Origin of the sequence: Pseudomonas sp. NyZ480, from assembly GCF_029537255.1 — a bacterium.
GTDB classification, from domain to species: domain Bacteria; phylum Pseudomonadota; class Gammaproteobacteria; order Pseudomonadales; family Pseudomonadaceae; genus Aquipseudomonas; species Aquipseudomonas taiwanensis.
Window position 1 is genome coordinate 1,313,053 of sequence record NZ_CP120626.1, and the last position, 110,764, is coordinate 1,423,816.

Genomic DNA, 110,764 nt, shown 5'->3' on the forward strand with positions numbered 1-110,764 from the left:
GGCCGAGCCCCGCTACCTGCACCGTGCCTTGCAGAACCTGGTGGGCAATGCCCTGCGTCATGCCGGCTCGCAGGTGCACGTGAGCTACCAACTGGGTCAGCAGCGCTGCCGTATCGATGTGGAAGACGATGGGCCTGGCATTCCCGAAGGTTACTGGGACCGCATCTTCACCCCGTTCACCCGCCTGGACGACAGCCGCACCCGTGCCTCGGGCGGGCATGGCCTGGGGCTGTCGATCGTGCGGCGGATCATCTACTGGCATGGCGGACGAGCAACGGTAGGGCGCAGTGAAGCACTGGGCGGCGCATGCTTCAGCTTGAACTGGCCCCGCGAGCAAGCGCCGCTGTAGGCCTCAGACGCTGATCAGGCTGAGCAAGTGGCCTTCGTGCTGGCAGAACTGGCCCTCCAGCTCGATACCGTGGCGCCACTGGGCGGAGAGGTCGGTGAGCAGGCGCAGGCGGGCCGAGCCCTCCGTGGACCACTCCAGCAGTTCGGCGTGTTCGAAGTAGAAGCGCTGTCCGGTCAGGGGGTACAGGGCCTTGAACAGACTTTCCTTGAGCGAGAACGTCAGGGTGACGGTCAGGCTGAGCTGGCGCCGGTCCAGGCGCTCGAGCTCTGCTGGGGTCAGGATTTCGCCCATCAGGCGTTCGGCGCGCTCGTCGTCGAGCAGGCTCTCCTGATCCAGCCCCAGTCCCTGGCAACTGCCATCGGCAGCGACCACGGCGGCAGCCCAGCCCTTGCCGTGGGTGATCGAACCGTGGATACCCGGGGGCCAGATCGGCGAGCGATCCTCGTGGGTGCCGGGCACATAGTCACGACCATCCAGGCGTTGCAGCGCGGCCCGGGCGCATACGCGTCCCGCCAGGTATTCGGCCTGGCGCTTGGCGACCGAGCGCTGAAGGCTGGCGCTTTGCGCGATGCCGGCACGCTGGAAGTCGTCGGCGGCCAGGCGCGCGGGGTCGAAGGCGCAACTGACCAGCACCGCGCCGGGGAGCGGGCTGGGGAGGGGCCAGTGGTACTGGAGCGGGGCGCAGCAGTTTGGAAGTGTGTTCATGGCGGTATTGTGCCAGTGCCGAAGGCTCTTCGGGAGTCGCCCAATCGCCCTGTGGCTGGCCATAACCTCTGAGACGCCGGCGAACCTGCCGTAGGGAAGTAGAGACTGTGCGCTCGAATGCACGGGTGAACTTTGCGTTTAAAACAACTGGAACGAAATTCAGACGCAGCCGACATACGGTCGGCTCTCGGTTACGTAGGCTTTGGTCATTCACCTTCCGGGAGATTCGTCCATGGCTGTCAACGGATACATGAGCGTCGTCGGTGAACGACAAGGCCTGATTTCGGCAGGTTGCAATTCGCAGCCGTCCATTGGTAACAAATGCCAGTCTTTGCATCAGGATGAAATCTTGGTGCTGGCTTACAGTCACGAGCTTGCCAATCCAGGCAGTACACAACGTGCCATCCATCGTCCAGTGATGATCACCAAGCTGGTTGACAAGGCCAGTCCCTTGTTGGCCCAAGCCGTGGACAGCCGCGAAGTGGTCCGCTGTGACATACACCTTTATCGCTTTCATCCAGCGGGTCATCAGGAAAGGTACTTTTCGGTAAAGCTGGAGGGCGCCGTGATCGTCGCCCAGAGTTTTGATGTCCCACACGCGATATTGATGTCCGATCAGGAGGCCGAAGAGCGGCTGCTCATCAGTTATCGCTCGATCAGTTGGATTCATCATACGGCTGGGACGACGGGGCATGCTGCCTGGGAAGAAACGCCATGAGTCGCCAGGACGATTTTGGCGAGCGTCTGGATCAAGCGTTTTGGGAGCTCAACACAGCTGCCTCCGGGCTGGTTGGCTACGGCTGCAGCGTCAGTGCGCGTTACCTGCAAGATCGCGGATTGCGTATGCAATTCAATCGGGAGTTGGCGTATTACGCGCGGCGGGTCCTGGACGATGTCATCCAGCGGCGCATCAGCCCGGAGGAGGGGCTTGGGCGCATTCAGGCGGAACAAAAGAGTTTGTTCTCGGAGGCCCCTCGTGTTTTCACGCAGGTCGGTGGCATAGCCGGTGGTGTTTCGCAGGTAGCCACAGGTCTGACGAGTTGTATAGGCAGCCTCGGTGCAGCGTGCGTGTTCCATGGAGGGCCCTTGATCGCACATGGCGGCAACAATTTCTATGAGAATGCCTTGGGGTTGTATGAAGGGCGCACTGATGTAGTGGGGCCTGTCCGAGAAATATATCAGGATGCCGCCAAGTCAATGGGGTATGGCGAGCGCGAGGGGAACATTGCTTATTACAGTGCTGATCTCATTTTTTCTGGGCGGGCTTTGTGGCACAAGGTTCCTAGGAAAGGCGCTTGGCGTCTTTATAAATATTTGGATACCGACAAGGAGCGAAAGTACAGGCAGCTAGGAATCAAGGGGCTTTCACTTGAAATTGGCGCGTCTGTATTGACGTTTAAGCAACTCATGGAGGAGTACAGTAAATGAAGTTGGTTGGTTTTCTGGTCTTTGTCGTATGCGATGTGATTCTGAGGTTGATACTGAATAGGTCATTTTTCAGAGAGCTGGTCAGTGGATGGAAGGTGTTTTTAGCACTTGCTTATTGCTCAATCATGGGGTGTGTTTATAGGGAAGTGATGGGGGGGGAAGGGGTGTTTGGGTTTTCCCAAGAATCCCCTCACCCCGTCGAAGCTTGGACTGTCATTATCCTCTGCGGTGTCATGGTATTTTTCCATATATGGGCGTTCACTTCGAAATTGGACGATTAGGGGCCGCCCCCTGATGCGCTGGTTCGGCCCCAACAATCCTCAATCAAACGCCTTCTTGAAAAACGCCTGCATGTCCGCCCACGAGCTTTCGTCCGCCGCCTTGTTGTAGCCGATGTCCGGCCCGCCATGCTCACCATGGCTCATGCGGTCTGCGTCGGGGTTGGTGAAGCCGTGCTTGGCGCCTTGGATGGTGACGAATTCGTAACTGACCCCGGCCCTGTCCATTTCCTCCTTGAACGCCGTGACCTGTTGCTCGGTGACGATGCTGTCGGCCGCGCCGTGCTCGACCAGGATCTTGGCCCTGACCACGCCGGGCTTGGCTGGTGTCTGGGTGGCCAGCGGACCATGGAAACTCACCACCCCATCGAGTTTCTCCCCACGCCGTGCGGCGTCGAGCACCACCTTGCCGCCGAAGCAGTAGCCGATGGCGGCCAATTGGTGCTTGTTGGTGTTCGGCTGAATCTTCAGCAGTTCCAGACCCGCGTCGAAGCGCTTGATGGCACCCTCGGGGTCCTTCATCGCGGCCTCGAGGAAGGCCTTGGCCTCATCCGGATGCTCGGTGTGCTTGCCATCGCCATACATGTCGATGGCCAGCGCGTTGTAGCCCAAGGCAGCCAGGTCACGAGCCCGGCGCTTGGCGTAATCGTTCAGCCCCCACCACTCGTGCACCACCAGAATACCCGGGCGCTTGCCTTCGACGGCATCGTCATAGGCGTAGTAGCCAATCAGGCGATTGCCGTCGGTATCCTGGTAGGGGATCTCACGGGTCTGTACCGCCGCCTGGGCCACGGCGGCGCTGCACAACAGGGTCAAAGCCAGCAGGGCACGCATGCTCAGTACTCCTTGTTCAGCAAACGGTTCGTTCAGCCCTGGTTCAGCCAGGGTTCAGCCGCGGTTCAGGGCGCTCTGCTTACTCTAGCTTCCAGACAGAAACAGCGCACCCAACTGGAGTACGAATCCATGAAAACGCTCAATTCCCTGATTGCCGCCATGGCCGTTTGCGCCGCAGGTTTCACCGTGACCGCCCAGGCCGACGACAACTTCGCCAGCCTGACCTATGGCCAGACCAGCGACAAGGTCCGCAAGTCCGGCCTGCTGCAAAGCAACACCGACCACCTCAATGCCGACGGCATCATCGGCAAGGACGACACCTGGGGCGTGCGCCTGGGGCGGATCAACGACCAGGGCCGCTACTACATGACCTACGACAACGTCTCGGGTGACCACAGCGGTTACAAGCTTCGCCAGGAAAACCTGCTCGGCAGCTACGACCTGTTCCTCCCGGTGGGAGATACCACCAAGTTGTTCGGTGGCGCCAGCGCGGGCATGACCAAGCTCACGCAGGACTCCCCGGGTGCCCGTCGTGACACGGACTACGGCTACGCGGTCGGCTTGCAGGCCGGTGTGATCCAGGAGCTGACCGATAGGGCTTCGGTTGAACTGGGCTACCGTTATCTGCGCAGCAATGCCAGCACCGAAGTCGGCGACCATGGTGGGCCTAAGGATGGCACCCTGCGCCTGACCAGTAGCGCCCAGACGTACCTGTCGGCCAACTACAAGTTCTGAAGACCGTTGCATGTCGCATCACTGGTAATCTGTAGCAGCCTGATCGCCGGCAAGCCGGCTCCTGCAGGGACAGCACCGCCCTGGTAGGAGCCGGCTTGCCGGCGATAGGGGCGCTACAAGCAGCAAATGACAAGGAGAACCCCCATGAAACTGCTGGTGGTCGAGGACGAAGCGCTGCTGCGCCATCACCTGCACACCCGCCTGGGCGAGAGCGGCCATGTGGTCCAGGCCGTGGCCGATGCCGAAGAGGCGCTGTACCAAGCCGGGCAATACCACTTCGACCTGGCCATCGTCGACCTGGGCTTGCCGGGCATGAGCGGGCTTGAGTTGATCGGCCGGTTGCGCGGCCAGGACAAGACCTTCCCCATTCTCATCCTCACCGCGCGCGGCAACTGGCAGGACAAGGTCGAAGGCCTGGCCGCCGGTGCCGACGACTATCTGGTCAAGCCGTTTCAGTTCGAAGAGCTGGAGGCACGCTTGAACGCCTTGTTGCGTCGCTCCAGTGGTTTCACCCAATCCACCATTGCCGCCGGGCCGCTGGTGCTGGATCTCAACCGCAAGCAGGCCACCCTGGACGACAACCCCTTGAGCCTGACGGCCTACGAGTACCGTATTCTCGAGTACCTCATGCGCCATCATCAGCAGGTGGTGGCCAAGGATCGGCTGATGGAGCAGCTCTACCCGGATGACGAAGAGCGCGACCCGAACGTTATAGAAGTGCTGGTCGGTCGCCTGCGTCGCAAGCTCGAGGGGGACCGTGGGTTCAAACCGATCGATACGGTACGCGGGCTGGGCTACCTGTTCACCGAGCGCTGCCGATGATTCGTTCACTGCGGGTGCGCCTGATGCTGGCAGCGGCATTGCTGGCACTGCTGTTCATGCTGGCGTTGCTACCGGCGCTGCAGAAGGCGTTCAGCCTGGCGCTGCAGGAATCCATCGAGCAGCGTCTGGCGTCGGATGTGACCACGCTGATTTCCGCGGCTCGCATCGAGCACGGCCAATTGCAGATGCCGACGCTGTTGCCGGACGAGCGCTACAACCTGCCGTACACCGGATTGCTGGGCTACATCTTCGACCGGAGCGGCCAGTTGGTCTGGCGCTCGCGCGCCACGGCCGACCAGAACATCAATTACCAACCGCGCTATGACGGGCGTGGCAACGAATTCGCGCGTATTCGCCAGCGCGATGGCGAGGAGTTTTTCGTCTACGACGTGGAAATCAAGTTGCTCGGCGGCCAGAGCGCGGCCTACAGCATTGTCGCCTTGCAGCCAGTGCGCGAGTACCAGCACACCCTCGATGGCCTACGCGAAAAGCTCTACCTGGGCTTCGGTGCGGCCTTGCTGGCCTTGCTCGGGTTGCTCTGGGCGGGTTTGACCTGGGGCCTGCGCTCGTTGCGCAGGCTCAGTCACGAGCTGGATGAGGTGGAGGCGGGCACGCGTGACGGGCTCAGCGCTGAGCATCCCCGCGAGCTGTTGCGCCTGACCGGGTCGCTCAACCGCTTGCTGCGCAGCGAGCGTGAGCAGCGCCAGCGCTACCGCGACTCACTGGGCGACCTGGCGCACAGCCTCAAGACTCCGCTGGCAGTCTTGCAAGGGGTGGGCGAAAGCCTCGGGCAGGGCAGTGGCGAGCGCGAGCAGGGGCGGGTCTTGCAAAGCCAGATCGAGCGCATGAGCCAGCAGATCGACTACCAGCTGCAACGCGCCAGCCTGCGCAAGAGTGGCCTGGTGCGCCACAAGGTCCTGCTGCGGCCGGTGCTCGACAGCCTGTGCAGCACGTTGGACAAGGTCTATCGGGACAAGCGTGTGCACGTTGACCTGGACCTTGCCGAGCAGGCGTTCGTGCCGATGGAACAGGGTGCCTTGCTGGAGTTGCTCGGTAACCTCTTGGAGAACGCCTACCGGCTATGCCTGGGCAACGTCCGCGTAAGCCTTCGGGAAACCCCAGGGCAATTGGTGCTGTGCGTCGAGGACGATGGGCCCGGCGTACCGGCAGATCAGCACCAGCGCATTCTGCAGCGCGGAGAGCGGTTGGACCGCCAGCATCCGGGGCAAGGTATCGGGTTGGCGGTGGCCAAGGACATCATCGACAGCTATGACGCGCAGCTGAGCCTGGAGGCGTCGGCGCTGGGGGGCGCAGCGTTCCTGATCATCTTCCGGCTTGATTGAGCCGCTGGCAGTGCCGGCCCCATCGCCGGTGCGGGCGGATTCCCGCCAACCACGCTGTTCAAATTCCGCCATCGGGCGGAAATCCGCCAGGCCTTCCGGATTTTTCTGCCCTGCTCTTGGGCGTTTTCACCTCGTGAATACAGGGTTTGCACCCATCATGGGCATTTTGGCATCGCCCTTGCTATTGGACTTGTCAGAGGCCTGCCCAGGCAGCTCGAACACAACGACAAATCCCTCCGGGTGCAGGAGGGTTAGCGATTCAGGTGCCCCGACACCCTGGGAAGGGTGAAGCCGGCACACTTGAGGAAAATTAGCCATGACGACACGTCAGCCGCTGTACAAGTCCCTGTATGTCCAGGTGATCGTTGCCATCACCATCGGCATCCTGCTCGGCCATTTCTACCCCGAAACCGGCGTCGCCCTTAAGCCTTTGGGTGATGGTTTCGTCAAACTGATCAAGATGGTCATCGCGCCCATCATCTTCTGCACCGTGGTCAGCGGTATCGCCGGCATGCAGAGCATGAAGTCGGTCGGCAAGACCGGCGGCTACGCGCTGCTGTACTTTGAAATCGTTTCCACCATCGCCCTGATCATCGGCCTGGTAGTCGTCAACGTAGTCAAGCCGGGCGCAGGCATGCACGTCGACGTCAGCACCTTGAATGCCAGCAGCGTGGCCGCCTATGCCGCCGCCGGCGCGCAGCAGACGACGGTCGGCTTCTTGCTGAACATCATTCCGAACACCATCGTCGGCGCCTTCGCCAACGGCGATATTCTGCAAGTGCTGATGTTCTCGGTGCTGTTCGGCTTCGCCCTGCACCGCCTGGGCAGCTACGGCAAGCCGGTGCTGGACCTGATCGACCGCTTCGCCCATGTCATGTTCAACATCATCAACATGATCATGAAGCTGGCGCCGGTCGGTGCATTCGGCGCCATGGCCTTCACCATCGGTCAATACGGTGTGGGTTCGCTGGTACAGCTGGGCTACCTGATGGCCTGCTTCTACATCACCTGCCTGCTGTTCATCCTCATCGTGCTGGGCGGCATATGCCGTGCCCACGGCTTCAGCATCCTCAAGCTGATTCGCTACATCCGTGAAGAGCTGCTGATCGTACTGGGTACTTCCTCTTCGGAGTCGGCCCTGCCACGCATGCTGGCCAAGATGGAGCGTCTGGGCGCCAAGAAGTCGGTAGTTGGCTTGGTCATCCCGACCGGTTATTCGTTCAACCTCGATGGCACCTCCATCTACTTGACCATGGCTGCGGTGTTCATCGCCCAGGCTACTGACACCACCATGGATATCACCCATCAGATCACCTTGCTGCTGGTGCTGCTGGTGGCTTCCAAAGGTGCCGCGGGCGTAACCGGATCGGGCTTCATCGTCCTGGCGGCCACCCTGTCGGCTGTTGGCCACCTGCCAGTTGCCGGCCTGGCGCTGATCCTCGGTATCGACCGCTTCATGTCCGAAGCCCGCGCCCTGACCAACCTGATCGGCAACGCCGTCGCCACCGTGGTCGTGGCAAAATGGGTCAAGGAAATGGACAACGACACCCTGGCCGCCGAACTGGCATCCGGCGGTGCGCCGCTGATCGACACTCGTCCGACCGACGACTTGGGTGTGGCTGAAGGCCCGGCCCGTTGATCGAGCGCTTGTAGTGTTGAAAAGCCCATCTTCGGATGGGCTTTTTTTGTTCTGTTTTTAGGGGGGGAAATGTCCTACCCGAGAAGTGTGTTTTTCGCGCCTGTACGTCCGATTGGTTACCTGATGTCTGTCAGCCGTTGTTGCTAGATTCGACCTCACTGCAATGGCAACGCGAACGTTGTTTCGCATTACAGCAGGTTAAATTTTCGGCTTTACAGGAATTCAAGGTAATGACTCAATCCAATGATCTGAATAACCACACCGACAGTGTACTTGTCGGTGGCAAGGGCAATGACCGCCTGGTGGGCGGAGATGACGCCGACGTCATCCTCGGTAAAGGTGGCGACGATGAGCTGGAAGGTGGCGACGGTCCTGACGTCCTGCGTGGCGGCAAGGGTAGCGACGTGATCGACGGCGGCAAGGGCCACGATTACCTGCATGGCGGCAAGGATGACGATGTCCTGATCGGCGACACTGGCAACGATGTCATCTTCGGCGGCCAGGGCGATGATGCGATCGAAGGTGGGCCTGGCACCGATATTCTCAGTGGTGGCAGGGGGGCTGATCTGTTCGTGTTCGCCAAGCTGGTGGACATGGGCGTTGGCCAGAAGCGCGATATCATCACCGACTTCAACGGTGCCGAGGGTGATCGCGTCGATCTGCGAGGCTTGGCGCAATCCTCGGGGCTGGAGTCCCTGACCTACATTGGCAGCGAAGCGTTCACCGACAAAGGTCAGATCCGTTTCGAAAACGAAATACTGTCGGGCAGCATCCATGGCCCCCAGGTAGATTTCGAGATTCAATTGGTCGGTGTGAAGACCTTCACCGCTGACGATCTGCTGCTCTGATCGTAAGCCCCACGGCAACTGGACGAGACGTTTCGCTGCCGCCGGGGTCACTCGACGCGGGTTTCCCCGCTGTAGACCAGGATTTCCCGGCACCGCCGGCACAGATAACGCCGACCCTGGCGCACCAGCTTGTGCCGCTGGGCGGTGAACGGGAAATCACTCCCCGGGCACGGGCACCGATAGATGTACCGTGTCGCCACCCGCCGCTGCACTTCATAGTTATGGCACCGATGAGGGGGCAGTTCATACACCCCGCGCATGATCAACTGCCATTCCTCGCCATGGGCCTGGATCCGGTCCCCGAACAATTGATGAGCGACCAGGTGCGCCACTTCGTGCGCCACGGTCTGGCGCAGGAAGTCTTCCTGGTTCTCACGGTACAGTTGAAGGTTGAAGCGCAGCAGGTTCTCGTGCAGGTGGGCGACGCCAGCTTTCTGCCCGCGCAGCTTGAAACTGACTTCGGGGCGTGCAAAGGGGCGTTTGAAGAAGGCTTCGGCTTGCTGGTAACAGGTTTCGACGCGTTGTTTGAGCAGCTCTGGCATGGCGGGGTGGTTCTCCTGACCGGGCATTATGCCGCAAGCAAAAGCGGCTTGCCGAGCCGCCGGTCAGCAGACAGCCAAAGGCCGCCTTGCGGCGGCCCTTGGTTTGATGCCCCAGTGTTGGTTGGATCTAGTTGGTGTAAACGGGCCCCACGCCCAAGCCCCAGATGATGACCGTGGCGGCCATGATAGCCACCAGGACCACCAGCCCCACTGCCAATACCGAACTCGAGAACAGGAAGCCCTCGTCGGACGGTATGTTCATGAAGGTCGGCAAGCCGACATACAACAAGTAGACGGTGTAGCAGATGGCCGCGGTGCCGATCAGCATGCCCAGCCACAGGTGCGGGTAGAGTGCCGCCAGGCCGCCGAGGAACAGGGGGGTCGCGGTGTAGGTGGCAAAGGCGATGCATTGCGCCATGGAAGGGTTGGCGTCGTAGGTGCGGGCCATCCAGTGAATGAAGGCGCCCATCACCGCCACCCCGGCGAGCATCGCCAGGTAGGACATGATGCTCATCCACAGCGCGCTTTCCATGGTCAGCATCACCGCCGGCCTGTCGCCGATGACCCAACCGACCTGGGTAGTGCCGATGAATGCCGATACGGCAGGGATCGCTGCCAGGATCAAAGTGTGTGTCAGGTACATGTGGCTGATGCTTTCTTCCTCGCCACGAATTTCCCGCCATTCCTGGTCGGGATGAGTAAACAGCCCAACAACGTGATGAATCATGCCGGTCACTCCTCTCAATGTTGCCAACCGCCCCCCAAATGGAGCGCAAGCGGCCTGAGGCCTGAACACCGATGCAAGCGGTAATGTGGCCTTAAGTCGCAGTATAGGAAGCCGTTCCACGCACAAAACCGACTTTTTAGAGCAAATTGCGCTGTCAAGACGGGTGTTGATTACCTTGGGGCCTTTATCGGAATTGCATGTCTTTCACTGGCTAAGCCCTACGCCCAGGCTCGGTTTGTGCGTAAAATAGCCGGCTTTTGTCACACCTCGCGGATCCAAGCGCTATGGGCACCCTCTCGGTCAACCAGAACAAACTGCAAAAACGCCTGCGTCGCCTCGCTGGCGAAGCCATCACCGACTACAACATGATCGAGGATGGCGACAAGGTCATGGTCTGCCTGTCCGGCGGCAAGGACAGCTACACCATGCTCGACGTTCTGTTGCACCTGCAGAAGGTGGCGCCGATCAAGTTCGAGATCGTCGCGGTGAACATGGACCAGAAGCAGCCAGGCTTCCCGGAGCACGTGTTGCCGGCCTACCTGAAGGCGCTGGGCGTCGAGTACCACATCGTCGAGAAGGACACCTACTCGGTGGTCAAGGAGTTGGTGCCAGAGGGCAAGACCACCTGCTCCCTGTGCTCGCGCCTGCGCCGTGGCACCCTGTACACCTTCGCTGACGAGATCGGCGCGACCAAGATGGCCCTGGGCCATCATCGCGACGATATCGTCGAAACCTTCTTCCTCAACATGTTCTTCAACGGCGCCCTCAAGGGCATGCCGCCCAAGCTGCGTGCCGACGATGGCCGCAATGTGGTGATACGCCCATTGGCCTATTGCAGCGAGAAGGACATCCAGGCCTACTCCGACATGAAGGCGTTCCCGATCATCCCGTGCAACCTGTGTGGTTCGCAGGAAAACCTGCAACGCCAGGTGGTCAAGGACATGCTGGTGGAATGGGAGCGCAAGCACCCTGGTCGTACCGAGAGCATCTTCCGTGCATTGCAGAACGTGGCGCCCTCGCAGCTGGCCGACCGCAACCTGTTCGACTTCACCAGCCTGAAGATCGACGAGAACGCCACCCCGCGCTTCCTCGACGTGCTGAACATCTGAGCCCATGCGCGACTACCAGTGGCTGCACACATACTGCCTGAACCGCTTCGGCTCGGCCCAGGCGCTGGAGACGTTCCTGCCACAGCCCAAGTCGCCGGAGCAGTTGCGTGACATCAGCGATGACCGCTACCTGTCGACCCTGGCCCTGCGGGTGTTCCGTGCTGGACTGAAGCACAGCCTGGTGGATGCCAAGTGGCCGGCTTTCGAGCAGGTGTTCTTTGGCTTCGACCCAGAGAAGGTCGTGCTGATGGGGGCCGAGCACTTGGAGCGGTTGATGCAGGACGAGCGCATCATCCGCCACCTGGGCAAGCTCAAGAGCGTGCCACGCAATGCGCAGATGATCCTGGACGTGCAGAAGGACAAGGGCAGCTTCGGTGCGTTCATCGCCGACTGGCCGGTAACCGACATCGTTGGTTTGTGGAAGTACCTGGCCAAGCATGGCAATCAGTTGGGCGGCCTTTCGGCGCCGCGTTTTCTGCGGATGGTGGGCAAGGATACGTTCATCCCCACCGAGGATATGTCAGCGGCATTGATTGCCCAGGGCATCATCGACAAGGCGCCGACCAGTCAGCGAGACCTGGCGTTGGTGCAGCAAGCGTTCAACCAGTGGCACGAAGAGAGCGGGCGGCCATTGTGCCAGCTGTCGGTGATGCTGGCGCATACCGTGAATCATTGAGGCTTTCGGGGCCGCACGGCGGCCCCTGAAATTCAGCTCCCTTCGCCAGCAAGGCGCCGCTCATGCTGGAACTTCCAGCGTACAAACAGCAGGCCGCTGACGAACAACCCCAGGCTCACCAGCACCTCGACCCAGCCAAACAGCGCTCGGGCTGGGTCGAACGCTGCCAGCACCCCTTTGATGAAATAGAGGTTCACCACGAAGCAGGTCCAGGCATGCGCCCGGGCACTGCCCTTCAGCATGCCCGGCAGCAGCAACAGCAGGGGAACCAGTTCGATGGCCAGAATCACCCCGACCCGCGCCCCGTGCAGGTTGGCGAAGAACAAATTGTTCACCGCCAACAGCGTGATCAGGCCAAGGAAAAACGCCAGGCTCAGCGCCCGCGTCAAGCGCAGGCGAGGCTCCAGCCAGGTCAGTGGCGGCAGAACCTTGGGTTTTTTAGCCACGCGCGGCCTCCAGGGCCTTGGCAGTGGTCGCCAGGCGTTGGCCAAGGGCTCGGCACAGGGCGATCTCGTGCTCGTCCAGTTCGCGCTTGCCATCGGCACCGGCATGGTGGCTGGCGCCATATGGCGTGCCGCCTCCGCGGGTCTCGAGCAGCGCCGACTCACTGTAGGGCAGGCCCATCACCAGCATGCCGTGGTGCATCAGCGGCAGCATCATCGACAACAGTGTGGTTTCCTGGCCGCCATGCAGGCTGGCGGTGGAGGTGAACACGCCGGCCGGTTTGCCGACCAGTTCTCCGCCCAGCCACAGGCTGCTGGTGCCGTCGAGGAAGTACTTCAGCGGTGCGGCCATGTTGCCGAAACGGGTCGGGCTGCCCAGCACCAGGCCGGCGCAATGGCGCAGATCGTCCAGGGTGGCGTACAGTGCGCCGCTGGCCGGGATGTCTGGGGCCACAGCCTCGCATTCGGTGGAGATCGCCGGTACGGTGCGCAGGCGCGCCTCCATGCCGGCCATTTCGACACCGCGCGCGACATGTCGGGCCATCTCGCTGGTCGAGCCATGACGGCTGTAATACAGCACCAGAACGTAGGGTTCACTCACGGCAGAATCTCCAGGACTTTCTCGGGTGGCCGGCCGACCACGGCCTTGTCACCGGCGACCAGAATCGGGCGCTCGATCAATTTCGGGTGCTGGACCATCGCGTCGATCAACTGGGCATCGGTGAGTGCCTGGTTGGCCAGGTCAAGGGCCTTGTACTCCTCCTCGCCAGTACGCAGCAATTGGCGCGGGGCGATGCCCAGCTTGCCCAGCAGTGCCTTGAGGGTAGCGGCATCCGGCGGTGTTTCCAGGTAGCGAACGATGGTTGGCGCGAAGCCTCGTGCTTCGAGCAGTTCCAAGGCGCCGCGGGATTTTGAGCAGCGCGGGTTATGATAGAGCGTCAAGTCAGTCATGTTGGTTCGCATCCAGCGGGGTGTGGCAGCTATTCTAACCGCAGCGACTGACCCATTTGCTTGAAACTTCGAGAAGGATTGACCCATGGCAAGGCGTTTGGCAGCAGTACTGGCCATCACCGCGAGCCTGTTGCTCGGTGGTTGCGGTGCCGACTACGGCGTGGACCAAAATGGCAAGATGGTGAAGGCCGAGCAGATCGACGGGCACTGGGTGGTGCTCAATTACTGGGCGGAGTGGTGTGGTCCGTGCCGGACCGAAATTCCAGAGCTCAACGCCGCGGCCAAGCAATGGGCGAGCGAGGGTATCAAGGTGGTGGGCGTCAACTTCGATGGCTTGCAGGGGCAGGACCTGAAGCAGGCCGCCGAGACGCTCGGCATCGCTTTCACCGTGCTGGCCCAGGACCCAGCCGAACGTTATGACCTGCCGCGTAGCGAGGCGTTGCCGGTGACCTACATCATCGACGACAAGGGCAAGGTGCGTGAGCAATTGATGGGCGAGCAGACCCTCGAAGGGTTGCAGGCCAAGATCAAGGCGCTCAAGGGCGCTTGATGCAGGCCAGTGCCCGCCCTATCGCCGGTTGGCTGGCGATAGGGCGGGTGTTGCCATCAACCTTCCTCAGGCCAGAAACGCAGCGGCTTGCCCTCGGCCGGCCAGAAACGCATCTGTTCGATGGGCGATACATCCCAGCGTTGCACCGTCTCCAGAGCCTGCAGGAAACGTTTTTCCTGCTCCATCAATGCGGGCGCGCATAGTTTGCGGGTCTTGCCGACCTTGCCAAAGCGCAGTTGCTGGCCATCGAGGGTATAGGGTGCGAACCAGTGGTTGCAGCCTGCGTTGCCATAGGCACGGCCGTCGCTGGCCAAGGTCAGGGTCAGGTGGCTGTAGTCGATCAGCGGGCGTTCACCGATCCACTCCAGCACATAACTGCGCTCCTGCTGCAGCTGCGAAGGTTCGGTGGCACAGCCGAGCAGGCCGGTGGCAATCAGCGCGCCGGTCAGCAGATTCTTCACTCGGCGCTCTCCTGGCAACGCGGGCACAGGTGCTTGTCGCCACGGCTGGCCCAACCCAGCTCTGCGATGCGGGCGCTGGCCGCCGGTTGACGGGCTTTCTTGCCCAGCTTGGCGTCCACGGCGAACTCGAAGTCCAGCACGGCGTCGCAGTGATCGCAGGCGACCTGCCAAGTGAGGATCTCCAGCTCATTGAACACCGGGCCGCTGGCCACGGCGACCCATTGGCCGCGCGGATTGATCAGGTGGCGCACGCTTTCCACGGTCAGGCGCATGGACAGGTCCTTGCTGCCTTTGAGGGTGACCAGCAGAACGTCATCCTTGTGCATCGAACCGCCGTTGCCAGTGACCTGGTAACGGCCCGGCACCAGGGCGCGGCATTCGATCAGGGTGTGTTGCGGATTGAAAAGGGTGTAGCGGAAATCGTGTTCGACCATGGGTCCTCCAGAAATGCCGCGTATCCTAGCATCAACCCGAGACCAGATTCTGCGGATTGCCTGCCGCCCAGCGGATGATATTTTCCAGGGTGGTCGCGGCGATGGCGTCCAGCGCCTCGCGGGTCAGAAACGCCTGGTGCGCGGTGACGATCACGTTAGGGAAGGTCAGCAAGCGTGCCAGCACATCGTCCTGCAGCGGCTGGTCGGAACGGTCTTCGAAGAACAGCTGTGCTTCCTCTTCATAGACATCAAGCCCCAGGTAGCCAAGCTGGCCGCGCTTGAGTGCGTCGATCAGCGCAGGGGTGTCGACCAGGGCGCCGCGACCGGTGTTGATCAGCATCGCGCCGGGTTGCAGTTGGGCGAGGCTTTGGGCATTGATCAGGTGTTTGGTTTGCTCCGTCAGCGGGCAGTGAAGGCTGATGATTCGCGCTTGTTTCAACAGATCGGGCAGCGCCATGTAGCGTGCGCCCAGAGCCTGCAGTTCGGGATTGGGGAAAGGGTCGTAGGCCAGCAGTTGGCAACCGAACCCGGCCATGATGCGGGCAAAGGCGGTGCCGATCTGTCCGGTGCCCACCACGCCGACGGTCTTGCCGTACAGGTCGAAGCCAGTCAGGCCATGCAGGGTGAAATCGCCTTCGCGGGTGCGGTTGTAGGCCCGGTGCAGGCGGCGGTTGAGCGCCAATACCAGGGCCACGGCATGCTCGGCCACGGCGTGTGGTGAATAGGCCGGTACCCTCACCACGGTCAGGCCCAGGCGTTGGGCGGCGGTCAGGTCGACATGGTTGTAGCCAGCCGAACGCAGGGCGATCAGGCGGGTGCCGCCAGCGGCCAGGCGCTCCAGTACCCGCGCGTCGAGTTCGTCGTTGATGAAGGCACAGACCACTTCGAAACCTTGTGCGAGCGGAGCGGTGTCGAGGGTCAGTCGGGCAGATTGGAAGTTCAGGTCCAGGGCCGTTTCAGCGGCTGCCCGGGTGAAGCTTTCCTGGTCGTAGTGCTGGCTGCTGAACAACAGTGCGCGCATGGTTGGCGTCCTTTGTGAGCGTTTGCTTGGTTTCTCGGGTGTTGGGTAGATTGAGCGCCGCCCACGCGGCGCATCGCGAGCAAGGCTCGCTCCTACGTTTGTTTAGGGCCAATTATGTCTGTGCCGGACGCGCGCGACCGCCTGGTTTGTACAATCCGAAAACGGTCGCGCGCAAAGCCCACAGGATTCATTGGCCTGAAACAAACGTAGGAGCGAGCCTTGCTCGCGATGCGCCGCGTGGGCGGCGCTCGCTCTCAAAAACGCCACAACCCCGTCGCCAAACCCCATCCCCGAACCACTCAGGCGCTGAGCCGCGCCTGGGCCGCCAGGCGGATGATCGCCCCATCCAGCTCGTCCAATGCCTGCTCCGCCTGTGGGTGGTCCTGCTTGAGCAGGGTCTCGCTGCGCTGGCACGCCGCCCGCAACTGCGGCACCCCGCAATAGCGCGAGGCGCCGTTGAGCCGGTGCACCTGTTCGATCAGCGCCAACTGATCCTCGGCCTCTCGCGCCGCGCGGATCGCTTCGCGGTCGTCTTCCAGCGAGGCTAGCAACATTGCCAGCATGTCGGCGGCAAGGTCGGGCTTGCCAGCCGCCAGGCGCAAACCTTCCTCGGGGTCCAGCACCGGCAGCTCCCGGTTCTCGTCCTGTGGCTCGTCCGGCCGCTCCCGCGGTGGTGTGCCCAGGCTCATGCCGGTCCACTTCATCACCACCTGGGCCAATTGGCGTTCGCTGATCGGCTTGGTCAGGTAGTCGTCCATGCCGCTGTGCAACAGGGCGCGCTTTTCGTTGGCCATGGCGTGGGCGGTGAGGGCGACGATGGGCAGCGGGTTGCCGCTCTGGGTGTTTTCCCACAGGCGGATCTGTTCGGTACAGGCGCGACCGTCCATGCCAGGCATCTGCACGTCCATCAGCACCAGGTCGAACGGTTCGGTCTGCACGGCCTGCACCGCGGTATAACCGTTGTCCACCGCCAGCACCTCGGCGCCAAGGCCTTCGAGCAGGGTTTTCACCAACAGCAGGTTGGCTGCGTTGTCGTCGACGCACAGGATTTTCGGCTGGCGATGGCCATTGCCCGCTGCTGTTTCACTCCGCGGGCGACGTGGCTGCACCAGCTCCAGCAGCAGCCGTCGCAGCTTGCGCGTGCAGGTTGGCTTGGACAGCAACTGGCCGTGGCCATTGGGCAGGTACGGGTGGTACAGCGCCTGCTCGGTGGTGGGGCACAGCACAACGCACTGGCACTGACAGCGCTCGAACGCTTGATGGTAATGGCCCAACTGCTCTGGCGAGAGGTTGCCCAGGTTGGCACCCAGCACGGCGAACTCGAATGGCTGGCCCGCCTGGTGGGCGGCCTGTACACCTTGCAACAACTGGTCGTAGGTGGCGAACAGGCTGACGCTCAATCCGCAATCTTCCAGCTGGTGCTCAAGCGCCTGGCGGGCCAGTTCGTGGCTGTCGACAATGGCGGCCCGGCGTCCCAGCAGCGGTTGCAGCGGCCGCTCTTCCATGTCGTCGTGGGCCTTGGGCAGGCTCAGGCTGATCCAGAATTGCGAGCCCTCGCCCGGAGTGCTGTCGACACCGATCTCGCCGCCCATCTGCTCGATCAGGCGCTTGGAAATCACCAGCCCAAGGCCGGTGCCTCCGGGTTGGCGTGCCAACGAGTTGTCGGCCTGGCTGAAGGCCTGGAACAGCGTGCGCACATCTTGCGGTGACAGGCCTATGCCGGTGTCCTGCACGCTGATGCGCAGTTGCGCGCTGTCCTCGTGCTCGTCCTCAAGCATGGCGCGTACGACGATGGTACCTTCGCGGGTGAACTTGATCGCATTGCTTACCAGATTGGTCAGAATCTGCTTGAGCCGCAGCGGGTCGCCGATCAGCGAGGTGGGCGTATCGCGGTAGATCAGGCTGAGCAGTTCGAGCTGCTTGGCATGGGCCGCCGGAGCGAGGATGGTCAACGTGTCCTGGACCAGGTCGCGCAGGTTGAAAGGAATGCTGTCGAGCACCAGCTTGCCAGCCTCGATCTTGGAGAAGTCGAGGATCTCGTTGATGATACCCAGCAGGTTGTCGGCTGATTTTTCGATGGTGCCCAGGTAATCCAGCTGGCGCGGGGACAGTTCACTCTTTTGCAATAGGTGGGTGAAACCGAGGATACCGTTGAGCGGCGTGCGGATTTCGTGGCTCATGTTGGCCAGGAACTCGGACTTGATGCGGCTGGCTTCGAGTGCTTCCTTGCGGGCCATGTCCAGCTCGATGTTCTGGATCTCGATGGTCTCGAGGTTCTGGCGCACGTCTTCGGTGGCCTGGTCGATGCTGTGCTGCAGTTCTTCGTGGGCGCTGTGCAGGGTCTCGGCCATGCGGTTGATGCCGTGCGCCAGCTCGTCCAGCTCGTGGCTGCCCATCGCCGGCAGGCGTTCGTCCAGGTGGCCGTCCTTGAGTTGGTTGACCGCATGCTTGATGCGCTCGATCGGGTTGTTGATGGTGCGGCTCATGCGCATCGCCAGCAGGCCGCTCAGGGCCAGGCAGGCGAGGATCAACAGCAGGCTGGTGAACAGGTTACGATAGCCGCGCAACAGGGTGCCGTCATGGGACAGCTCGATCTCGACCCAGCCCAGCAGGCGCTCGGCTTCGGCGGGCACGGCATCGGTGGCCAGGTCGCGGTGATGGCCGAATACTGGCATCAGGTAGCGGGTGGCGTCATTGCCGCTGCGTTGCAACAACTGGGTGCCAGTGCCACCGCTGGGCGCCTGATTGAGCATGCTTGGCCCAGCATGAGCCAGGCGCGTGCGGTCCGGAGCCAGGAACGCCACGGCGCGTACATCGGCTTGTTCCAGTGTCTGGGCAGCGATCCGTTCCAGTTGCGCAGGCGTGTCTCTGGCCAACGCTGGCGCGGCCAGCGGTGCCAGTTGTTCGGCGATCATCTTGCCGCGCTGGAGCAACTGGGAGCGCAACTCACTTTGCTGCAGCCAGGTGAAATAACTGCCCAGCACCAGGGCCATCAGGCTGGCGGGCAACAAGGCCAGCAGCAAGACCCGGCTTCTGATTCCCAAACGATCGAGCACACTTGCCTCCTGTCATGTGCCTGCATGCCGTCCCCAGAGGGACGGACCAAGGCGAAAAGTTACTCTGCCTGCCCGATGAATGCACTCATTAGCTTGGCTTTTCGTGCGCCGGCGCAGCGCGTTGGTCGTTGTTCGGTTGCCTTGCGGGGAGTCGATGCTCAATAATCGTCTAATTGAGAATGCATGACAGTTGCCAATGAATCCCGAAGCTATTCAATCATCCAGCATCCTCGCCATCGAGGATGACCCGGTATTAGGCGCCTACCTGCATGAAGAGCTGCAGCGCGGCGGCTTTCAGGTGACCTGGTGCCGTAACGGGCTGGAAGGTCTGGAAACTGCGGGTCGCCAGGCCTTCGACGTGGTGCTGATGGACATCCTGCTACCTGGGCTCAACGGTCTGGAAGCCTTGGCCCAGTTGCGCCGGCGCAGCACCACGCCGGTCATCCTGATGTCGGCACTGGGGGCCGAAGCCGACCGCATCAGCGGTTTTCAGCGCGGTGCCGACGACTACCTGCCCAAACCCTTCAGCATGGCCGAGCTACAGGTGCGCATCGAGGCGATCCTGCGCCGCGTGGCCCTGGAGCGTCGTCACCCGCCGCGCCAGGAGATGGCCGGAAGCGGGCTGCAGTTCGACGATAGCCGTAGCGATGTCAGCCTGGGCGGTCAGTGGGCCGGGCTTACCCCAAGTGAATACCGCCTGCTCGACCTGCTCAATCGCAACCAGGACGAGGTGCTCAGCAAGCCTTTCCTTTATCAGCAAGTGCTGCAGCGCGGTTACTCGCGCCATGACCGCAGCCTGGACATGCACGTGAGCCAGATCCGCCGCAAGCTCAAGGGCATTGGTTACCTGGAACGGCAAATTCGCACGGTCTGGGGCAAGGGATACGTGCTCAGCGTCGGTGAGATGGACTGAGCCATGCTCGACCGCCATTCGCTGTTCTGGAAGCTGGTCATCCTGTTGGTGGGTTTCTGTTTACTGATGATTGGCCTGAGCTACACCTGGGGCCGTCACATGGAAACCCAGAACGCGTTTCTCTCAGAGCCCGCCCGCCAAACGCTGCGTGGTTATGCGTCGGAAGCCGAGCAGGCCTGGCGAAGCGCAGGCCGTGCCGGGCTGGACCTTTGGGTGGCGCAGATGCGGCAACGTGAGCAAGGTTGGATTGGCGTGCTCGACACGCGCCTGCAACCGCTGGACAGCGCCACCCTGACCCCCGATATCATGCAGCGCCTGACCCGCTTGCGCGGCGTCGACTGGCCCATGAGCCGGCGCAGTGTCGACCAGCCCTGGTTGCGCATCCCATTCCCCGGCGCGCCCGAGCAGGGCATGCTGGTGATCGAGCTGCCGGAGCGGCTGAACCCTGGCAAGTACCGCTTGCTGTGGCAGGTCGTGACCAACGGCATCATGCCTGGTCTGTTCACCCTGCTGTTGTGCGTGGGGCTTTATCGCATGCTGATCGTGCCGTTGAACCAGCTGCGCGAGCAGGCCAATGCCTGGCGCGCGGACCAGCTTGCGGCACGCCTGGACCCCCGCACCATCGCCCGTCACGATGAACTGGGCGAGCTGGCCCGTGCGTTCGACCAGATGGCCGAGCGCCTGCAAGGCACGGTGGCCTTGCAGCAACAGTTGCTGCGCGACCTGTCCCATGAAATGCGCACGCCACTGAGCCGCTTGCGGGTGGCTTGCGACGGTGAAACCGACCTGCAGCGCCTGCGGGAACGATTGGGGCGCGAAGTGGACTGCATGCAGCAGCTGGTCGAGGACACCCTGCAATTGGCCTGGCAGGACGCCGAGCGTGCCCCGATGAACCTGGAGCCGATCGAGGTTCAGGCACTGTGGGACCTGCTGGTGGAAAACGCTTGCTATGAAAGCGGTTGGGCCGCCGCCCGGATGCATTGCGAACTGCCCCGCAGTTGCTGGGTTCAGGGCAACCTCAATCATTTGGCCCAGGCCCTGGAAAACATGCTGCGCAATGCCATCCGCCACTCGCCGGAAAACGGCCAGGTGCGCCTGGGTGGCCAGCGCGAAGGCGGTCATTGGCGGCTGTGGCTGGAAGACGACGGCGGTGGTGTTGCCGAACAGGATCTGGAACGGATCTTCGCGCCGTTTTCCCGGCTCGAGGGTTCCCGGCCCGGCGATGGCGGGTTCGGCCTGGGGTTGAGCATCGCCCGCAGTGCGATCCAGCGCCAGGGCGGCACTTTGTGGGCCGAGAACGGCAAGCGCGGGCTCAGGCTGTGCATGCGTTTGCCGGTGCAGGCGACAACCCCATCCCGACGGCTGGCGGAGTCGCATTGACCTCAATCCTCGTGCAGGGGCCGGCTTGCCGGCGATGAGGTCGAAACCGTCAGATGACCGTTGTTCCCACGGTGATCATGCTGACAGGTATAGAATGCCCCTACGGGTGAGCGGGTTCACCCGCGAAGCAATGCTGGGGTTATAGCTTGTAGCTATACCGACTACAGATTGCGTGATATGGCCAAGCCGGGTTTGCCGGTATGATAGGCGCCCCTGCCGTCCGGACTGTGAAATACGCCATGACCTTGCAGTACCCAACCATCGCCGATTGCGTCGGCAATACGCCTCTGGTTCGCCTGCAGCGCATCGCTGGCGAAACCAGCAATACCCTCCTGCTCAAGCTCGAAGGCAACAATCCCGCTGGCTCGGTCAAGGACCGTCCGGCCCTGTCGATGATCACCCGCGCCGAACTGCGCGGCCAGATCAAGCCAGGCGACACGCTGATCGAGGCGACCTCGGGCAACACCGGTATCGCCCTGGCCATGGCGGCAGCCATCAAGGGTTACAAGATGATCCTGATCATGCCGGACAATTCCACCGCCGAGCGCAAGGCCGCGATGACCGCCTATGGCGCCGAGCTGATCCTGGTGAGCAAGGAGGAGGGCATGGAAGGTGCCCGCGACCTCGCCGAGAAATTGCAGGCCGAAGGCCGCGGCCTGGTCCTGGACCAATTCGCCAACGGCGACAACCCTATCGCCCACTACACCAGCACCGGTCCGGAAATCTGGCAGCAGACCCAAGGCACCATCACCCATTTCGTCAGTTCGATGGGCACCACCGGTACCATCATGGGCTGCTCGCAGTACCTCAAGGAACAGAATCCGGCGGTGCAGATCATCGGTCTGCAACCGATGGAAGGTTCCGCCATTCCAGGCATTCGCCGCTGGCCTGAGGAGTACCTGCCGAAGATCTTCGATGCGACCCGCGTCGACCGTGTGGTGGACATGTCCCAGCAAGAAGCCGAGGAAACGACCCGCCGCCTTGCCCGTGAAGAGGGCATTTTCTGCGGCGTGTCATCCGGTGGTGCGGTCGCGGCCATGCTGCGCCTGTCCCGTGAGCTGGAAAACGCGGTGATGGTGGCGATCATCTGTGACCGCGGTGACCGTTACCTGTCCACCGGCCTGTTCGACGCAACCTGATGTCCAAGAAAAAAAGCAACAGCGGCCTGCGCTTCCAGCCGGCCGGCGGCAACCGTACCCCACAGGTTCCCGTGGGCAAGAAGCAGCGTCTGGACATCGAGCGCCTGGCCGGTGACGGCCGTGGCATCGCTTTCCATGACGGGCGGACCTGGTTCGTCAGTGGCGCCCTGGCCGGGGAAGCGGTCGAAGCGCGGGTACTCAATGCCCGCGGCAAGGTGGTCGAAGCACGTCTTGAACGTGTGCTGCAGGCCAGCCCGGAACGCCGGCAGGCGCCGTGCCGCCATTACGCACGCTGCGGTGGCTGCAACCTGCAACACCTGCCCCATGAGGCGCAGTTGGCGCTCAAGCAGCGCACCCTGGCCGAACAACTGCAACGGGTGGCCGGCGTGCAGCCCGAGCAATGGGCCGCGCCGCTGAGCGGACCGGAATTCGGCTACCGCCGTCGTGCGCGGGTGGCCGTGCGCTGGGACGTCAAGGCGCGCCAGCTGGAAGTCGGATTCCGCGCCGAAGCCAGCCAGGACATCGTCGCCATCGACGACTGTGCGGTGCTGGTACAGCCTTTGCAGTCCATTGTGCGCCACCTGCCGACCGTACTGCGGTCGTTGAGCAAACCCCAGGCCATTGGCCATGTGGAGTTGTTCAGTGGCACCGCCGAGGCGCTGCTGGTACGCCATGTGGCACCGTTGCCAGCCGACGACCTGAGCCGTTTGCAGGCGTTCTGCGATGAGGCCAAGGCGCAGCTGTGGCTGCAGGGCGAAGGCGAGCCGGCGCCGGTGGAGGCCGCTGCGACACTGGGGTTCGTCCTTGAGCCATGGCAGCTCGAGCTTGCCTGGCGGCCGGGGGACTTCGTGCAGGTCAATGCCCAGGTCAATACGGCGATGATCGAGCAGGCACTGGCCTGGCTGGCGCCGCAAGCTGACGAGCGGGTGCTTGACCTGTTCTGTGGCCTGGGCAACTTCGCCTTGCCACTGGCTCGGCAGGCGCGGGAAGTGGTGGCAGTGGAAGGTGTACAGGCCATGGTCGATCGGGCCGAGGCCAATGCCCGGAACAACAATGTGCATAACGCACGGTTTTTTCAGGCCGATTTATCGCAGCCTTTGGCAGGCGCCGGATGGGCCGCCGAAGGCTTTTCTGCGGTACTCTTGGATCCACCGCGTGACGGTGCCTACGAGGTCGTGCAAGACATCGCACGCCTCAAGGCACGGCGGCTGGTCTATGTTTCGTGCAATCCGGCCACGTTGGCGCGAGACGCCCAGGTGCTGGTCGGCCAGGGGTACCGGTTAAAAAGGGCCGGGATTCTCGACATGTTTCCTCAGACGGCGCATGTCGAGGCCATGGCGTTATTCGAAGTGGGTTAGCCAAGCTGGCCCCTTGGTGCGGCTTCCATGGAGTGGAAGGCGTACGGTGATAGCCAGTGCACCCGCGAGGTGCGCTGTATGGAAAGGTAGAAAAAAGATGGTACAGGTGAGAGTGCACCAGCCGGTCAACACTGACGGCAGTATCAATCTCGAAGCATGGCTGGATCATGTGGTGAGCGTCGATTCGGCGTTGGATCGCGTGGCGCTCAAGGAGGCCTGCGAGTTCGCCCAGGAAATCGAGAAGAAGGGCAACCCGGCCAAGCATTCCTGGGCCGACGGTACGTCCAGCTTCCAGGCCGGCCTGGAAATTGCCGAAATCCTTGCGGACCTCAAACTCGACCAGGACTCCCTGGTGGCGGCGGTCATCTACCGCTCGGTGCGTGAAGGCAAGGTTACCTTGGCCGAAGTCGGCCAGCGTTTTGGCCCGGTGGTGTCCAAGCTGATCGACGGTGTGTTGCGCATGGCGGCCATCAGCGCCAGCCTCAGCCCGCGCCAGTCGCTGGTGCTCGGCTCCCAGGCGCAGGTCGAGAACCTGCGCAAGATGCTGGTGGCCATGGTCGATGATGTGCGCGTGGCCCTGATCAAGCTGGCCGAGCGTACGTGCGCCATTCGTGCGGTGAAGTCCGCCGACGACGAAAAACGCCTGCGCGTGGCGCGTGAGGTGTTCGACATCTACGCACCGCTGGCACATCGCCTGGGTATCGGTCACATCAAGTGGGAGCTGGAGGACCTATCCTTCCGTTACCTCGAGCCCGACCAGTACAAGCAGATTGCCAAGCTCCTGCACGAGCGCCGGCTGGACCGCGAGCGCTTCATCAGCGACGTGATGAACCAACTGCAGAACGAGCTGCTCGCCACCGGCGTGAAGGCCGACATCAGCGGCCGGGCAAAACACATCTATTCGATCTGGCGCAAGATGCAGCGCAAGGGTCTGGAGTTCAGCCAGATCTACGACGTGCGCGCCGTGCGGGTGCTGGTACCGGAAGTTCGCGACTGCTACACCGCGCTGGGTATCGTCCATACCTTGTGGCGGCATATTCCCAAAGAGTTCGACGATTACATCGCCAACCCCAAGGAGAACGGCTACCGCTCGTTGCACACGGCGGTGATCGGCCCAGAAGGCAAGGTGCTGGAGGTACAGATCCGTACCCACGGCATGCACGAAGAAGCCGAGCTTGGGGTCTGCGCCCACTGGCGGTACAAGGGCACTGACGTCAAGTCCAGCTCCAACCATTACGAGGAGAAGATTTCCTGGCTGCGCCAGGTGCTCGAGTGGCATGAGGAGCTGGGCGACATCGGCGGCCTGGCCGAACAGCTGCGTGTCGACATCGAACCCGACCGGGTCTATGTATTCACCCCCGACGGCCACGCCATCGACCTGCCCAAGGGCGCCACGCCGCTGGACTTCGCCTACCGGGTGCACACCGAGATCGGTCATAACTGCCGTGGCGCCAAGATCAACGGCCGCATCGTGCCGCTCAACTACAGCCTGCAAACCGGCGAGCAGGTCGAGATCATCACCAGCAAGCATGGCAACCCAAGCCGTGACTGGTTGAACTCCAACCTGGGTTATGTGACCACTTCGCGGGCGCGGGCCAAGATCGTGCACTGGTTCAAGCTCCAGGCGCGGGACCAGAACGTGGCGGCGGGCAAGACCTTGCTCGAACGCGAGCTCAGTCGTCTGGGTCTGCCTCAGGTGGATTTCGAGCGCCTGGCCGAGAAGACCAACGTCAAGACTGCCGAAGACATGTTTGCCGCCCTTGGGGCCGGCGACCTGCGTCTGGCCCATTTGGTCAACGCTGCCCAGCAGTTGCTCGAACCCGAGCGCATCGAACAGATCGACCTGGTTTCGCGCAAGCCCGCTACCCGCAGTGGCAAGCGTGGCGACATCCAGATCCAGGGTGTCGGCAACCTGCTCACGCAGATGGCCGGGTGCTGCCAACCGCTGCCGGGCGATGCCATTGTCGGCTACATCACCCAAGGGCGCGGTGTGACCATCCACCGTCAGGACTGCGCGTCGGTGCTGCAGCTGGCCGGCCGTGAGCCGGAGCGGATGATCCAGGTCAGCTGGGGACCGATACCGGTGCAGACCTACCCGGTCGATATCGTCATCCGTGCCTACGACCGTCCGGGCCTGCTGCGGGATGTGTCGCAGGTGCTGCTCAACGAGAAGATCAACGTACTGGCGGTCAACACCCGCTCGAACAAGGAAGACAACACCGCATTGATGTCGCTGACCATCGAGATTCCTGGGTTGGATGCCCTGGGTCGCCTGTTGGGGCGGATCTCGCAGTTGCCGAACATCATCGAAACGCGGCGTAATCGAACCCCGTGAGACTCGAAGCAGGGGCCGCCATGCGGTCCCTTGCCGGCGACACGGCGCCTGCAGCCTTGGCGCTGCAGTTGTAGGCGCTGGCTTGCCAGCGATCGGGGCTTCGCCTGCGGCCAGGAAAACACCAATGACCTATACCCTCGACGACCTGCTGCACCTCATGGCCCGCCTGCGCGATCCGCAATACGGCTGCCCGTGGGACCTGAAGCAGAACTACGCCAGTATCGTCCCGCACACCCTCGAAGAGGCCTATGAAGTCGCCGACACCATCGAGCGAGGCGATTTCGAGCACCTGCAGGGCGAGCTGGGCGACCTGCTGTTCCAGGTGGTCTATTACAGCCAGCTGGCACGGGAGGAGGGGCGTTTCGAGTTCGATGGCGTGGTCGATGCCATCACCCGTAAGCTGATCCGCCGCCACCCCCACGTATTTCCCACCGGTGAGCTGTATGCGCCACTGGACACTCCCAGCCTGAGCGAGGCCCAGGTCAAGTCGCGCTGGGAGGAGATAAAGGCCGAGGAGCGCGCTGAAAAGAGCGAGCCGGAACAGTTGTCGTTGCTCGACGATGTGCCGGCTGCATTGCCAGCGTTGTCGCGGGCCGCCAAACTGCAGAAGCGTGCGGCCACCGTCGGTTTCGACTGGCCTGACGCCTTGCCGGTGCTGGACAAGGTCCGCGAGGAGCTGGATGAAGTCTTGCAGGCGATGGCTGACGGCGATGGCCAGGCCCTGGAGGACGAAGTCGGCGACCTGTTGTTCGCTGCCGTCAACCTGGCGCGCCACCTCAAGCAAGACCCGGAGAATGCCCTGCGTCGTGCCAACCGCAAGTTCGAGCGGCGTTTTCGCTTCATCGAGCAGGCATTGCGCGACAGTGGCCGGCCGATCGAAGATTGTAACCTTGATGAGTTGGACGCCCTGTGGGGCGAGGCCAAACGTCAGGAAAAGAACCTGCCCAGCTGCGGCTGAGCGGCTGCATAAGTGAGTGAACATCCATGAGTCTTTCCCTTCGCGATCAATTGCTCAAGGCCGGTCTGGTCAACCAGAAACAGGTCTCGCAGGCCAACAAGGCCGAAAAGAAACAAAAACGCCTGGAGCACAAGGGCCAGGTCGAAGTCGATGACAGCCAGCAGCGCATGGCCAAGGAAGCGATGGCCGAAAAAGCCAAGCGTGACCAGGAGCTGAACCGTCAACAGCAGGAAAAGGCCGAGCAAAAAGCCCGGGCCGCGCAGATCAAGCAGTTGATCGAAGCCACGCGCCTGCCCAAGCTCAACAGCGAGGACTACTACAACTTCGTCGACGATAAGAAGGTCAAGCGCATTGCCGTCAACGCCTTGATGCGCAGCAAGCTGAGCAATGGCTCGCTGGCGATCGTGTCGTTCGGCGGTGGTTACGAGGTGATCCCGCGGGAAGCGGCGGTGAAGATTCAGGAGCGCGATCCTGGCCGCATCCTGTTGCTGAACACCCACGTTGAGGAAGCGGACGAAGACGATCCGTACGCCGCCTACAAGATCCCTGACGATCTGATGTGGTAAACGAGAAACCCCGCCTTGGCGGGGTTTCTTTTTGAAGACCCTGTCATTGTGTGGGACGCTGGTTCTCGAGGTTTTCCAGTTCTGCACGATATTGATGGGCTTCGTGTTCATGGTGGAACATGCCAACCAGTTGGCCTTGCTGATACACGTCCCAGATCCGCACACCGGCGGCCAGGCCTTCGTGGGACATTTTCGATTCGTCGCGTTCGGTTACTTGGACTGTCATCGGTAAACTCCACTTTTCAGTTAGCTGCGGCACTGTGTCGCAGGCCTCCTTTATAGAGTTTGTTAGCAGGCTAAGTAAATAAAACGGGCGTGAAACAAGTTTCATGTAGCACGAAGGATCCCCGCACGCATGAAAAAGCCCCGCACGCAGGCGGGGCTTGAGGTGCTGCTCGCGATGGTGAATCAGTTACCCTTCACCGACTTGCCATCGACCGTGCCATCTTGCAGCACGATCACGTACTCCTTGCCATCGGTCTCGACTTGACGCAGTTGTACCAACAGGTAGTCCCAGTCCTTGGCGAACCACAGCTCGGTGATGCGCTTGCTCTGGCTCGGGTCGCGCACGCGCTCGACTTTCACCGCCTCGACCTGGCCGGTCTTGGTGGTGACTTTCTCGGTGCCCAGGACGCGGAAGTCGTAGGTGTCGATCTCGTCACCATCGACCACCTGGTAGGTCATGCTTTTCTTGCCGGCAGCCACATCATGCTGCAGGGCCAGCTGATAGGACGATTTGTCCAGCACGCCGCGGTTGAGCGGCAGGCTGATCGCATCGCCACGGTCGCTACCGGTGACTTTCTTGCTGTTCCAGTCGAACGTCAGGTCGACTTTCTTGGCCTTGCCCAGGCCGCCGCGTTCGAAGTGGTACTTCTGTGGTAGCAGGGTGTCGTTTTCCTGGCGCAGGGTGCTTTGCTCGGTCAGGCTGGCGATCATCATGGAGGCCTTGAAGTTAAGGTCCCAGGTACCGTTGGCATTTTTGACCAGACTGCGCTCGGCGGTGCCGCTCATAGGCAGTTGTTTCCAGTCTGCGGTGTAGCTTGCCGAGAACGGCTTCAGATCAGCTGCCTGGAGGGGCAGGGCGAGCACGGCGAGAGCCAAGAGCAGGGCGCGACGCATAAAATCTCCTAGGGTCGAATCAAGTGACCGCTGGCCGGCAGCGGCTGGCCATCCAGTAACGCACCCTGATCGCCCAGGCGCAAGCGACCTTCGGCGAACCAGTGCACCGCTAGCGGGTAGATCTGGTGTTCCTGGTGGTGAACCCGTTGGGCCAACGTCTCGACGGAGTCGTCGGAGGCAACCGGGACCACAGCCTGTACGACCAGAGGGCCGCCATCGAGTTCCTCGGTGACGAAGTGTACGCTGCAGCCATGCTCCGCGTCGCCTGCCTCCAGCGCCCGTTGGTGAGTGTGCAGGCCCTTGTACTTGGGCAGCAACGACGGGTGGATGTTGAGCAGGCGTCCCTGGTAGTGGCGCACGAAATCACCACTGAGGATGCGCATGAAGCCGGCCAGAACCACCAGGTCGGGTGCAAAGCTGTCGATGCGCGCCATCAGCGCCGCATCGAAGGCTTCACGGCCGTCGAAGCCCTTGTGGTCCAGTACCGCGGTGTCGATGCCAGCCGCCGCTGCGCGTTGCAGGCCGTAGGCATCGGCACGGTTGGAAATCACCGCGCCGATGCGTACCGGGCTGCCGTCGATGCGGCTGCTGTCGATCAGGGCTTGCAGGTTGCTGCCGGAGCCCGACAGCAGTACCACGACATTGCAGGTCTTGCTCGGCATCAGTGTGCCTTGAGGTTCTGCAGCTCGACCTGGGCAGCGCCTTCGGCGGCTTCGGCGATTTTGCCGATTACCCAAGGTTGCTCGCCGGCCTTGCGCAGGACGTTCAGGGCATTCTCGACCTGGTCCTGAGCCACGCAGATGACCATGCCGACGCCGCAGTTCAGCACGCGGTGCATTTCGTGCTCATCGACGTTGCCTTTTTCCTGCAGGAAGTCGAACACTGCCGGACGCTGCCAGCTGGCCACGTCGATCACGGCCTGGGCGTTAGCCGGCAGTACGCGTGGGATGTTGTCCAGCAGGCCGCCGCCGGTGATGTGGGCCATGGCCTTGACCGCGCCGGTTTCCTTGATCAGCTGCAGCAGCGGCTTGACGTAGATGCGGGTCGGGGCCATCAGCAGGTCGGCCAGTGGCTTGCCGTCGAGCTGGGTGTTTTCGATGTCGGTGCCGGAGACTTCGAGGATCTTGCGGATCAGCGAGTAGCCGTTGGAGTGCGGGCCGGAGGACGGCAGGGCGATCAGCGCATCGCCAGTGGCGACCTTGGAGCCGTCGATGATTTCGGCTTTTTCCACCACGCCCACGCAGAAGCCGGCCAGGTCGTAGTCTTCGCCTTCGTACATGCCGGGCATTTCAGCGGTTTCGCCGCCGACCAGCGAGCAGCCGGCCAGTTCGCAGCCGGCGCCGATGCCGGTGACCACGGTGGCGGCCACGTCGACGTTGAGCTTGCCGGTGGCATAGTAGTCGAGGAAGAACAGCGGTTCGGCGCCGCAGACCACCAGGTCGTTCACGCACATGGCGACCAGGTCCTGGCCGATGCTGTCGTGCTTGTTCAGGTTCAGCGCCAGGCGCAGTTTGGTGCCGACGCCATCGGTGCCGGAGACCAGAACCGGTTGCTTGTAACCGGCCGGGATCTCGCAGAGGGCGCCGAAGCCGCCCAGGCCACCCATGACTTCAGGACGTGCGGTGCGCTTGGCGACGCCCTTGATGCGTTCGACCAGTGCTTCGCCGGCGTCGATGTCTACACCGGCGTCTTTGTAGCTCAGGGAGGGTTGCTTGCTCATTGATCCAGGCCTTTAGGAGGGAGGGATTCTTAAAAACGACCGTGACGGCCAAGGCCGGCGAGCGTGCGGCGGCTACCTGAAACGTCAGTGGTCTGTGAAGGCGCGCGATTTTATCAGGGTTGCCCGGCAGCGGCCATCCTCAGGCCGACGGGCAGGGCCCTAATCCATGAAAAAACATCCTTTCATGGTCTGCGACTGGTTGCCAGGCGGGGCGCTGTATAAGGTATAGAAACGCCGTCGAGGTGAAACGGGCCGCACACAGGGAGCATTTGTCGCCCTGTCGCGGTCACAGCCAGCACCCAAACTGACCCGGTGCCCCGTCATCTGGTCTTCTGGACAGGAATCCTCCATGCGTTCTTTCAATTTTCTGGCAGCCGGTTGCCTTGCGTTGGCCAGCGCCATCGTGCAGGCCGAGACCGTTTCCGGGCTTTACCAGGTGCGTGAGCCCATCGAAGGGCAGGGCGCCGAAGCCCGCGCCCAGGCCACCGGCAAAGCCTTGGACACCCTGGTATTGCGCCTGACCGGCGACCCCAAGGCCGCGCAGAGTCCGGCGCTGGCCGGACTGCGCAAAGACCCGCAGCAAATCATCAACCAGGTCGCTACCGAGGCTGGCCCGCCCGAGTCGGTGCTGGTCGAGTTCGACCCCGGCAGTACCGAGCGCGCCCTGCGTCAGGCAGGTCTGGCCTTGTGGGGCAACAATCGCCCGTCGATCCTCGGTTGGTGGCTGAACGAAAGTGCCGAGGGCAGTAGTCTGGTCGGCGATGGCCAGTCCAGCGCGCAGCCTTTGCGTCGAGCTGCCCAGCACCGCGGGCTGCCGCTGCGCCTGCCGTTGGCCGACTTGCAGGAGCAACTGGTGGCCAACGGCAAGCAGTTGGAGGGCAAGGACCCGGCGCCCCTGCGCGAGGTCTCCGAGCGTTACGGCGCCGATGCCTTGCTGGCGGTGCACGCCCAGGAGGCCGACGGCAAGTGGCAGGGCAAATGGCAGCTATGGCTGGGTGACAAGCGCGAGCAAGGCAACGCCGAAGGCGCCGATCAGGCGGCCTTGGCCGATGCGGTCATGCTTGCAGTGAGCAACCGGTTGGCGCCGCGTTACGTGACCCGGCCGGGTGCCAGCGGTGCCTTGCAGGTCCAGGTGCAGGGCATGAACCTGCAGCGCTACGCTGAACTCAGTCGCGTGCTCGAGCCGTTCGGCCCGCGTCTGCAACTGGCCGATGGCAAGACGCTCACCTACCAGGTCACCGGCAACCCGGATCAACTGCGCGCCCAGCTGGGCTTGGCCAAGCTGCAGGAAGTGCCGGCCGACCCCGTACCGGCCACCCCCACAGCACCCGCGCCAGGGGCTGCCCCGGCGGCTGAGCAACCTGCTGCCCCCAAGCCGTTCGATGGCTTGCGTTTTCGTTGGTAAGGAGACCCGATTTTGACCGATGTACGCCGTTGGATCTGGCTGGGCATCGCCCTGCTGATCGCCGTGCTGCTGTATAGCCTGCACAACATTCTTTCACCGTTTCTGGTCGGCATACTGCTGGCCTACCTGGCCGACCCACTGGTCGACCGCCTGGAGCGCCTGGGGCTGTCGCGAACCTGGGGCGTGGTCGTGGTGTTCAGCCTGTTCACCCTCATTCTGCTGGCGCTGTTGCTGGTGCTGATACCGATGTTGGCCAAGCAGTTGGTGCGCCTTTACGAGTTGGCGCCGCAGATGCTCGATTGGTTGCAGCACGTGGCGTTGCCGTGGGTGCAAAGCCGTCTGGGCCTGGCCGAAGGGTTCTGGAAGTTCGACAAGATCAAGGCCGCCGTCAGCGCGCACATGGGCCAGACCACCGATATCGTCGGCATGCTGCTGTCCCAGGCCACGGCCTCCAGCCTGGCGTTGGTCGCCTGGCTGGCCAATCTGGTGCTGATTCCCGTGGTGGGCTTCTACTTGCTGCGCGACTGGGACCTGATGATGGCCAAGCTGCGCGGCCTGCTGCCGCGCCACCGGGAATCGCAGGTGGTAGGACTTGCTGGTGAGTGCCACGAAGTCCTGGGCGCTTTCGTCCGTGGCCAGTTGATGGTGATGCTGGCGCTGGGGGTGATCTACTCGGCCGGCCTGATGCTGGTGGGGCTGGAACTGGGCCTGCTGATCGGCATGCTGGCAGGGCTGGCGGCCATCGTGCCATACATGGGGTTCATCATCGGTATCGGCGCTGCGCTGGTGGCCGGGTTGTTCCAGTTCGGCGGCGACCTTTATCCGATGCTGGGCATCGTGGCGGTGTTCATGGTCGGGCAGGCGCTCGAAGGCATGGTATTGACCCCGTTGCTGGTAGGGGACCGGATCGGCCTGCACCCGGTGGCGGTGATCTTCGCCATCCTGGCGGGCGGCGAGCTGTTCGGTTTCACCGGTGTGTTGCTGGCCTTGCCAGTCGCCGCCGTGATCATGGTGCTGCTGCGCCATGTGCACGATCTGTATAAAGAGTCGGACATGTATGCCGGGGATGTCGACCCAAAGCTGTGATCCTTTCGAGCGGCAAGCGCGGGCATGGCAGGAGCCGGCTTGCCGGCGATAAAACGGGAAGCGTTGCTTTTGTAGCGCAACTCGTTGATTTTGCTTGGGCAATCCTGCTCGGTCATTGTGCCGCCCGCAAGGCGGGTATAGACTTTGCACACTGTTCACCAAAGGCCCCCTGTGGTCCTCTCGACCGCCCGCCAGCATGAAACCGATCCAGTTGCCCCTGGGTGTGCGTCTGCGCGATGACGCCACCTTCATCAACTACTATCCGGGCGCCAATGCCGCGGCGTTGGGCTATGTCGAGCGTCTGTGCGAAGCCGACGCCGGCTGGACCGAAAGCCTCATCTACCTGTGGGGCAAGCAAGGTGTGGGTCGCAGCCACCTGCTGCAGGCGGCCACCCATCGCTTCCAGCAGCGCGGTGAGCCCGCGGTTTACCTGCCCTTGGCGCAACTGCTCGACCGAGGCGTGGAACTGCTGGATTACCTGGCGCAGTACGAGCTGGTCTGCATCGACGACCTGCACGTTATCGCCGGCAAGGCGGACTGGGAAGAGTCCATGTTCCACCTGTTCAATCGGCTGCGCGATAGCGGTCGGCGCCTGTTGCTGGCGGCCTCCAGCTCACCGCGTGAGCTGCCGATCAAGTTGCCCGACCTCAAGTCGCGCCTGACATTGGCGCTGATCTTCCAGATGCGTGGGTTGTCCGACGAAGACAAGCTGCGAGCCCTGCAATTGCGGGCCTCGCGACGGGGGCTGCACCTGACCGACGAAGTTGGCCACTTCATCCTGACCCGTGGCACCCGAAGCATGAGCGCGCTGTTCGACCTGCTCGAACGTCTCGACCAAGCGTCGCTGCAAGCGCAGCGCAAGCTGACCATTCCTTTCCTCAAGGAAACCCTCGGCTGGTAAGCCCCGAAATACGGGGCTTGCAGCAGCGTCACGGAAAAGTCACATCTTTTTCGATAAAATTTGCAAATGGTCCCGATAGAAGGCATAGTTTCCACCTTCTAAAGGATTACAGACACGGTCGTGCCCATGCTGAAGCGCTTCGCACCCCTCGTGCCACTCGCACTCGTGACCCTGCTTTTTGGCTGCGCGGCTCATGGCCCGGTTTCCCAGCCTCAGGATCACACCCCGGTCGCCTCGACGTCGGCGATCAACGCCAAGACTTCCACTTCGTCGGTATTCAGCGAAGAGGACCTGGCCACCGAAGATGACCTGGAGGCTTTCTCCAGCGGCAAGCCTTACCAATTGCCGGCCCTGGCCGACAGTATTCTCGAACGTGGCATGTCGTTGATCGGCACGCGCTACCGTTTCGGCGGTACCTCGGAGAAGTCGGGCTTCGACTGCAGCGGTTTCATCGGCTACCTGTTCCGCGAAGAGGCGGGTGTGACCTTGCCGCGCTCTACCCGCGAGATGATCAACGTCGACGCACCGAAAGTGGCGCGCAACAAGCTCAAGCCGGGCGATTTGCTGTTCTTCAGCACCAATGGCCGTGGTCGTGTCAGCCATGCTGGCATCTACCTGGGTGACAACCAGTTCATCCACTCCAGCAGCCGCCGCAGCGGTGGTGTGCGCATCGACAGCCTCGGTGATCGCTACTGGAGCAAGACCTTCATCGAAGCCAAGCGAGCCTTGGCGATGGCGCCGACCAATATCGCGCGCAACTGATGGCAAAATGATGTACCCTGCCGCGGCGGCGATGCTGAAAAGCTCGCCGCCGTGCGCATTTATAGAAAGCGTCTAATCTAAATTCTCAACTCTTTTGGGCTGCGGCCCTACGGTCTCAGACAGGAAGTTCTGGCCATGGCGATGACGGCGCGCTTCGCATTCCTTTCCCTGGTGGCTCTGCTTGCCGCCTGTTCCAGCCATGCTCCGGCACCGGCCCCTGTGGTTCAGCCACAGATCCCGTACGCCCAGCCTGACATTTCGCCGATTGCCGACGATGTGCTCATACGCGCCATCGGCCTGGTCGGTACCCCCTATCGCTGGGGCGGTAACACGCCGGATTCCGGCTTCGATTGCAGTGGCCTGATCGGCTATGTCTACCGCGATGCAGCGGGCATCAGCCTGCCGCGATCGACCCGCGAAATGATCGTCATGCGTGCGCCAACGGTGGACCTCAATGCGCTGCAGTCCGGGGACTTGGTGTTCTTCGCCACCGGTGGCGGCTCGCAAGTGAGCCATGCCGGGATCTACGTGGGCGAAGGCCGCTTCGTGCATGCGCCTTCCACAGGCGGCACGGTGCGCCTGGACTACCTGTCCAACAGCTACTGGGCCAAGGCCTACCTGCAGGCCAAGCGAGTCATTCCCCAAGGCCACCTGGCGCAGAACCGCTGATCAGCTGATCGCATCCCCGGCGAGCGCTGGCGCTTGCGGCGGTCACCGAGGTAAGTCGCCAGGCCACCGCCGCGCCGCGTCCTGGAGAATGACCCCGCTCGTCGAACGAGCGCTTCGATTGACGCTCCCGGCCCAACCCTCTAACCTTCGCGCGTGTTTCAGGTGTCCTGCCAGCCTCGACTGGGCAGGGTGAAACTGGGAAGCCGGTGGGCGTCGGAAGACGCGAGCCCGGCGCTGCCCCCGCAACGGTAGGTGAGACGCGGCCGCGCAGGGCCACTGGGTGAACGCCCGGGAAGGCGCGCAGGCCAGGGCCACAGGCCCGCTCACGAGCCCGGAGACCGGCCTGATACTGCCAACGGCATCACGGAGGGTGATGCGCGGTGCACCGTGACCAGAGCGGGTCATGGCCCCTGCGCGTCCTCCGTCTGCCTGCCTATCGACCTGCCGCCGCTTCTCGCGTGGCGTCAGCCTGCGGAGAACCCTCATGAGCGAAACCACCGAACGCGACGAACGTCATCTGGCGCGTATGCAGCGCAAGAAGGCGATCATCGACGAGCGCATCGCCAATTCCCCCAACGAATGCGGCCTGCTGCTGGTGCTGACCGGCAACGGCAAGGGCAAGAGCAGTTCGGCGTTCGGCATGCTCGCCCGTGCGTTGGGCCATGGCATGCAGTGTGGTGTGGTGCAGTTCATCAAGGGCCGCAACAGCACGGGAGAAGAGCTGTTCTTCCGCCGCTTCCCCGAGCAGGTGCGCTACCACGTCATGGGCGAGGGCTTCACTTGGGAAACCCAGGACCGTCAGCGCGATATCGCTGCTGCCGAAGCGGCCTGGGCGGTGTCGCGGCAGTTGCTGCAGGACCCTTCGGTGCAGTTCGTGGTGCTCGACGAACTGAACATCGCCCTCAAGCATGGCTATCTCGATCTCGACCAGGTGCTGGCCGATATCCAGGCTCGCCCGCCAATGCAGCATGTGATCGTCACCGGCCGCGCAGCCAAGCCCGAAATGATCGAGATGGCTGACACGGTTACCGAAATGGGCATGCTCAAGCATGCGTTCCAGGCCGGTATCCGTGCGCAGAAGGGCGTGGAACTGTGAACCAAGCGCGCCAATGCCCTGCGGTGTTGATCGCCGCACCTGCATCCGGACAAGGCAAGACCACCGTCACCGCTGCGCTGGCACGGCTGCATCGCAACCTTGGGCGCAAGGTACGAGTGTTCAAGTGTGGGCCGGACTTTCTCGACCCGATGATCCTCGAGCGGGCCAGTGGTGCGCCGGTCTACCAATTGGACCTGTGGATGATCGGTGCGCAGGAGAGCCGTCGCTTGCTATGGGAAGCCGCTGCCGAAGCCGACCTGATCCTGATCGAGGGCGTCATGGGCCTGTTCGATGGCACCCCTTCGAGCGCCGATCTGGCGCGTCATTTTGGTGTGCCGGTGTTGGCGGTGATCGACGGCACGGCCATGGCCCAGACCTTTGGAGCATTGGCCTTGGGCCTGGCGCGCTACCAGGCCGACCTGCCGTTCGCCGGCGTGCTGGCCAACCGCGTCGGCAGCCTGCGTCACGCCCAATTGCTCGAAGGCAGCCTGACCGAAGGCCTGCGCTGGTATGGCGGTTTGTCCCGCGAGCGTGGCATCGAGCTGCCCAGTCGTCACCTGGGGCTTGTCCAAGCCAGTGAACTGAATGACCTCGACGCCCGCCTGGATGCAGCTGCCGAAGCCTTGGGCGCCAGTTGCGACGCAAGCCTGCCACCGGCGGTCACTTTCGCCGCACCGGAGCCGCGTCAGCTGTCGTCGTCGTTGGCTGGCGTGCGCATCGGGGTGGCCCGGGACGAAGCGTTCGCCTTCACCTATGGTGCCAACCTCGACGTGCTGCGAAGCCTGGGCGCGCAGCTTGAGTTCTTCTCGCCCCTGCATGACCGTGAAATGCCCCTGGTCGATAGCCTGTACCTGCCGGGAGGCTACCCCGAACTGCACCACCATGCATTGGCTGCCAACACCTCGATGCTCGACGCCCTGCGTGCCCACCACGCGCAAGGCAAGCCCCTGCTGGCGGAGTGTGGCGGCATGCTGTACCTGCTCGACGCGTTGACCGACGTGGCGGGCGAGCGGGCCGAGTTGCTTGGCCTGCTGCCTGGCGAAGCGATCATGCAGAAACGCCTTGCCGCCTTGGCCTTGCAGGCTGTGGAACTGCCAGAGGGCACCTTGCGTGGGCACACATACCACCATTCCCTGACCATGACCGAGCTTGAGCCGATCGCCCGAGGACTCAGCCCCAATGGCGGGCGGGGCAATGAAGCGGTCTATCGCCTGGGGCGCCTGACGGCGTCCTACGTGCACTTCTACTTCCCCTCCAACCCCGAAGCGGCGGCGGCGCTGCTGCAGCCATGAGCGAACACGCCTACAGCGACGCAGAACGCGCCGCCATCTACCGGGTCATCGGCGAGCGTCGCGACATGCGCCATTTCGCCGGTGGCGACATAGCCCCCGAGGTACTTGGTCGGTTGTTGGCGGCCGCGCATCAGGCACCCAGCGTCGGCCTGATGCAGCCCTGGCGGTTCATCCGCATCAGCCAGCGCGAGCTGCGTGGTCGTATCCAGGCCCTGGTTGAACAGGAGCGAGTGCGCACCGCCGAGGCCCTTGGCGAACGCTCCGACGACTTCATGAAGCTCAAGGTCGAAGGGATCAGCGACTGTGCCGAGGTGTTGGTGGCGGCCTTGATGGACAACCGCGAGCCGCACATTTTCGGCCGACGCACCCTCCCGGAAATGGACCTGGCGTCTCTGGCCTGCGCCATTCAGAACCTGTGGCTGGCCGCACGTGCCGAAGGGCTGGGTATGGGCTGGGTATCGTTGTTCGAGCCGCAGGCCCTGGCAGACCTGCTGGGGATGCCGGCGGGCGCCAAGCCGGTGGCGGTGCTGTGCCTGGGACCGGTCACCGAGTTCTACCCGGCGCCGATGCTGGTGCTGGAAAACTGGGCCGAACAACGGCCCTTGAGCGAGATGCTGTACGAAAACCACTGGGGAGAGCGTTGATGAGCGTGGCCTTGCTGACCGTGGCCGGAGTGGCCCTGGACGCGTTGCTGGGCGAGCCGCGCCGGCGCCATCCACTGGTCGGCTTCGGCAAACTGGCGTCGCGTCTCGAGCAGCGGATGAATGCCGGTGGACGTGGCTGGCGCAGTCACGGCGTGAGTGCCTGGTTCCTGGCTGTGGTGCCGCTGACATTGCTGGCATTGCTGCTGTCATGGCTGCCCTGCATCGGCTGGCTGGTGGACGTGCTGGCGCTGTATTGCGCCGTGGGGCTGCGCAGCCTTGGCGAGCACGTGCTCCCGGTGGCCAATGCCCTGCGCCACGGCGACCTTGAAGAAGCGCGGCGCCGTGTCGGCTACCTGGTCAGCCGCGAAACCCGTGAGCTGGATGAGCCCGCCGTGGCGCGGGCGGCTACCGAGTCGGTGCTGGAGAACGGCAGCGATGCGGTGTTTGCCGCGCTGTTCTGGTTCGTCGTGGCGGGCGCTCCCGGTGTGGTGCTGTATCGCCTGAGCAACACGCTCGACGCCATGTGGGGCTATCGCAACGAGCGTTTCGAACGCTTCGGCTGGGCGGCGGCGCGCATCGACGATGCACTGAACTATATTCCCGCAAGGCTGGTGGCGCTGACCTACGCGCTGCTTGGCAAGACCCGCCTGGCGTGGGCCTGCTGGCGCAACCAGGGGCCCTTGTGGGACAGCCCCAATGCCGGGCCGGTGATGGCGGCGGGCGCCGGTGCGCTGGGCGTCGAGCTTGGTGGCCCGGCGGTGTACCACGGCGAACTGCACGAGCGACCTCGGCTGGGCGAAGGGCCGATGGCCGATGCCGAGGCCATCGAGCGCGGCTGGAGCCTGGTACAGCGGGGTGTATGGCTGTGGCTGTTGGTAATCTGCCTGGGAGCTTACTTGAATGCTTGAACACGGTGGCCGTCTGCTGCGCGCGGTGCGGCAATACGGGATTGCCCGCGAGCAATGGCTCGACTTGTCCAGCGGCATCGCCCCGTGGCCGTACCCGATCCCGCCGATTCCCGTGGACGCCTGGGCCCGTCTGCCTGAGGTCGAAGATGGCCTGGAAGCAGCAGCGCGAGCCTATTACGGCGCCAGCCAGTTGCTGGCCGTGGCAGGTTCCCAGGCGGCGATCCAGGCCTTGCCACTGCTGCGGCCATCGGGGCGGGTAGGGGTGTTGGCGCCATGTTACGCCGAGCACCCGCACGCCTGGCGACGGGCCGGGCATACGCTGGTCGAGCTGGATGCGTCCAGCGTCGAGTCCACGCTCGACAGCCTGGACGTGCTGGTGCTGGTCAACCCCAACAACCCCACGGGTCAGCGGATCAGTCGCGAGCGTTTGCTGGCGTGGCACGCCCGGCTGGCCAGGCGAGGCGGCTGGTTGCTGGTCGACGAAGCCTTCATGGACAACACGCCCGCATTCAGCGTGGTCGATTGCGCCGAGCGCGAAGGCCTGATCGTTCTACGCTCGTTCGGCAAGTTCTTCGGTCTGGCCGGCGTGCGCTTGGGCTTCGTGGCGGCCGAGCCGGTATTGCTGGCGCTGCTGGCAGACAGGCTTGGCCCCTGGACCGTCAGCGGGCCGACTCGGGTATTGGCACAGACCAGTTACGCCGACCACGCAGCGCATCAGGCCCAGATCGCCCGCTGCGCCGCTGCCAGCCAACGCCTTGCGGCGGTGCTCGAAGGCGTGGGCCTGGCGCCCAGCGGTGGCTGTGACCTGTTCCAGTACGTACGCTGCGAGCAGGCGGCGCAGTTGCATGAGTTTCTCGCCCGGCGCGGCATTCTGGTGCGTCTGTTCGACCAGCCGCCAGCCGTGCGCCTGGGCCTGCCCGCCACTGCGGCGGACGAGCAGCGTCTCGCCTTGGCCCTGGCGGACTACCACAAGGAAATGGCATGACCACCCTCATGGTGCAAGGCACCACCTCCGACGCTGGCAAAAGTACCCTGGTGACCGCCCTGTGCCGCTGGCTGCTGCGCCAGGGTATCGGTGTGGTGCCCTTCAAGCCACAGAACATGGCCCTCAACAGTGCGGTGACCGCCGACGGGGGGGAAATCGGCCGGGCCCAGGCGGTCCAGGCCCAAGCGTGCCGACTGGCGCCGCACACCGACATGAACCCGGTCCTGCTCAAGCCCAACAGCGATACCGGAGCCCAGGTGATCATCCACGGTCGAGCGGTCGCCAGCATGAATGCAGTGGCCTACCACGACTATAAGGCCATCGCCATGCAGGCGGTGCTGGCCTCTCACCAGCGCCTTAGCGCCACGTACCCCGTGGTGATGGTGGAGGGGGCTGGGTCGCCGGCAGAGATCAACCTGCGGGCTGGCGACATCGCCAACATGGGCTTCGCCGAAGCGGTCGACTGCCCGGTGATTCTGGTGGCCGATATCAACCGGGGCGGCGTGTTCGCCCACCTGGTCGGCACCCTGGAGCTGCTCTCTCCCAGCGAGCAGGCGCGGGTCAAAGGCTTCGTCATCAACCGTTTCCGCGGCGACATCGCCTTGTTACAGCCAGGGCTGGACTGGCTGCAAGCGCGCACCGGCAAGCCGGTGCTGGGTGTACTGCCGTATGTCACCGACCTGCACCTAGAGGCCGAGGACGCGATCGACATGCGCCAGGCCGTGAAGGGTGAGCGCGTGCTCAAGGTGATCGTCCCGGTGCTGCCCCGTATCAGCAATCACACCGATTTCGACCCGCTGCGTCTGCACCCCCAGGTCGACCTGCAGTTCATTGGCCCAGGCCAGCCGATTCCTGCCGCCGACCTGATCATCCTGCCTGGCTCAAAGAGTGTTCGCGCTGATCTGGCGCAGTTGCGCGCACGCGGTTGGGACAGCGCCATCGCTCGTCACCTGCGTTATGGCGGCAAGCTGATCGGTATCTGTGGCGGTCTGCAGATGCTTGGCCGTGAGGTGCACGACCCGCTCGGCCTGGAGGGGCCGGCAGGCTCCAGCCCAGGGCTGGGGTTGCTGGACTACGCCACGGTGCTCGAAGCGGACAAGCAACTGCGCAACGTCGCCGGTACCCTGAATCTGGAACAATCCGCGGTGGCCGGCTACGAAATCCATGCCGGTGTCACCCACGGCCCTGCGTTGGAGCATCCTGCCGTGCAACTGGCCGATGGCCGCAGCGATGGCGCGATCAGCGCCGACGGGCAGGTCCTCGCCACCTACCTGCACGGTCTGTTCGAAGGTAGTCAGTCGTGCGCTGCCTTACTGCGCTGGGCCGGTTTGCAGGACGTGCAGACCATCGACTACGAAGCCTTGCGCGAACGCGACATCGAGCGCCTGGCCGATCTGGTGGAAAAGCACCTCGATACCGCGCGTCTGCGCGGGCTGTGTGGAGTCGCCTGACATGCTCAACCTGATCCTCGGTGGCGCCCGCTCCGGCAAGAGTCGCCTGGCCGAACAGCTGGCCACCAACAGTGGCTTGCCAGTGACCTACATTGCCACCAGCCAGCCGCTGGATGGCGAGATGAGCGAACGGGTGCGTCTGCACCGCCAACGTCGGCCCGCCGAGTGGGGGCTAATTGAAGAACCTGTGGCGCTGGCCAGTGTGCTACGCGCCCACGCCAGGGAAGGGCATTGCCTGTTGGTCGATTGCCTGACCTTGTGGCTCACCAACTTGCTGATGCTTGAAAACGACCAACGCCTGGCCGAGGAGCGCGATGCCCTGCTCGAATGCCTTGAACAGTTACCAGGCATGGTCATCCTGGTCAGTAACGAAACCGGCCTGGGCGTGGTGCCCATGGGTGAATTGACCCGGCGTTACGTCGACCTGGCCGGCTGGCTGCACCAGGCCGTCGCCCAGCGTTGTCAGCGCGTGGTGCTGACCGTGGCAGGCCTGCCCCTCATGCTTAAAGGACCCGCACTATGAACCAGCAATGGTGGCGTGAAGCCTGCCAACCTCTTGATAACGCTGCCATGGACCAGGCCCGCGCACGCCAGCAGCAGCTGACCAAGCCTACCGGCTCGCTCGGGCAGCTGGAAAGCTTGGCCATCCAACTGGCCGGCCTGCAGGGCCAGGAGCGCCCGACTCTGGAGCGGGTTGCGATCACGATCTTTGCCGGCGACCACGGTGTGGTCGAGGAAGGCATCTCGGCCTATCCGCAAGCCGTGACCGGGCAGATGCTGCGCAATTTCGTCGGTGGCGGCGCGGCGATCAGCGTGCTGGCGCGCCAACTGCAGGCCAGCTTGGAGGTAATCGACCTCGGCACTGTCGACACCCGGCTGGAACTACCGGGTGTGCGCCACCTGCGCCTGGGCGCGGGCACCGCGAACTTCGCCCGCCAGCCCTCGATGAGCGAAGAGCAGTTGCTGGCTGCGCTGCAAGCCGGACGAGACAGCGCCAAGCGGGCAGCCGACCAGGGCGCCCAGCTGTTCATCGGTGGCGAGATGGGCATTGGCAACACCACGGCTGCGGCTGCCCTGGCCAGCCATCTGCTGGACTGTCCGGCCCGCGAGCTCAGCGGCCCGGGCACTGGCCTGGACAGTGCCGGGGTGAGGCGCAAGGCCGAGGTGATCGAGCGCGCGCTGGCGCTGCATGGCCTGCGTGCCGACGACCCGTTGCAAGCGTTGGGTTGTGTGGGGGGATTCGAAATTGCCGCCCTGACCGGGGCGTACCTGGCCTGTGCTCAACACGGTATCGCGGTACTGGTCGACGGCTTCATCTGCAGCGTAGCTGCACTGGTCGCCGTGCGCTTGAACCCGCACTGCCGGCCATGGCTGTTGTTCGCCCATCAGGGCGCCGAGCCTGGTCACCGAGCGCTGATCGAAGCGCTGGAGGCCGAGCCATTGCTCGCCCTGGGCCTGCGTCTGGGTGAGGGCAGTGGTGCTGCTTTGGCCGTTCCGCTGCTGCGCCTGGCCTGCGCACTGCATGGGCAGATGGCCACCTTCGCCGAAGCTGCGGTGGCGGACCGTCCGGCATGATCCTCGACCTGCTGCGTCATGGTGAGACCGCACAGGGTGGCCTGCGCGGCAGCCTGGACGATGCCCTGACCGAAAAAGGCTGGGTGCAGATGAGCGCGGCCGTAGAGGCAGGTGGGCCGTGGCAGGTGCTGGTCAGCTCGCCCTTGCAACGTTGCGCCCGCTTCGCCGACGCATTGGGCGAGCGGCTGGGCTTGTCGGTACAGCGTGAAGCCGATTTGCGAGAGCTGCACTTCGGCGACTGGGAGGGACGCACCGCGGCGCAAATCATGCAGACCCAAGCCGATGAGCTTGGGCGTTTCTGGTCTGATCCCTATGCCTACACACCGCCTGGCGGGGAGCCGGTCGGCGCATTCGCCGAGCGGGTGGTCACGGCCATGGAGCGGCTGACGCGGCAGCATGCTGGCAAACGCGTGCTGCTGGTGACCCACGGCGGCGTGATGCGCCTGTTGCTGGCGCGAGCCCGTGGATTGCCCCGTGAGCAGTTATTGCAGGTCGAAGTTGGGCACGGCGCCATGGTGCGGTTGGTGTTGAATGAGGATGGTGTGTTGAGCGAGGCTGATTGAGATGGTGCCATTCTGGATCGCCTTGCAGTTTCTGAGCAGCTTGCCTGTACGGTTGCCGGGTATGCCGGCACCGCGAGACGTTGGTCGTTCGCTGCTGTGGTATCCGGTGGTAGGGGTGTTGTTTGGCCTGCTGTTGTGGTTGGCCAGCCATCTGTTGAGTGGCACGCCTGCGCACCTGCATGCCGCATTGTTGCTGACGCTTTGGGTGCTGCTCAGCGGTGCCTTGCACCTGGATGGCCTGGCCGACAGCGCCGATGCCTGGCTGGGTGGCTTCGGTGACCGTGAGCGCACCCTGCACATCATGAAGGATCCGCGCAGCGGACCGATTGCCGTCGTCACCCTGGTGCTGGTGCTGTTGTTGAAGTTCTGTGCGCTTTGGGTGCTGGTCGAGCGAGGCGCCGGCGCGGTGCTGGTGTTGGCGCCTTTGGTGGGCCGTAGCGCCATGCTCGGGTTGTTTCTGTCCACCCCTTACGTTCGGCCGGGAGGGCTTGGCCAGGCATTGGCCGAGCATCTGCCGCGTCGCGCCGGGGCCTGGGTATTGTCGGGTAGCTTGGTGCTGGGCCTGGCTCTGGTCGGCAGGTCGGCGATCTGGCCCTTGGTGGGCGCGTTGGCAGGCTTCTGGTGGTTGCGCCAGCTGATGTGTCGTCGATTGGGTGGGACCACCGGGGATACTGCCGGGGCGATGCTGGAATTGCTTGAGTTGGTGGTGTTGCTGGCCCTCGCGCTGACGAGGTGAATGCGTCATCGCCAGCATGCCGTCACCCGCAGCGGTCGGGTGCTGAAATTTCTTGCAACACGCTATAAGCGGGTATATACACGTAACCATGTTGACCAGTGAATGCATCTGCACTCACCTGCGCCGAGCCGCTCGCGGGGTGAGCCGACACTATGACGAGGCCCTTGCCGGCTTCGGCATCAATGTCGCCCAGTTTTCCCTACTGCGCCACCTTCAGCGGCTGGATCGTCCGAGTATCACCACGTTGGCCGAGGCCATGGGCCTTGAACGCAGTACCTTGGGTCGCAACCTGCGGGTGCTCGAGGCCGAAGGGTTGGTGGCCTTGGCTGACGGCGACGACCAGCGTAACCGTGTGGTGCTGTTGACCGACGAGGGTACGGCGCGGTTGCAGCTGGCCTATCCGGCCTGGCAGCAGGCGCAGCGACAGTTGGTGGAGCAACTGGGTGAGGGCGCGCGGGATGAGTTGGTACGTCTGCTGGAGCGGCTTGCCTGATCAACTACGATTTCAAGCGGGTATATACCCGTAAAACCTTGCGATGGGCTGGAGAAGAACAAAATGACTTCGTTGTGGCGAACCAGCGGGTGGGTATTGGGGGGCGCGGCGTTGATCCTCGCGCTGTCCTTGGGCGTGCGGCATGGTTTTGGCCTGTTCCTGGCGCCGATGAGTGCCGAATTCGGCTGGGGGCGTGAAGTATTCGCTTTCGCCATTGCCCTGCAGAACCTGATCTGGGGCTTGGCGCAGCCGTTTGCCGGCGCTTTGGCCGATCGCTTGGGCGCGGCACGGGTGGTGTTGATCGGGGGCTTGCTCTATACCGCAGGGCTGATCCTGATGGGCATGGCCGACTCGCCCTGGTCGTTGTCGCTGAGTGCAGGCCTGCTGATCGGCATCGGCCTCTCCGGCACGTCGTTCTCGGTCATCCTGGGGGTGGTGGGGCGTGCCGTGCCGGCGGAAAAGCGCAGCATGGCCATGGGTATCGCCAGCGCGGCCGGCTCGTTCGGTCAGTTCGCCATGCTGCCTGGCACCCTAGGCCTGATCGAGTGGCTGGGCTGGTCTGCGGCCCTGCTGGTACTAGGGTTGCTGGTCGCACTGATCGTGCCGTTCGTTGGCTTGCTGAAGGACAAACCGTTGCCCAGCCATGGTGCCGAGCAGACCTTGGGCCAGGCCCTGCATGAAGCCTGCTCGCATTCCGGCTTCTGGTTGTTGGCGCTGGGCTTTTTCGTGTGTGGCTTCCAGGTGGTGTTCATCGGTGTCCACCTGCCAGCGTATCTGGTCGACCAGCACTTGGCGGCTACCACCGGTACCACGGTGCTGGCCCTGGTCGGGCTGTTCAATATCGTCGGTACCTATACCGCTGGGTGGCTGGGCGGACGCATGTCCAAGCCGCGTTTGCTCACCGGACTGTACTTGCTGCGTGCAGTGGTGATCGTGCTGTTCCTGTGGGCCCCAGTGACCCAGTTCAGCGCCTATCTGTTCGGCATCGCCATGGGCTTGCTGTGGCTGTCGACGGTGCCGCTGACCAACGGCACCGTTGCCACAGTGTTCGGGGTACGGAATCTGTCCATGCTCGGTGGCATCGTGTTCCTGTTCCACCAGTTGGGTGCCTTCCTGGGCGGTTGGCTGGGCGGCGTAGTGTACGACCGTACGGGTAGTTACGATCTGGTCTGGCAGATTTCCATCTTGCTCAGCCTGCTGGCTGCCGCACTCAACTGGCCAGTGCGTGAGCGACCGGTGGCCCGGTTGCAGGCGCAAGCGATATGAACGGCACCCTGCGCCGCGTGCTGCTGGCGGCGGCTGCGCTGCTGGTGCTGGCCTTGGTCTGGTGGGGTTGGCAGCAGGGGGGGCTGGCATTGATGCAGTTGGGCATGAGCCTGTGTTAAGCGCTACCCTGCAAGTTCAAGGACTGTCTTGCCGGAGAACGACATCATGCGCGTACCTTGGTTGACCCTGCCATTGTTGGCCCTGCTGGCCGCCACTCCCACTTGGGCCGCTGACTGCCCGGCGCTGTTGCAGGGCACTTTGCCCGAGCTGCGCGGTAAAGAGCAGGTCGACCTGTGCCAGCGCTTCGCCGGCAAACCCCTGGTGGTGGTGAACACCGCCAGCTACTGTGGTTTCGCCCCGCAATTCGAAGGGCTCGAAGCCGCCTACAAGGAGTACCACGAGCAGGGCCTGGAAATGCTCGGCGTGCCGTCCAACGACTTCAAACAGGAAGCCGGTGACAGCGAAGAGACTGCCAAGGTGTGCTACGCCAACTATGGCGTGACGTTCACCATGACCAAGGCCCAGCCGGTGCGTGGCGAGGACGCGATCCCGCTGTTCGCCGAACTGGCCAGCCAAAGCAGCGCGCCGAAATGGAATTTCTACAAGTACGTGGTCGACCGCAAGGGTAAGGTGATCGGCAATTTCTCCAGCTTGACCAAGCCTGACGACCCAGCCTTCAGGGCCGCGATCGAAAAGGCCATCGCATCGCAGCCCTGATCTCGGGCGCTAGGGTCTGTATGAAACGTCTTGAGGCGAAGGTCAGGCAAGGCGAAAACAGCCGAGAAAGCGGCGTTTACGGGTTGTAAATGAGCATTGCGAGGCTGTTTTCAACGCAGTATCACCGAGTATCAAGGCTTTTCGTATAGAGCCTAGTGCGCGTGCACGGTGAGAGCCACCAGTCGCATCACCACCGGCCGGACCATCAACACGCAGACGAAGGCCACCGGCATGGCCAGCTGGTAGGCCTTCAGTACATTGTCCAGGTACTGCGGGTTAAAGCCAGTCGTGGCGGCGGTGATCACGAAGCACATCAGCAACGCCATGATCGACGACATGTAGAACGCAAAGGCATAGGGGGTTGCGCGTGGGTGCAGCTTCCTTCGGCTGCGCGGTTGGATCAGGTCGTTCATGCGAACTCCTTTCGATGAGAGTGGAGGCTCAGGTTAACAACTGCCCAAGGGCAGGCTGTAGACTGGCCTTGCTGAGTTCTTTATAAAGAGATTCTTACGAATCAGCAGAGCCCACACATGGATTTGCTCAACGCCATCCGTAGCTTCATCAAGGTGGTCGAGGCGGGCAGCATCGCCGCCGGCGCGCGTAACCTGGGCATCAGCCCGGCGGCGGTCAGCCAGAACCTGGCGCGGTTGGAGCAGCACCTGCAGGTGCGATTGTTGAGTCGTACCACGCGCAGCATGGCACTGACCCCCGCGGGCAGTTTGTATTTCGAGCGGGTCAGGCATGTCGCACGCGATCTGGCGCTGGCTGAGTTGGCGGTGACGACGCCGGACAGCGAGCCGCAGGGGCGCTTGTGCATCGCCTCGACTTCGGCCTTCGGTCGTCATGTACTGGCGCCCCTGATTCCTGCCTTCAGTGCGCGCTATCCGCGGCTTTCGATAGAGTTGGTAACGACTGATCGGCGCGTGAACCATGCGCAAGAGGGTGTGGACGTGAGCGTGCGTATCGCCCCGCAACTGGAAGACCATTTGCTGGCACGGCATATCGCCCGGGTCCCGTTCATCTGTTGTGCCTCGCCTGGGTATCTGCAGCGCGCGGGGTTACCTTCAACGCCAGAGTCGTTGCGGGAACATCGGTGCCTGGTATTTCGCTACCCGGTCGATGGGCGCTTCTTGCGTTGGGGGTTCATCCGTGACGGGCTTCGTTTCGAGGCCGAATTCGGCACCGTGTTGATCAGCGACGATATCGATGCCCTGACCCAAATGGCCCTGAACGATGGTGGGATCACCCGGCTCGCCGAGTTCATCGTGCGGCCACACTTGGACGCTGGGGCGTTGGTTCCGCTGTTCGAGCAGGGGGAAGCGGGCCGGGCGTATGCCCAGACAGAGCCGATGGATGTCTATGTCTGCCTGGCTGACCGCTTTGCCATGACGCCCAAGGTGCGTGCGTTCATGGATTACCTGCAGGAGTGCCTGGGGGCTGACTGGCAGGTGAGTGCTTGAAGATCGGGGCTGCATAGCAGCCCCGATTCATGCAGCCGATGCGACTCAGAAGCGGTAGGTGAGGGAGGCACCGATACCGTGAGCGCTGTTCTCGTACTTAGCCTGGTAGCTGCCCTTCAAGGCACCTTCCGTCAGCGAGCTTGGTTGGTTGTTCACCTTGGTGTCCTCTTCCCACAGGTAGGAGTAGGCCACGTCGATGGTCATGTCGTCGGTCGGACTCCAGCCGGCACCAAGGCTGAAGACTTTGCGGTCGCCAGTCGGGATGCGCGGGGAGCGGTCATGATTGTTGGTAGGGGACTGGTCAACGGAGAAGCCTGCGCGCAGGGTCCATTCCTTGTTCACCTTGTAAGCAGCGCCAATGGCATGAGCCCAGGTGTCATGCCAATTCTGCTCTTCGGTGATGGTCTGGAGCGGGTACCCAGCAGGTGCGTCGTTCTTGACCGTGATGTTTTCCAGTCGGCTCCAGCGCGTCCAAGTGCTACCCGCGTACAGCGTCCAGTGGTCATCCAGTTCATGGGTGATCGAGAAGTCCACGGATTCTGGCGTCTTGATTTTCAGGCTGGCGTCGAACTTGCCGCTGAGGCCGAGCGCTGGAATTGGATAGGAAACACGGGTATCGCCTTCGAGCTTGTAGTCGACCATCGAGTGATAGGTCAGACCCAGGCGGGTGCGGTCGGTAGCCTGCACAAGCACGCCGATGTTGTAGCCGACGGCAGTGTCGTCGCCCTTGATCTTGACCTCGCCATCGGTGCCGGCTGGGCCCAGGAAGGCTTTGCTGCTCAGGTTCGAGCCCAGTTCACCCTTGATGCGGTTGATGGTCGGGCCGAAACCAACCGACACCTTGTCATTGAACGCATAGCTGACGGTTGGCTGGAAGGTGATCACCTCGACGTGGCTTTTCTTGCCCCAGTAGCGCGCAGCATCGTCGCTACCGTAGTCGGTGACCAGGCCAAACGGTACATAGACACCGAAGCCGACGCTCCAGTGGTCATCGATTGGCTTTACGTAATACCCCATCGGTACGCCAACCACAGGCACCATGTCGCCATCGGTTTCCCCCCCGTAGCTGCTACCTGGCCCTGAGATGTCGGTTTTTGCGATGACGGCGGCACCGCCCACGGTGATCTGCTCGCGTTTCAGGCGTGACATGCCGGCAGGGTTGCCGAACACGGTGCTGGCATCTTCGGCAGAAGAAGAGCGGCCAGCGAAACCTGTACCCATGCCACTGACGCTTTGTTCGTTGAGGGCAAAGCCGCTGGCGAACAGTTGGCTGGAAGCGAGAGCAACGGCTACGCCGAGGGAGGTTTTGAGCATTGCTTTTTTCATTATTAGAAACTCCTTGGTATCTCCGGGGCGGAAAGCTACCAACAATTCACGCGCCGCGCTATAGCCTCAATCACGGGAGATAGAGCGGTTTTGTAGGACAATCCGACCAAAATTCCGTTTTTTCCGGTAAATCTGTAAGGCCTTTCTCAGGAGGCTTGAGGCAATCTCTGATCTATGCAGGTGTGCCAAGCGTGAGTGAAGTCGCGCAGGCGACCTTGGGGGTGGAATATCTGCCGCCAGATGCGCGCCAACCCGAGCAGATCGTCAGCGGCTGGCAACGGCGTTGCCTGCTCTTCGATCAGCATCCAGGCGATGGCAGTGGAGTAACGCAGGTTGACCGTGAGTTCCAGGTGCGGACCACCCAGGAAGGCATGCTGGCTGGCCAGACCCCGCACCAGGCTGGCCAGTTCAGGATCACGCGCCAGGAACTGGTCCCAAAGGGCTTGGTGGCGGCTTTCGCCGATTCGGTACAGACCATGACCGCGTCGGTCATGCAGCGCCGAACCGAGCGCCGACTGGCTGGCGGCTATGCCCAGCAGCAAAGCCTCGGCACTGGCGCAATGACGGTTGAGGTAGACCAAGGTTGGTCGGATCACATACTGACACAATTCATTCGCCGCGATACCCATGATGCCCTCGAGCAATTAAGGGCCGACGGGCGCTGGAGCTTGGCAGCTGGTGGATGATCAGGCCCGCCGGAAGCGGCAAGTACCGCTCGAGTTGAAGTGTAGTGTGATAATCGTGGCGTAAAAGGCTGTTTTTAAATCGTTTGCTGCCTGAGGTCCTTTGCCATATGCCCTGTGGCAATTACAGCAAGAACGATCAGGCAGGCAAATGTCGCAATCATCGATGGGGTGAATACCGCAGTATTCGCCGCTCACGCGGTGAGCGATTGACGGGTCCGGGCGATTACCGCTTGCAGCGGTTCCGACGCGCTGTACTGCTCGGGGTACAGGCGCTCGGTGTGGCAGGCGACGCCATGTTCGTCCACCAGGGTGAAGCTGAAGCTGCCCTTGCGGGGGGCAACGATAAGGCACTTCAACGGCGAGAAGGCCTGGGAAAGGGTGCCAATGGCAGCCTGAATTTGAGGATGAGTATGCATATTGTTGGATGTTCCTGCTTTAAACACGGAAGTTAGGATCCGTGCATGATAGAAACGTTCCAGTGACGCCTTTATTAACGGACGAATGAACCTGACTGGAACAGGGCAGCCAGAGGGGCGCGATCAAAGGTTTGCGCTTGGGCTGACTGGTAGGTACTTCAGAAGGCAGGCAGCACACCGGGGCCAAGGTTCGAGGCCATCGGAGTGGAATCCTGATCAATCTGTCGCGTGATTCGTGCTTGGGCAGCCTTGGCTGGCGAGTGAATCATCGAGGGGGCCGGTCCTGGTTTCAGCAGCGATCACTCGGGAGAGGAAAGGCTGCAAGGACATTTTGGCCAGAATTGACTTTCAGCTTGGTACTAACGAGGCGCACCTTAACGTAAACGAGCACGCTTGGCAAGCATTGCTGCTTTTCATCAGGCGAGCCGCACAGTATGGCGTTTCTTTCCCGGGCTGTGAAGGGGGGGAAAGTGCCAGCAATCTCCCCGGATGTCCTAATTTCGTGCAGGTCACTGCTGGTTTACGGTGCACTTGTTCACAATTGAGGCAGGCCTTGTAACAGCGTACTAACACCCCGGGAAGGCTTCGCCAATGCCTTGACTGACCCCTTAAGTCAATGAAAAAAAACACTAATTTTTGCTGGTGAAAAAATCGTCAGTTTGTTCGAAAGCCCCATTTCATAGGGGTTTGCGGGGTCTGTAATAGGGTTGTCCACCGAGTTATCCACAGGAATTGTGGATTGTCCCGAGCGCTTGCTCTAGGACGGGCGTGCCAGCAGTTTGTGGAACTGTCCGACAATTGTCGGGCAGTGAACGACCCGCGGGTCACTTCTTCGAAACGTCAAGAAAAGAACACCGAAATTTTTTTTCAATACTCCATGAATCGACAGGTCATGGGGCAAAAAAAAGAGTAGAGTGGCGCGCCTTTCGAGCTGCCTTCTCCTTGGGTCATGAAGTTTCGCGGTAAACACCTCGCCAGCACCGCTGACGCCACGTCAGTGCCTTCCCCAAAACGCTTTTCCCTGAAAGTGGCCCTCTGGCTGCTGGACAGCCCACGCCTGGGGCACAAGCCACAGGTCAAGCACCTGGCCGGACGCCTGCTCAAGCAACCGGCGCGCCAGGGCGTGGTCGTGGCGCAGAGCCGTCTGGGGCAGATGCTTTGCCGCGACTGCGGCAATGCCCGCGATCGGCGCATCGGCCATGAGTTGCTGCGCCAGGCGGCCCGGGCGGGCGACCGCCGTGCCCAACTGGAGTACGCCCGCTTGTGCCAGGCGAACGAGCCGGATCAGGCCCGGTACTGGTTGGAGCTCGCAGCAGGGCAGGGCTCGCAAGAGGCCCGTCGCCTGCTTCGGCAGTGGTTCCCGGATTGAGCCTGGCAGACGCCATGTTCAGCAGGCTGATAAGCTGCGCAGTAAGTGCACAAGACGGATCGGGGAAACCATGGCAGTGGATCTGACCAGCATTCTGCTGGGGTTGGTGTTGGGGGCGGTGCCGTGCCTGGGGTGGGTGATGCAACTGCAGCGGCGTCAGGGGGCCCGCCAGGGCGAGCAGGCCTTGCTGGAGGAACGCCTTGCCAGTGCGCGGCTAGCCCAGGAAGGTTTGCAGGCCCAGCTCGATGCCAGCCGTGACGAAATCAGCGATCTCAGCGAAGCCAACACCCTCAAGCAAACCCAGTTGGCCGCCCAGGGCCGTGAGCTCGAATTGCTGCAGATCGAGCGCGACAATGCCCGCGATGCGGCCCATGCCTGGAGCCTTGAGCGTGCCAATCGCGAAGCCGAGCTGCGCCGTCTGGAATCGCAGACGGCACGGCTGGAGGCCGAGCTGCGTGAGCAACAGGAAAGCCATCAGCAGCGTCTTGATGACCTGCAGGAAGCTCGCGATACCCTGCGGGCTCAGTTCGCCGACCTTGCCACCAAGATTTTCGACGAGCGTGAGCAGCGCTTCGCCCAGACCAGCCAGCAGCATCTGGGGCAGTTGCTCGACCCACTGAAAGAACGCATCCAGGCCTTCGAGAAACGTGTCGAGGAAAGCTACCAGCAGGAAGCCCGCGAGCGTTTCTCCCTGGGCAAGGAACTGGAGCGCCTGCAACAGCTCAACCTGCGCCTGTCCGACGAAGCCACCAACCTGACCCAGGCACTCAAAGGCCAGAAGACCCAGGGTAACTGGGGCGAGCTGATCCTGGAGCGGGTACTGGAGCACGCCGGCCTGGAGAAGGGACGCGAGTACCAGACCCAGGTCAGTCTGCGCAGTGCCGATGGCGAGCGTTTCCAGCCCGATGTGTTGATCATGCTGCCCGGCGATAAGCAGGTAGTGGTCGACGCAAAGGTCAGCCTCACGGCTTACCAGCAATTCGTCAGCGATACCGACAGCGAACGTGCCCAGGCCGCGCTCAAGCAGCACGTACAGTCGCTGCGTAGCCATGTAAAAGGCCTGTCGAGCAAGGATTACAACCGCCTCGAAGGCTTGCACAGCCTGGACTTCGTGCTGCTGTTCGTGCCGATCGAAGCAGCATTCTCGGCGGCCTTGCAGGCTGAGCCGAACCTGTTCCAGGAAGCCTTCGACCGGCAGATCGTGATCGTCAGCCCGACTACCTTGCTCGCCACGCTACGGGTGATCGACAGCCTGTGGAAGCAGGAACGCCAAGGCCAGAACGCTCGTGAAATCGCCGAGCGCGCCGGCTGGCTGTACGACAAGTTCGTGTTGTTCATCCAGGATCTGGACGAATTGGGCAACCGCCTGCAGCAGGTCGACAAAGCCTACGCGTCGGCGCGCAACAAACTCTGCGAAGGACGCGGCAACCTGGTCAGCCGTAGCGAACAGCTCAAGCTGCTCGGCGCCCGGGCCAGCAAGAGCCTGCCCGCCGATCTCCTTGAGCGAGCGCTGTCCGACGAAGCCCTGGCGGACGAGGTGCTTACTGAACCTGGCTCAGATGGCGGTTGAGCAGGGCTCGTAGTGCTGCCGGCTTGACCGGCTTGGCCAGGTAGTCGAGGCCGGCGGCATGCACTTGGGCGATGGTTTCGTTGCGCCCGTCGGCGCTGATCACGACCCCCGGCACTGGCTCGCCCAAGTGGGCGCGTAGCCAGCCCATCAGTTCGGTACCGGTTTCGCCATCGTCCAGGTGGTAGTCCACCAGCGCCAGGTGCGGGCGCATGCCCTTTGCCAGCAGCGCTTCGCATTCGGCGCGGTTGCGTGCCGTCCACACCTGGCAGCCCCAGCGGCTGAGCAGGCTGTTCATGCCGATCAGGATGCTGTCTTCGTTGTCGACGCACAGCACCTGCAACCCGGCCAGCGGCTGGCTGGCCTGTTCCGCAGGGGCCACGGGGGCCGCCACGGCCTGACGGGCGATCGGTACGCTGACACGAAACACCGTGCCCTTGCCAGGCCACGAGCGCACTTGCAGCGTGTGCCCGAGGACGCGACACAAGCCATCGGCGATCGCAAGCCCCAGTCCCAGACCCTTTTCGGCACGGGTCTGATGGCTGTCCAGGCGTTTGAACTCTTGGAAGATCACCTGCAACTTGTCGTCGGCGATACCCGGGCCGCGGTCCCAGACTTCCAGCCACAGGCGCTCGCCCTGACGCCTGACACCCAGCAGGATCGGGCTCTTGCCATAGCGCAGGGCGTTGGTCAGGAAGTTCTGCAGCACCCGGCGCAGCAGCCGCATGTCGCTGTCGACCCGCAGGCGGCTGCCGCGCAGGCGGAATTCCAACCCTTTTTCCGCGGCCAGCACCTTGAACTCGGCGCCCAGTGTGTCGAACAACTCGCTCAGGTAGAACGGCTTGGGGTCCGGGGTGATCTTGCCGTTTTCCAGGCGCGAGATGTCCAGCAGGTCGCTGATCAGCTCTTCGGCCGAGCGCAGCGAGCTGTCCATGTGCTGCACCAGTTGCTGTGCTTCTTCGTTCATGCCCTCGGCCTGCTGCGACAGGGCGGCGGAGAACAGTCGCGCGGCGTTGAGCGGTTGCATCAGGTCATGGCTGACCGCGGCCAGGAAGCGTGTTTTCGACTGGCTTACCGCTTCGGCCTGGCTCTTGGCTTCGCTCAGTGCCTGGTTCAGTTTGGAGAGTTCCTGGGTGCGCTCGGCGACCCGTTGCTCCAGCCCTTCGTTGGAATCGCGCAACGCCTGTTCGGCCTCGCGGAACGGGGTGATGTCGGTGAAGCTCATGACGAACCCGCCGCCGGGCATCGGGTTGCCAATCAGTTCGATCACCCGGCCGTTGGGGAACAATCGCTCCGAGGAGTGCGCTCGGCCCTGGCGCATCCAGTGCAGACGCCGGGCTACATGCACCTGTGCCTCACCCGGGCCGCACAGGCCACGTTCGGCGTTGTAGCGGATGATGTCGGCGATCGGCCGACCCACGCTGATCAGCCCGTCGGGGTAGTTGAACAGTTCCAGGTATCGGCGGTTCCAGGCCACCAGATGCAGGTTCTGGTCGACCACGCTGATGCCCTGGTTGATGTTTTCGATAGCCCCTTGCAGCAGAGCGCGGTTGAATTGCAACACCTCGCTGGCTTCGTCGGCGATGCGCACGACGTCCTCGAGTTGCATGTCACGGCCTTCGATGGCGGCCTTGACCACCGCCCGGGTCGAGGAGGTGCCCAGCACACCCGCCAACAGGCGTTCGGTGTGCTCGATCCAGTCACCGTCGGCGTTTTGGTTGGGGTTGAAGCCCTTGCCCTGGCGGTACGCGAAGCGGATGAAACTCTGCCGTGCGCGCTCCTCGCCAACGAAGCGCGAGGCAAGGTTGAGCAGGTCGTCGATCTGCACCGCCAGCAGCGGCTTGCTGCTGGGGCGGGCGCTGGTCTGCTGGCCAATGAAGCGGCCGGCCTGCCAGTGTTCCGAGACCCGGGTGCGCGACAGCATCGAGACCCAGACGAACAATGTGAAGTTGCCCGCCAGTGACAGCACTACGCCTTGGGTCAGCGGGGTGATCGGCAGGTTCAGCGGGTTGCCATGCAGCCAGGCCAGGCCTGGGAACAGCTCCAGCGACCAGCCGACGCTGTGGGCGGCAATGGGCAGTACCAGGGTGTAGAACCACAGGAAGATGCCTGCGGCCAGGCCGGCGAACACGCCACGGCGGTTGGCCTGCTTCCAGTACAGCGCGCCGAGCATGGCGGGGGTCAACTGGGTGACGGCGGCGAAGGCAATCTGGCCGATGGTCGCCAGGCTCGCCGTTGAGCCCAGCAAGCGGTAGCTGACATAGGCCAGCAGCAGGATGACCACGATGGTCACCCGGCGTACCGACAGCATCCAATGGCGGAACGCCTCGAACGGCCGCTCGGCGTTGGTGCGGCGCAGCAGCCAGGGCAGCAGCATGTCGTTGGAGACCATGGTCGACAGTGCCACGGCTTCGACGATGACCATGCCGGTAGCGGCCGATGCGCCACCGATGAACGCCAGCAGGGCCAGGCTCGGGTGGGCTTCGGCCAGTGGCAGGCTGATGACGAAGGAGTCGGAAATCACCGTGCCCGGCAGCAGCATCTGCCCGGCCAGCGCAATCGGCACCACGAACAGCGCCGCCAACGCCAGGTACATTGGGAACACCCAGCGCGCCAGGCGCATGTCCTGGGGCTCGATGTTCTCCACCACGGTCACATGGAACTGTCGCGGCAGGCAGATGATCGCCATCATCGCCACGGCGGTCTGCACCACCATGGACGGCCAGTTGATGGTCTCCTGCCAGTAGTCGCTCAGGTGTACCGACTCGCGCGCCTGGCTGAACAGGTCGTCGAAACCGTCGTACAGGTTGAACACCACGAACACGCCGACGGCGAGAAATGCCAGCAACTTGACCAGCGACTCGAAGGCAATCGCCAGCACCATGCCACGGTGGTGCTCGGTCACATCCAGGCTGCGGGTACCGAAGACGATGGCGAACAGCGCCAGCACCAGCGATACCACCAGCGCGGTGTCCTGGACGCGGGTGCCGGTGGCGTCGGCGTTGGCGCCGATCAGCAGGTTGACGCCCAGCACGATGCCTTTGAGCTGCAGCGCGATATAGGGCAGCACGCCAACCAGGCAGATCAGCGCCACCACGACCGCCAGGCTCTGGGACTTGCCGTAGCGTGCGGCGATGAAGTCGGCGATCGAGGTGATGTTCTGCTGCTTGCTGATCAGCACCATCTTCTGCAGCACCCAGGGCGCGAAGATCAGCAGCAGCACCGGCCCCAGGTAGATCGGCAGGAACGCCCAGAGCTGCTCGGCGGCCTGGCCGACTGCGCCGAAGAAGGTCCAACTGGTGCAGTAGACGGCCAGCGACAAGCTGTACACCCACGCACGCAGCCGCGGCGGCAACGGTGTGCTGCGGCGGTCGCCATAGAAGGCGATAGCGAACATGATGGCCATGTAGGCCAGGGCGACCACAGCGATCAGCCCGCTGGACAACGACATGAAAACTCCAGAGCGAAAAAGGTAACGCAGTCCCGATCAACCAGTTTGGCACGCAGGTGCAGCTTCGTCAGTGCAGACGATGGTCGCAGCCCAGCATGATATCCCTGCAGGAGCGGGGTCGCCCGCGAGTGGGCCAGTCCAGCCAACATCAATGACGGCGGGTACCCAACCCGTAGAACACCCCCGCCAGTATCACCGACAACACCAGCAGGTAGAAGATCGCCCCCGGCCACAGATGCGTCAGGGCAAACCCCACCATTACAGGCCCCAGCGCCGCCCCCAGGTTCGACAGGTTCTGCGCGCCGTAATAGACCCCGCGCAGATGTTCGGGAGCGATCAGGTCGATGAACATGTACTCGGCCGGTATCACGATGATCTCGCCTAAAGTGAACACCAGCATCGCCAGGCACCAGGCCAGCACCGAGCCGGCCAGCGCGAACCCCAGCAGCCCAGCGACGAACAGCGCCATGCCGGCCAGCAGCCACGACATCAGGTTCTGGCGGCTGATGCGCCGACCGATCAGGTACTGCAGGGCGATCACCGTCACGGCGTTGGTGGTCACCAGGTAGCCAACCAGGCGTGCGGCCTGCTCAGCGCTCGTGGTCACCACCAGATACTGTGACAGGTAGGCGGTGAACTGGCCGAACACCACGGCGCTGAGCACGCCCCCCAAGGTGAAGTACACGAGGCGGCGGTCGCGTGCCAGGCCCATGGCTACCTGGGCGAACCCGCTGCGCTCCGGGCTTGGGTCTCGGGTCTGCAATCCACGGTCGCCCAGCTGCCAGTAGGCCAGGCTCATGCCCAGGCCAATCAGCGCCGAGGCCAGGAACGGCAGGTGATCGTCGAATTCCAGCAAGGCTACGCCGAGCAGCGGTCCTGCAGCGTAGCCCACATTGCTCAAGGTGTACTTGATGGCGAACACCTCGGCCCGCTCGTCCACCGGTAGCAGGGCACAGAAGCCAGCCTTGGCGGCGATGTCGACCACCGCCAAGGCTAGGTTGATCAGCACCAGGCACAGGAAGAACAGTGCGCTCGAGCGGCTGGCGATGGCGCCGATGAAGGCGAGGGCGAATACCAGGGTGCTGGCGGTGACTACCGTATGGTTGCGCAGGATATCGACCAGGTGCCCGCCGTAGAGGCTCAGCAGCGAAGCGACGATCAGCGCGCCACCGATCAGCAGGCCGATATGGCTGATCGACAGGTGGAAGGTGTGCGCCAGGTAGACCACCAGGTAGGGCAGGGTGAGGGCGCGGGCCACGGTCAGGGTGAAGGTGGTGCTGAGTAGCAGGCGTACGGCAGTGGGGTAGCGCTTGAGGGCGGCGAGCATTGCCACGTCCTTGTCAGGGTGAAGTTGCCGGTGCCTGAGCATAAGGGAGCCCAGGCGCTTGTGTCGCCTGTGTCTGCTGTTTCGTCGCCAGTTCACCTTCGCTGAGCAACGCTTCGGACTCGGGCCAGAGCTGACCGGTGGAGGATTGACATGCCAGCACCCACCGGGAATACTCTCGGAAAAATTCATATATATGTTTATATAACAAGACGAGAGCGACCCATGCACCCACTGTCCGGTGATGCTCGACTTCCCCGCTATCAACTGCTGCGCGACCACCTCGTGGAGCAGATCGCCAACAACCGCTGGCGTCCAGGCGAGGCTATTCCCACCGAAGCGGCGTTGTCGGCCGAGTTCGACATGTCTGTCGGCACCGTGCGCAAAGCCGTCGATGCGCTGGTGGCCGAAGGCGTGCTGGAACGCCAGCAGGGCCGGGGTACCTTCATCCGCCGCCCACAGTTCCAGTCCTCGCTGTTCCGATTCTTCCGCTTCGAAACAGTCAGTGGCGAACGGGTGATGCCGGAAAGCCGAATTCTGTCCATCGAGCCGGTCCTGGCGCCTTCCGCTGTGGCCCAAGCCCTTGGACTGCCGACCGAGGCCGAAGTCATCCGTATCATCCGTACCCGTCTGCTGGGGGCCCAGCCGGTGCTGGCCGAAGAAATCTGGTTGCCGCGCCAGACCTTCCAGCCCTTGCTGGAGGTCGACCTCAACCAGAAGGGCCCGCTGCTTTACCCCATCTATGAAGCGCTATGCGGCCAGGTCGTCGCCTCCGCTGAAGAGACCCTGACCGCCGAAGCGGTCGATGCGGTGCATGCGCGCGTGCTGCAACTGCCGGTCGACAGCCCGGTAGTGGTGATCGAGCGCCTGGCCCGTGATTACGCCGGCAAACCTCTGGAGTGGCGCCGTTCACGCGGCCATGCGCAGCACTTCCGCTACCGCATCGACATTCGCTAAGCCGGTTTCATCCCGTTACCCGTCTGTGCCCTGGCGTCAGGGCGCAGTGGCTTCGCCTGCCCGGTCGACGCGTGCCAAGCGCTTCGGCGCGCCCGACCGTCACACACACGACTAGAAGGATAACAATCATGTTCAGCTGGTATCGCCAGATCACTTCACGGGAACGCAAGACGTTCTGGGCCTGTTTCGGTGGCTGGTCGCTCGATGCGCTGGAAGTGCAGATGTTCGGCCTGGCGATTCCCGCCCTGATCGCCGCGTTTTCCCTGACCAAGGGCGATGCCGGCCTGATCAGCGGCCTGACCCTGGTCACTTCGGCAATCGGTGGTTGGCTGGGCGGTACCCTGTCGGACCGCTATGGCCGCGTGCGTACCCTGCAGTGGATGATCCTCTGGTTCTCCTTCTTCACCTTCCTCTCGGCCTTCGTTACCGGCTTCTACCCGCTGCTGTTCGTCAAGGCCATGCAAGGCTTTGGCATTGGCGGTGAGTGGGCTGCCGGCGCGGTGCTGATGGCCGAGACCATCAACCCGAAATACCGCGGCAAGGTCATGGGCACCGTGCAAAGCGCCTGGGCCGTGGGCTGGGGGCTGGCGGTGGCGCTGTTCGCGCTGATCTATTCGCTGGTGCCGCAGGAATTCGCCTGGCGGGTGATGTTCTTCGTCGGGTTGCTGCCGTCGCTGCTGATCATTTGGGTGCGCCGCAACGTGCAAGAGCCGGACAGTTTCCAGCGCTTGCAGAAAGAGAAGGCCATCCCCGGCAGCTTCTTCACGTCCATGGCCGGTATCTTCCGCCCGGAACTGCTGCGCGTGACGCTGTTGGGTGGCCTGCTGGGCCTGGGTGCCCATGGTGGTTACCATGCCGTCATGACATGGCTGCCGACCTTCCTGAAGACCGAGCGCAACCTCTCGGTGCTGAACTCCGGCGGCTACCTGGCCGTGATCATCTTCGCCTTCTGGTGTGGCTGCGTCGTGAGTGGCCAGTTGATCGACCGTATTGGCCGTCGCAAGAACATCCTGCTGTTCGCGCTGTGCTGCGTACTGACCGTGCAGGCCTATGTGTTCTTCCCGCTGACCAATACCCAGATGCTGTTCCTCGGTTTCCCGCTGGGCTTCTTCGCAGCGGGTATTCCGGCCAGTCTGGGGTCGTTCTTCAACGAGCTGTACCCAGCTGATGTGCGCGGTGCCGGGGTGGGCTTCTGCTACAACTTCGGGCGTGTGCTGTCGGCGGTGTTCCCGTTCCTGGTCGGCCATATGAGCGAGTCCATGTCCTTGGGGTCGGCCATCGGTATCGATGCGGGCATCGCCTATGGCGTTGCCGTGATCGCCGCGCTGTGCCTGCCGGAAACCCGTGGCCGCACCCTCGAAGCCGAACCGGCACCGGCGCTGTCTGGCGCTGTGACCAAGTAATTTCGATCAACCCGTTTCGATGAGAGCCATGCCCGACGTTCCCGCTCCAACCCTGACCGCCATCGACAGCCATGCCCACGTGTTCAGCCGTGGGCTGAACCTGGCCAGCGAGCGGCGTTATGCGCCCAGTTATGACGCCCCCCTGGGCGATTACCTGAGCCAGCTTCAGCACCATGGTTTCAGCCATGGTGTGCTGGTCCAGCCCAGCTTCCTGGGCACCGACAACCGCTACCTGCTGAGCGCCCTGCAGACCGTCCCGGGGCAATTGCGAGGCGTGGTGATGCTTGACCGGGACGTCGAGCGCCAGACGCTCGATGACATGACTCGCCAGGGCGTGAGGGGTGTTCGCCTGAACCTGATGGGCCAGGCTCTGCCAGACCTGACGGATGCGCAATGGCGCCCGATGCTGGAACGCATTGGCGAGCAGGGCTGGCATCTGGAGCTACACCGGCCTGTGGCGGACCTGCCCAGGCTGGTCCGCGCCCTGGAGCCCTATGGCCTGGATATCGTCATCGATCACTTTGGTCGGCCCGATGCCCGTGGCGGTTTGGGCCAGCCAGGTTTCGCCGAGATGCTGACCCTGGGCGGCAAAGGCAAGGTCTGGGTGAAAGTGTCCGGTGTCTATCGGCTGGAAGGTTCGCCCGAGCAGAACCTGGCGTTCGCCCGCCGGGCGCTGGTTGCGCTTGAAGCGCACTATGGCGCCGAGCGTCTGATGTGGGGCAGTGACTGGCCGCATACCCAGCATGAGTCGGCGGTGAGCTTTACCACGGTGATAGAGCAGTTCGAGGCGCTGGGTTGTTCGACCGAGTTGCGTCGGGCGTTGTTGGTGGATACCGCTCGATCGCTGTTCGGGTTTGCGTGACCGGTGGGCTGTACTGGCCTTCGCGGGTTCACCCGCGAAGAGGCCAGAAGGCTTACACCCGCATCACAGCCGGAACCGGCTGATCATCTCCTGCAATTGCCCGCCCAACCGCGCCAACTCGACACTGGATGCCGATGTCTGCTGACTCGCTTCTGCCGTTTGCTCTGAAATGTCCCTTACCGTCACCACGCTACGGCTGATTTCTTCAGCCACTGCGCTCTGCTGCTCCGATGCCGCAGCAATCTGCTGGTTCATCGACTGGATTCCGGAAACCCGCTGGGTGATCCCTTCCAGCGCCAGACCTGCTTCGCGCACCAGTGCAACGCTGCTCGCGGTCAAGCTCTGGCTCTCTTGCATCAGCTCACTGACCGAGCGAGTGCCTTGCTCCAGGCTGCCGATCGCCGATTCGATCTCTTCGGTGGACGCCTGGGTGCGCTGGGCCAGGCTGCGCACTTCATCCGCCACAACCGCGAAGCCACGGCCAGCTTCACCAGCGCGGGCGGCCTCGATGGCGGCGTTGAGCGCCAGCAGGTTGGTCTGCTCGGCCACCGCCTTGATCACGTCCATCACCTTGCCGATGCGCTGGCTTTCGCTGCGCAGCGCATCCATGGCTTCACCGGTGGCCGCCACTTGGCTGGCCAGGCGATCTATCTGCACAACCGCGCGGCTCACCACGTGGTCGCCCTCACGGGCTTCCTGGTCGGTGGCGCTGGCGGCTTGCGAGGCTTCACCGGCATTGCGCGCCACTTCATGAACAGTGGCTGCCATTTCCTGCATGGCGGTGGCCACCTGGTCCGTTTCCACTTTCTGGTGAGTGGCGCCAGCGCTGGTTTGCTCGGTAATGGCCGACAATTGCTCGGTGGAACTGGCGATCTGCGAGATGCCGTCACGAACACGGGCAATGAGTTGGCGCAGGTTCCCGGTCATGCTCTTCAGGCTGTTCTGCAACTGGCCCAGTTCATCGCGGCGCTGGCTGGCCGGTTGCTCGCTGAGATCGCCCGCAGCCACTTGCTCCATGGCGCGCAGCACACGCTGCAGCGGCTGGCTGATCTGACGGGCGATGATGACCGCCGCCAAAGCACCCAACAGCAGGGCGAGGGCGGTGGTGACCAACTGCAAGGTCCTGGCGAACTGGCTGTCGTCTCTCACCGACGCCGCCTGGGCATCGAGCAGTTGGCCAATCACGCTGTTCAGGGTTTCGACGTTCTGGCCCATGGCGTTGCGGTAGTCCACCAGTTTGCTTACCTCGCCCCGGAAGGCTTCCACGGCCGCGGCGTAGGCATGTACCTGGCCGTTCAACTGTTCGAACTGCGGGCCAAAGCTGCCGTTGAACTTCGCCACCAGCCCTGGCAGATCATTCACGGTGGTAGCGATCTGCGCGTTCATCAACTGTTCGGTGTCGGCATTGGTGTTACCGGTATAGCCACGCACGTGGTAGCGCAGCAGGATCAGGTTTTCGCGGATCTGGTTGATCGCTTCGCTGCGCTCGAAACGCTGTTCGGCATCCGGCAGCGCACGCACCTGCTGGCGGATTTCTTCGATGCTGGCGAATGAGCGGGTGGCCAGCGCGCCCATTTCCTTCTGCGCTTCGCGCATCTTCTGATAGGACTGGAAGCTCAGCGACTGGTTGTGCGCATAGGCCTGCAAGGTTTGCTCGGCATCGTGCAGCCGCGAGAGATTGTCGCTCTTGACCAGGACGGCCCGCAATTTCGCCATCGGCGCCTGGAAAGCCTCCAGCGCGGCCTGCAACGCCTTGGCCTGGCTTTCCTCGCCATTGGCCATGGCATGGCGCAGGCGGGCCTCGCGCAAGTCGCCGAGCACATCGTTCAGGTGTGAGACATCGTTGACCACCTCGCTGCGGCGCACCAGGCTGCCGAGTCCGTTCCAGCTGATCAATGACTGGGCAAGGGTCAGGCACAGCACCAGGCCAAAACCAAGGAAGAGTTTACTGGCGATCTTCAGGTCGCCGAACCCGATAAACATAAACTGCTGCGCTCCTTTTCTTATGTGTTGGAGGAGACCGGAGGTCCATTCCCGCTACGAGATGTAGTCATCTATATGAATTATCGTCATATGTATCAAAATCTGAACCAGGAATGCATTAAATTTGCTGTCACATGGCCATCATTCTGTGATGAAGCGCCCAAATTCACGGCCTGGCTTGCCAACCCGAGGCTTTCCCGTGCAGATTTGTGGCCTGCCGCGTTGAACGTGCCTCCAATGACAAAAGCACTTCAGGAACATGGACGATGAGTCACCCCTCGCAATTCACCTTGCTCGGCAAACGGCGCTTCCTGCCGTTTTTCGTCACCCAGTTGCTGGGTGCTTTCAACGACAACCTGTTCAAGCAGTCATTGATCCTGGCGATCCTGTTCAAGCTCAGCCTCGGGGACGACGACCGCTCGATCTGGGTCAACCTGTGCGCGTTGCTGTTCATCCTGCCGTTCTTCCTGTTCTCGGCACTGGGCGGTCAGTTTGGCGAGAAATTCGCCAAGGACGCGTTGATCCGCGCGATCAAGCTGGCCGAGATCGGCATCATGGCGATCGGTGCGGTCGGCTTCGTCACCGATCACCTGGTGCTGATGTTGGTGGCGTTGTTCGGCATGGGGACCCACTCGGCGCTGTTCGGCCCGGTAAAGTATTCGATCCTGCCCCAGGCCCTGCGTGAAGAAGAGCTGGTGGGCGGTAACGGGCTGGTGGAGATGGGCACATTTCTGGCGATCCTCGCCGGCACCATCGGCGCTGGGGTGATGATGTCGACCGACAGCTATGCCGCGGTGGTGGCGGGCGGCGTGGTCGGTACCGCGGTGTTGGGTTACCTGGCCAGCCGCTGGATTCCGCGCGCCGCTGCCGCCTCCCCGCAGATGCCGCTGGACTGGAACATCTTCAAGCAGTCCTGGGCGATCCTGCGCCTGGGCCTGGGGCAGACGCCGGCGGTATCGCGCTCGATTGTCGGCAACTCCTGGTTCTGGTTCGTCGGCGCCATCTACCTGACCCAGATTCCGGCCTACGCCAAAGACTGGCTGCACGGAGACGGCACGGTCGTGACCCTGGTGCTGACCTTGTTCTCGGTGGGCATCGCCCTGGGTTCACTGCTGTGCGAGCGCCTCAGTGGGCGCAAGGTGGAGATCGGCCTGGTGCCGTTCGGCTCGTTCGGCCTGACCCTGTTCGGCCTGCTCTGGTGGTGGCATTCAGGGGATGTACCAGCCGCAGCCACCCCCCACGACTGGTTGACCTTGCTGGGCATGAGCCAAGCCTGGTGGATCATGCTGTCGATCGTCGGGCTTGGTGTGTTCGGTGGTTTCTACATCGTGCCGCTGTACGCATTGATCCAGGCCCGCACGGCCGAAGACCAGCGCGCTCGGGTCATCGCCGCCAACAACATCCTCAACGCCTTGTTCATGGTGGTTTCGGCGATTCTCACCATCCTCCTGCTGGGGCTGGCGGAGCTGACCATCCCGCAGCTGTTCCTGGTGGTGTCGTTGCTCAATGTCCTGGTGAACGCCTACATCTTCCGCATCGTGCCGGAATTCACCATGCGCTTCCTGATCTGGTTGCTCAGCCATTCCATGTACCGGGTGGAGCACCGTGACCTTGAGCGTATTCCTGACGAGGGCGCGGCGCTGTTGGTGTGCAACCATGTCTCGTTCGTCGACGCCTTGCTGCTGGGTGGGGCCATTCGCCGGCCAATACGGTTCGTCATGTACTACAAGATCTTCAACCTACCGGTGCTCAACTTCGTGTTCCGCACCGCAGGCGCCATTCCCATTGCCGGGCGCGGCGAGGACGAGGTGATCTACGAGCGTGCCTTTGCCCGCATTGCCGAGTACCTGAAGGCGGGCGAGGTGGTGTGCATCTTCCCCGAGGGCAAGCTGACCGGTGACGGGGAGATCGACGTATTCAAAGGTGGCGTCAGCCGTATTCTCGATGAAACCCCGGTGCCGGTGATTCCCCTGGCACTGCAAGGGTTGTGGGGCAGCTTCTTCAGCCGTGATCCGGCCAAGGGCTTCTTCAAGCGCCTGTGGTCACGCGTGACCATCGTGGCTGGCGCCGCCATCCCGGTGGAGGCGGCGCAGCCTGAAGCCCTGCGTGAGCAGGTCAGTCGCTTGCGAGGGGAGGTTCGCTGAGGTGCAGGGGGAAGGTCAGCTGGCGCTGACCTTCAGGCCGACCAGGCCGGTGACGATCAGTGCCACGCTGGCCAGTCGCACCAGAGCCATGGATTCGCCGAACAGGATGATGCCAGCGATCACCGTGCCGACTGCGCCGACACCGGTCCAGATGGCGTAGGCGGTGCCCAGGGGCAGTTCCTTCATCGCAAGCCCCAGCAGACCGAGGCTGATGGCCATGGCCGCGACGGTGAGCACGGTGGGCAAGGGTTTGCTGAAGCCGTCGGTGTACTTGAGGCCGACCGCCCAGCCGACTTCGAACAAGCCGGCGAAGAACAGAATGATCCAGGACATGAGTGTGTCTCCATCGTTTGAAAGATGGGGCCGTCCCCGGAATGGTCACGCGGTGCGTCGTGAGGCCGTCCTCACAGTGGGCACTATAGTGCACATTTGCGCGGTTCCGGGCAAGCCTGTGCCGACGTGATCGCCCCCTGTCCGACTGCAGCAGACAACCTGTGTGAACGGGTTTACCCGCGACGAGGTCGGCACAGGCACGCTGTCAATTCCCGGCCGGTTCAATGTCTCCAACCGCAGGCTTCGGCGCTTCCATGCGGCGGAACCAGGTGGACAGCAACGCCCCGGAAATATTGTGCCAAACGCTGAACAACGCACTCGGCACTGCCGCCAGCGGGGAGAAGTGCGCCGCAGCCAACGCCGCGCCAAGCCCCGAGTTCTGCATGCCCACCTCCAGCGCCAGCGACTTGCGCTGGGCCAGTGGCAGTTTGCACAGCTTGCCGGTGAGGTAACCCAGCAGGTAGCCGAAGCTGTTGTGCAGTACCACCACCGCCATGATCAGCAGGCCGGACTCGGCAATCTTCGCCTGGCTGGCTGCCACCACGGCGCAGACGATCATCACGATGCTGATCACCGACACCAGCGGCAGTACCTGTACCGCCACTTGGACCCGCGCACCGAGCAGGCGCTGGGCCAGCACGCCGAGCACGATCGGCAGCATCACCAGCTGCAGAATCGACCAGAACATGTCCATGAAGGACACTGGCAACCAGGCCGAAGCCAAGAACCAGATCAGCGCCGGGGTGAGCAGTGGCGCGAGCAGGGTGGTTACCGCTGCGATCGCCACCGCCAAGGCAAGGTCGCCCTTGGACAGCCACACCATCACGTTCGAAGCCGTGCCACTGGGGCAGCAGCCAACCAGGATCACACCCACCGCGATTTCGGCGGGCAGGTGGAATAGCTGGCAAAGCAACCAGGCCATGCCTGGCATGATCACGAAATGCGCCACCACCCCGAGGGCAACGCGCCACGGCTGGCGAGCGAGGGCGGCGAAGTCGTCGAGCTTGAGCGTAAGGCCCATGCCGAACATCACCACACCCAGGAGCGGCACGATGGCCACTTTCAGCGCGATGAACCATTGTGGTTGCAGGAAGGCCAGGCAGGCGAACACCAGTACCCACAGGGCGAAGGTGTTGCCGACGAAGCGGCTGAGGGCGGCGAGTGCACGCATGGGCAGGTCCTTGTTCTGTTAAACGCTGTTTTTTGCAGGCCCTATCGCCGGCAAGCCGGCTCCTGCAGGTGTTGCGAACCCCTGCAGGAGCCGGCTTGCCGGCGATAGGGCCGCTGCTGACCCAGACTGAATTCCCGGCCAGCACCGCCAGTCGATGCGACTCAGACCCCTTGTGGGATCTCCTCGCCACCCAGTGCCTCGAACAGCGCCGGCAAGAACTCGGTGAAGGTCATCATCATCAACGTGAAGCTGGCATCGAACTGTTGCTGGGCTTCGTCGCCACCGTCCTGTTCGGCCTGCTCTTGCAGCAACTCCTCGAACTTCAGGCGCTTGATCACCATCTTGTCGTCGAGCACGAACGACAATTTGTCCTGCCAGGCCAGGGCCAGCTGGGTAACCACCTTGCCGGTGCTCAGGTGCAGCTGGATTTCCTCACCGGTCAGGTCCTGACGCTTGCAGCGCACGATGCCACCGTCTTCGGCGGTGTCGCGCAGCTCGCACTCGTCCAGCACATAGAAGCCTTCGGCCGCCTGTTGCGACTTGACCCAGTCGGTCATCGTCGCGGTCGGCGCGATCTTCACGGTCGCCGGGCGAACCGGCAGCGAGCCCATGACTTCACGCAGGGTCGACAACAGGTCTTCGGCGCGCTTGGCACTGGCCGAGTTGACCAGAACCATGCCCAGGCGCGGGGCGATGGCGGCGAAGATCATCGAGCGACGGATGAACGCGCGTGGCAGGAACGCCTGGATGATGTCGTCCTTGATCTGGTCGCGCTCCTTTTTATAGACCTTGCGCATTTGCTCGGTCTCGATCTCTTCGACCTTTTCCTTCACCGCATCGTTGACCACGCTGCTAGGCAGGATGCGCTCTTCCTTGCGCGCGGCAATCAGCAGGAATTCGCCGCTGACGTGCACCAGCGGGGCATCCTCGCCCTTGCCGAACGGCGCGACGAAACCATAGGTGGTCAGCTCCTGGCTGGCGCAGGGGCGGGCCGGCTTGCTGGCCAGGGCAGCTTCCAGCGCTTCGGGCTCGAACGGGACATCCTGGGTCAAGCGGTAGGTCAGCAGGTTCTTGAACCACATGAGGGGGAATCTCTCCTTAGTGCATAAGGCGGGCATTATTCTCCGAGGGGTGGTCCCAGGCCAACCCTGTCATAGGGCCAGTAGCTATATAGAGAGAAGGAAAAGCCAGCTGCTGCTAGGTCTTTGAAAGGCCTGAAAATTTTTTTTAAAAAAGTCGAAAAAAGTGCTTGCCAGGGTGGGAGGTCATCCGTAGAATGCGCGCCACACCGAGACGAAAGGGTGATTAGCTCAGCCGGGAGAGCATCTGCCTTACAAGCAGAGGGTCGGCGGTTCGATCCCGTCATCACCCACCACTCGATGTATAGCGCAGCGGTAGTTCAGTCGGTTAGAATACCGGCCTGTCACGCCGGGGGTCGCGGGTTCGAGTCCCGTCCGCTGCGCCATATTCCAGCTTCCAGGGCCCACTGAACACCCGGAAGCCACAAAGAAAGCGACCTTAGGGTCGCTTTTTTTGTTTCTGCGCCGGCTGAATCGGCGTGGCGGAAGGTGTCGCCGCCGATTTGCCCCTATTGGACGGCATCGCCACCTCGCCAGTCTCAACGATTGCGCTCTTCCTCCCGTAGCGTCAGTACCTCGACGCCGTTTTCAGTCACCGCCACGGTATGCTCCCACTGCGCCGACAGCGTGTGGTCGCGGGTAATCACTGTCCAGCCATCGCGCAGCGTTCGTGTTCCCCGCCCGCCCTGGTTGATCATCGGCTCGATGGTGAACACCATCCCCGGTTGCAACTTCATGCCCATGCCGCGTTGGCCGTAGTGCAGCACTTCGGGCGCCTCATGCATCTGCTTGCCGATACCGTGCCCGCAATACTCGCGCACCACGCTGTAGCCCGCCGCCTCGGCGTGGGCCTGGATGGCGTGACCGACATCGCCCAGGGTGGCCCCGGGGCGTACCTGCCCGATGCCTTTCCACAATGCCTCATAGGTGGTGTCGACCAGGCGGCGGGCCTCGTCGCTTATGGCCCCGATGCTGTACATCTTCGATGAATCAGCGATGTAGCCACCCTGTTCGAGGGTGATATCGACATTAATGATCGAGCCTTCCTGGAGCACCTCCTCCGCCTTGGGCATGCCATGACACACCACATGGTCCACCGAGGTGTTGAGCGAGTAGGGGAAGCCGTACTGGCCTTTGCTGGCCGGGCGTGCCTTGAGGGTCTGGGTGATGAAGGCCTCGGCACGGTCGTTGATCTGCATCGTGGTAATGCCGGGGCGAATAAAACAGTCGAGGTCGGCGAACACCTGCGCCAACAGTTGGCCTGCGTTGCGCATCAGGTCGAGTTGGGCGGGCGTCTTGAGGATCACCTTGGACATGGGACAGGAAGCGGCTCTTGATGAAAAGTGCCCCAGCATAGCGCTGCGGGGCTTGATCACGCCACCGCGTGGTGCGCTGCCTGGCCGATACCGGCAGGCGCCGGCTTGCCGGCGATGGTGCCGGTCCAGCTGGCCCAAAACTTGCTCAGCCACTGCCTAGAGGGCCATCAACGTCGATGCCCCCCGACATTCCACGACAAAGGCGCCGTGTTGCCCCCCGCTTGACAAGCAAGCTCGGGGCAGCCGGCGCCTTTTTCGTTTCTGCCTACAGGAGACTACCCATGACCCGCAGCGAAGTACGCAGTGTCTGCCCGTATTGCGGCGTCGGCTGCGGCATTGTGTTGAGCGTGGCCAATGGCAAGGTCGGCAAGGTCAGTGGCGACAAGCTGCACCCCAGCAATTTCGGTCGTCTGTGCACCAAGGGCCTCACCGCCCATGTGCCGCTGAACGCTGCCGGGCGTATGGAGGAGGCCTTCGTGCGCCAGCAGCGCAACCAGGAGCCAGCCCGCACCCCTCTGGACCTCGCCATCGAACAAGCCGCCGGGCGTTTGCGTGGCATCATCGACCAGCACGGCGCCGATGCCGTGGCACTGTACGTCTCTGGGCAAATGTCGCTGGAAGCCCAGTACCTGGCCAATAAATTGGCCAAGGGTTTCATCCGCACCCGCCATATCGAATCAAACTCGCGCCTGTGCATGGCCAGCGCCGGCAGCGGCTACAAGCTTTCGCTCGGCGCCGATGGCCCGCCCGGCAGTTACCAGGATTTCGAGCATGCCGAAGTGTTCCTGGTGATCGGCGCGAACATGGCCGACTGCCACCCGATTCTGTTCCTGCGCCTGCTTGACCGCGTCAAGGCCGGGGCCAAGCTGATCGTGGTCGACCCACGCCGCACGGCCACTGCCGACAAGGCCGACCTGTTCCTGCAAGTGCGTCCCGGCAGCGACATGGCGCTGCTCAATGGCCTGCTGCATCTGCTGCACCGCAATGGTCATACCGACCCGGATTTCATCGCCCGCCATACCGAGGGTTGGGACGAAATGCCCGATTTCCTCGAGGACTACAGCCCCGAGCGCGTTGCCGCCATCACCGGATTGGCGCAAGCCGATATTCGTCAGGCCGCCGAGTGGATCGGCTCGGCCGGGGAATGGATGAGTTGCTGGACCATGGGCCTGAACCAGAGTGTCCACGGCACCTGGCACAGCAATGCCCTGTGCAATCTGCACCTGGCCACTGGCGCCATCTGTCGTCCAGGCAGCGGGCCGTTCTCCTTGACCGGGCAGCCCAATGCCATGGGGGGCCGCGAGATGGGCTACATGGGGCCGGGCCTGCCGGGGCAGCGCTCGGCACTGGTGGACGCGGATCGGGCCTTTGTCGAGCACCAGTGGGGCCTGGCCCCAGGCAGCCTGCGCAGCGAAGGTGCAGAGGGCACGGTGGCATTGTTCGATCAGATGAAGGCTGGCGAGGTGAAAGCCTGCTGGATCATCTGCAGTAACCCCGTGGCCAGTGTCGCCAATCGCCAGCAAGTCATCGAGGGCCTGCGCCAGGCTGAACTGGTCATCAGCCAGGATGCCTTTCTCGACACCGAGACCAACCGCTACGCCGACATTCTCCTGCCTGCCGCGCTCTGGGCCGAAGGCGAGGGTGTGATGATCAACAGCGAGCGCAACCTTACCCTCATGCCTCGCGCTGTCGAGCCGCCGGGGCAGAGCTTGCCCGACTGGCAACTCATCGCCCGGGTGGCCTGCGCCATGGGGTATGCCCATGCCTTCGACTACCGCGACGCCGAGTCGGTATACGAGGAGATCCGCCAGTTCTGGAACCCCACCACAGGCTACGACCTGCGGGGTATCGGCTACCCCGAACTGCGCCATAGCCCCCGCCAGTGGCCCTGCGCGCCAGGCGACGAGGGCGATCGCAGCCCAGTGCGCTACCTCAATGACGGTCGCAGCCAGCACCTGGTGAGCGACGCCGAAGGCCTGCGCCCCGCACTGGCTTTTCCTACCCCCAGCGGCAAGGCGCGTTTCTTCGCCAGGCCGTGGCTGCCGGCACCAGAGCTGCCGGATGCCGATTATCCCCTGGTGCTCAACACCGGGCGCGTGCAGCACCAGTGGCACACGCTGACCAAGACCGGCAAGGTGCCGGCGCTGAACAAGCTGGAGCCCGGCCCCTTCGTCGAGCTGCATCCGGAAGATGCCGAGCGCCTGGGCATTCGCGACAAGGACCCAGTGGCGATCCGCTCGCGCCGTGGCCAGGCCGTGTTGCCCGCACGGGTCAGTGACCGGGTCATGCCTGGCAATTGTTTCGCGCCATTCCACTGGAACGATGTGTTCGGCGAGCACTTGGCAATCAATGCCGTGACCTGTGATGCGGTCGACCCCCTGTCGCTGCAGCCGGCCTTCAAGCATTGCGCGGTGGCCCTGGAGCGGGTCGCCGGTGAACGCATCGACGCCCTCGACCTGGGCGCCGCCACCCGCACTTCGGAGCCCGCCACCATGCCGACCGCCACGCTGTCCCGTCTGCTTGGCCTGGATGCGCTGCCTGCCCCGGTTCTGGCCGACGATGAGCGCCACTACTTGCAAGGTTTCCTGCTCGGCCTGGACCAGGCGCGCATTGAAGGGGTGCCGTGCCTGCCAGCCAACGCGCCGCTGACGGCGGCCCAACGTCTGTTCGTCGATGGGCTGCTGGCGGGGCTTTACGCCCAGTCGGCGCCTGCGCAGGTCGATGTCCCCCGGCACCAAGTGCTGTGGGCATCGCAGACCGGCAATGGTGAAGCCCTGGCCGAGCGTTGCGCTGGGCACTTGCGCAACGCCGGCCTGGCGGTGCAGTTGAACTGCATGGAGGCGGTCACCCCACGGCAGTTGCAGGGCGCTGCGAGCGTTGTGCTGATTGCCAGCACGTTCGGCGACGGTGATGCGCCCGATACCGGTACTGCGTTCTGGAATGCGTTGCAAGGCGAAGAGGGGGGGCATTGCGCCGATCTGCCCTATGCCGTGCTGGCCCTTGGAGACTCGAGCTACGACCAGTTCTGCGGGTTTGGCCGCAAGCTCGATCAGCGCCTTGCCGAGCTGGGCGGCCGACGCCTGTTGCCGCGTGTCGACTGCGAGCCGGATTTCGACGAAACCTTCGCCAACTGGCTCCAAGCCCTGCTGCCCGAGCTCGGGCCTGCCACCACGCTCGAACCAGCCAGGGAAGCCGTGCCGGCGCCGCTCTACAGCAAGCAACGACCATGGTCGGCGACCCTACTCGAAAACCGCGTGCTCAATGCCCCAGGAGCCAGCAAGGAAACCCGTCAGCTGGTATTCGACCTCGCTGGCAGTGGCTTCACCTATGAGGCCGGTGATGCCCTTGGGGTGTGGCCACGCAACTGCCCGGCATTGGTCGAAGAGCTCTTGGCGTTGATGCACCTCGATGGCCAGGCGTTGGTCGAACTCAACGGGAAGCCAGCCATGCCCTTGGTTGAGGCCCTGGCGCAGCACCTGGAGATCGCGCGGGTCACGCCGCAGCAGTTGCAGGTATTCGGTCGCCACCAGCCGGCCTTGCAGCGTCTGTTGCAACCGGAGCACAAGGCCGAATTGCAGGAGTGGCTGTGGGGCCGGCAGTTGGCCGATGTGCTGCGCGAGTATCCTCAGGACTTACCGCTGGCCAGCTGGCTTGAGTTGCTCAAACCACTGCAACCGCGCCTGTATTCGATCAGCTCGAGCCCGTCCGCTCACCCCGATCAGGTGCACCTGACCGTCTCGACCGTACGCTATGGTCAGCGCAAGGGCGTTTGCTCGGCTTTTCTCGCCGACCGCGCGGACACCTTGAAGGTGGCGATTTTCCCGCAGGTATCGAAGCACTTTCGCCTGCCGGAGGACGACAACGCGCCTGTGATCATGGTCGGCCCCGGTACCGGCATCGCACCGTTCCGGGCGTTTCTGGAAGAGCGTGAGGCTCGCGGTGCCTGTGGCGAAAACTGGCTGTTCTTCGGCGAGCAGTACGCCGCCAGTGATTTCTATTACAAGGAGCAACTGCTGGCCTGGGTGGCAGCCGGGCATCTGCGTCTGGACACCGCGTTCTCCCGCGACCAGGCCGAAAAGATCTACGTGCAACAGCGTCTGCGTGAGCAAGGCGCGCAGGTGTGGCGCTGGCTTGAATCAGGGGCGTACTTCTATGTGTGTGGCGATGCCCAGCGTATGGCCAAGGATGTGGACGGCGCCCTGCGCGAGGTCGTGGCGGTGCATGGCCAGATGAGCAACGAGGCGGCGGAGGCTTACGTTGAAGCGTTGAGCAAGGCCAAGCGCTACCGGCGAGATGTGTATTGATTGCACCGGGATGGTGAGGGATGCACTTCGGTGGTGCGGTTTTCAATGCCTTATGGCCGGCAAGCCGGCGCCTGCGAAGACCGCACCGAACCTGTGGGCGCCGGCTTGACGGCGATGAATCCAGCGCAGTCACCCCATCGGCAGTGGTCCAGCAGCATTTGGCACACTCCCTGCTACATCCGTTTCACAACATGCCCCACTGATCAACGGCGATCAATCAGGGGCCCACCGTGATGAGTACAGGCAAAGGCGCCTGGAGCTTCGGCTCCAGGCGCTTTTTTTTTGATCGAGGATCGGCTATGAACGCAACAGCGAACGGCGGGCAACGAGAGCGAGTGGTGATTGTCGGCAACGGCATGGTCGGCCATCACTGCGTCGAGCAACTGATCGAACGTGGCGCCCTGGCGCGCTTCGAGGTGCGGGTGTTCGGCGAAGAGCGCCAGCGTGCATACGACCGTGTGCACCTGTCCGAGTACTTCGGCGGCAGCTGTGCCGAAACCCTGGCCCTGTGCGAACACGGGTTCTACGGCGACAACGGTGTGCACCTGCATCTGGGCGAGGCGGTGCTGCAGATCGACCGCGAACGCTGCGAAGTGGTCACCGCCGAAGGCCGTTACGGCTACGACCACCTGGTCCTGGCCACGGGCTCGTATCCCTTCGTGCCACCGATCGAAGGTTCCAGCGGCAATGCTCGACTGGTCTATCGCACCCTCGACGACCTGGACGCCATTCGAGCCGCCGCCAGCGGTGCCCGTCGTGGCGTGGTGGTGGGGGGCGGCCTGCTTGGCCTGGAAGCGGCCAATGCACTCAAGTCACTGGGCTTGGAAGCCCATGTTGTCGAGTTCGCCCCACGGTTGATGCCGGTGCAACTGGACGGCGAGGGCGGTGCTGCGCTCAAGGCACGGATCGAAGCGTTGGGCGTGGGCGTGCACCTGTCCCGTGCCACCCAGTCGATCAGCGCCGGCGAGGCTTATCGCTACCGGATGAACTTCGATGGTGGGGAACACCTGGAAACCGACCTGATCGTATTTTCTGCTGGTATCCGCCCGCAAGATGCCCTGGGGCGGGCCTGTGGCCTCGAGATCGCCCCACGCGGTGGGGTAGTGATCGACAGCCACTGCCGCACCAGCGACCCGCGCATCTTCGCCATCGGCGAGTGCGCTTCGTGGAATGGCAGCATCTTCGGTCTGGTTGCCCCCGGTTACAGCATGGCCCGTAATCTGGCGGCGCTGCTCACCGGTGAGGCGGCCGCCGAGTTCGGCGGTGCCGATATGTCGACCAAGCTCAAGCTGCTGGGGGTCGATGTCGGCTCCATCGGCGATGCCCACGGCGCCACCCCAGGGTCGCGCAGCTACCGCTTCATCGACGAGGCCACCGCCGCCTACCGCCGTCTGGTGGTCGATGCCAGTGGCAAGCGCGTGCTCGGCGCGGTGCTGGTTGGCGACAACAGTTACTACGACACCCTGTTGCAATACGCCCAGAACGGCATTGCCCTGCCAGCGGACCCCGCGGGCTTGATCCTGCCGCAAAGTGCCGGCGCCCCAGCGCTTGGGGCCGACGCCTTGCCTGACAGCGCGACGATCTGTTCCTGCCACAATGTCAGCAAGGGCGCGGTCTGCGCAGCCATCGACAGCGGCTGTAGCGACCTGGCTGCCCTCAAGGGTTGCACCAAGGCTGCGACCGGTTGTGGCGGCTGCGCGGCCCTGCTCAAGCAGGTCTTCGAGCATGAGTTGACTGCCCGTGGCGTCACCGTCGACAAGCGTCTGTGCGAGCACTTCGCCTACACCCGCCAGGAGCTTTACGGTCTGGTCCGCGTCGAAGGTATCCGCACCTTCAATGAGTTGCTCGAACGCCATGGCAAGGGCCATGTCGGCTGCGACATCTGCAAGCCGACGGTGGGCTCGATTCTCGCTTCCTGCTGGAACCAGCCGATCATGGACCCGGCCCTGGTGCCGCTGCAGGACACCAACGACACCTTCATGGCCAACATGCAGAAGAACGGCACCTACTCGGTGGTACCGCGCATCCCGGGCGGCGAGATCACCCCCGACAAGCTGATCGTGATTGGCCAGGTGGCGAAGAAATACGACCTCTACACCAAGATCACCGGCGGCCAGCGTATCGACCTGTTCGGCGCCCAGTTGCACGAACTGCCGCTGATCTGGGGCGAGCTGATCGACGCCGGCTTCGAGACCGGCCATGCCTACGGCAAGTCGACCCGTACGGTGAAGTCGTGCGTCGGCAGCACCTGGTGCCGGTATGGCGTGCAGGACAGTGTGGGCATGGCGCTGCGCCTGGAAGACCGCTACAAAGGCCTGCGATCGCCGCACAAGCTCAAGTTCGCAGTGTCCGGCTGCACCCGCGAATGCGCCGAAGCGCAGAGCAAGGACATCGGCGTGATCGCCACCGACAAGGGCTGGAACCTATACATCTGCGGCAACGGCGGCATGCGACCACGCCATGCCGAGCTGTTCGCCACCGACCTCGACGACGAGACATTGGTGCGCCTGATCGACCGCGTGCTGATGTTCTACATTCGCACCGCCGACAAGTTGCAGCGCACTTCGGTGTGGCGCGAAAGTCTGGAAGGCGGCCTGGACTACCTCAAGCAGGTGATTCTCGACGACAGCCTGGGGCTGGCCGCCGAGCTGGAGGCGCAGATGCAGCATGTGGTCGACCAGTATGAGTGCGAATGGGCCAACGCCCTGAACGACCCCGAAAAGCTCAAGCGCTTCCGTACCTTCGTCAACGACCAGCGGCCCGACCCGGACGTGCATTTCGTTCGTGAACGCGATCAGCGCCGGCCTGCCGCACCGTTGCATCTGATCCCCACCGCCGAGGAGGCTGTCTGATGAACCTGTCCAATGCTGCTGTCGCCAAGCAACCGAACTGGCAAACGGTCTGCCAGGCCAATGACCTGGTCGCCGATTCCGGCGTTGTGGTGTGGTTCGACGGAGCCCAGGTGGCGCTGTTCTATCTGCCAGGCCAGGCACAGACGTTGTACGCTGTGGACAACCGCGACCCACGTTCCGGGGCCAACATCATCGGCCGCGGACTGGTGGGTAGCCTGCAGGGGGAGTTGGTGGTGGCGGCACCGTTGTACAAGCAGCATTTCAGCTTGAAAAGCGGTAGATGCCTGGAAGACGACGACCAGCGGTTGCGGGTATGGCCGGTACGCTTGAACGGTGAGGCGGTGGAGTTGGCGGTGGCCTGACGGTCGATTGCTGGCTGCGCTGGGGCGTTCGCGGGTTATCTACGTTCGTCAATGCGGTAAGCTTGCCGCATGAACCTCGATACCCGCATCAAGTACCGCCACCTGCTGTGTTTCCTGGAGATTGCCCGTCAAGGCAGCCTGGCCAGGGCTGCCGACATTCTGGCCATCAGTCAGCCGGCGATCTCCAAAACCCTCAAGGAGCTCGAAGACCTGCTTGAAACGCGGTTGTTCGAACGTAGCCGCCAGGGCGTCGAACTGACACCGGCCGGCGCACGCTTCATGCGTTACGCAGGCCCCAGCGTGCAGGCGTTGCGCGATGGGGTTAGCAGCCTTCGCGGTGAGGCGCGGGCACCTTCGCAGGTGCGCATCGGCGTCTTGTCCACGGTCGAAGGGCTGTTGATGCCCGAAGTGCTGTGCCGGTTGCATCAGCGGCACGAGGCGCTGGTGATCAGCGTGGTTACCGGGGTCAGCGCGCAATTGCTGGGGCAATTGCACCTGGGCGAGCTGGAACTGGTGGTCGGACGCATGACCGACAGCCCGCAGATCCAGGGCTTGTCGTTCGAGCATCTGTACAGCGAGTCGATGAGCCTGGTGGTGCGGCCCGGCCATCCGCTATTGGCTACAGCCCCGCTGGAGCGCTCGCAGGTCGGGCGTTATCCCTTGGTGTTGCCGCCGGCAGGCACGACCATCCGCCAGCACGCCGACAGCCTGTTCGTGCAATGCGGCATCCAGATGCCGGCCCAGCGCCTGGAAGCCCTGTCGCTGGCGCTGAGTCGGCGTTATCTGCTGGGTAGCGATGCGGTCTGGGTGGCACCGCGCGATGCGGTATTGCTTGACCTGCGCCGTGGCGAACTGGTCGAACTCGACCTGGGCGTGCGCGAGCCGGGCGGCTCGGTGGGCATCTGCCGTAATGCCGCCTTGCCGCAGAGCCTGCCGGGGCAGTGGGTATGCGAGGTGTTGCGAGAGGTGGCGGGGCAGTATCGGGAGGGTGAGTATCCCTGAGGCTTGCCGGGAGGTATTGAGCGTCATTGAGATCGAGCGCCGCCGGGGCGGCGCATCGCGAGCAACGCTCGCTCCTACGGTTATCCGGATGCACCAAACCCTCTTACAGATCCGATGACGAGCACTCTCGGAATCCCTGGAAACATATCGCCATAAAAATCCGGCAGAACCGGTGCAACGGGTCAATACTGGCCATTTACCGCACCCCCATGATGAAGATGTTTTTAATCACTGAACTTCCAAGGCCAAACCCGCTCTTATGCCGGTAGCCATTGGTCATGGCCGCCTGCTAAGCTCGCGGCTTTACCCTGATTGCCCTCATGGCGCATGAACAAGGAAATAGCATGAAACAGCATCGTCTGGCGGCTGCGGTTGCCCTGGTAGGCCTGGTACTGGCTGGCTGCGACCAGCAGGCCAGCACGCCCGAGCTGAAGACTCCGGCACAAAAAGCCTCCTACGGTATCGGCCTGAACATGGGCAAGAGCCTGGCTCAGGAAGGCATGGAAGACCTTGATTCGAAAGCTGTTGCCCTCGGCATCGAAGACGCCGTCGGCAAGAAAGAGCAGCGCATCAAGGACGAAGAGCTGGTAGAAGCCTTCACCGCGCTGCAGAAGCGCGCCGAAGAGCGCCTGGCCAAGGCCAGTGAAGAAGCTGCCTCCGCTGGCAAGAAATTCCTCGAAGAGAACGGCAAGAAGCCAGGCGTAATCACCACCGCTTCCGGCCTGCAGTACGAAGTGGTCAAGAAAGCCGATGGCCCGCAGCCCAAGCCGACCGATGTGGTTACTGTCCACTACGAAGGCAAGCTGATCGACGGCAAGGTGTTCGACAGCTCCGTCGAGCGTGGCAGCCCCATCGATCTGCCGGTCAGCGGCGTGATCCCAGGTTGGGTCGAAGGCTTGCAGCTGATGCACGTCGGCGAGAAGTACAAGCTGTTCATCCCGGCTGAGCTGGCTTACGGCGCACAGAGCCCGAGCCCGCTGATCCCGGCCAACTCGGTGCTGGTGTTCGACCTCGAACTGCTCGGCATCAAGGACCAGAACCAGCCGCAAGGCGAGGCTCCGGAAGCTCCGGCTGAAGAGCCTGCCAAGTAAGAGCCTTCGCGCTACGAACAACGCCCCGTCCTGACGGGGCGTTTTCGTTTGAGTGGGGGCGAACCTCGTGCCGGGTGAACGGTCCTCGCAAAGGCGAGGGAACGAAGTGGGATGCGTCTGACGCAAATCGTTTGCGGATCTGAAACGACTGTGTAAAAAACGCCCGATCTGAGTGCCGCCCTTGCCTCATGGGCACCTGACGTCGGAAACTTCGCCCTGTTCACAAGGTTATCCACAATAAATGTGGATAACCCATTCGCTGTTGGAGGCTCCATGAGCGCACCTTGGAATTTCGCCCGTTTCCTGCCCCTGGCCGAGCGCCTGCTCAGCCGTGGCCGGTTACCTGCGCTGCTGTTCGCCGTGGCCCGGAAGGGGCCGCGCCTGGGGCAATTGCGTGAGGACGTCAAACTCTTGCAGTCGCTGTGCCTGGCCTGGTGGCGCGGCGAGTATCGCGCTATCAGTCCCAGGGCTTTGGTCACGGTGGTGGCGGGGCTGCTGTACTTCGTCAGCCCTATCGATGCCATTCCGGACTGGCTGCTGGGCGTGGGTTTTCTCGACGACATCGCCGTGCTGGGCTGGGTGCTCAAGACCGTGGCCGATGAGCTGGCACGCTTCAAGGCCTGGCGTGACAGCCAGTCACCCGAGCGCCTGCGGGTGCTCGAACGCTTGCCAGATACCCCGCAAGCGCTGCGCCTGGAACGGAATAAGCACTGAAATCAACCTGATCTGCACAGACTCCCAAGCTTGGTAATATAATTGGCATAAGGATTATGCCTACGGATTACATGCCGTAATCCTACGTGAGGGGGTTGTAATGGGTATTCAGGTTATCAGCCGGGACGGTCAGCCCGAGTACGCAGTCGTTCCATGGGAGCAGTATCAGGCGCTGCTCAAGGCCGCCGGGCAGGCGCCAGCGGTCGCCAGCGTCGCAGCCAGCGAGGACGACAAACCGAGCGCCAGGCTGCCGGATTTCAGTGAGGTTGCCCAGTTGCGCCAGGCCAAGGGCCTGGCACCTGAGCAGTTGGCCCGTAATGTCGGCGTCAGTCCGGCGTATCTGGCCATGATCGAGTCGGGAGAGCGCCAGCCAGACGCTGCGATTCGCCGCGCTCTGGCCTGGCATCTGGGGGTGGCCGGCTGGAGCGAGCCATCATGAGTCAGGTCAGGATCAGCCGCCAGAATTGGGATCACCTGCTGAGCGAGCTTGACCTGGCCCGACGACAGCGCCACTTGCTCACCTACCGCGCCCTGATCGAGCGCCTGCAATTGCCCAGCCCGGCCATGCAGACACTGACCGCCGCGCTCGAGTACCTGGCCGTGCTGGATGCTCGCGCCGAGCAGCCGCTGCGCAGCTCGCTGGTGATCAGCCAGGGCGCCAGCCGACTGCCGCGCACCGGGTTCTTCGAATGCGTCGAGCGCCTGGGGCGGTTTTCCGGACCGGTAGATGGGATGGAGGCAGCCTCCTGGCATGCCTCGGAGGTGGTTCGGGTGTTCGAGTACGCTTACCCCGAAGAGGCGTGAGGTATCGGTACTGGCGCTATCGTCGGTACCGACATCACACTGCGATGAATCTGGCCGCAGGGTTTGCCATCCCCATCGAGCACCGCCAGTGTTTCAAGGTGGGCATGGCGGCGGAACGCATCGAGCATCTGCCCAACCGTCGCATTCAGGCTCACGCTGGGGCGTTCGCTCGAGCGCGTGTGCAAGGGCACCGGCAGGTTGTCCTTCATCCCAAACTCCAGCGGTCTCCCCAACAGATACCCCTGCACCAGGTCCACCCCCATCTCCATCAACACCGCCAGCTCTTCGGCCAGTTCTATACCCTCGGCGATCACCTGCGCCTTCGAGGCGCGGGCGATTTGCAGAATCGAACCGACGAATTCGCGCTTTAGCGGGTCGCAGTGGATACCGTCGATGAAATGGCGGTCGATCTTGACGTAGTCCGGGCGCAGTTCCGACCACAACCGCAGGCTCGAATAACCGGCCCCGAGGTCGTCCAGGGCAATGGAAAAGCCCATGTCGCGGTAATGGTGCAGCGCATTGAACAGCAGCTGGAAGTCATCGGTGGGCGTTTGCTCGGTCAACTCGATCACGACCCGGCTGGGCGACAGCCCCAGCTGTTCCAGCAGCTTGAGGGTGCGGCCGGACGGGTAGTGCGGTTCAAGCAGTGACTCCGGCGAGATGTTCAGGAACAACTTGCCTTCAAGGTTCTGCTCGCTGAAGCGGCGGCAGGCGCTTTCCCGGCAGGTGGCTTCCAACTCGGTCAGGCGGCCTGCCTGGCGGGCGATGGTGAACAGGTTAAGGGGCGAATGCAGCGGGCTGTTGGACGGGCCACGGCTCAAGGCCTCGTGACCGAAAATGCGTCCATCGTTGGGGCTGATGATCGGCTGGAACAGGCTGTGAATACTGCGATGAGCCAGGATGGCGCTCAAGGCACTGAGCTGTTCGGCGACGGTCATGACGGTTTCCTGAAAGTGAAAGGGCCGGACGTTTTCACGCCCGGCCCTCTTATTTCACGACAACCCGATGACTGTTTAATGACAGGTCGCATTATTCTGCCATTACCGCATCGTTCCCTCAGTGCTTGGCCACCGCCGAGCTCAGGCTCAGGTAGTCGAGCAGGATGCGACCGGTTTCGGACAGGTAGGCGTCATCTTCCGGCTTGGTGTTCTCCTCCTCGGCCGGCAGGGCGTCTTCATCCTCTTTCTTCAGCTCCTTGAGCGGTTCCTCACCCTTGGCCTTGCGGCGGATGTTCTCCAGCGCCAGTTGCTTGCCCTCGATCTCGTCGTGGCGGGCACGGCGTGTCTGCTCGTTGAGGCTGACGGTTTTCTCGTTCATCAGCTTCTGGGTCAGCGCCAGGCGGTCACGGATATAGGTGAACTCCGCATCCTTGGCGCTGCGTGCTTCATGCTGCGCCTTGAGCTGGGACAGGAACGGCTTGAACGGGTCGGCAGCAGGCCTGACCACCGGACGGATGGTGTCCCACGGCATAGCCTCGGGCAGGGCGCTCTCGCCGATTTCCTTGGTGTCGATGATCGACGGGTAGTCGATGTCCGGCAGCACGCCCTGGTGCTGGGTGCTCTGCCCGGAAACCCGGTAGAACTTGGCCAGGGTCAGCTTGAGCTCGCCATGGTTGAGCGGCTGGATGGTCTGTACGGTGCCTTTGCCGAAGGTCTGGCCGCCGATGATCAGCGCACGGTGGTAGTCCTGCATGGCGCCGGCGAAAATCTCCGAGGCCGAGGCCGACAGCCGGTTGACCAGCAGCGCCAGCGGGCCTTTGTAGAAGGCACCTGGGTTCTCGTCCTCGAGCACATCGACGCGGCCGTCACTGTTACGCACCAGCACGGTCGGGCCTTTCTCGATGAACAGGCTGGTCAGCTCGGTGGCTTCCTGCAACGAGCCACCGCCGTTGTTGCGCAGGTCGATGACCACGCCGTCGACTTTCTCTTTCTGCAGTTCGGTGAGCAGTTTCTTCACGTCGCGCGTGGTGCTCTTGTACTCGGGGTCGCCTGCGCGGTAGGCCTTGAAGTCCAGGTAGAACGCTGGGATCTCGATGATGCCCAGTTTGTACTCACGACCGTCCTGCTTGAGCTTGAGCACCGACTTCTTCGCCGCCTGCTCCTCGAGCTTGACCGCCTCGCGGGTGATCGAAACGATCTTGCTGGTCTGGTCGTTAGGCGCGTTGCTGGCCGGGATGATTTCCAGGCGCACCACCGAGCCTTTCGGGCCACGGATCAGCTTGACCACTTCGTCCAGGCGCCAGCCGACCACGTCGACCATTTCCTTGTTGCCCTGTGCTACGCCGATGATCTTGTCGGCCGGGGCCACCTGCTTGGTCTTGGCCGCGGGGCCAGCCGGTACCAGGCGCACGATCTTGACCTGGTCGTTGTCGCTTTGCAGCACCGCACCGATGCCTTCGAGCGACAGGCTCATGTTGATGTCGAAGTTCTCCGCGTTGTCCGGCGACAGGTAGTTGGTATGCGGGTCGTAGGACTGGGCGAACGTATTGATGTAGGCCTGGAAGATATCTTCGGCACGGGTCTGATCCAGACGCGCCAACTGGTTCTTGTAACGCTTGGTCAAGGTTTCCTGGATCTGCTTGGGATCCTTGCCGGCGATTTTCTGGCGCAGCACTTCGTCTTTCACGCGCTTGCGCCAAAGGTCATCGAGCTCGGCCTGGTTCTTCAGCCACGGTGCATCCTTGCGATCGACCAGCAAGGATTCGTTGGCAGTGAAGTCCATCTTGTCGACACCTTTGGCCAGTTCGGCCAGGGCGAAGTCCAGACGCTGTTTCACGCGGTCCAGGTAACGCTTGTAGATGGTGAAGCCTGGGTCGAGGTTGCCGCTCTTGAGGAAATCGTCGAATTGCGTTTTCCATTTGTCGAATTCGGCAATATCGGCCGCGGTGAAGTAGCTGCGCGCAGGGTCCAGCAGCTTGATGTAGCTGTCATAGATGATGACCGAGCGGGCATCGTCCAGTGGCGGTTTGCTGTAATGGTGCCGCTTGAGCAGCTCCACCACGTTGAGGCTGGCGACGATTTCGTCGCGGTCCGGCTGCAGGCTGTCCCACTTGTTGGCGGCCGCCGCATTGCCGCCGAGCGTAAGGCTACCCAGGCCAATCATCAGGGCCAGGGCGGTGCTTGGAAGGAAATGCTTCATGCTGATTCGACGTGGAGGCAATTGATCACGCATAGTAGGCCGTCTTTTCCGTTCGCCGGTTCCATCAGAGCCGGACGCATACTGCAAAAAGCCTGGGAAATGCTTGCCCAGGCTCAGTCATATGATTCAACTATGGAGGCACTGTGAAGGCATTGCAAGGCGTTGACGGACATGTGGCCTGGGTCGAGGCGCAGCGCCCGACCTGTGACGCCGGTCAGGTACGTATTCGCGTGGCCGCTGCGGGGCTGAATCGAGCCGATTTGCTGCAAATGAAAGGTCTTTACCCGCCACCGCCAGGCGCCAGCCCCTACATGGGCCTGGAGTGCTCGGGTGTGATCGAGGAAGTGGGTGCCGGCGCCGACTGGCGCATCGGTGACCGGGTCTGCGCGCTGTTGGCCAGTGGTGCGATGGCCGAGGAAGTGGTGGTCGATGCCCGCCATGTGCTGCCGGTACCCGAGGGCCTGAGCCTGCATGAGGCGGCGGCCCTACCCGAGGTGTACGCCACGGCCTGGCTGAACATCTTCCAGCTCGGTGCGGCCAAGGCCGGTGAGAAGGTGCTGGTGCACGCCGGGGCCAGTGGTGTGGGTTCGGCGGCAATCCAGTTGGGCAAGGCGTTCGGCAACCCTGTCTGGGTCAGCGTTGGCTCCCAGGACCGCCTGGCCTATTGCCAGGCGCTGGGCGCTGCAGGTGGCGTCGTGCGCAACGCGAACCTGGAAGACCTGGAAGGCTTCGGGCCGTTCGATGTGATCCTCGACCCGGTGGGCGCCAGCTATGGGGAGTTGAACCAGAAGCTGCTGGCCCGCGATGGTCGATGGGTGATCATTGGCCTGATGGGCGGGCGCAAGGTCGAGTTCGACCTGGCATTGGTGCTGGGCAAGCGTCTGCAGATCACCGGTTCCACGCTGCGTAACCGGGACGATGGCTTCAAGGCCGAGCTGCTGCGTGAGCTGCAACAGCAGGTGTGGCCGCTGTTTGCCGAAAAACGGTTGTCGCCGCAACTGGTCGACACCTACCCCGTGGAGTTTGCCCAGGCGGCCTATGCCGAGCTTGAGAGCAACCAGGTATCGGGCAAGCTGGTCATGGTGATCGACCCAAGCCTGGCCTAAGCAGGCTCTGCCCTTTCGCGGGTAAGCCCGCTCCCACAGGATAAACTGCGGTCCCTGTGGGAGCGGGTTCCACCGCGAGGAAGCTGGTACAGCTCACCTGGCGCTTCAGGCCCAGCTCAGTACCGGCCAGCCATTGGTCTGGGCATGCTCCCGCAATACCGAGTCCGGGTTCACCACGTGCGGGTAGTCCACCTTCAGCAGCAGCGGCAAATCGTTGCGCGAGTCTGAATAGAACGTCGCTCCTTCAAGATTCTCCTGCTCCTGGTCCAGCCACTCCAGCAGCCGCGTGATCTTGCCCTCGCGGTAGGTCAGCACCCCATGGGTCTTGCCGGTATACACCCCGTTCACCGCCTCCAGTTCGATCGCCAGGTATTCGTCTACCCCCAGCCGCGCCGCAATCGGCCCGACCAGATGGGTGCCCGAGGCGGAGATGATGAGAATACGGTCGCCACGCTTGCGGTGCTCGGCAATGCAGCGGCACGCATCGCCGAAGATGATCGGCTCAATCACGTCCTCGACCCAAGGCTCGACCAGGTGCTCGACCTCTTCCAGGGTGCGTCCGGCAATCGGCTCCAGGCTGAAGGCCATGTAGTCCTCCATCGCCAGGTGGCCTTTGCCGTAAGCCTCCATCAGTTCATGGTCGCGCTTGAGGAACGACGTGCCGTCGACCCAGCCGAGGCGGGCCATCTGCTCGCTCCATAGCGACGCACAGTCGCCGTGGATGAGGGTTTCGTCCAGATCGAAAATTGCCAATGCCATAGCGGTAATCTCCTAGGCCACTTCGCGCAGCGCCGTGGGGTCGATCGACAGCGAAACACGCTGGCCGTCGGCATGCAGATCCGCCGACGAACGATTGAGCACGTCCACCACCAGCTCCACATCGCGTACCTGGACCCGGTAGCGGATCACATTGCCGAGCAGGCTGTGGCTGCGTACCTCGCCGTCCAGATCGCCATCTGTGCCCAGGGTGATGGACTCCGGACGGATCGCCAGGCGGCTGTTCACCGGGCGCTGCAGCAGGCGGCTGGCGCTGTCGGCGTCCAGCAGGTTGTAATTGCCAATGAAGCCGGCGGCGAACAGGTCCACCGGCGCGGTGTAGAGGGTCTCGGCATCGCCGCTCTGGACGATGCGCCCCTGGTTCATCAGGAAGATGCGGTCAGACATCGTCAACGCTTCCTCCTGGTCGTGAGTGACGAAAATCGTCGTCAGCCCCAGTTCACGCTGGATGGCGCGGATCTGCTCGCGCAGGTGCTTGCGGATGCGCGCATCGAGCGCCGACAGCGGTTCGTCCAGCAGCAACAGGCGCGGCCGGGTCACCAGCGAGCGGGCCAGGGCCACACGCTGGCACTGACCACCGGAAAGCTGGTGCGGGTAGCGCCCGGCGAAACTGCCCAGCTCCACCAGCTCCAGGGCTTCGCGCACCCGAGCCTGGCTTTCTTCGGCGCGGACCTTCTGGATACGCAGGCCGAAGGCGACATTCTGCTCCACGGTCATGTTGGGGAACAACGCATAGCTCTGGAACACCATGCCGATCCCGCGCTTCTGCGGGCTCAAGGGCACCAGGTCCTGGCCATCGAGCAGGATCTTGCCGCTGTCCACCGGGGTCAGCCCGGCAATGCAGCGCAGCAGGGTGGACTTACCGCATCCGGACGGACCGAGCAGGGTGACGAACTCGCCACGTTCGATCTGGCAGTCGATGTCGTGGAACACCGGGCTGCCGGCGTAGCTTTTGTGCAGTTTCTGTACGCTGACGAAGCTCATGTCAGGTTTTGTCCTTGTTCAGTCGGTTGGCGACCCAAGTCAGTACCAGCACGAAGGCGAAGTACGAGATCACCAGCGCGCTGTTGAAATGGCCGCTGCTGTTGCGCATGTTGTTCAGGTATACCTGCAAGGTCTCGTAGCGCGTGCCCACCAGCAGGTTGGCGAACACGAATTCGCCGAACAGGAACGAAAACGACAGCAGCAGCGCCACCATCAGGCCTTTGCGCAGGTTCGGCAGTACTACCAGGAACGCCGCCTGCCAGGTACTGGCACCCAGCAGTTGCGCGGCGTCCATCAGGTCGCGCAGGTTGATGGCCTGCAGGTTGTTGGTGATGGCCCGGTACATGAAGGGCAGGGCGATGGTGAAGTAGCAACCGATCAGGATCCACGGCGTGCCGACCATCGCCATCGGCCCGCTGCCATACAGCTGCAGCAGCCCCACCGAAGACACCACCGGCGGCACCGCGAACGGCAGCAGGATGAGGATGTTCATCAGCGCGTCGAGCTTGGGGAAGTGGTAATGCACCACGAACAGCAGCGGCAGGATCAGCACCACCGACAGCACCAGCGCACCGATGCACACCAGCAGCGACTGGCCGAAGGCGGCCAGGAAACGCGGTTCGCTCCACAGCGCTACGTACCACTTCAAGGTCAGGCCACTGGGCAGCAGGCTGGCCGACCAGCTGGTGGCCAGCGAGTAGAGCAGGGTGCCGGCCAGCGGCAGCAGCAGGATGAGAAACAGCAGGTACACCACGACGCGGTGGTAGAGGCTGCTGCGGGCAGATTCAGCGCGCATGGTAGCTCCTTTTCAGCAGCCATTGATGGACCACGGTCACAAGGGTCATCAGCCCCACCAGCACCATCGCCAGGGCACTGGCCAGGTTCGGGTCGAGGGTGATGTCACCGGCCACCAGCGCCGCGATGCGGATCGGCAGCACGTTGAAGTTGCCGGTGGTCAGGGCGTAGACCGTGGCGTAGGCGCCCAGGGCGTTGGCCAGCAGAATGACGAAGGTGCCCAGCAGTGCCGGGGTCAGCACTGGCAGGCCGATGTGTCGCCAGTACTGCCAGTGGCTGGCGCCGAGCAACGCGGCCGATTCGCGCCAGTCCTCGCGCAGGGCGTCGAAGGCGGGGTAGAGCAGCAATACGCCCAGCGGGATCTGGAAGTAGGTGTACACCAGGATCAGGCCGCTCTTGGAATAGATGCTGAAGTCCTCGAGCAACCCGACCTGCTTGAGCAGCAGTGTCAGCGCACCGTTGAAGCCGAGCAGGATGATGAAGGCGAAGGCCAGGGGTACCCCGGCGAAGTTGCTGGTCATGTTGGCGAACGCGCTGACGAAGTCGCGCAGGCGCGAGTCCACCTGGCGCAGCGAGTAGGCACCGAGTGTAGCGACAACGATGCCGAACAGGCTCGACCAGAAGCTGATTTCCAGGCTGCGCTGCAATGCTTGCAGGTAGAACTTCGACGCGAACACTTTGCTGAAATTCTCCAGCCCCCAGCCGGCTTCCGATTGCACGCTGTTGAGGGCGACCCAGCCCAGCGGGGCGATCTGGAACACGATGAAGAACACGGCGAACGGCAGTAGGCAGAGCAGGGCCAGGTAACGACCGCGATGGCTGGCATTCACTTGAGAAGCTCCCGGCACACGGGTTTGTCGTGGGGGGCACCCAACAGTTCGCAGAGGGTTCCGCACAGCTCGGTCTGCAGCGGCTTGGCCGCCGGGTCGAGGCTGAAGGCTTCGCCGAAGACGAACAGCGGCACTTCGCGTTCCTCGGCCAGCAGGCCATTGTGCGAGCGGTCGTTGTTCATGCCGTGGTCGGCGGTGACCACGACCTGGTAGCCCTCTTCGAGCCAGCGTGGCAAGTAGTCGGCGAGCAGGATATCGGCCGAGCGGGCAGCGTTACGGTACTGGCTGCTGTCCAGGCCATAGCGGTGGCCGGCGTCGTCGATGTTCATCGGGTGCACCAGCAGGAAGTTGGGCGCATGGCGGCGGCGCAGGTACTCGGCGTCGGCCAGCAGGTGCGAGTCAGGGTAATGGTCGGCCCAGTAGAACAGGCCGTGCTGGATCGGCAGCTTCGGCGCATGGGTGTGGCGGTCGCGCAGCGGGTCGAACGGCGAACGGTTGTACAGCTCGCTTATCCAGTGGTAGGCCGCCGCCGCCGTGCCCAGTCCCGCCTCGCGGGCATAGTGGAACACACTGCGCTGGTTGGACAGCCGGTTGACATTGTTGTGCACGATGCCGCTCTCGATGGGCGGAACACCGGTGAGGATGCACTCGTACAACGGCCGCGACAGCGAGGGCAACTCGCATTCCACGCGGTACAGCGCGGCGCGGTCGGCTTCGACGTAGGCATGCAGGTGACCCATGGCATGGTAGGCCACCTGATGGTTGAGGCCGTCGAGCAAGACCAGTATGACGTTGTGGTTCATTCAACACTCCAGGCAAGGGACCGGGGAGGACCATGCCCTCCGATCGCCGCTCCCACAGGCTTCCCGTCGTCCGCTGGGGCGACGCAACGACCTGTGGGCGCGGCCGTGCGTCGCGACGGGCCGCATAGCGGCCCCAGACAGCGAGTGCCTCACTCCATCTCGATGATCACTTGTTCCTGCCACATCTGCGGCAGTTTCTTCGAAGTCGCCTCCCAGGCCTCGGCGTTCTTGATTGGCTGGGCCGCCTTGTACTGCTCGTTCGGCAGCAACTTGGCCTGCACATCTTCCGGCAGCTTCAGGTGCTCGGCACGGATCGGCCGTGCATGGCCCTTGGCCAGGTTGATCTGCCCGGCATCGCTGAAGATGTATTCACGCGCCAGCTTGGCGGCGTTGGGGTGCTTGGCGTACTTGTTGATGATCGTGGTGTAGCCGGAAATCACCGAGCCATCGGACGGTATCAGCACTTCGAAACGCTTGGGGTCGATCTGCTCGCGGTAGCTCAGACCATTGAAGTCCCATACCACGCCCACTTCCACCTCGCCCTTCTCCAGGGTCTGGATGGTCGGGTTGGCCAGCGACAGGCGTTTCTGCTGGGCCAGCTTGGTGAACAGTTGCAGGCCCGGGGCCAGATTGCTCTCGTCGCCTTTGTAGGCAATCGCCGCAGCCAGCACGCCGTTGGCCGCTTGGGCCGCGGTACCGACGTCGCCGATGGCGACCTTGTACTTGCCTTTTTCCAGGTCATGCCAGGAGGTTGGGCGTTCGCCTTCCTTCACCAGGTCCTTGTTGATGATGAACGCGATGGTGCCGGTATAGGCCAGGGCCCAGTGGCCGTCCTTGTCCTTGGCCCACTCCGGTACCTGGTCCCAGGTGCTTGGTTTGTAGGGTTGGGTTACGCCCTTGGTGGTGGCGATGGGGCCGAAGGCGGCCCCGACGTCACCAATGTCGGCGCTGGCGTTGTCCTTTTCGGCTTCGAACTTGGCGATTTCCTGGGCCGAGCTCATGTCGGTGTCGCTGTGCTTGAGACCGTACTTGCTGGCCAGGTCTTCCCAGGTGCCTTTCCAGTTGGCCCAGGCATCGGGCATGCCCACGCTGTTGACGGTGCCTTCCTTGCGGGCGGCCTCTTCCAGGGCCTTGAGGTCCGCGGCCATGGCCGAGGTGCAAAACGCGATGGCCGAACCGAGCAGTGACGCCATGAAGAACTTTTTCATCCGAAGCTCCTTGGGTGAGTGCTTAAGCGATCGTTGTTATGAGTGAAACCTGTGCTTGAGGACCGTTGGTCTAGGTCAGCAAACCTTGAGCCAAGGTAGGCTGCTTGCGTGACAGTTTGATGTTGGGGAAGGCCGGTTTGGGCTGGCGTGGCTTCCTGGAACTACAGCGTAGACCAGATGGCGGCCCTGAATTTGCTGGCTTGGCCCGGATCTGGCAACGCGCTGTCAAAGCCTTTGTCACAGGATGTTCATCAGTCCTGCCTAGGCTTGCACTATTCTCCAGATGCCCTGTTATGGGGCTGGACTAGTCCAGATAGGTAACCATTTGATGCAGTCGACGCCACCGCGTGCGGTAACAGCCATCTGTCACGCCCTGCAGGAGCAGATCGAGCACGGCCTGCTGGCGCCGGGTGGCAAGCTGCCGGCGGAACGCAAGCTCAGCGAGGTGTTTGCCACCACCCGCATCACCCTGCGCGAGGCCTTGGTGCAGCTCGAAGCCCAGGGGCTGATCTACCGGGAAGAGCGGCGCGGCTGGTTCGTCGCCCCGGAACGACTGACCTACGACCTGATCGAACGCAGCCACTTCCACGCCATGGTGCGGGAGCAGGGCAGAGAGCCGCGAACCGAGTTGTTGTCGGCACGCTTGCAGCCCGCATCGGCCGCCATCTGCGCCCGCTTGCGCTTGCCAGCGTTGTCCAGTGTGGTGCGCATCTGCCGTTTGCGGCGCATCGATGGGCGTGCGGTGCTGTATGCCGAGCATTACCTCAACCCCAAGTACTTCCCCGATATCCTCGAGCAGGACCTGGCCCAGTCGCTCACTGAAATCTACGGGCGGGTATACGGGATCCGCTATGGGCAGGTCTGCTTCGAGATCTTGCCAACGGCCTTGCCAGTGGATGCGGCCAGCGCGCTGAAAGTGTCCGCGGGCAGCCCGGGGCTGCACATCACCCGGGTCAACAGTGACCAGCATGGGCACCTGATCGACTGTGACCTGGAGTATTGGCGCCACGATGCGATTCGCATTCGGGCGCAGGCGGGGTAGGCGGTGGCCCTTTCGCGGGTTTACCCGCGAACAGGCCCTAACTGGAAGCGCTGGCCTCGCTGACGCCACCCCCGCCTGCCGTCACCACCTGTACCGACAGCCGCGGCGTCGCCAGGTCCAGCCCCGCCTCGTCCAGTTGCCGTTTCAACGCCAGGTTGAATGCCCGCGACACTTCCCACTGCTTGATCGGCGCGGTCTTGAACCGCGCCCGTAGAATCGCCGAGCCAGACTCGAAGCTCTCGACACCCTGCAACTCCAGCGGCGACCAGATGTTACGGCGCATCAGCGGGTCGTTGCGCAGCTTCTGGCCTACCTCGCGGATCAAGCTGATGGCCTGGTCGATGTTCATGCTGTGGGGAATGGCCACACGGAAAATCGCATAGCCGAACTCCCGCGAGTAGTTCTTGATGCTCTTGATCTCACTGAAGGGAATGGTGTGCACGATGCCGTCGATGTCCCGTAGGCGCACGGTGCGGATGGTCAGGCCTTCCACGGTGCCCAGGTGCCCGCCGACGTCCACGTAGTCATCGATGGCCAGCGAGTCCTCGATGATGATGAACAACCCGGTGATCAGGTCGGCCACCAGCGATTGGGCGCCAAAACCGATGGCCAGGCCAATCACACCGGCACCGGCCAGCAGCGGGGTGACGTTCATGCCCATGTTGGCCAGGGCCACGATCACCGCGATGATGAAAATGGCCACGAACATCACGTTGCGGATCAGTGGCATCATGGTTTGTGCACGGGCGTTGGCCATGCCCCGGCGCGAGCGTACCAGCGCGTGGTGCACGGCGGTATCGGCCAGGATCCAGACCAGCCAGGCGGCAATCAGCGTACCGGCCAGGCCCAGCAAGCGCAGGCTGACCTCGTGGCCCTCGCCCTCGGCGAACCCGATCATCGACAGGCCCCACACCCGAAGGCCCAGCTCGATGAACAGCAGCCAGATGAACAGATGCACCAGGGCATAGCCGAAATTGCGCAGTCGCTCGGTGTAGACGGCCTGGCGTTTGTTGGCGCGTTTCGGGTTGGCCGCGTGGCGGCGCACCAGGCCGTTGAGCACCATGCATACCACCACCAGTACGGTGCACATCAGCGACTGGCGCAAGGCAGTGCTGGTGTCGCCGGCCGAGACGAAGGTGGCGAACAGCGAAATGGCCACCAGGATCAGCGCCGGGATGAACCAGAAGCTGCCGAGGATCTCGATGGTATCGCTGAGGGTGCGCCGGGTCAGGCGCCGGGACAGCGGTTGGTTACGGATCAGGTGGGCGATCGGGCGTCGGAAGCGCAGGATGAACAGCCCGGTGCACAATGCCGCGATCACGTTGGCCAAGGTCGCCAGGGCGTGGGCCAGGTGGCTGCCCAGGGCGGCGGTCAGGCGAGGGTCGCTCATCGCCTCGCCGAACGCGGCGAAACTGCCGATCAGCCACAGCGGGCGGAAGGCCTGGTGACGCAGGATGTGCAGCGCGCGGTGGCGGTGCGGGCCGTCGAGCAGCGAAAAGGCGATGACGCAGATGGCCGAGAAACAGGTGCCTACCACCAGTGCGTAGGCCAGGACCATGGCCATCGACTTGCCCAGCGAGGGGGGCAGGGCAAAGCTCAGGTAGACGGTGAAGATCAACGCGACCAGCCAAGGTCCGAGTTTGCGCAAGGCAAAACGCACCAGGTCCCAGGTGCGCGGGTGGTGGGGCAGTTCCTCGGTCAGGCCAAAGCGCACGCGCACGCGGTGGCCAATCCAGTTGAAGGCATAGGCCAGCAGGCTCCACACCGCGATGACGGCGGCAAAGCCAAACAGGATGGCGGGCCACTGGTGCACCGGCACCATCAGTGCCGTCAGCTCGGCCTGGGCCTGGTCGATCTCCTGGGACCAGCGATTGAACGGGCTGGCATCGCCGCTGAACTGCTTTTCCAGATCGTGCAGCGCACCGCCAATCAGCCCCAGCACGCCTTGTTCCACGGTGGGTTGCGACTGTTTCGTGGCATCGCGCAGTTTTTTCAGGTCGGCCAGCAGTTTGGCCCGCTGCTGGTCGTTCTCCAGGTTCTTGATGACCTCGTCCAGCGACTTGGCCAAAGGTTCGCTGGCTTCGGGTTGCGCGCTCGCGCTCGAACCCAGCAGGCCGGGAAGCCCAGCGGCCTGGACCGGGGTGATGAACAGAAACAGCAGGAAGGTCAGGCAACGCAGGAGGGCAGGCACCGGTAAATCTACCTCAGGTCAAACGATTGACCGAGTGTAGAGGTTTATGACGGCAGTTGCTCCAGGATCTTCCAGCAGGTGAGGCCGAAGATGCCAAGGGTGCCGATCCACATCATCAGTACACCGATGTTGCGCTCGCGCAGGCTGAAGCCGATGGTCAGCAGCATCAGGAACAGGAAGACAGGGACGAACAGGGACAGGAAGGGGGACATGGACAGCAATCCTTGTGCTTTGGGGCATGTCTTAAGCATAGCGGTTCAAGCGGGTTGGGGCTTGATCTTGAGCAGGTCCGGGCTGATCGCCGACAAGCCTCGTCCTGTGGGATCGTGCTTGCCGGCGATGTGTCTGGCTCAGGGCAATTCGCGGCTGCGGTAGAACGCCGTCAGTACCTTCACCAGGTGCGCCAGGTCATGGCTGCCGCACAGCTCGCGGATCGAGTGCATGGCGAAGGTCGGCAGGCCGATGTCGACCGTGCGTACACCCAGATGGCTGGCGGTGATGGGGCCGATGGTCGAACCACAACCCATGTCGCTGCGTACCACGAAACTTTGTACCGGTACTTCCTCGGCCATGCACAGGTGGCGGAAGAAGCCGGCGGTTTCGCTGTTGGTGGCGTAGCGCTGGTTGTTGTTGACCTTGATCACAGGGCCGGAATTGAGTTTCGGGCCATGGTTGCCATCGTGCTTGTCGGCATAGTTGGGGTGTACGCCATGGGCATTGTCGGCCGAGACCATCAGCGAGCGCTGGAGGGTGCGCACATAGTCGTCACCGTCGGGCAGCAGGCGCTGCAGGGTCTGCTCCAGCATCGGGCCGTCAGCGCCGCAGGCCGAGCACGAGCCAACTTCCTCGTGGTCGTTGCACACCAGTACGCAGGTTTCGTCGCTGTCGGCGGCCAGCAGGGCCTGCAGGCCGGCGTAGCACGACAGCAGGTTGTCCAGGCGGGCGCCGGCGATGAAGTCGCCGTTCAGGCCGACCAGTGCGGCGTCCTGGGTGTCGTAGAAGCTCAGTTCGTAATCCAGCACCACGTCGGCATTGAGGTCGTGCTCGCGGGCCAGCTGCTCGGTGAGTACGGCGCGGAAGTCGATACGCTCGTCGCCCGCCACCTGAGCCAGGATCGGCGGCAGTTCGTTCTGCGGGTTGATCGCCCAGCCCTCGTTGGCGGTGCGGTTCAGGTGGATCGCCAGGTTGGGGATGATCGCGATCGGCAACTTGAAGTCGATCAGTTGGCTTTCGACCTTGCCGTCGCGGCGGAAGGTGACCCGCCCAGCCAGCGACAGGTCGCGGTCGAACCACGGGGCCAGCAGGGCGCCGCCGTACACTTCGACGCCCAGTTGCAGGAAGCCCTGGCGCTGCAGCTCGGGCTGCGGCTTGACCCGCAGGCAAGGGCTGTCGGTATGGGCGCCGACCATGCGGATACCGCCCAGCAGGGGCGATTGCTTGCCCAGCTTGACGGCGATGATCGATGAGTCGTTGCGGGTTACGTAGTAGCGCCCACCAGGCACGGTGGCCCAGCTGTCGCGTTCGTCCAAGCGCTGGTAGCCGGCCGCCTCGAGGCGCTGGGCCAGGCTGGCGGTGGCGTGGAAGGGCGTCGGGGAGGCCTTGAGGAATTCGATCAGGCCGGCATTCAGGGAATCGCGCATAACTCACTCCAGACAGCAGTGGCGCGAGTTTAGCGCAGATGGATCACAAATGGTGTCTGCCCAGAAGGCCTGATTCAGAATGGCGCCGGGCACTCGAACTTCAACCGCTCTCCGGAAACCGGGTGGGTGAAGCTCAGCATCGAGGCGTGCAGGCACAACCGATCATGGGCCGCCAGCGCCTCGGGGTTGGCGTACAGGCGGTCGCCCAGCAATGGATGCCCGATCGACAGCATGTGCACGCGCAACTGGTGCGAGCGCCCGGTGATGGGTGTCAGCTCCACCCGGCAATGGTCCCCACGACGCTCGATGATGCGCCAGAAAGTCAGGGCATGCTTGCCCTGCTCATGGTCGACCACGTGGCGCGGCTTGGTGGGCGGGTCGTAGCGCAGCGGCAGGTCGATGCTGCCGCTGTCCAGCGCCGGCTGGCCCCAGCACAGTGCGGTGTAGGCCTTCTCCGTCTCGCGGTCGTGAAACTGGCGAGACAACTCGCGATGGCTGTCGGCGTCGCGGGCGAGCAGGATGATGCCGGAAGTTTCCCAGTCCAGGCGATGAACGATCAGTGCATCCGGGTAGCCGTTTTCCTGCAGGCGGGTGATCAGGCAGTCCTTGTTGTCCTCGGCACGGCCTGGCACCGACAGCAGCAGGGTCGGTTTGTTGATGACCAGGATGGCGGCGTCTTCGTGAAGGATCTGGATGTTCGACAGCGGCATTGCGGGGTCTCTGTGAAAGCGGGGTAAACCATTGGGGCCACCTTGCGGCCCATCGCCAGCAAGCCGGCTCCTACCGGTTGGGTGTAGGAGCCGGCTTGCCGGCGATGGGCTGCAAAGCAGCCCCAATGATCACAACCCGATGCCGAATCAGCGATCCGGCAGGGTGATGTTCAGTTCCAGAATCGAGCAGCTACCCTGGTTTTCCAGCTCGATGTGCACATCGTCGTTGCCGATGTTCACATACTTGCGGATCACTTCGAGCAGTTCTTTCTGCAGGGCCGGCAGGTAATCCGGCTCGCTGCGCTGGCCGCGCTCATGCGCCACGATGATCTGTAGACGCTCTTTCGCTACCGACGCGCTGGTCTGTTTCTGTCTGCCACGAAAGAAGTCAAAAAGGTTCATGGTTTACTTGCCTCCAAACAGGCGCGCGAAGAATCCTTGCTTCGGCACTTCGATGAACCGCAGGGGCTTTTCTTTGCCCAGCAGACGGTCGACGGTATCGCTATAAGCCTGGCCGGCATCGCTCTGGTCATCGAGGATGACCGGGATACCCTGGTTGGAAGCCTTGAGCACCGCCTGGGACTCGGGGATTACACCCTTGAGTTTGATCGCCAGGATCTCTTCGACGTCGGCGATGCTCAGCATTTCGCCTTTTTCCACGCGCTCGGGGTGATAGCGGGTGATCAGCAGGTGTTCCTTGATCGGCTCTTCACCGTTCTCGGAGCGGCGCGACTTGCTCGACAGGATGCCCAGCATGCGGTCGGAGTCACGTACCGAGGAAACCTCTGGGTTGGTCACCACGATGGCTTCGTCGGCGAAGTACATGGCCAGGTGCGCGCCTTTCTCGATACCGGCAGGCGAGTCGCAGATGACGAAGTCGAACTGCTCCTTGAGCTCCATCAGCACCTTTTCCACGCCTTCCTGGGTCAGCGCGTCCTTGTCACGGGTCTGGCTGGCGGCCAGCACGTACAGGTTCTCCAGGCGCTTGTCCTTGATCAGGGCCTGCTGCAGGTTGGCTTCGCCGTTGACCACGTTGACGAAGTCGTACACCACGCGGCGTTCGCAGCCCATGATCAGGTCGAGGTTACGCAGGCCCACGTCGAAGTCGACGATGACAGTCTTGTGGCCACGCAGTGCGAGGCCGGTACCGATGGCGGCGCTGGTAGTGGTCTTGCCCACTCCCCCCTTGCCGGAAGTAACCACGAGAATCTTGGCCAAGGTGTTTCACCCCTAAATTAAGTCGGGACGCGGGTCCCTGCAAAATACAAAAAACGGCAACGCACAAAATGTTGCCTAAAAATGTCGGCAAGTATCCGTTAAAGACGGGTGATGTTCAACACGTCGCCAGACAGGCTGACCTGCACACCCGAGCCCCACAGCGGGTCGCGGCGCAGGTCTTCGCAAACCTTGTATTGGCCAGCGATCGAGACCATTTCGGCGGTCATTTGCTGGCAGAAGATACGCGCCTTGGTGTTGCCCTTGATACCTGCCAGGGCACGGCCGCGCATGGCGCCGTACACATGGATGTTGCCATCGGCGAGAAGTTCCGCACCTGGGCTGACCGAACCTGTGACCACCAGGTCGCCGCCCTGGGCGTAGATCTGCTGGCCGCCACGCACCGGCGAGGTGACGATGCGGGTCGGGCGCACCTCTGGCTCGGGCGGTGGCGGCGGGGCAGGGGCCGGCTCGGGCTTCTTCACTTCGGGCTCGGGCTCGAGCGGTCGCTCGCGGGCCCCGGAGGGCGGCAGCACCGGCAGGTCGATGGCGATCGCCGCGGCGATGTCCTCGATACGGCTGGCACGAATCGCCAGGGTACGCAGGCCATGGTGGCGACAGATGCGCATCAACCCAGGCAGGTCGATCGCCCCTTCGTCGGCCGGCAGCTTGTCCAGCGCCAGCACCAGCGGCGTGTTGCTGAAGAAATTCGGGGCCTGAGCCACTTTCGCCGCCAGCTGGCGATCGAGGGCTTCGAGGTCGTTGCGCCCCAGTTCCAGCACAGTGATGGCGAGCATGCTGCCCTTGAGCTGGAACACGGTGGGGGTGTCGGGTGTGTGGTTTGGGCTCATGGTCTGCATAGACGGCTTGTTGCGAAAAAAGTGCCCTGACTTATAACGATAAGACCGGTTGGCCGCAACCGGCGGCGAACCGATGTAGAATGCGCGCTCTTTGTCTTGCCGGAAGCTTCAATGGAACGCCCGCGTTTTCGACCCTATTTCCTTCACCCGCGATTCTGGGGCCTGTGGCTGGGCCTGGGCCTGCTGTGGCTGGTGGTGCAGCTGCCCTACCGTGCCCTGTTGTGGCTTGGCAGTGCCCTGGGCGCGCTGATGTACCGGGTGGCCGGTGAGCGCCGGCGCATTGCCGCACGCAATCTGGAGCTGTGTTTCCCGGAGTTGTCGGACGACGAACGGCGGCGTCTGCTCAAGGCCAACTTCGCCTCCACCGGCATCGCATTCTTCGAAATGGCCATGAGTTGGTGGTGGCCGAAGGCCAGGCTGGCTCGCCTGGCGCACATCGAGGGGATCGAGCACTTGCAGGCAGCCCAGCAGGCGGGCCAGGGCGCGATCCTGATGGCCGTGCACTTCACCACCCTGGAAATCGGCGCCGCATTGCTCGGCCAGGCGCACACCATTGACGGCATGTACCGCGAGCACGGCAACCCGCTGTTCGACTATATCCAGCGTCGCGGTCGCGAGCGTCACAACCTCGATTCGCTGGCCGTGGAGCGTGAGGATGTGCGCGGGATGCTCAAGTTGCTGCGTTCGGGCCGGGCGATCTGGTACGCACCGGATCAGGACTACGGCGCCAAGCAGAGCCTGTTCGTGCCGCTGTTCGGCATTCCGGCGGCAACCGTGACCGCCACCACCAAGTTCGCCCGCCTGGGCAAGGCGCAGGTCATTCCCTTCACCCAGAAGCGTCTGGAAGATGGCAGCGGCTATCGTCTGGTGGTGCATCCACCGCTGGCCGATTTCCCTGGTGAAAGCGAAGAGGCGGATTGCCTGCGTATCAACCAGTGGGTCGAAAGCGTGCTGCGCGAGTGCCCCGAGCAGTACCTGTGGGCGCACCGACGCTTCAAGTCGCGCCCTGAAGGTGCGCCACGGCTGTACGACAAGAAAAAGCGCTGACCTCCCGTGTGGCCAGTTCCGGCGATTAAGGTCAGAACAGACAGGATGAATCGATGACCTCAACCACAGGCCTGATCCTTTCCGGCGGCGGTGCCCGTGCTGCCTATCAGGTCGGTGTGCTGGCCGGCATCGCCGAGCTGCTGCCACCCGGTGCGCCCAATCCGTTCCCGGTCATCGTCGGCACCTCGGCCGGCGCCATCAACGCCGTGACCTTGGCCAGTGGCGCCACCCGCTTCACCGAGGCGGTGCACCGGCTCACCGCATTCTGGCAGAACCTGCGCAGCCACCTGGTGCTGCGCAGCGACTGGCCTGGCGTCATCCGTCAGGCCAGCCGTTTTGTCGCGCACAACCTGATGGGGCTGGGAGGGCCGGTGCCGGTCGCGCTCCTGGACAACCGACCCCTGCAGCGCCTGTTGCAGTCGCACTTGGACCTGGATGGCATCGGCCATGCCCTGGCCAGCGAACAGCTGCGCGCCGTGGCGGTCACCGCTTTCGGCTATGAGTCAGGGCAGGCAGTGACCTTCTACCAGGCCCGTAGCACCATCGAGTCGTGGTTGCGTCATCGACGCATCGGTGTGCCCACGCCCCTGACCATTGAGCATCTGCTCGCCAGCGCGTCTATCCCGTTGCTGTTCGCGCCGGTAAGGCTGGGGGACGAATACTTCGGTGATGGAGCGGTACGTCAGTCCGCCCCTATCAGCCCGGCCCTGCACCTGGGCGCCAGCCGGGTGCTGGTGGTGGGGGTCAGCGGCAACCCCCAGCGGCCGGCACCGCCCCTGCCGACCCAGCGCGTGTTCAGTGGCCAGCAGCCCAGCTTGGCGCAGATCGGCGGGCACATGCTCAACAGCACGTTCATCGACAGCCTGGAAGACGATATCGAGCTGCTCCAGCGCCTCAATTACCTGAGCCGCCTGTTGCCGGCCCACCTGGACGCGCGGCGCCTGGGCCTGGCGCCGATCGATGTGCTGGTGGTGGCGCCCAGCCAGCCGCTGGACGAGATCGCAGCGCGGCATCGGCGTGAACTGCCTGCGGCTTTGCGGCTGTTCCTGCGCGGGCCGGGCGCGACCCGGACCAGCGGAGCGGGGGTGTTGAGTTATCTGCTGTTCGAGGCCAGTTACTGCAGTGAACTGATCGAACTCGGGCGGCGGGATGCGCTGGCCAAGAGCAAGGAACTGCGCCAGTTCCTCAACCTCTGAGCCATCGCGGCCGGCTTGCCGGCGATCGGGCCGCACGCGGCCCCTGCTCTGTCACTCCGCTATCTGCAGCTTGCGCGCCTGGGTATACACATACCGCACCTTTTCATACTCGAACGGCGAGTTCAGCTGGCCATAGCGGAATTGGGTGGTGTAGCGCTTGTCCACCACACGCAGTGCCAGGATTTCCGGGTGGTCCGTACTGGCCTCGGCAACGTTCAGGTAGTTGGCCGCCTGCTCGCCAACGTAGTCCACTACCTGCCCCGTGGTGTCGCGCAGGTTCGAAGGCCCGAGGATCGGCAGCATGATGTAAGGCCCGTCAGGCACGCCATAGAACCCCAGGGTTTGGCCGAAGTCTTCGCTCTGACGCGGCAGGCCCATCTTGGTTGCCGGGTCCCATAGCCCGCCGACGCCGATGATGGTGTTGAACATCAGCCGCGCGGTGATCTGCGCCGAGCGCTTGACCTTCAGCTGCAGCACGCTGTTGGCCAGGTTCGGCACATCACCCAGGTTGTTGAAAAAGTTGCTCACGCCGGTACGCACGAAGCTTGGGGTGACGTAGCGGTACCCGTCGACCAGCGGCAACAGCACCCATTGGTCGAAGCGGTAGTTGAAGTGGTAGATGCGCCGGTTGATCGACTCCAGCGGGTCATAGATGTTCAAGGCTTCCAGGGTCGAGCGCTCGAATTCGCGCTGATCGAGCCCAGGGTTGAATTTCAGTTCGCGCAGCGGGTCGAGGAAACCATCGGACTCGGGGGTCACGACCGGGTCGGCCTCGATCACGCTGGCTCGCGGCGCGCGCTCTGCCGCCAGGGTGTTGCCAGCAGCGAGGAGGGCGCAGACAAGCAGCAATTTCTTAACCACGGAAGAACTCCAGCATGGCGTCGCTGTTGACGCGGTAGTTGAGGTTGCCGCAATGGCCGCCATGGGGGTAAAGGGTCAGGCGATCACCGAACACCCTGCGCAGGAAACCGATATCGCCTGGGCCGAGGATGACATCGTCGGCATTGTGCATCACCGCGATCTTATCGTTGTTGCGCAGGTAGTCTTCCAAGGCATAGAGGCTGGCCTGGTCGATCAGTTGCAGGATGCTGCCGCCGTCGGTGCGTGCCCGCCACATGGGAATGACCTGCTCGGTCAGGTAGCAGTCGAAGTCGCATTGCAAGGCGCGCTTGAAGAACGGCGTCAGGCTGCTGCCCTCGGTGATCGGGAACTTCGGCGGAATGATCAGGCCACGGCGGTTGATCAGGTCGGAGGTGAAGGCGATGTCGGCTGCCGAGAAACGGAACGAGGTGCCGATCAGCATGGCCATCTGTTCGTTGGACAAGTGCTGGCGTGACTGCTGGAAGTCGTACAGCAGGGCATCGTTGAGGTCGATGTAGCCTTTTTCCTGGAAGTAGCGGGTGAGCTTTTTCAGCATCAGTTCATAGAATGTGGTGCTGCGGTTGATGCCTTTGACCTGGGTCTGCACCAGTTTGTCCAGGTTGTTGATCGAGGTATACAAGTTGACCGGCGGGTTGAGCAGCAGCACGCGCTTGAAGTTGAAGCTGCGGCGGGTTTCGTCGAGGTGGCTGACGAACGCTGCGTCCAGTGCACCGAGGCTGTAGCCGGTGAGGTAGAAGTCCTTCACTGGCAGGCGCGGGTGCTGCGCACGTACCGCCTGCATGACCCGGTACATGTCCTCGGCGTCTTCCTGGCTGACGCCCGGTGTGGCGAAGCGCGAGGCGGCGCTCATGAAGTCCCAGCTGGTGGGCGACGACAGTTGCACCACATGGAAGCCGGCTTGGTAGAACAACTTCTTCAAGTACTCGTTGATGCTGCTGGAGTAGGGCGCGCCGGTGCCGGCGATGATGAAGATCAGCGGCGCTTCGCGGTCCTGGCGGGCCAGGCGGTACTTGAGTTTCTTCACCGACCAGAAGTTGTCGGGCAAGGTGAATTCGCGCTCGGGGCGCAGGTTCAGGCTGTAATCGGCCTGGTTGATGTCATCGTCGCTGGGCAAGGCCGGGCGCTGCTCGGGCGGCGTGGTGGCGATGGTGGCCTCGAACGGGTTGGTCAAGGGGTAGCCGTAGCTCGCGGCGTCAATATCACGCGCCGACGCGGCCACAGCCATGAGCAGGCCGCAGAGCAGGGCGGCAAGGCGCAAAGGTCGAAGCATGTGTTCCCCCAGAAAAGCGCAAGGTAATTCGGTACGCAGGCTAGGACCACGTTATCCGGGGCAAAGTTGCCCGGTGCGGTGGTCTTTGTCGCCCCAGATGTTATGGCGATGCAGGTTCTGTGCACCTTAGCTGTCGGGTTGTGATTTTGCCTTAGTCCTAGGCCTGGGCGATCATGAAGACCCTCGATTACCGCTATTGGAGAACTGGATGTCTCGTTCGTTGCCGGCCATTGTGCTGCTCACGGCGCTGGCCTTGTGGCTGGCTGCAAGCTACGGCGTGCGCTATGGGTTGATGGAAGACAGCCAATGGGTCGGACTGTGCTCGGCGCCTGGCGAGTACTGGCAGTGCCAGGCGCGCGCGTTGCTGGGGTTGGGGATCCATTACCAGCTACTGGCCTGGGCCGGGCTGGGCCTGGCGTTGCTCGCCCAGGTGGTGCCGGGCAGGGCGGGCTGGTGGTTGGCGGTGCTGGCACTGCTGTTCGGCATTCCGGCTTTGGTGTTGTATACCGCCAGCATGGCGGTGTTCGCCGTGGTTTTGGCCGGGTTGCGGTTGGTACGGCGGGGTAGGGATTGAGATGCGCAAGGGTTGAATGCCAAGGTGGGCTGCAGTTTCACGCCTTCCTAAGCCGCAGGCTGCGCCACAACGCGCCCACCATCAGCACACTCACCACCGCCCAGCTCCAGGCCTGCTGGTTTTCAAGCCCTTCCCTGAACAGCTGCGGCGCCACGCCAGCACCCACGATCAACGCCAGCAAGGCCGCTTCCGCCCGCGCCGTTGCCACTGGCCGCAGCAGGTACACCACCGCCGGCAAAGCCAGCGCGGCGGTGGGGAAACTGCGGTAGCGTGGGTCGAACACCATCGCCAGCATGCTGACCGCCGCTGCGAAACCTGCAGCGAGCAACAGCCATCCGGCGCGCGCCTGCAACCAGGCGAACAGCCGCGCTCGCCAGCCTTCGTGGCGCGTCAGCGCCAGCACACCGTGCACCAGCACCAGCAGGTTCAGCGCAGCCAGCAGTAAAGCCCACACCCATTCACCGGCAAACCGAGCATGGGTGCGCATCAGCTCGCCCCACAGCCCCAGGCAGGCTGCACCGAACGCAGCCAGTAGCGGCAGCAGAAAAGCCGCCTCAGGCGTCGCAGGGCGCCCGGCCAGCAGTAGCAGGGCCGCCATCAGCACCCCGCAAGCCAATAGCCACTGCGGCCAATAGGGCAGGTTGCTCACGGGCCCTTCCAGCACGCCTTTGTCCTGCCGGTCGGCGTCGTAAAGCCCCCAGTAACCTCCCACCGCGCCCTCGCTGGCGCGCTTCCAGGGCTGGTCGAAGGCCTCGATGAGGTTGTAATCCCAGCCGTTGGCCTCAGCCATGGCGACGAAACCGCGGATGAAGCGTGCTTCGTTGACCCGGCTGGGCACGGCGGTTTCCCGTTGGCGGCCTTCGCTGGGCCAGCCGGTTTCGCCTATCAGGATGTTCTTGGGGGCGAAGCGGTTGCCGAACACGCGGCGTACCTCGGCAACATGGGCCAGGGCATCGTCTATGCCGCGTGGGTCATCTTCCCAATAGGGCAGCAGGTGAATGGTCAGGAAGTCCACTGCAGGTGCCACCTGTGGATGCTGTAGCCAGAACTCCCAGACATCGGCGTAGGTCACCGGCACCTTGACCTGGGCCTTGACCTTGGCGATCAACCCCGCAAGCCGTTCACCGGTGACCTCCTTGCGCAGCAGCGCCTCGTTGCCGACGATCACCGCGCTGACCACATCGGGGTTGGCGTTGGCCGCCGCGATGAGCAAGTCCACCTCCTTTTCGGTGTCCACCGGATTGGCGTTGACCCAGGCCCCAAGCATCACCTTCAGGCCGTGTTTGCGGGCCAGTGCAGGAATGGCTTCAAGACCGGTCATAGAATAGGTGCGGATGCACTTGAATCGTTCAGCCAGCAGCGCCAGGTCGGCGTCCATCCGCGCCGGGCGCAGGCGAAATGGCTGGTCGAAAGGGGACTGGTCCTTGTCGAAAGGGGTGTACGAGGCGCACTGCAGCTTGTGCGTGGGGCTCGCCGCATCGGCCAGGTGCACCGGCTTGCCAAGCCCGTACCAGAGCGCCCCAAGCCCGATGAGGGCCAGCAGGCAGGCAAGCAGGTATACAGGCAGCGTCCAGCGGGCAGCAGTGGGCATCAGGCGGTCCATCGTCAGGCACAAAAGGATAGATAGTAGCCTGGCGCCAATGCTTTGGCATGCAAGGATCGCGCAGAGCGGTGCAGAGATATGGCGCTAATGGCGAAGTGCTGTCGCATATGGTTCGGGTAAAGGTCGCAGATGGAGCAGGGGTGCCTGTGTGGCAGGCAGATGATGCAATCTCCAAGACCTGACGAGGGAATGCTTTGATGGCTACTTTTACAAAAATGCGTCGTTTCCTGGGCGTGGGCACCGCCATGGTATTGGCCATGAGCGCGGCTCAGGCAATGGCCAAAGAAGTCAGCATCGGTTACGTGGATGGGTGGGCCGACAGCGTGGCTACAACCAACGTGGCCGCCGAAGTGATCAAGCAAAAACTCGGCTATGACGTGAAGCTGCAGGCCGTGGCCACTGGCATCATGTGGCAGGGCGTGGCCACCGGTAAGCTCGATGCCATGCTGTCGGCCTGGTTGCCGGTGACCCATGGCGAATACTGGGCCAAGAACAAGGACAACGTGGTCGACTATGGCCCGAACTTCAAGGATGCCAAGATCGGCCTGATCGTCCCCGAGTACGTCAAGGCGGTGAGCATTGGCGACCTCAAGACCGATACTTCCTTCAAGCAGAAAATCGTCGGCATCGACGCCGGCTCCGGTGTGATGCTCAAGACCGACCAGGCCATCAAGGACTACGACCTGACCGGTTACAAGTTGCAGGCCAGTTCGGGCGCGGCGATGACCGCGGAACTGGGCCGTGCCTATGCCAAGCAGCAGTCCATCGCCGTGACTGGTTGGGTGCCGCACTGGATGTTCGCCAAGTGGAAGCTGAAGTTCCTTGAAGATCCGAAAGGCGTCTACGGCGCTGCCGAGACCGTCAACAGCATTGGCAGCAAGGAACTGGCCACCAAGGCACCGGAAGTGGCGGAGTTCCTGAAGAAGTTCAACTGGCAGTCCAAGGACGAGATCGGCGAGGTGATGCTGGCGATCCAGGAAGGGGCCAAGCCTGAGGCAGCGGCCAAGGATTGGGTCGCCAAGCACCCAGAGCGGGTCAAGGAGTGGACTGGCAAGTAATCACGGGTAGGGGGAGGTGCTTGCCGTTGATCCTTGAGCGCCTGTGAGATCGAGCGCCGCCCGCGCGGCGCATCGCGAGCAAAGCTCGCTCCTGCGTTTGTTTCGGGCCAATCGCTCGTGTGGGTCTGCGCGCAATGACAGACCTCCCTGGCCGTGAACCCACGTAGGAGCGAGCCTTGCTGGCGATGCGCCGCGCGGGCGGCGCTCTATCTACGTGCCTGTGCAAGACCCAAGACCAGCACAGCTTTTTTACGGATTCTGTAAAACACCGTTGCATCTAAGACTAAGGTCGTCTGGTTGGTGTCCAAAGGCAGCATAAAGTAAGGGTGTGGGTTCCATCCCCTATCTGTGCTGCTAGGACAAAAACAATGAACGACAGCATTTACCTCTCGATACAAAACAGCCCGCGGTTCAAGGAGCTGGTCACCAAACGCGAACGGTTTGCCTGGGTTCTCTCGGCAATCATGCTCGGCCTGTACTGCGCTTTCATCCTTCTGATCGCCTACGGTCCTCAGATTCTGGGCGCCAAGCTCAGCCCTGAGTCGTCGATCACCTGGGGCATTCCCCTGGGCGTCGGTCTGATCGTCTCGGCATTCGTCCTCACCGCCATCTACGTTCGCCGCGCCAACGGCGAGTTCGATGAGCTGAACAAGGCCATCCTGAAGGAGGCGCAACAATGATTCGCCACGCCAAAGCCTTGGCCGTACTGGCCTGCGGTGCTTTTGCACCCGCCGTGTGGGCTGCCGATGCCCTGACCGGCGAGGTGCAGAAACAGCCGCTGAACGTGTCGGCGATCGCCATGTTCGTGGCCTTCGTCGCTTTCACCCTGGGCATCACCTACTGGGCCTCCAAACGCAACAAGTCGGCGGCGGACTACTACGCTGCCGGCGGCAAGATCACAGGCTTCCAGAACGGCCTGGCGATCGCCGGCGACTACATGTCGGCAGCCTCGTTCCTGGGTATTTCCGCGCTGGTGTTCACCTCTGGCTACGATGGCCTGATCTACTCGATCGGTTTCCTCGTCGGCTGGCCGATCATCCTGTTCCTGATCGCCGAGCGGCTGCGTAACTTGGGCAAGTACACCTTTGCCGACGTGGCTTCTTACCGCCTCGGGCAGAAGGAGATCCGCACCCTGTCGGCATCCGGTTCGCTGGTGGTGGTGGCGTTCTACCTGATTGCGCAGATGGTCGGCGCGGGCAAGCTGATCGAGCTGCTGTTCGGCCTGGACTACCACGTCGCGGTCATCCTGGTGGGTATCCTGATGTGCCTGTACGTGCTGTTCGGCGGCATGCTGGCCACCACTTGGGTACAGATCATCAAGGCCGTGCTGCTGCTGTCCGGTGCCAGCTTCATGGCGCTGATGGTGATGAAGTACGTGGGCTTCGACTTCAACACCCTGTTCTCCGAAGCGATCAAGGTGCACAGCAAAGGCGAGGCGATCATGAGCCCTGGCGGCCTGGTCAAGGACCCGATCTCGGCGTTCTCCCTGGGCCTGGCGCTGATGTTCGGTACCGCTGGCCTGCCGCATATCCTGATGCGCTTCTTTACCGTCAGTGACGCCAAGGAAGCTCGCAAGAGCGTGCTGTATGCCACTGGCTTCATCGGTTACTTCTACATCCTGACCTTCATCATCGGCTTCGGCGCGATCCTGCTGGTCAGCACCAACCCAGACTTCAAGGACGCCGCTGGCGCCCTGATCGGCGGCAACAACATGGCGGCGGTGCACCTGGCCGATGCCGTGGGTGGCAGTGTGTTCCTCGGCTTCATCTCGGCGGTGGCCTTCGCCACCATCCTGGCGGTGGTCGCCGGCCTGACCCTGGCCGGTGCCTCGGCGGTGTCCCATGACCTTTACGCCAGCGTCTGGCGCAAGGGCAAGGCCAACGACAAGGACGAGATCCGCGTGTCGAAGATCACCACCATCGCCCTGGGCGTGCTGGCGATCGGTCTGGGTATTCTGTTCGAGAAGCAGAACATCGCCTTCATGGTCGGCCTGGCCTTCTCCATCGCCGCCAGCTGCAACTTCCCAGTGCTGCTGCTCTCGATGTACTGGAAGAAGCTGACCACCCGTGGCGCCATGATCGGCGGCTGGCTGGGGCTGGTCAGCGCGGTGACGCTGATGATCCTCGGCCCTACCATCTGGGTGCAGATCCTCGGCCACGAAAAACCGGTCTACCCGTACGAGTACCCGGCGCTGTTCTCGATGCTGATCGCCTTCGTCGGTATCTGGTTCTTCTCGGTCACCGACAAGTCCAAGGCCGCCGAAGACGAGCGTGCGCTGTTCTTCCCGCAGTTCGTTCGTTCGCAAACGGGCCTGGGGGCTTCTGGCGCTGTGTCCCACTAAACACTGAAGATGTAAAAAAACCGCGATACGGGGCGACCCGTATCGCGGTTTTTTCGTACCAGGCCGGCTAGATCATGCCCAGTAGCAATAGCACCAGCAGAATCACCAGCACCACGCCGATGATGCCGGAAGGGCCATAGCCCCAACTGCGCGAGTGTGGAAAGACCGGTAAGCCACCAATCAAGAGCAGGATCAGGATGATGATGAGGATCGTGGTCATAACGGAGTCCTTGGGTAGTTGAAGGGCAAGGGCCTCGGACTGCTGGCCTCTTGCTAATTCGGACTGGTGGGCGAGGGGAAAGATTCCATTTTTGTGTGTTCGGCCCCACGCACCCATCGTCGGCAGGCTGACTGCTGCGGGCGATGGGCCCCCATTCACTACCCTGATTAACCCTGCCTGCCACCCACGCCTTGATTAGACTCGTCTCATCACCTGTCAGAACAAGGCCTGCCACCATGCAAAACCGCATCATGATCACCGGCGCCGGTTCCGGCCTCGGCCGCGAGATCGCCCTGCGCTGGGCGCGCGAGGGCTGGCGCCTGGCGCTGGCCGACGTCAACGAAGCCGGCCTGCGCGAAACCCTCGAACTGTGCCGCGCGGTCGGTGGCGACGGCTTCGTGCAACGTTGCGACGTGCGCGACTACAGCCAGCTCACCGCCCTGGCCCAGGCTTGCGACGAGAAACTCGGCGGTATCGATGTCATCGTCAACAATGCCGGTGTCGCCTCGGGTGGCTTCTTCGCCGAGCTGTCGCTGGAGGACTGGGACTGGCAGATCGCGGTCAACCTGATGGGCGTGGTCAAGGGGTGCAAGGCATTCCTGCCGCTGCTCGAACGCAGCAGGGGGCGCATCATCAACATCGCCTCCATGGCTGCGTTGATGCAGGGGCCGGGCATGAGCAACTACAACGTGGCCAAGGCCGGTGTGTTAGCGCTTTCGGAGAGTCTGCTGGTCGAACTGCGCCAGGTCGAGGTGGCGGTTCATGTGGTATGTCCGTCGTTCTTCCAGACCAACCTGCTCGATTCTTTCCGTGGGCCGGACCCGGCCATGAAGGCCCAGGTCGGCAAGCTGCTGGAAGGCTCGCCGATCAGCGCCGCCCAGATTGCCGAGCATATCCATCGGCAGGTGGCAGCCGGGGAATTCCTGATCCTGCCTCACGAAGCGGGCCGCCAGGCCTGGCAACTCAAACGCCAGGCCCCGGAGCGGCTGTATGACGAGATGGCGGAAATGGCGGTGAAGATGCGAGCCAAGGCTCAAAGCCGCTGACCGTGAGGGTTGTCTGTAGGGCGATTTACCACATCGTGTAGGGTTGTTCTGAATTTCGGTCAAGGCGTTGAGTAGCCTAATGTGCCCGATGCAGTCTCCAGTTTTCCCTGTCGCTGGAGGATCGGAGCATGTTGGTCATTACGCGTGAAATCGGCGAGGTCATCACCATCGGTGACGACATTCGGATCAAGGTGGTGGAGGTACGGGACCACGTGGTGCGCATGGGCGTGGATGCACCGCGTGAAGTGGCGGTGCACCGCAGTGAGGTCTATAAGCGCATCAAGGCCGGCGAGCAACCCAAGCTGCACACGCTTTGACGGTCAGTCGAGCAATTCCCGTGGCACATCGTGGCGGGCCAGCAGCTGGCACTGCTGGCTCTCGGGATCGAAGAGAATGAACGCCTGCCCTTTGGCCAGCGCTTGGCGCACCCGCAGCACGCGGGTTTCCAGCGGGGTATCGTCACCGTTGTCGGTGCCGTCGCGGGTCACGAAGTCTTCGATCAGGCGGGTCAGTGTGTCGGCTTGCAGTTGGTCGTAGGGGATCAGCATGTCAGGTGCGTTTCCAGGAGCGTAGGTACGGACATGCTACGCGAAACCTCAGGAAGTGGGGGCCGCGGTGCGGCCCATCGCGACGCAAGGCCGCCCCACTTCAACCTTTGTTGCCGATCAGGCTGTCCACCGCGGGCACCCGGGTGTCGCTCTCCATTTGCGCATCGTGCTCCAGTTGGTGGCTGAAGCGCTCGAGCGAGGTATTGGCCGGCTGCGAGTCGCTGGCGAACACCGGCGGACTGAGCAGGTAGCCCGACAACAAGCGGCTGAGCGCGGCCAGGCTGTCGATATGGGTGCGCTCATAGCCGTGGGTGGCGTCACAGCCGAAGGCCACCAGCGCGGTGCGGATATCGTGCCCGGCGGTGACTGCCGAATGGGCGTCGCTGAAGTAGTAGCGGAACACATCGCGCCGCACCGGCAGGCATTGGTCTCCGGCCAGTTTCAGCAGATGGCGCGACAGATGGTAGTCGTAGGGACCGGAGGAGTCCTGCATGGCCACGCTTACCGCATGCTCGCTCGATGCCTGGCCGGGCGCGACTGGCGCGATGTCGATGCCGACGAATTCGCTCACGTCCCAGGGCAGGGCGGCGGCGGCGCCGGAGCCGGTTTCCTCAGTGATGGTGAACAGCGGATGGCAGTCGATCAGCGGCTGTCGTCCACTGTCGACCACCGCCTTGAGGGCGGTCAGCAAGGCCGCCACGCCGGCCTTGTCATCC

General features: G+C 63.0%; 109 protein-coding genes, 2 tRNA genes and 1 riboswitch (2 of these 112 running past the window's edge). Of the genes, 64 read left to right on the forward strand and 47 right to left on the reverse strand.

All coding sequences use genetic code 11. From position 1 onward, the window contains the following. A protein-coding gene (locus P3R38_RS05885) for an ATP-binding protein (protein ID WP_023379118.1) crosses the window boundary here: on the forward strand, positions 1 to 349 show its 3' end. It extends 1,259 nt beyond the left edge of the window; the window shows 349 of its 1,608 coding nt (coding positions 1,260-1,608); its start codon lies off the left edge, out of view; the stop codon is at positions 347 to 349. 3 nt (positions 350 to 352) lie between these two features. Here the strand turns inward: P3R38_RS05885 and P3R38_RS05890 are convergent, their stop codons facing one another. Continuing rightward, positions 353 to 1,054, reverse strand: a complete 702-nt coding sequence (locus tag P3R38_RS05890) for a 4'-phosphopantetheinyl transferase superfamily protein (protein WP_277686902.1) — start codon at positions 1,052 to 1,054, stop codon at positions 353 to 355. A 232-nt stretch (positions 1,055 to 1,286) separates the two neighbouring features. Between P3R38_RS05890 and P3R38_RS05895 the strand changes: the two genes are divergently transcribed. After that, positions 1,287 to 1,772, forward strand: coding sequence for an Hcp family type VI secretion system effector (locus P3R38_RS05895; RefSeq protein WP_186598651.1), 486 nt, complete (start codon positions 1,287 to 1,289; stop codon positions 1,770 to 1,772). After that, entirely contained in the window at positions 1,769 to 2,482 is a 714-nt protein-coding gene (locus tag P3R38_RS05900) for a DUF4225 domain-containing protein (RefSeq protein ID WP_277686903.1), read from the forward strand. Before P3R38_RS05895 ends, P3R38_RS05900 begins: the two co-directional genes overlap by 4 nt. Positions 2,483 to 2,802: 320 nt before the next feature. Here P3R38_RS05900 and P3R38_RS05905 read toward each other — a convergent pair whose 3' ends face one another. Next, complete coding sequence (locus tag P3R38_RS05905; protein WP_023379123.1) at positions 2,803 to 3,594, reverse strand: dienelactone hydrolase family protein; 792 nt, start codon at positions 3,592 to 3,594, stop codon at positions 2,803 to 2,805. 129 nt (positions 3,595 to 3,723) lie between these two features. Here P3R38_RS05905 and P3R38_RS05910 point away from each other — a divergent pair, with 129 nt between their 5' ends. From P3R38_RS05910 to P3R38_RS05930, 5 genes are all read left to right on the forward strand, one after another. Further along, entirely contained in the window at positions 3,724 to 4,329 is a 606-nt protein-coding gene (locus tag P3R38_RS05910; protein ID WP_023379125.1) for an outer membrane beta-barrel protein, read from the forward strand. Positions 4,330 to 4,473: 144 nt separating this feature from the next. After that, a complete protein-coding gene (locus P3R38_RS05915; RefSeq protein WP_023379127.1) occupies positions 4,474 to 5,151 on the forward strand; it encodes a response regulator in 678 nt (225 codons plus the stop codon). Beyond that, a complete protein-coding gene (locus P3R38_RS05920) occupies positions 5,148 to 6,494 on the forward strand; it encodes an ATP-binding protein (RefSeq protein WP_202675929.1) in 1,347 nt (448 codons plus the stop codon). The genes P3R38_RS05915 and P3R38_RS05920 overlap by 4 nt, the downstream gene beginning before the upstream one ends. Positions 6,495 to 6,810: 316 nt before the next feature. Beyond that, positions 6,811 to 8,133 (forward strand): dicarboxylate/amino acid:cation symporter, encoded by a 1,323-nt coding sequence (locus tag P3R38_RS05925; protein WP_023379130.1) that lies wholly within the window; start codon positions 6,811 to 6,813, stop codon positions 8,131 to 8,133. 230 nt (positions 8,134 to 8,363) lie between these two features. After that, a complete protein-coding gene (locus tag P3R38_RS05930; RefSeq protein ID WP_023379131.1) occupies positions 8,364 to 8,981 on the forward strand; it encodes a calcium-binding protein in 618 nt (205 codons plus the stop codon). 47 nt (positions 8,982 to 9,028) lie between these two features. Here the strand turns inward: P3R38_RS05930 and P3R38_RS05935 are convergent, their stop codons facing one another. Both P3R38_RS05935 and P3R38_RS05940 read right to left on the reverse strand, forming a co-directional pair. Continuing rightward, entirely contained in the window at positions 9,029 to 9,523 is a 495-nt protein-coding gene (locus P3R38_RS05935) for a SprT family zinc-dependent metalloprotease (RefSeq protein ID WP_023379132.1), read from the reverse strand. Positions 9,524 to 9,650: 127 nt separating this feature from the next. Continuing rightward, a complete protein-coding gene (locus tag P3R38_RS05940; RefSeq protein ID WP_104882089.1) occupies positions 9,651 to 10,250 on the reverse strand; it encodes a Yip1 family protein in 600 nt (199 codons plus the stop codon). 284 nt (positions 10,251 to 10,534) lie between these two features. Between P3R38_RS05940 and ttcA the strand changes: the two genes are divergently transcribed. Further along, positions 10,535 to 11,359 (forward strand): tRNA 2-thiocytidine(32) synthetase TtcA, encoded by an 825-nt coding sequence (ttcA, locus tag P3R38_RS05945; protein ID WP_023379134.1) that lies wholly within the window; start codon positions 10,535 to 10,537, stop codon positions 11,357 to 11,359. Between the two features lie 4 nt (positions 11,360 to 11,363). Further along, complete coding sequence (locus P3R38_RS05950; RefSeq protein WP_023379136.1) at positions 11,364 to 12,035, forward strand: DNA-3-methyladenine glycosylase I; 672 nt, start codon at positions 11,364 to 11,366, stop codon at positions 12,033 to 12,035. 32 nt (positions 12,036 to 12,067) lie between these two features. Here P3R38_RS05950 and P3R38_RS05955 read toward each other — a convergent pair whose 3' ends face one another. From P3R38_RS05955 to arsC, 3 genes are read right to left on the reverse strand one after another with little or no spacing between them, the layout of a single operon-like run. Further along, positions 12,068 to 12,481 carry a DUF2069 domain-containing protein gene (locus P3R38_RS05955; RefSeq protein ID WP_277686904.1) on the reverse strand — a complete coding sequence of 138 codons (414 nt, stop codon included), beginning with the start codon at positions 12,479 to 12,481 and terminating at the stop codon, positions 12,068 to 12,070. Continuing rightward, positions 12,474 to 13,079, reverse strand: coding sequence for an NAD(P)H:quinone oxidoreductase (gene wrbA, locus P3R38_RS05960; protein WP_023379139.1), 606 nt, complete (start codon positions 13,077 to 13,079; stop codon positions 12,474 to 12,476). The genes P3R38_RS05955 and wrbA overlap by 8 nt, the downstream gene beginning before the upstream one ends. Then, positions 13,076 to 13,429 carry an arsenate reductase (glutaredoxin) gene (gene arsC / locus P3R38_RS05965; RefSeq protein ID WP_023379141.1) on the reverse strand — a complete coding sequence of 118 codons (354 nt, stop codon included), beginning with the start codon at positions 13,427 to 13,429 and terminating at the stop codon, positions 13,076 to 13,078. Before arsC ends, wrbA begins: the two co-directional genes overlap by 4 nt. 85 nt (positions 13,430 to 13,514) lie before the next feature. Between arsC and P3R38_RS05970 the strand changes: the two genes are divergently transcribed. Continuing rightward, positions 13,515 to 13,979, forward strand: a complete 465-nt coding sequence (locus tag P3R38_RS05970; protein ID WP_023379143.1) for a TlpA disulfide reductase family protein — start codon at positions 13,515 to 13,517, stop codon at positions 13,977 to 13,979. Between the two features lie 56 nt (positions 13,980 to 14,035). On the opposite strand, the gene P3R38_RS05975 is transcribed toward P3R38_RS05970, so the two are convergent. From P3R38_RS05975 to P3R38_RS05990, 4 genes are all read right to left on the reverse strand, one after another. Further along, complete coding sequence (locus P3R38_RS05975; RefSeq protein WP_023379145.1) at positions 14,036 to 14,440, reverse strand: META domain-containing protein; 405 nt, start codon at positions 14,438 to 14,440, stop codon at positions 14,036 to 14,038. Continuing rightward, complete coding sequence (locus P3R38_RS05980) at positions 14,437 to 14,874, reverse strand: hypothetical protein (RefSeq protein ID WP_023379147.1); 438 nt, start codon at positions 14,872 to 14,874, stop codon at positions 14,437 to 14,439. The genes P3R38_RS05975 and P3R38_RS05980 overlap by 4 nt, the downstream gene beginning before the upstream one ends. A 31-nt stretch (positions 14,875 to 14,905) precedes the next feature. Beyond that, positions 14,906 to 15,895 carry a 2-hydroxyacid dehydrogenase gene (locus P3R38_RS05985; RefSeq protein ID WP_277686905.1) on the reverse strand — a complete coding sequence of 330 codons (990 nt, stop codon included), beginning with the start codon at positions 15,893 to 15,895 and terminating at the stop codon, positions 14,906 to 14,908. 299 nt (positions 15,896 to 16,194) lie between these two features. Continuing rightward, a complete protein-coding gene (locus P3R38_RS05990; protein ID WP_277686906.1) occupies positions 16,195 to 18,951 on the reverse strand; it encodes a response regulator in 2,757 nt (918 codons plus the stop codon). 196 nt (positions 18,952 to 19,147) lie between these two features. Between P3R38_RS05990 and P3R38_RS05995 the strand changes: the two genes are divergently transcribed. From P3R38_RS05995 to P3R38_RS06025, 7 genes are all read left to right on the forward strand, one after another. Beyond that, a complete protein-coding gene (locus P3R38_RS05995) occupies positions 19,148 to 19,864 on the forward strand; it encodes a response regulator transcription factor (RefSeq protein ID WP_023379152.1) in 717 nt (238 codons plus the stop codon). Positions 19,865 to 19,867: 3 nt separating this feature from the next. Further along, positions 19,868 to 21,244: a sensor histidine kinase gene (locus P3R38_RS06000; protein ID WP_023379153.1), complete on the forward strand. Its 1,377-nt coding sequence runs from the start codon at positions 19,868 to 19,870 to the stop codon at positions 21,242 to 21,244. A gap of 239 nt (positions 21,245 to 21,483) precedes the next feature. Continuing rightward, complete coding sequence (cysM, locus tag P3R38_RS06005) at positions 21,484 to 22,383, forward strand: cysteine synthase CysM (protein WP_027906902.1); 900 nt, start codon at positions 21,484 to 21,486, stop codon at positions 22,381 to 22,383. Next, positions 22,383 to 23,741: a 23S rRNA (uracil(1939)-C(5))-methyltransferase RlmD gene (rlmD, locus tag P3R38_RS06010; RefSeq protein WP_277686907.1), complete on the forward strand. Its 1,359-nt coding sequence runs from the start codon at positions 22,383 to 22,385 to the stop codon at positions 23,739 to 23,741. Before cysM ends, rlmD begins: the two co-directional genes overlap by 1 nt. Positions 23,742 to 23,838: 97 nt before the next feature. Next, positions 23,839 to 26,076 (forward strand): GTP diphosphokinase, encoded by a 2,238-nt coding sequence (gene relA, locus P3R38_RS06015; RefSeq protein WP_023379156.1) that lies wholly within the window; start codon positions 23,839 to 23,841, stop codon positions 26,074 to 26,076. A 124-nt stretch (positions 26,077 to 26,200) separates the two neighbouring features. Then, complete coding sequence (gene mazG / locus P3R38_RS06020) at positions 26,201 to 27,034, forward strand: nucleoside triphosphate pyrophosphohydrolase (RefSeq protein ID WP_023379157.1); 834 nt, start codon at positions 26,201 to 26,203, stop codon at positions 27,032 to 27,034. Between the two features lie 26 nt (positions 27,035 to 27,060). Then, positions 27,061 to 27,600, forward strand: a complete 540-nt coding sequence (locus P3R38_RS06025; protein WP_023379158.1) for a DUF2058 domain-containing protein — start codon at positions 27,061 to 27,063, stop codon at positions 27,598 to 27,600. A gap of 43 nt (positions 27,601 to 27,643) precedes the next feature. Here the strand turns inward: P3R38_RS06025 and P3R38_RS06030 are convergent, their stop codons facing one another. From P3R38_RS06030 to purM, 4 genes are all read right to left on the reverse strand, one after another. Beyond that, complete coding sequence (locus P3R38_RS06030) at positions 27,644 to 27,826, reverse strand: hypothetical protein (protein WP_023379159.1); 183 nt, start codon at positions 27,824 to 27,826, stop codon at positions 27,644 to 27,646. Positions 27,827 to 28,008: 182 nt separating this feature from the next. Then, the gene (locus tag P3R38_RS06035; protein ID WP_023379160.1) at positions 28,009 to 28,719 is read right to left on the reverse strand and encodes a DUF3108 domain-containing protein; all 711 of its coding nucleotides are present in this window, start codon (positions 28,717 to 28,719) and stop codon (positions 28,009 to 28,011) included. Between the two features lie 8 nt (positions 28,720 to 28,727). Continuing rightward, on the reverse strand, positions 28,728 to 29,381 hold the full coding sequence (gene purN, locus P3R38_RS06040) for a phosphoribosylglycinamide formyltransferase (protein WP_027906900.1): 654 nt from the start codon (positions 29,379 to 29,381) through the stop codon (positions 28,728 to 28,730). Next, complete coding sequence (gene purM / locus P3R38_RS06045) at positions 29,381 to 30,439, reverse strand: phosphoribosylformylglycinamidine cyclo-ligase (RefSeq protein WP_023379162.1); 1,059 nt, start codon at positions 30,437 to 30,439, stop codon at positions 29,381 to 29,383. The genes purN and purM overlap by 1 nt, the downstream gene beginning before the upstream one ends. 349 nt (positions 30,440 to 30,788) lie before the next feature. Here purM and P3R38_RS06050 point away from each other — a divergent pair, with 349 nt between their 5' ends. From P3R38_RS06050 to P3R38_RS06140, 19 genes are all read left to right on the forward strand, one after another. Then, positions 30,789 to 31,844, forward strand: a complete 1,056-nt coding sequence (locus P3R38_RS06050) for a DUF2066 domain-containing protein (protein WP_023379163.1) — start codon at positions 30,789 to 30,791, stop codon at positions 31,842 to 31,844. Between the two features lie 12 nt (positions 31,845 to 31,856). Next, positions 31,857 to 32,930, forward strand: a complete 1,074-nt coding sequence (locus P3R38_RS06055; protein ID WP_023379164.1) for an AI-2E family transporter — start codon at positions 31,857 to 31,859, stop codon at positions 32,928 to 32,930. A 196-nt stretch (positions 32,931 to 33,126) separates the two neighbouring features. After that, on the forward strand, positions 33,127 to 33,831 hold the full coding sequence (gene hda, locus P3R38_RS06060; protein ID WP_023379165.1) for a DnaA regulatory inactivator Hda: 705 nt from the start codon (positions 33,127 to 33,129) through the stop codon (positions 33,829 to 33,831). A gap of 126 nt (positions 33,832 to 33,957) precedes the next feature. Next, entirely contained in the window at positions 33,958 to 34,593 is a 636-nt protein-coding gene (locus tag P3R38_RS06065) for an NlpC/P60 family protein (RefSeq protein WP_023379166.1), read from the forward strand. A gap of 135 nt (positions 34,594 to 34,728) precedes the next feature. After that, positions 34,729 to 35,262, forward strand: a complete 534-nt coding sequence (locus tag P3R38_RS06070) for a C40 family peptidase (RefSeq protein WP_277686908.1) — start codon at positions 34,729 to 34,731, stop codon at positions 35,260 to 35,262. A 143-nt stretch (positions 35,263 to 35,405) separates the two neighbouring features. Further along, positions 35,406 to 35,624, forward strand: a riboswitch (cobalamin riboswitch). A 122-nt stretch (positions 35,625 to 35,746) separates the two neighbouring features. Continuing rightward, positions 35,747 to 36,358, forward strand: coding sequence for a cob(I)yrinic acid a,c-diamide adenosyltransferase (cobO, locus tag P3R38_RS06075; protein ID WP_023379168.1), 612 nt, complete (start codon positions 35,747 to 35,749; stop codon positions 36,356 to 36,358). After that, a complete protein-coding gene (locus P3R38_RS06080) occupies positions 36,355 to 37,650 on the forward strand; it encodes a cobyrinate a,c-diamide synthase (protein WP_104882084.1) in 1,296 nt (431 codons plus the stop codon). Before cobO ends, P3R38_RS06080 begins: the two co-directional genes overlap by 4 nt. Next, a complete protein-coding gene (bluB, locus tag P3R38_RS06085; RefSeq protein WP_023379170.1) occupies positions 37,647 to 38,294 on the forward strand; it encodes a 5,6-dimethylbenzimidazole synthase in 648 nt (215 codons plus the stop codon). Before P3R38_RS06080 ends, bluB begins: the two co-directional genes overlap by 4 nt. Next, entirely contained in the window at positions 38,294 to 39,202 is a 909-nt protein-coding gene (cbiB, locus tag P3R38_RS06090; RefSeq protein ID WP_023379171.1) for an adenosylcobinamide-phosphate synthase CbiB, read from the forward strand. Before bluB ends, cbiB begins: the two co-directional genes overlap by 1 nt. Further along, positions 39,195 to 40,187, forward strand: a complete 993-nt coding sequence (cobD, locus tag P3R38_RS06095; protein WP_023379172.1) for a threonine-phosphate decarboxylase CobD — start codon at positions 39,195 to 39,197, stop codon at positions 40,185 to 40,187. The genes cbiB and cobD overlap by 8 nt, the downstream gene beginning before the upstream one ends. Beyond that, complete coding sequence (locus P3R38_RS06100; RefSeq protein ID WP_023379173.1) at positions 40,184 to 41,638, forward strand: cobyric acid synthase; 1,455 nt, start codon at positions 40,184 to 40,186, stop codon at positions 41,636 to 41,638. Before cobD ends, P3R38_RS06100 begins: the two co-directional genes overlap by 4 nt. Position 41,639: 1 nt before the next feature. After that, positions 41,640 to 42,161, forward strand: coding sequence for a bifunctional adenosylcobinamide kinase/adenosylcobinamide-phosphate guanylyltransferase (gene cobU, locus P3R38_RS06105; protein WP_104882868.1), 522 nt, complete (start codon positions 41,640 to 41,642; stop codon positions 42,159 to 42,161). Then, positions 42,158 to 43,213, forward strand: a complete 1,056-nt coding sequence (gene cobT / locus P3R38_RS06110) for a nicotinate-nucleotide--dimethylbenzimidazole phosphoribosyltransferase (protein ID WP_277686909.1) — start codon at positions 42,158 to 42,160, stop codon at positions 43,211 to 43,213. The genes cobU and cobT overlap by 4 nt, the downstream gene beginning before the upstream one ends. Continuing rightward, positions 43,210 to 43,776 carry an alpha-ribazole phosphatase family protein gene (gene cobC, locus P3R38_RS06115; protein WP_277686910.1) on the forward strand — a complete coding sequence of 189 codons (567 nt, stop codon included), beginning with the start codon at positions 43,210 to 43,212 and terminating at the stop codon, positions 43,774 to 43,776. The genes cobT and cobC overlap by 4 nt, the downstream gene beginning before the upstream one ends. A gap of 1 nt (position 43,777) precedes the next feature. After that, on the forward strand, positions 43,778 to 44,512 hold the full coding sequence (locus P3R38_RS06120) for an adenosylcobinamide-GDP ribazoletransferase (protein ID WP_202675933.1): 735 nt from the start codon (positions 43,778 to 43,780) through the stop codon (positions 44,510 to 44,512). 88 nt (positions 44,513 to 44,600) lie between these two features. After that, positions 44,601 to 45,005 (forward strand): MarR family transcriptional regulator, encoded by a 405-nt coding sequence (locus P3R38_RS06125; RefSeq protein WP_023379178.1) that lies wholly within the window; start codon positions 44,601 to 44,603, stop codon positions 45,003 to 45,005. Positions 45,006 to 45,077: 72 nt separating this feature from the next. Continuing rightward, the gene (locus P3R38_RS06130) at positions 45,078 to 46,271 is read left to right on the forward strand and encodes an MFS transporter (RefSeq protein ID WP_162144438.1); all 1,194 of its coding nucleotides are present in this window, start codon (positions 45,078 to 45,080) and stop codon (positions 46,269 to 46,271) included. Beyond that, positions 46,268 to 46,390, forward strand: coding sequence for a hypothetical protein (locus tag P3R38_RS06135; RefSeq protein ID WP_023379182.1), 123 nt, complete (start codon positions 46,268 to 46,270; stop codon positions 46,388 to 46,390). Before P3R38_RS06130 ends, P3R38_RS06135 begins: the two co-directional genes overlap by 4 nt. 46 nt (positions 46,391 to 46,436) lie before the next feature. After that, positions 46,437 to 46,988, forward strand: a complete 552-nt coding sequence (locus tag P3R38_RS06140) for a glutathione peroxidase (protein ID WP_023379183.1) — start codon at positions 46,437 to 46,439, stop codon at positions 46,986 to 46,988. A gap of 152 nt (positions 46,989 to 47,140) precedes the next feature. Here the strand turns inward: P3R38_RS06140 and P3R38_RS06145 are convergent, their stop codons facing one another. Continuing rightward, positions 47,141 to 47,401, reverse strand: a complete 261-nt coding sequence (locus P3R38_RS06145; RefSeq protein WP_027906895.1) for a DUF2798 domain-containing protein — start codon at positions 47,399 to 47,401, stop codon at positions 47,141 to 47,143. Between the two features lie 117 nt (positions 47,402 to 47,518). Here P3R38_RS06145 and P3R38_RS06150 point away from each other — a divergent pair, with 117 nt between their 5' ends. Beyond that, positions 47,519 to 48,448, forward strand: coding sequence for a LysR family transcriptional regulator (locus P3R38_RS06150; protein WP_023379187.1), 930 nt, complete (start codon positions 47,519 to 47,521; stop codon positions 48,446 to 48,448). Positions 48,449 to 48,493: 45 nt separating this feature from the next. Here the strand turns inward: P3R38_RS06150 and P3R38_RS06155 are convergent, their stop codons facing one another. From P3R38_RS06155 to P3R38_RS06165, 3 genes are all read right to left on the reverse strand, one after another. Continuing rightward, on the reverse strand, positions 48,494 to 49,774 hold the full coding sequence (locus P3R38_RS06155; protein WP_023379188.1) for an outer membrane protein transport protein: 1,281 nt from the start codon (positions 49,772 to 49,774) through the stop codon (positions 48,494 to 48,496). A gap of 146 nt (positions 49,775 to 49,920) precedes the next feature. After that, a complete protein-coding gene (locus P3R38_RS06160; protein ID WP_023379189.1) occupies positions 49,921 to 50,403 on the reverse strand; it encodes a hypothetical protein in 483 nt (160 codons plus the stop codon). 248 nt (positions 50,404 to 50,651) lie between these two features. Beyond that, positions 50,652 to 50,876: a hypothetical protein gene (locus P3R38_RS06165; RefSeq protein WP_023379190.1), complete on the reverse strand. Its 225-nt coding sequence runs from the start codon at positions 50,874 to 50,876 to the stop codon at positions 50,652 to 50,654. A 949-nt stretch (positions 50,877 to 51,825) separates the two neighbouring features. On the opposite strand from P3R38_RS06165, the gene P3R38_RS06170 reads away from it, so the two are divergent. Beyond that, positions 51,826 to 52,245 carry a sel1 repeat family protein gene (locus P3R38_RS06170; RefSeq protein ID WP_023379191.1) on the forward strand — a complete coding sequence of 140 codons (420 nt, stop codon included), beginning with the start codon at positions 51,826 to 51,828 and terminating at the stop codon, positions 52,243 to 52,245. A 184-nt stretch (positions 52,246 to 52,429) separates the two neighbouring features. Next, positions 52,430 to 53,815: a DNA recombination protein RmuC gene (rmuC, locus tag P3R38_RS06175; RefSeq protein WP_162144437.1), complete on the forward strand. Its 1,386-nt coding sequence runs from the start codon at positions 52,430 to 52,432 to the stop codon at positions 53,813 to 53,815. On the opposite strand, the gene P3R38_RS06180 is transcribed toward rmuC, so the two are convergent. Both P3R38_RS06180 and P3R38_RS06185 read right to left on the reverse strand, forming a co-directional pair. Then, the gene (locus tag P3R38_RS06180; RefSeq protein ID WP_023379193.1) at positions 53,787 to 57,263 is read right to left on the reverse strand and encodes a PAS domain-containing hybrid sensor histidine kinase/response regulator; all 3,477 of its coding nucleotides are present in this window, start codon (positions 57,261 to 57,263) and stop codon (positions 53,787 to 53,789) included. The two genes, rmuC and P3R38_RS06180, sit on opposite strands and share 29 nt — an antisense overlap. 148 nt (positions 57,264 to 57,411) lie before the next feature. Continuing rightward, positions 57,412 to 58,590 (reverse strand): MFS transporter, encoded by a 1,179-nt coding sequence (locus P3R38_RS06185; RefSeq protein ID WP_023379194.1) that lies wholly within the window; start codon positions 58,588 to 58,590, stop codon positions 57,412 to 57,414. 222 nt (positions 58,591 to 58,812) lie between these two features. On the opposite strand from P3R38_RS06185, the gene P3R38_RS06190 reads away from it, so the two are divergent. The 3 genes from P3R38_RS06190 (at position 58,813) to P3R38_RS06200 (ending at position 61,809) form a co-directional block, all read left to right on the forward strand. After that, positions 58,813 to 59,544 (forward strand): GntR family transcriptional regulator, encoded by a 732-nt coding sequence (locus P3R38_RS06190; protein ID WP_023379195.1) that lies wholly within the window; start codon positions 58,813 to 58,815, stop codon positions 59,542 to 59,544. A gap of 128 nt (positions 59,545 to 59,672) precedes the next feature. Further along, the gene (locus P3R38_RS06195) at positions 59,673 to 60,947 is read left to right on the forward strand and encodes an MFS transporter (protein ID WP_023379196.1); all 1,275 of its coding nucleotides are present in this window, start codon (positions 59,673 to 59,675) and stop codon (positions 60,945 to 60,947) included. A 28-nt stretch (positions 60,948 to 60,975) separates the two neighbouring features. Continuing rightward, positions 60,976 to 61,809, forward strand: coding sequence for an amidohydrolase family protein (locus P3R38_RS06200; RefSeq protein WP_023379197.1), 834 nt, complete (start codon positions 60,976 to 60,978; stop codon positions 61,807 to 61,809). A gap of 63 nt (positions 61,810 to 61,872) precedes the next feature. Here the strand turns inward: P3R38_RS06200 and P3R38_RS06205 are convergent, their stop codons facing one another. Beyond that, entirely contained in the window at positions 61,873 to 63,792 is a 1,920-nt protein-coding gene (locus P3R38_RS06205; protein WP_277686911.1) for a methyl-accepting chemotaxis protein, read from the reverse strand. Positions 63,793 to 64,058: 266 nt separating this feature from the next. Between P3R38_RS06205 and P3R38_RS06210 the strand changes: the two genes are divergently transcribed. Further along, positions 64,059 to 65,936 (forward strand): 1-acyl-sn-glycerol-3-phosphate acyltransferase, encoded by a 1,878-nt coding sequence (locus P3R38_RS06210; RefSeq protein WP_023379199.1) that lies wholly within the window; start codon positions 64,059 to 64,061, stop codon positions 65,934 to 65,936. Between the two features lie 15 nt (positions 65,937 to 65,951). On the opposite strand, the gene sugE is transcribed toward P3R38_RS06210, so the two are convergent. The 3 genes from sugE to rdgC all read right to left on the reverse strand — a co-directional run bounded on the left by sugE (position 65,952) and on the right by rdgC (position 68,522). After that, positions 65,952 to 66,269: a quaternary ammonium compound efflux SMR transporter SugE gene (gene sugE / locus P3R38_RS06215; protein WP_023379200.1), complete on the reverse strand. Its 318-nt coding sequence runs from the start codon at positions 66,267 to 66,269 to the stop codon at positions 65,952 to 65,954. A 205-nt stretch (positions 66,270 to 66,474) separates the two neighbouring features. After that, a complete protein-coding gene (locus P3R38_RS06220; protein WP_277686912.1) occupies positions 66,475 to 67,440 on the reverse strand; it encodes a bile acid:sodium symporter family protein in 966 nt (321 codons plus the stop codon). Positions 67,441 to 67,601: 161 nt separating this feature from the next. Next, on the reverse strand, positions 67,602 to 68,522 hold the full coding sequence (rdgC, locus tag P3R38_RS06225; RefSeq protein ID WP_277686913.1) for a recombination-associated protein RdgC: 921 nt from the start codon (positions 68,520 to 68,522) through the stop codon (positions 67,602 to 67,604). 217 nt (positions 68,523 to 68,739) lie between these two features. Between rdgC and P3R38_RS06230 the strand changes: the two genes are divergently transcribed. Both P3R38_RS06230 and P3R38_RS06235 read left to right on the forward strand, forming a co-directional pair. After that, positions 68,740 to 68,815: transfer RNA gene (locus P3R38_RS06230), tRNA-Val, on the forward strand. 13 nt (positions 68,816 to 68,828) lie between these two features. Beyond that, a tRNA-Asp gene (locus P3R38_RS06235) sits at positions 68,829 to 68,905 on the forward strand. A gap of 153 nt (positions 68,906 to 69,058) precedes the next feature. Here P3R38_RS06235 and map read toward each other — a convergent pair. Then, entirely contained in the window at positions 69,059 to 69,835 is a 777-nt protein-coding gene (map, locus tag P3R38_RS06240; RefSeq protein WP_104882077.1) for a type I methionyl aminopeptidase, read from the reverse strand. Between the two features lie 281 nt (positions 69,836 to 70,116). Here map and P3R38_RS06245 point away from each other — a divergent pair, with 281 nt between their 5' ends. The 8 genes from P3R38_RS06245 to P3R38_RS06280 all read left to right on the forward strand — a co-directional run bounded on the left by P3R38_RS06245 (position 70,117) and on the right by P3R38_RS06280 (position 80,964). Next, complete coding sequence (locus tag P3R38_RS06245; protein WP_277686914.1) at positions 70,117 to 74,139, forward strand: bifunctional nitrate reductase/sulfite reductase flavoprotein subunit alpha; 4,023 nt, start codon at positions 70,117 to 70,119, stop codon at positions 74,137 to 74,139. A gap of 299 nt (positions 74,140 to 74,438) precedes the next feature. Continuing rightward, positions 74,439 to 76,991, forward strand: coding sequence for a nitrite reductase large subunit NirB (gene nirB, locus P3R38_RS06250; protein ID WP_023379205.1), 2,553 nt, complete (start codon positions 74,439 to 74,441; stop codon positions 76,989 to 76,991). Then, positions 76,991 to 77,353: a nitrite reductase small subunit NirD gene (gene nirD, locus P3R38_RS06255; protein WP_104882863.1), complete on the forward strand. Its 363-nt coding sequence runs from the start codon at positions 76,991 to 76,993 to the stop codon at positions 77,351 to 77,353. The genes nirB and nirD overlap by 1 nt, the downstream gene beginning before the upstream one ends. A gap of 69 nt (positions 77,354 to 77,422) precedes the next feature. Next, positions 77,423 to 78,355, forward strand: a complete 933-nt coding sequence (pcaQ, locus tag P3R38_RS06260) for a pca operon transcription factor PcaQ (RefSeq protein ID WP_104882075.1) — start codon at positions 77,423 to 77,425, stop codon at positions 78,353 to 78,355. Positions 78,356 to 78,699: 344 nt separating this feature from the next. Then, complete coding sequence (locus P3R38_RS06265) at positions 78,700 to 79,446, forward strand: FKBP-type peptidyl-prolyl cis-trans isomerase (RefSeq protein ID WP_023379209.1); 747 nt, start codon at positions 78,700 to 78,702, stop codon at positions 79,444 to 79,446. A 273-nt stretch (positions 79,447 to 79,719) separates the two neighbouring features. Continuing rightward, a complete protein-coding gene (locus tag P3R38_RS06270) occupies positions 79,720 to 80,160 on the forward strand; it encodes a YkvA family protein (protein ID WP_023379210.1) in 441 nt (146 codons plus the stop codon). A 100-nt stretch (positions 80,161 to 80,260) separates the two neighbouring features. Then, a complete protein-coding gene (locus P3R38_RS06275) occupies positions 80,261 to 80,599 on the forward strand; it encodes a helix-turn-helix transcriptional regulator (RefSeq protein WP_023379211.1) in 339 nt (112 codons plus the stop codon). Continuing rightward, positions 80,596 to 80,964, forward strand: coding sequence for a hypothetical protein (locus tag P3R38_RS06280; protein WP_023379212.1), 369 nt, complete (start codon positions 80,596 to 80,598; stop codon positions 80,962 to 80,964). Before P3R38_RS06275 ends, P3R38_RS06280 begins: the two co-directional genes overlap by 4 nt. Here the strand turns inward: P3R38_RS06280 and P3R38_RS06285 are convergent. After that, positions 80,946 to 81,902 carry an EAL domain-containing protein gene (locus tag P3R38_RS06285; RefSeq protein ID WP_277686915.1) on the reverse strand — a complete coding sequence of 319 codons (957 nt, stop codon included), beginning with the start codon at positions 81,900 to 81,902 and terminating at the stop codon, positions 80,946 to 80,948. The genes P3R38_RS06280 and P3R38_RS06285 overlap by 19 nt on opposite strands. A 118-nt stretch (positions 81,903 to 82,020) precedes the next feature. Then, positions 82,021 to 84,102 (reverse strand): carboxy terminal-processing peptidase, encoded by a 2,082-nt coding sequence (locus P3R38_RS06290; RefSeq protein WP_023379217.1) that lies wholly within the window; start codon positions 84,100 to 84,102, stop codon positions 82,021 to 82,023. Positions 84,103 to 84,245: 143 nt separating this feature from the next. Here P3R38_RS06290 and P3R38_RS06295 point away from each other — a divergent pair, with 143 nt between their 5' ends. Next, complete coding sequence (locus tag P3R38_RS06295) at positions 84,246 to 85,208, forward strand: NAD(P)H-quinone oxidoreductase (RefSeq protein ID WP_023379218.1); 963 nt, start codon at positions 84,246 to 84,248, stop codon at positions 85,206 to 85,208. A gap of 105 nt (positions 85,209 to 85,313) precedes the next feature. Here the strand turns inward: P3R38_RS06295 and P3R38_RS06300 are convergent, their stop codons facing one another. The 6 genes from P3R38_RS06300 to P3R38_RS06325 form a co-directional block, all read right to left on the reverse strand. Beyond that, a complete protein-coding gene (locus tag P3R38_RS06300) occupies positions 85,314 to 85,967 on the reverse strand; it encodes an HAD family hydrolase (protein ID WP_023379219.1) in 654 nt (217 codons plus the stop codon). A gap of 12 nt (positions 85,968 to 85,979) precedes the next feature. Continuing rightward, the gene (locus P3R38_RS06305; RefSeq protein WP_023379220.1) at positions 85,980 to 86,969 is read right to left on the reverse strand and encodes an ABC transporter ATP-binding protein; all 990 of its coding nucleotides are present in this window, start codon (positions 86,967 to 86,969) and stop codon (positions 85,980 to 85,982) included. Between the two features lies 1 nt (position 86,970). Continuing rightward, the gene (locus P3R38_RS06310) at positions 86,971 to 87,765 is read right to left on the reverse strand and encodes an ABC transporter permease (protein ID WP_277686916.1); all 795 of its coding nucleotides are present in this window, start codon (positions 87,763 to 87,765) and stop codon (positions 86,971 to 86,973) included. Further along, complete coding sequence (locus P3R38_RS06315; protein WP_277686917.1) at positions 87,755 to 88,594, reverse strand: ABC transporter permease subunit; 840 nt, start codon at positions 88,592 to 88,594, stop codon at positions 87,755 to 87,757. The genes P3R38_RS06310 and P3R38_RS06315 overlap by 11 nt, the downstream gene beginning before the upstream one ends. After that, entirely contained in the window at positions 88,591 to 89,397 is an 807-nt protein-coding gene (locus P3R38_RS06320) for an alkaline phosphatase family protein (protein WP_277686918.1), read from the reverse strand. The genes P3R38_RS06315 and P3R38_RS06320 overlap by 4 nt, the downstream gene beginning before the upstream one ends. A gap of 149 nt (positions 89,398 to 89,546) precedes the next feature. Further along, the gene (locus P3R38_RS06325) at positions 89,547 to 90,605 is read right to left on the reverse strand and encodes an ABC transporter substrate-binding protein (RefSeq protein ID WP_023379225.1); all 1,059 of its coding nucleotides are present in this window, start codon (positions 90,603 to 90,605) and stop codon (positions 89,547 to 89,549) included. 328 nt (positions 90,606 to 90,933) lie between these two features. Between P3R38_RS06325 and phnR the strand changes: the two genes are divergently transcribed. Beyond that, positions 90,934 to 91,647 (forward strand): phosphonate utilization transcriptional regulator PhnR, encoded by a 714-nt coding sequence (phnR, locus tag P3R38_RS06330; RefSeq protein ID WP_023379226.1) that lies wholly within the window; start codon positions 90,934 to 90,936, stop codon positions 91,645 to 91,647. Positions 91,648 to 91,684: 37 nt separating this feature from the next. On the opposite strand, the gene P3R38_RS06335 is transcribed toward phnR, so the two are convergent. The 7 genes from P3R38_RS06335 to minC all read right to left on the reverse strand — a co-directional run bounded on the left by P3R38_RS06335 (position 91,685) and on the right by minC (position 98,263). Continuing rightward, positions 91,685 to 93,838: a mechanosensitive ion channel domain-containing protein gene (locus tag P3R38_RS06335; RefSeq protein WP_023379227.1), complete on the reverse strand. Its 2,154-nt coding sequence runs from the start codon at positions 93,836 to 93,838 to the stop codon at positions 91,685 to 91,687. A gap of 44 nt (positions 93,839 to 93,882) precedes the next feature. Then, complete coding sequence (locus tag P3R38_RS06340) at positions 93,883 to 94,050, reverse strand: hypothetical protein (protein WP_023379228.1); 168 nt, start codon at positions 94,048 to 94,050, stop codon at positions 93,883 to 93,885. A gap of 138 nt (positions 94,051 to 94,188) precedes the next feature. Continuing rightward, positions 94,189 to 95,478: a M18 family aminopeptidase gene (locus P3R38_RS06345; RefSeq protein WP_277686919.1), complete on the reverse strand. Its 1,290-nt coding sequence runs from the start codon at positions 95,476 to 95,478 to the stop codon at positions 94,189 to 94,191. Positions 95,479 to 95,552: 74 nt separating this feature from the next. Next, positions 95,553 to 96,188, reverse strand: a complete 636-nt coding sequence (locus P3R38_RS06350) for an RluA family pseudouridine synthase (protein WP_277686920.1) — start codon at positions 96,186 to 96,188, stop codon at positions 95,553 to 95,555. Positions 96,189 to 96,335: 147 nt separating this feature from the next. Then, complete coding sequence (minE, locus tag P3R38_RS06355; RefSeq protein WP_003252572.1) at positions 96,336 to 96,590, reverse strand: cell division topological specificity factor MinE; 255 nt, start codon at positions 96,588 to 96,590, stop codon at positions 96,336 to 96,338. Between the two features lie 3 nt (positions 96,591 to 96,593). Then, a complete protein-coding gene (gene minD, locus P3R38_RS06360; protein WP_023379230.1) occupies positions 96,594 to 97,406 on the reverse strand; it encodes a septum site-determining protein MinD in 813 nt (270 codons plus the stop codon). Between the two features lie 98 nt (positions 97,407 to 97,504). Further along, entirely contained in the window at positions 97,505 to 98,263 is a 759-nt protein-coding gene (gene minC, locus P3R38_RS06365; RefSeq protein ID WP_027906883.1) for a septum site-determining protein MinC, read from the reverse strand. A gap of 111 nt (positions 98,264 to 98,374) precedes the next feature. On the opposite strand from minC, the gene P3R38_RS06370 reads away from it, so the two are divergent. Beyond that, the gene (locus P3R38_RS06370) at positions 98,375 to 99,310 is read left to right on the forward strand and encodes a lipid A biosynthesis lauroyl acyltransferase (RefSeq protein WP_023379232.1); all 936 of its coding nucleotides are present in this window, start codon (positions 98,375 to 98,377) and stop codon (positions 99,308 to 99,310) included. Between the two features lie 53 nt (positions 99,311 to 99,363). Next, on the forward strand, positions 99,364 to 100,506 hold the full coding sequence (locus P3R38_RS06375) for a patatin-like phospholipase family protein (protein WP_277686921.1): 1,143 nt from the start codon (positions 99,364 to 99,366) through the stop codon (positions 100,504 to 100,506). Between the two features lie 51 nt (positions 100,507 to 100,557). Here the strand turns inward: P3R38_RS06375 and P3R38_RS06380 are convergent, their stop codons facing one another. Further along, positions 100,558 to 101,367, reverse strand: coding sequence for a VacJ family lipoprotein (locus tag P3R38_RS06380; RefSeq protein WP_023379234.1), 810 nt, complete (start codon positions 101,365 to 101,367; stop codon positions 100,558 to 100,560). Further along, a complete protein-coding gene (locus P3R38_RS06385; protein ID WP_023379235.1) occupies positions 101,360 to 102,658 on the reverse strand; it encodes a serine protein kinase PrkA in 1,299 nt (432 codons plus the stop codon). Before P3R38_RS06385 ends, P3R38_RS06380 begins: the two co-directional genes overlap by 8 nt. A gap of 208 nt (positions 102,659 to 102,866) precedes the next feature. On the opposite strand from P3R38_RS06385, the gene P3R38_RS06390 reads away from it, so the two are divergent. Further along, positions 102,867 to 103,232, forward strand: coding sequence for a hypothetical protein (locus tag P3R38_RS06390; protein ID WP_104882071.1), 366 nt, complete (start codon positions 102,867 to 102,869; stop codon positions 103,230 to 103,232). Positions 103,233 to 103,269: 37 nt separating this feature from the next. Here the strand turns inward: P3R38_RS06390 and P3R38_RS06395 are convergent, their stop codons facing one another. Further along, positions 103,270 to 104,835, reverse strand: coding sequence for a beta (1-6) glucans synthase (locus P3R38_RS06395; protein WP_104882070.1), 1,566 nt, complete (start codon positions 104,833 to 104,835; stop codon positions 103,270 to 103,272). 197 nt (positions 104,836 to 105,032) lie between these two features. Here P3R38_RS06395 and P3R38_RS06400 point away from each other — a divergent pair, with 197 nt between their 5' ends. The 3 genes from P3R38_RS06400 (at position 105,033) to P3R38_RS06410 (ending at position 108,234) form a co-directional block, all read left to right on the forward strand. Continuing rightward, positions 105,033 to 105,893, forward strand: a complete 861-nt coding sequence (locus tag P3R38_RS06400; protein ID WP_041925443.1) for a glycine betaine ABC transporter substrate-binding protein — start codon at positions 105,033 to 105,035, stop codon at positions 105,891 to 105,893. Positions 105,894 to 106,261: 368 nt separating this feature from the next. Beyond that, positions 106,262 to 106,573 carry a DUF485 domain-containing protein gene (locus tag P3R38_RS06405; protein WP_023379239.1) on the forward strand — a complete coding sequence of 104 codons (312 nt, stop codon included), beginning with the start codon at positions 106,262 to 106,264 and terminating at the stop codon, positions 106,571 to 106,573. Beyond that, positions 106,570 to 108,234 carry a cation acetate symporter gene (locus P3R38_RS06410; protein WP_277686922.1) on the forward strand — a complete coding sequence of 555 codons (1,665 nt, stop codon included), beginning with the start codon at positions 106,570 to 106,572 and terminating at the stop codon, positions 108,232 to 108,234. Before P3R38_RS06405 ends, P3R38_RS06410 begins: the two co-directional genes overlap by 4 nt. A gap of 67 nt (positions 108,235 to 108,301) precedes the next feature. Here P3R38_RS06410 and P3R38_RS06415 read toward each other — a convergent pair whose 3' ends face one another. Further along, entirely contained in the window at positions 108,302 to 108,454 is a 153-nt protein-coding gene (locus P3R38_RS06415; RefSeq protein ID WP_003252624.1) for a DUF3309 family protein, read from the reverse strand. Between the two features lie 236 nt (positions 108,455 to 108,690). On the opposite strand from P3R38_RS06415, the gene P3R38_RS06420 reads away from it, so the two are divergent. Both P3R38_RS06420 and csrA read left to right on the forward strand, forming a co-directional pair. Next, positions 108,691 to 109,500: an SDR family oxidoreductase gene (locus P3R38_RS06420; RefSeq protein ID WP_023379241.1), complete on the forward strand. Its 810-nt coding sequence runs from the start codon at positions 108,691 to 108,693 to the stop codon at positions 109,498 to 109,500. A 128-nt stretch (positions 109,501 to 109,628) separates the two neighbouring features. Then, the gene (csrA, locus tag P3R38_RS06425) at positions 109,629 to 109,817 is read left to right on the forward strand and encodes a carbon storage regulator CsrA (protein ID WP_023379242.1); all 189 of its coding nucleotides are present in this window, start codon (positions 109,629 to 109,631) and stop codon (positions 109,815 to 109,817) included. Between the two features lie 3 nt (positions 109,818 to 109,820). On the opposite strand, the gene P3R38_RS06430 is transcribed toward csrA, so the two are convergent. Both P3R38_RS06430 and P3R38_RS06435 read right to left on the reverse strand, forming a co-directional pair. Then, a complete protein-coding gene (locus P3R38_RS06430) occupies positions 109,821 to 110,048 on the reverse strand; it encodes a YheU family protein (RefSeq protein WP_023379243.1) in 228 nt (75 codons plus the stop codon). Positions 110,049 to 110,148: 100 nt separating this feature from the next. After that, positions 110,149 to 110,764: the 3' portion of an osmoprotectant NAGGN system M42 family peptidase gene (locus P3R38_RS06435; protein ID WP_023379244.1), read on the reverse strand. 557 nt of this gene lie beyond the right edge of the window; 616 of the gene's 1,173 nt are visible here — the last part of the coding sequence; its start codon lies off the right edge, out of view — the gene reads right to left on this strand; it ends in the stop codon at positions 110,149 to 110,151.

What these genes read in the sequence shown, in the direction of transcription:
- P3R38_RS05890 (WP_277686902.1), bottom strand. Translation starts at nt 1,054, where the DNA reads ATGAACACACTTCCAAACTGCTGCGCCCCGCTCCAGTACCACTGGCCC.
- P3R38_RS05895 (WP_186598651.1), top strand. Translation starts at nt 1,287, where the DNA reads ATGGCTGTCAACGGATACATGAGCGTCGTCGGTGAACGACAAGGCCTG.
- P3R38_RS05900 (WP_277686903.1), top strand. Translation starts at nt 1,769, where the DNA reads ATGAGTCGCCAGGACGATTTTGGCGAGCGTCTGGATCAAGCGTTTTGG.
- P3R38_RS05905 (WP_023379123.1), bottom strand. Translation starts at nt 3,594, where the DNA reads ATGCGTGCCCTGCTGGCTTTGACCCTGTTGTGCAGCGCCGCCGTGGCC.
- P3R38_RS05910 (WP_023379125.1), top strand. Translation starts at nt 3,724, where the DNA reads ATGAAAACGCTCAATTCCCTGATTGCCGCCATGGCCGTTTGCGCCGCA.
- P3R38_RS05915 (WP_023379127.1), top strand. Translation starts at nt 4,474, where the DNA reads ATGAAACTGCTGGTGGTCGAGGACGAAGCGCTGCTGCGCCATCACCTG.
- P3R38_RS05920 (WP_202675929.1), top strand. Translation starts at nt 5,148, where the DNA reads ATGATTCGTTCACTGCGGGTGCGCCTGATGCTGGCAGCGGCATTGCTG.
- P3R38_RS05925 (WP_023379130.1), top strand. Translation starts at nt 6,811, where the DNA reads ATGACGACACGTCAGCCGCTGTACAAGTCCCTGTATGTCCAGGTGATC.
- P3R38_RS05930 (WP_023379131.1), top strand. Translation starts at nt 8,364, where the DNA reads ATGACTCAATCCAATGATCTGAATAACCACACCGACAGTGTACTTGTC.
- P3R38_RS05935 (WP_023379132.1), bottom strand. Translation starts at nt 9,523, where the DNA reads ATGCCAGAGCTGCTCAAACAACGCGTCGAAACCTGTTACCAGCAAGCC.
- P3R38_RS05940 (WP_104882089.1), bottom strand. Translation starts at nt 10,250, where the DNA reads ATGATTCATCACGTTGTTGGGCTGTTTACTCATCCCGACCAGGAATGG.
- ttcA (WP_023379134.1), top strand. Translation starts at nt 10,535, where the DNA reads ATGGGCACCCTCTCGGTCAACCAGAACAAACTGCAAAAACGCCTGCGT.
- P3R38_RS05950 (WP_023379136.1), top strand. Translation starts at nt 11,364, where the DNA reads ATGCGCGACTACCAGTGGCTGCACACATACTGCCTGAACCGCTTCGGC.
- arsC (WP_023379141.1), bottom strand. Translation starts at nt 13,429, where the DNA reads ATGACTGACTTGACGCTCTATCATAACCCGCGCTGCTCAAAATCCCGC.
- P3R38_RS05970 (WP_023379143.1), top strand. Translation starts at nt 13,515, where the DNA reads ATGGCAAGGCGTTTGGCAGCAGTACTGGCCATCACCGCGAGCCTGTTG.
- P3R38_RS05980 (WP_023379147.1), bottom strand. Translation starts at nt 14,874, where the DNA reads ATGGTCGAACACGATTTCCGCTACACCCTTTTCAATCCGCAACACACC.
- P3R38_RS05985 (WP_277686905.1), bottom strand. Translation starts at nt 15,895, where the DNA reads ATGCGCGCACTGTTGTTCAGCAGCCAGCACTACGACCAGGAAAGCTTC.
- P3R38_RS05995 (WP_023379152.1), top strand. Translation starts at nt 19,148, where the DNA reads ATGAATCCCGAAGCTATTCAATCATCCAGCATCCTCGCCATCGAGGAT.
- P3R38_RS06000 (WP_023379153.1), top strand. Translation starts at nt 19,868, where the DNA reads ATGCTCGACCGCCATTCGCTGTTCTGGAAGCTGGTCATCCTGTTGGTG.
- cysM (WP_027906902.1), top strand. Translation starts at nt 21,484, where the DNA reads ATGACCTTGCAGTACCCAACCATCGCCGATTGCGTCGGCAATACGCCT.
- rlmD (WP_277686907.1), top strand. Translation starts at nt 22,383, where the DNA reads ATGTCCAAGAAAAAAAGCAACAGCGGCCTGCGCTTCCAGCCGGCCGGC.
- relA (WP_023379156.1), top strand. Translation starts at nt 23,839, where the DNA reads ATGGTACAGGTGAGAGTGCACCAGCCGGTCAACACTGACGGCAGTATC.
- mazG (WP_023379157.1), top strand. Translation starts at nt 26,201, where the DNA reads ATGACCTATACCCTCGACGACCTGCTGCACCTCATGGCCCGCCTGCGC.
- P3R38_RS06025 (WP_023379158.1), top strand. Translation starts at nt 27,061, where the DNA reads ATGAGTCTTTCCCTTCGCGATCAATTGCTCAAGGCCGGTCTGGTCAAC.
- P3R38_RS06030 (WP_023379159.1), bottom strand. Translation starts at nt 27,826, where the DNA reads ATGACAGTCCAAGTAACCGAACGCGACGAATCGAAAATGTCCCACGAA.
- P3R38_RS06035 (WP_023379160.1), bottom strand. Translation starts at nt 28,719, where the DNA reads ATGCGTCGCGCCCTGCTCTTGGCTCTCGCCGTGCTCGCCCTGCCCCTC.
- purN (WP_027906900.1), bottom strand. Translation starts at nt 29,381, where the DNA reads ATGCCGAGCAAGACCTGCAATGTCGTGGTACTGCTGTCGGGCTCCGGC.
- purM (WP_023379162.1), bottom strand. Translation starts at nt 30,439, where the DNA reads ATGAGCAAGCAACCCTCCCTGAGCTACAAAGACGCCGGTGTAGACATC.
- P3R38_RS06050 (WP_023379163.1), top strand. Translation starts at nt 30,789, where the DNA reads ATGCGTTCTTTCAATTTTCTGGCAGCCGGTTGCCTTGCGTTGGCCAGC.
- hda (WP_023379165.1), top strand. Translation starts at nt 33,127, where the DNA reads ATGAAACCGATCCAGTTGCCCCTGGGTGTGCGTCTGCGCGATGACGCC.
- P3R38_RS06065 (WP_023379166.1), top strand. Translation starts at nt 33,958, where the DNA reads ATGCTGAAGCGCTTCGCACCCCTCGTGCCACTCGCACTCGTGACCCTG.
- P3R38_RS06070 (WP_277686908.1), top strand. Translation starts at nt 34,729, where the DNA reads ATGGCGATGACGGCGCGCTTCGCATTCCTTTCCCTGGTGGCTCTGCTT.
- cobO (WP_023379168.1), top strand. Translation starts at nt 35,747, where the DNA reads ATGAGCGAAACCACCGAACGCGACGAACGTCATCTGGCGCGTATGCAG.
- bluB (WP_023379170.1), top strand. Translation starts at nt 37,647, where the DNA reads ATGAGCGAACACGCCTACAGCGACGCAGAACGCGCCGCCATCTACCGG.
- cbiB (WP_023379171.1), top strand. Translation starts at nt 38,294, where the DNA reads ATGAGCGTGGCCTTGCTGACCGTGGCCGGAGTGGCCCTGGACGCGTTG.
- cobD (WP_023379172.1), top strand. Translation starts at nt 39,195, where the DNA reads ATGCTTGAACACGGTGGCCGTCTGCTGCGCGCGGTGCGGCAATACGGG.
- P3R38_RS06100 (WP_023379173.1), top strand. Translation starts at nt 40,184, where the DNA reads ATGACCACCCTCATGGTGCAAGGCACCACCTCCGACGCTGGCAAAAGT.
- cobU (WP_104882868.1), top strand. Translation starts at nt 41,640, where the DNA reads ATGCTCAACCTGATCCTCGGTGGCGCCCGCTCCGGCAAGAGTCGCCTG.
- cobT (WP_277686909.1), top strand. Translation starts at nt 42,158, where the DNA reads ATGAACCAGCAATGGTGGCGTGAAGCCTGCCAACCTCTTGATAACGCT.
- cobC (WP_277686910.1), top strand. Translation starts at nt 43,210, where the DNA reads ATGATCCTCGACCTGCTGCGTCATGGTGAGACCGCACAGGGTGGCCTG.
- P3R38_RS06120 (WP_202675933.1), top strand. Translation starts at nt 43,778, where the DNA reads ATGGTGCCATTCTGGATCGCCTTGCAGTTTCTGAGCAGCTTGCCTGTA.
- P3R38_RS06125 (WP_023379178.1), top strand. Translation starts at nt 44,601, where the DNA reads ATGTTGACCAGTGAATGCATCTGCACTCACCTGCGCCGAGCCGCTCGC.
- P3R38_RS06135 (WP_023379182.1), top strand. Translation starts at nt 46,268, where the DNA reads ATGAACGGCACCCTGCGCCGCGTGCTGCTGGCGGCGGCTGCGCTGCTG.
- P3R38_RS06140 (WP_023379183.1), top strand. Translation starts at nt 46,437, where the DNA reads ATGCGCGTACCTTGGTTGACCCTGCCATTGTTGGCCCTGCTGGCCGCC.
- P3R38_RS06145 (WP_027906895.1), bottom strand. Translation starts at nt 47,401, where the DNA reads ATGAACGACCTGATCCAACCGCGCAGCCGAAGGAAGCTGCACCCACGC.
- P3R38_RS06150 (WP_023379187.1), top strand. Translation starts at nt 47,519, where the DNA reads ATGGATTTGCTCAACGCCATCCGTAGCTTCATCAAGGTGGTCGAGGCG.
- P3R38_RS06155 (WP_023379188.1), bottom strand. Translation starts at nt 49,774, where the DNA reads ATGAAAAAAGCAATGCTCAAAACCTCCCTCGGCGTAGCCGTTGCTCTC.
- P3R38_RS06160 (WP_023379189.1), bottom strand. Translation starts at nt 50,403, where the DNA reads ATGGGTATCGCGGCGAATGAATTGTGTCAGTATGTGATCCGACCAACC.
- P3R38_RS06165 (WP_023379190.1), bottom strand. Translation starts at nt 50,876, where the DNA reads ATGCATACTCATCCTCAAATTCAGGCTGCCATTGGCACCCTTTCCCAG.
- P3R38_RS06170 (WP_023379191.1), top strand. Translation starts at nt 51,826, where the DNA reads ATGAAGTTTCGCGGTAAACACCTCGCCAGCACCGCTGACGCCACGTCA.
- P3R38_RS06180 (WP_023379193.1), bottom strand. Translation starts at nt 57,263, where the DNA reads ATGTCGTTGTCCAGCGGGCTGATCGCTGTGGTCGCCCTGGCCTACATG.
- P3R38_RS06185 (WP_023379194.1), bottom strand. Translation starts at nt 58,590, where the DNA reads ATGCTCGCCGCCCTCAAGCGCTACCCCACTGCCGTACGCCTGCTACTC.
- P3R38_RS06190 (WP_023379195.1), top strand. Translation starts at nt 58,813, where the DNA reads ATGCACCCACTGTCCGGTGATGCTCGACTTCCCCGCTATCAACTGCTG.
- P3R38_RS06195 (WP_023379196.1), top strand. Translation starts at nt 59,673, where the DNA reads ATGTTCAGCTGGTATCGCCAGATCACTTCACGGGAACGCAAGACGTTC.
- P3R38_RS06200 (WP_023379197.1), top strand. Translation starts at nt 60,976, where the DNA reads ATGCCCGACGTTCCCGCTCCAACCCTGACCGCCATCGACAGCCATGCC.
- P3R38_RS06205 (WP_277686911.1), bottom strand. Translation starts at nt 63,792, where the DNA reads ATGTTTATCGGGTTCGGCGACCTGAAGATCGCCAGTAAACTCTTCCTT.
- P3R38_RS06210 (WP_023379199.1), top strand. Translation starts at nt 64,059, where the DNA reads ATGAGTCACCCCTCGCAATTCACCTTGCTCGGCAAACGGCGCTTCCTG.
- sugE (WP_023379200.1), bottom strand. Translation starts at nt 66,269, where the DNA reads ATGTCCTGGATCATTCTGTTCTTCGCCGGCTTGTTCGAAGTCGGCTGG.
- P3R38_RS06220 (WP_277686912.1), bottom strand. Translation starts at nt 67,440, where the DNA reads ATGCGTGCACTCGCCGCCCTCAGCCGCTTCGTCGGCAACACCTTCGCC.
- rdgC (WP_277686913.1), bottom strand. Translation starts at nt 68,522, where the DNA reads ATGTGGTTCAAGAACCTGCTGACCTACCGCTTGACCCAGGATGTCCCG.
- map (WP_104882077.1), bottom strand. Translation starts at nt 69,835, where the DNA reads ATGTCCAAGGTGATCCTCAAGACGCCCGCCCAACTCGACCTGATGCGC.
- P3R38_RS06245 (WP_277686914.1), top strand. Translation starts at nt 70,117, where the DNA reads ATGACCCGCAGCGAAGTACGCAGTGTCTGCCCGTATTGCGGCGTCGGC.
- nirB (WP_023379205.1), top strand. Translation starts at nt 74,439, where the DNA reads ATGAACGCAACAGCGAACGGCGGGCAACGAGAGCGAGTGGTGATTGTC.
- nirD (WP_104882863.1), top strand. Translation starts at nt 76,991, where the DNA reads ATGAACCTGTCCAATGCTGCTGTCGCCAAGCAACCGAACTGGCAAACG.
- pcaQ (WP_104882075.1), top strand. Translation starts at nt 77,423, where the DNA reads ATGAACCTCGATACCCGCATCAAGTACCGCCACCTGCTGTGTTTCCTG.
- P3R38_RS06265 (WP_023379209.1), top strand. Translation starts at nt 78,700, where the DNA reads ATGAAACAGCATCGTCTGGCGGCTGCGGTTGCCCTGGTAGGCCTGGTA.
- P3R38_RS06270 (WP_023379210.1), top strand. Translation starts at nt 79,720, where the DNA reads ATGAGCGCACCTTGGAATTTCGCCCGTTTCCTGCCCCTGGCCGAGCGC.
- P3R38_RS06275 (WP_023379211.1), top strand. Translation starts at nt 80,261, where the DNA reads ATGGGTATTCAGGTTATCAGCCGGGACGGTCAGCCCGAGTACGCAGTC.
- P3R38_RS06280 (WP_023379212.1), top strand. Translation starts at nt 80,596, where the DNA reads ATGAGTCAGGTCAGGATCAGCCGCCAGAATTGGGATCACCTGCTGAGC.
- P3R38_RS06285 (WP_277686915.1), bottom strand. Translation starts at nt 81,902, where the DNA reads ATGACCGTCGCCGAACAGCTCAGTGCCTTGAGCGCCATCCTGGCTCAT.
- P3R38_RS06290 (WP_023379217.1), bottom strand. Translation starts at nt 84,102, where the DNA reads ATGAAGCATTTCCTTCCAAGCACCGCCCTGGCCCTGATGATTGGCCTG.
- P3R38_RS06300 (WP_023379219.1), bottom strand. Translation starts at nt 85,967, where the DNA reads ATGGCATTGGCAATTTTCGATCTGGACGAAACCCTCATCCACGGCGAC.
- P3R38_RS06305 (WP_023379220.1), bottom strand. Translation starts at nt 86,969, where the DNA reads ATGAGCTTCGTCAGCGTACAGAAACTGCACAAAAGCTACGCCGGCAGC.
- P3R38_RS06310 (WP_277686916.1), bottom strand. Translation starts at nt 87,765, where the DNA reads ATGCGCGCTGAATCTGCCCGCAGCAGCCTCTACCACCGCGTCGTGGTG.
- P3R38_RS06320 (WP_277686918.1), bottom strand. Translation starts at nt 89,397, where the DNA reads ATGAACCACAACGTCATACTGGTCTTGCTCGACGGCCTCAACCATCAG.
- P3R38_RS06325 (WP_023379225.1), bottom strand. Translation starts at nt 90,605, where the DNA reads ATGAAAAAGTTCTTCATGGCGTCACTGCTCGGTTCGGCCATCGCGTTT.
- phnR (WP_023379226.1), top strand. Translation starts at nt 90,934, where the DNA reads ATGCAGTCGACGCCACCGCGTGCGGTAACAGCCATCTGTCACGCCCTG.
- P3R38_RS06340 (WP_023379228.1), bottom strand. Translation starts at nt 94,050, where the DNA reads ATGTCCCCCTTCCTGTCCCTGTTCGTCCCTGTCTTCCTGTTCCTGATG.
- P3R38_RS06345 (WP_277686919.1), bottom strand. Translation starts at nt 95,478, where the DNA reads ATGCGCGATTCCCTGAATGCCGGCCTGATCGAATTCCTCAAGGCCTCC.
- P3R38_RS06350 (WP_277686920.1), bottom strand. Translation starts at nt 96,188, where the DNA reads ATGCCGCTGTCGAACATCCAGATCCTTCACGAAGACGCCGCCATCCTG.
- minE (WP_003252572.1), bottom strand. Translation starts at nt 96,590, where the DNA reads ATGAACCTTTTTGACTTCTTTCGTGGCAGACAGAAACAGACCAGCGCG.
- minC (WP_027906883.1), bottom strand. Translation starts at nt 98,263, where the DNA reads ATGCAGACCATGAGCCCAAACCACACACCCGACACCCCCACCGTGTTC.
- P3R38_RS06370 (WP_023379232.1), top strand. Translation starts at nt 98,375, where the DNA reads ATGGAACGCCCGCGTTTTCGACCCTATTTCCTTCACCCGCGATTCTGG.
- P3R38_RS06375 (WP_277686921.1), top strand. Translation starts at nt 99,364, where the DNA reads ATGACCTCAACCACAGGCCTGATCCTTTCCGGCGGCGGTGCCCGTGCT.
- P3R38_RS06385 (WP_023379235.1), bottom strand. Translation starts at nt 102,658, where the DNA reads ATGCTTCGACCTTTGCGCCTTGCCGCCCTGCTCTGCGGCCTGCTCATG.
- P3R38_RS06390 (WP_104882071.1), top strand. Translation starts at nt 102,867, where the DNA reads ATGTCTCGTTCGTTGCCGGCCATTGTGCTGCTCACGGCGCTGGCCTTG.
- P3R38_RS06395 (WP_104882070.1), bottom strand. Translation starts at nt 104,835, where the DNA reads ATGGACCGCCTGATGCCCACTGCTGCCCGCTGGACGCTGCCTGTATAC.
- P3R38_RS06400 (WP_041925443.1), top strand. Translation starts at nt 105,033, where the DNA reads ATGGCTACTTTTACAAAAATGCGTCGTTTCCTGGGCGTGGGCACCGCC.
- P3R38_RS06405 (WP_023379239.1), top strand. Translation starts at nt 106,262, where the DNA reads ATGAACGACAGCATTTACCTCTCGATACAAAACAGCCCGCGGTTCAAG.
- P3R38_RS06410 (WP_277686922.1), top strand. Translation starts at nt 106,570, where the DNA reads ATGATTCGCCACGCCAAAGCCTTGGCCGTACTGGCCTGCGGTGCTTTT.
- P3R38_RS06415 (WP_003252624.1), bottom strand. Translation starts at nt 108,454, where the DNA reads ATGACCACGATCCTCATCATCATCCTGATCCTGCTCTTGATTGGTGGC.
- P3R38_RS06420 (WP_023379241.1), top strand. Translation starts at nt 108,691, where the DNA reads ATGCAAAACCGCATCATGATCACCGGCGCCGGTTCCGGCCTCGGCCGC.
- csrA (WP_023379242.1), top strand. Translation starts at nt 109,629, where the DNA reads ATGTTGGTCATTACGCGTGAAATCGGCGAGGTCATCACCATCGGTGAC.
- P3R38_RS06430 (WP_023379243.1), bottom strand. Translation starts at nt 110,048, where the DNA reads ATGCTGATCCCCTACGACCAACTGCAAGCCGACACACTGACCCGCCTG.